At 42.4% G+C, this 115,343-nt stretch carries 91 protein-coding genes (2 of these 91 running past the window's edge); 31 read left to right on the forward strand and 60 right to left on the reverse strand.

All coding sequences use genetic code 11. From position 1 onward, the window contains the following. From ACP2AF_RS19680 to ACP2AF_RS19705, 6 genes are all read left to right on the forward strand, one after another. Window positions 1-722, forward strand: the 3' portion of a protein-coding gene (locus tag ACP2AF_RS19680; protein WP_425237850.1) for a DUF4129 domain-containing protein. The gene continues 19 nt to the left of window position 1, outside the view; only the last 722 of its 741 coding nucleotides appear in the window; its start codon lies off the left edge, out of view; its stop codon occupies window positions 720-722. Further along, on the forward strand, window positions 715-1,935 hold the full coding sequence (locus tag ACP2AF_RS19685; protein WP_425237851.1) for a DUF4350 domain-containing protein: 1,221 nt from the start codon (window positions 715-717) through the stop codon (window positions 1,933-1,935). The genes ACP2AF_RS19680 and ACP2AF_RS19685 overlap by 8 nt, the downstream gene beginning before the upstream one ends. Beyond that, complete coding sequence (locus ACP2AF_RS19690) at window positions 1,922-2,920, forward strand: AAA family ATPase (protein WP_425237852.1); 999 nt, start codon at window positions 1,922-1,924, stop codon at window positions 2,918-2,920. Before ACP2AF_RS19685 ends, ACP2AF_RS19690 begins: the two co-directional genes overlap by 14 nt. Window positions 2,921-2,923: 3 nt before the next feature. Then, window positions 2,924-4,255 carry a DUF58 domain-containing protein gene (locus ACP2AF_RS19695; RefSeq protein WP_425237853.1) on the forward strand — a complete coding sequence of 444 codons (1,332 nt, stop codon included), beginning with the start codon at window positions 2,924-2,926 and terminating at the stop codon, window positions 4,253-4,255. Window positions 4,256-4,362: 107 nt separating this feature from the next. After that, window positions 4,363-5,292, forward strand: a complete 930-nt coding sequence (locus ACP2AF_RS19700; protein ID WP_425237854.1) for an NAD-dependent epimerase/dehydratase family protein — start codon at window positions 4,363-4,365, stop codon at window positions 5,290-5,292. 19 nt (window positions 5,293-5,311) lie between these two features. Further along, window positions 5,312-6,028: a pirin family protein gene (locus ACP2AF_RS19705; protein ID WP_425237855.1), complete on the forward strand. Its 717-nt coding sequence runs from the start codon at window positions 5,312-5,314 to the stop codon at window positions 6,026-6,028. Here the strand turns inward: ACP2AF_RS19705 and ACP2AF_RS19710 are convergent. Further along, on the reverse strand, window positions 5,914-6,405 hold the full coding sequence (locus tag ACP2AF_RS19710) for a hypothetical protein (RefSeq protein ID WP_425237856.1): 492 nt from the start codon (window positions 6,403-6,405) through the stop codon (window positions 5,914-5,916). The two genes, ACP2AF_RS19705 and ACP2AF_RS19710, sit on opposite strands and share 115 nt — an antisense overlap. A 165-nt stretch (window positions 6,406-6,570) precedes the next feature. On the opposite strand from ACP2AF_RS19710, the gene ACP2AF_RS19715 reads away from it, so the two are divergent. After that, window positions 6,571-9,981 (forward strand): HEAT repeat domain-containing protein, encoded by a 3,411-nt coding sequence (locus tag ACP2AF_RS19715; RefSeq protein WP_425237857.1) that lies wholly within the window; start codon window positions 6,571-6,573, stop codon window positions 9,979-9,981. Between the two features lie 31 nt (window positions 9,982-10,012). Here ACP2AF_RS19715 and ACP2AF_RS19720 read toward each other — a convergent pair whose 3' ends face one another. From ACP2AF_RS19720 to mnmA, 4 genes are all read right to left on the reverse strand, one after another. Continuing rightward, entirely contained in the window at window positions 10,013-10,603 is a 591-nt protein-coding gene (locus ACP2AF_RS19720) for a gluconate 2-dehydrogenase subunit 3 family protein (RefSeq protein WP_425237858.1), read from the reverse strand. A 2-nt stretch (window positions 10,604-10,605) separates the two neighbouring features. Continuing rightward, a complete protein-coding gene (locus tag ACP2AF_RS19725) occupies window positions 10,606-12,315 on the reverse strand; it encodes a GMC oxidoreductase (protein ID WP_425237859.1) in 1,710 nt (569 codons plus the stop codon). A gap of 85 nt (window positions 12,316-12,400) precedes the next feature. Continuing rightward, window positions 12,401-13,354, reverse strand: coding sequence for an NAD(P)H-dependent flavin oxidoreductase (locus ACP2AF_RS19730; RefSeq protein ID WP_425237860.1), 954 nt, complete (start codon window positions 13,352-13,354; stop codon window positions 12,401-12,403). 35 nt (window positions 13,355-13,389) lie between these two features. Beyond that, complete coding sequence (gene mnmA, locus ACP2AF_RS19735) at window positions 13,390-14,580, reverse strand: tRNA 2-thiouridine(34) synthase MnmA (protein ID WP_425237861.1); 1,191 nt, start codon at window positions 14,578-14,580, stop codon at window positions 13,390-13,392. 295 nt (window positions 14,581-14,875) lie between these two features. Here mnmA and ACP2AF_RS19740 point away from each other — a divergent pair, with 295 nt between their 5' ends. From ACP2AF_RS19740 to ACP2AF_RS19750, 3 genes are all read left to right on the forward strand, one after another. After that, entirely contained in the window at window positions 14,876-16,780 is a 1,905-nt protein-coding gene (locus ACP2AF_RS19740; protein WP_425237862.1) for a fasciclin domain-containing protein, read from the forward strand. A gap of 289 nt (window positions 16,781-17,069) precedes the next feature. Continuing rightward, window positions 17,070-18,068: a fasciclin domain-containing protein gene (locus ACP2AF_RS19745; protein WP_425237863.1), complete on the forward strand. Its 999-nt coding sequence runs from the start codon at window positions 17,070-17,072 to the stop codon at window positions 18,066-18,068. Window positions 18,069-18,400: 332 nt separating this feature from the next. Next, on the forward strand, window positions 18,401-20,455 hold the full coding sequence (locus ACP2AF_RS19750; protein WP_425237864.1) for a fasciclin domain-containing protein: 2,055 nt from the start codon (window positions 18,401-18,403) through the stop codon (window positions 20,453-20,455). 281 nt (window positions 20,456-20,736) lie between these two features. Here ACP2AF_RS19750 and ACP2AF_RS19755 read toward each other — a convergent pair whose 3' ends face one another. The 4 genes from ACP2AF_RS19755 to ACP2AF_RS19770 all read right to left on the reverse strand — a co-directional run bounded on the left by ACP2AF_RS19755 (window position 20,737) and on the right by ACP2AF_RS19770 (window position 25,306). Then, on the reverse strand, window positions 20,737-21,285 hold the full coding sequence (locus tag ACP2AF_RS19755) for a DUF6515 family protein (RefSeq protein WP_425237865.1): 549 nt from the start codon (window positions 21,283-21,285) through the stop codon (window positions 20,737-20,739). A 132-nt stretch (window positions 21,286-21,417) separates the two neighbouring features. Further along, the gene (gene yidC / locus ACP2AF_RS19760) at window positions 21,418-23,286 is read right to left on the reverse strand and encodes a membrane protein insertase YidC (RefSeq protein WP_425237866.1); all 1,869 of its coding nucleotides are present in this window, start codon (window positions 23,284-23,286) and stop codon (window positions 21,418-21,420) included. Between the two features lie 91 nt (window positions 23,287-23,377). Next, a complete protein-coding gene (locus ACP2AF_RS19765; RefSeq protein WP_425237867.1) occupies window positions 23,378-25,015 on the reverse strand; it encodes a CTP synthase in 1,638 nt (545 codons plus the stop codon). A gap of 48 nt (window positions 25,016-25,063) precedes the next feature. Further along, the gene (locus tag ACP2AF_RS19770; protein WP_425237868.1) at window positions 25,064-25,306 is read right to left on the reverse strand and encodes a DUF3820 family protein; all 243 of its coding nucleotides are present in this window, start codon (window positions 25,304-25,306) and stop codon (window positions 25,064-25,066) included. A 52-nt stretch (window positions 25,307-25,358) separates the two neighbouring features. Between ACP2AF_RS19770 and ACP2AF_RS19775 the strand changes: the two genes are divergently transcribed. Next, window positions 25,359-26,228: a hydroxypyruvate isomerase family protein gene (locus ACP2AF_RS19775; protein ID WP_425237869.1), complete on the forward strand. Its 870-nt coding sequence runs from the start codon at window positions 25,359-25,361 to the stop codon at window positions 26,226-26,228. A gap of 40 nt (window positions 26,229-26,268) precedes the next feature. Here ACP2AF_RS19775 and ACP2AF_RS19780 read toward each other — a convergent pair whose 3' ends face one another. Genes ACP2AF_RS19780 through guaA form a run of 4 tightly spaced genes read right to left on the reverse strand, consistent with a single transcriptional unit; the run spans window position 26,269 to window position 30,947 of the window. Continuing rightward, entirely contained in the window at window positions 26,269-26,820 is a 552-nt protein-coding gene (locus ACP2AF_RS19780) for a DUF922 domain-containing protein (RefSeq protein ID WP_425237870.1), read from the reverse strand. Further along, a complete protein-coding gene (locus ACP2AF_RS19785; RefSeq protein ID WP_425237871.1) occupies window positions 26,808-27,212 on the reverse strand; it encodes an OsmC family protein in 405 nt (134 codons plus the stop codon). The genes ACP2AF_RS19780 and ACP2AF_RS19785 overlap by 13 nt, the downstream gene beginning before the upstream one ends. Further along, window positions 27,209-29,413, reverse strand: a complete 2,205-nt coding sequence (locus ACP2AF_RS19790) for a LysM peptidoglycan-binding domain-containing protein (RefSeq protein WP_425237872.1) — start codon at window positions 29,411-29,413, stop codon at window positions 27,209-27,211. The genes ACP2AF_RS19785 and ACP2AF_RS19790 overlap by 4 nt, the downstream gene beginning before the upstream one ends. Window position 29,414: 1 nt before the next feature. Continuing rightward, window positions 29,415-30,947 (reverse strand): glutamine-hydrolyzing GMP synthase, encoded by a 1,533-nt coding sequence (gene guaA / locus ACP2AF_RS19795; protein WP_425237873.1) that lies wholly within the window; start codon window positions 30,945-30,947, stop codon window positions 29,415-29,417. Window positions 30,948-31,024: 77 nt separating this feature from the next. On the opposite strand from guaA, the gene ACP2AF_RS19800 reads away from it, so the two are divergent. The 3 genes from ACP2AF_RS19800 (at window position 31,025) to ACP2AF_RS19810 (ending at window position 34,767) form a co-directional block, all read left to right on the forward strand. Beyond that, window positions 31,025-31,750 (forward strand): SIMPL domain-containing protein, encoded by a 726-nt coding sequence (locus tag ACP2AF_RS19800; protein WP_425237874.1) that lies wholly within the window; start codon window positions 31,025-31,027, stop codon window positions 31,748-31,750. A 33-nt stretch (window positions 31,751-31,783) separates the two neighbouring features. Further along, complete coding sequence (locus ACP2AF_RS19805; RefSeq protein WP_425237875.1) at window positions 31,784-33,814, forward strand: glycosyl hydrolase family 95 catalytic domain-containing protein; 2,031 nt, start codon at window positions 31,784-31,786, stop codon at window positions 33,812-33,814. Between the two features lie 407 nt (window positions 33,815-34,221). After that, window positions 34,222-34,767, forward strand: coding sequence for a pyridoxamine 5'-phosphate oxidase family protein (locus ACP2AF_RS19810; protein WP_425237876.1), 546 nt, complete (start codon window positions 34,222-34,224; stop codon window positions 34,765-34,767). Between the two features lie 66 nt (window positions 34,768-34,833). Here ACP2AF_RS19810 and bshC read toward each other — a convergent pair whose 3' ends face one another. Further along, the gene (gene bshC, locus ACP2AF_RS19815) at window positions 34,834-36,441 is read right to left on the reverse strand and encodes a bacillithiol biosynthesis cysteine-adding enzyme BshC (protein ID WP_425237877.1); all 1,608 of its coding nucleotides are present in this window, start codon (window positions 36,439-36,441) and stop codon (window positions 34,834-34,836) included. Between the two features lie 154 nt (window positions 36,442-36,595). Between bshC and ACP2AF_RS19820 the strand changes: the two genes are divergently transcribed. Together ACP2AF_RS19820 and ACP2AF_RS19825 are read left to right on the forward strand one after the other, a co-directional pair. Continuing rightward, window positions 36,596-39,061: a M14 family metallopeptidase gene (locus tag ACP2AF_RS19820; protein ID WP_425237878.1), complete on the forward strand. Its 2,466-nt coding sequence runs from the start codon at window positions 36,596-36,598 to the stop codon at window positions 39,059-39,061. A 381-nt stretch (window positions 39,062-39,442) separates the two neighbouring features. After that, on the forward strand, window positions 39,443-40,432 hold the full coding sequence (locus ACP2AF_RS19825) for a MutS-related protein (protein WP_425237879.1): 990 nt from the start codon (window positions 39,443-39,445) through the stop codon (window positions 40,430-40,432). Window positions 40,433-40,473: 41 nt separating this feature from the next. Here the strand turns inward: ACP2AF_RS19825 and ACP2AF_RS19830 are convergent, their stop codons facing one another. Continuing rightward, window positions 40,474-41,523 carry a sugar phosphate isomerase/epimerase family protein gene (locus ACP2AF_RS19830; protein WP_425237880.1) on the reverse strand — a complete coding sequence of 350 codons (1,050 nt, stop codon included), beginning with the start codon at window positions 41,521-41,523 and terminating at the stop codon, window positions 40,474-40,476. Window positions 41,524-41,641: 118 nt separating this feature from the next. Here ACP2AF_RS19830 and ACP2AF_RS19835 point away from each other — a divergent pair, with 118 nt between their 5' ends. Next, complete coding sequence (locus tag ACP2AF_RS19835; protein WP_425237881.1) at window positions 41,642-44,608, forward strand: PVC-type heme-binding CxxCH protein; 2,967 nt, start codon at window positions 41,642-41,644, stop codon at window positions 44,606-44,608. Between the two features lie 141 nt (window positions 44,609-44,749). Here ACP2AF_RS19835 and ACP2AF_RS19840 read toward each other — a convergent pair whose 3' ends face one another. Then, a complete protein-coding gene (locus ACP2AF_RS19840) occupies window positions 44,750-45,742 on the reverse strand; it encodes an SMP-30/gluconolactonase/LRE family protein (RefSeq protein WP_425237882.1) in 993 nt (330 codons plus the stop codon). A 276-nt stretch (window positions 45,743-46,018) separates the two neighbouring features. Next, window positions 46,019-47,332: a 30S ribosomal protein S12 methylthiotransferase RimO gene (gene rimO / locus ACP2AF_RS19845; protein ID WP_425237883.1), complete on the reverse strand. Its 1,314-nt coding sequence runs from the start codon at window positions 47,330-47,332 to the stop codon at window positions 46,019-46,021. 269 nt (window positions 47,333-47,601) lie between these two features. Here rimO and ACP2AF_RS19850 point away from each other — a divergent pair, with 269 nt between their 5' ends. Then, window positions 47,602-48,039 carry a nuclear transport factor 2 family protein gene (locus ACP2AF_RS19850; RefSeq protein WP_425237884.1) on the forward strand — a complete coding sequence of 146 codons (438 nt, stop codon included), beginning with the start codon at window positions 47,602-47,604 and terminating at the stop codon, window positions 48,037-48,039. Window positions 48,040-48,083: 44 nt separating this feature from the next. Here ACP2AF_RS19850 and ACP2AF_RS19855 read toward each other — a convergent pair whose 3' ends face one another. From ACP2AF_RS19855 to recR, 21 genes are all read right to left on the reverse strand, one after another. Continuing rightward, window positions 48,084-50,066 carry a sulfatase-like hydrolase/transferase gene (locus tag ACP2AF_RS19855; RefSeq protein ID WP_425237885.1) on the reverse strand — a complete coding sequence of 661 codons (1,983 nt, stop codon included), beginning with the start codon at window positions 50,064-50,066 and terminating at the stop codon, window positions 48,084-48,086. Then, window positions 50,023-50,616, reverse strand: coding sequence for a DUF1349 domain-containing protein (locus ACP2AF_RS19860; protein ID WP_425237886.1), 594 nt, complete (start codon window positions 50,614-50,616; stop codon window positions 50,023-50,025). The genes ACP2AF_RS19855 and ACP2AF_RS19860 overlap by 44 nt, the downstream gene beginning before the upstream one ends. Window positions 50,617-50,666: 50 nt before the next feature. Then, complete coding sequence (locus tag ACP2AF_RS19865; RefSeq protein ID WP_425237887.1) at window positions 50,667-51,089, reverse strand: DUF1330 domain-containing protein; 423 nt, start codon at window positions 51,087-51,089, stop codon at window positions 50,667-50,669. Window positions 51,090-51,235: 146 nt separating this feature from the next. Continuing rightward, on the reverse strand, window positions 51,236-52,480 hold the full coding sequence (locus ACP2AF_RS19870; protein ID WP_425237888.1) for a serine hydrolase domain-containing protein: 1,245 nt from the start codon (window positions 52,478-52,480) through the stop codon (window positions 51,236-51,238). 298 nt (window positions 52,481-52,778) lie between these two features. Further along, entirely contained in the window at window positions 52,779-53,507 is a 729-nt protein-coding gene (locus tag ACP2AF_RS19875) for a class I SAM-dependent methyltransferase (RefSeq protein WP_425237889.1), read from the reverse strand. Between the two features lie 190 nt (window positions 53,508-53,697). Beyond that, window positions 53,698-54,099 carry a CBS domain-containing protein gene (locus tag ACP2AF_RS19880; protein WP_120713995.1) on the reverse strand — a complete coding sequence of 134 codons (402 nt, stop codon included), beginning with the start codon at window positions 54,097-54,099 and terminating at the stop codon, window positions 53,698-53,700. Window positions 54,100-54,149: 50 nt separating this feature from the next. Then, a complete protein-coding gene (locus ACP2AF_RS19885) occupies window positions 54,150-54,497 on the reverse strand; it encodes a P-II family nitrogen regulator (protein WP_120713996.1) in 348 nt (115 codons plus the stop codon). Next, on the reverse strand, window positions 54,487-55,275 hold the full coding sequence (locus tag ACP2AF_RS19890) for a DUF1538 domain-containing protein (RefSeq protein ID WP_425237890.1): 789 nt from the start codon (window positions 55,273-55,275) through the stop codon (window positions 54,487-54,489). Before ACP2AF_RS19890 ends, ACP2AF_RS19885 begins: the two co-directional genes overlap by 11 nt. Before the next feature lie 14 nt (window positions 55,276-55,289). Continuing rightward, complete coding sequence (locus tag ACP2AF_RS19895; protein WP_425237891.1) at window positions 55,290-56,030, reverse strand: DUF1538 family protein; 741 nt, start codon at window positions 56,028-56,030, stop codon at window positions 55,290-55,292. A 137-nt stretch (window positions 56,031-56,167) separates the two neighbouring features. Next, complete coding sequence (gene ftsY / locus ACP2AF_RS19900) at window positions 56,168-57,124, reverse strand: signal recognition particle-docking protein FtsY (RefSeq protein ID WP_425237892.1); 957 nt, start codon at window positions 57,122-57,124, stop codon at window positions 56,168-56,170. A 285-nt stretch (window positions 57,125-57,409) separates the two neighbouring features. Next, complete coding sequence (locus ACP2AF_RS19905; protein WP_120713999.1) at window positions 57,410-57,562, reverse strand: DUF4295 domain-containing protein; 153 nt, start codon at window positions 57,560-57,562, stop codon at window positions 57,410-57,412. 35 nt (window positions 57,563-57,597) lie between these two features. Next, complete coding sequence (gene rpmG, locus ACP2AF_RS19910; RefSeq protein ID WP_120714000.1) at window positions 57,598-57,780, reverse strand: 50S ribosomal protein L33; 183 nt, start codon at window positions 57,778-57,780, stop codon at window positions 57,598-57,600. A 4-nt stretch (window positions 57,781-57,784) separates the two neighbouring features. Next, entirely contained in the window at window positions 57,785-58,021 is a 237-nt protein-coding gene (rpmB, locus tag ACP2AF_RS19915; protein WP_425237893.1) for a 50S ribosomal protein L28, read from the reverse strand. Between the two features lie 66 nt (window positions 58,022-58,087). Then, window positions 58,088-59,335 (reverse strand): competence/damage-inducible protein A, encoded by a 1,248-nt coding sequence (locus ACP2AF_RS19920; protein ID WP_425237894.1) that lies wholly within the window; start codon window positions 59,333-59,335, stop codon window positions 58,088-58,090. After that, window positions 59,335-59,673, reverse strand: coding sequence for an Hpt domain-containing protein (locus tag ACP2AF_RS19925; RefSeq protein WP_120714003.1), 339 nt, complete (start codon window positions 59,671-59,673; stop codon window positions 59,335-59,337). The genes ACP2AF_RS19920 and ACP2AF_RS19925 overlap by 1 nt, the downstream gene beginning before the upstream one ends. Continuing rightward, window positions 59,674-60,285: a fumarylacetoacetate hydrolase family protein gene (locus tag ACP2AF_RS19930; protein ID WP_425237895.1), complete on the reverse strand. Its 612-nt coding sequence runs from the start codon at window positions 60,283-60,285 to the stop codon at window positions 59,674-59,676. A 144-nt stretch (window positions 60,286-60,429) separates the two neighbouring features. Then, window positions 60,430-61,206 carry an exonuclease domain-containing protein gene (locus tag ACP2AF_RS19935; RefSeq protein ID WP_425237896.1) on the reverse strand — a complete coding sequence of 259 codons (777 nt, stop codon included), beginning with the start codon at window positions 61,204-61,206 and terminating at the stop codon, window positions 60,430-60,432. Between the two features lie 51 nt (window positions 61,207-61,257). Then, window positions 61,258-62,043: a prolyl oligopeptidase family serine peptidase gene (locus ACP2AF_RS19940; protein WP_425237897.1), complete on the reverse strand. Its 786-nt coding sequence runs from the start codon at window positions 62,041-62,043 to the stop codon at window positions 61,258-61,260. A gap of 25 nt (window positions 62,044-62,068) precedes the next feature. After that, window positions 62,069-63,328, reverse strand: coding sequence for a DUF481 domain-containing protein (locus ACP2AF_RS19945; protein WP_425237898.1), 1,260 nt, complete (start codon window positions 63,326-63,328; stop codon window positions 62,069-62,071). A gap of 107 nt (window positions 63,329-63,435) precedes the next feature. Then, window positions 63,436-64,809, reverse strand: coding sequence for a dihydrolipoamide acetyltransferase family protein (locus ACP2AF_RS19950; RefSeq protein ID WP_425237899.1), 1,374 nt, complete (start codon window positions 64,807-64,809; stop codon window positions 63,436-63,438). Window positions 64,810-64,904: 95 nt separating this feature from the next. Further along, window positions 64,905-65,525 (reverse strand): recombination mediator RecR, encoded by a 621-nt coding sequence (gene recR, locus ACP2AF_RS19955; protein ID WP_425237900.1) that lies wholly within the window; start codon window positions 65,523-65,525, stop codon window positions 64,905-64,907. Window positions 65,526-65,581: 56 nt separating this feature from the next. Here recR and ACP2AF_RS19960 point away from each other — a divergent pair, with 56 nt between their 5' ends. Then, complete coding sequence (locus ACP2AF_RS19960; RefSeq protein WP_425237901.1) at window positions 65,582-67,045, forward strand: sodium:solute symporter; 1,464 nt, start codon at window positions 65,582-65,584, stop codon at window positions 67,043-67,045. 100 nt (window positions 67,046-67,145) lie between these two features. Here ACP2AF_RS19960 and ACP2AF_RS19965 read toward each other — a convergent pair whose 3' ends face one another. After that, entirely contained in the window at window positions 67,146-67,505 is a 360-nt protein-coding gene (locus ACP2AF_RS19965) for a CoA-binding protein (RefSeq protein ID WP_425237902.1), read from the reverse strand. A gap of 434 nt (window positions 67,506-67,939) precedes the next feature. Here ACP2AF_RS19965 and ACP2AF_RS19970 point away from each other — a divergent pair, with 434 nt between their 5' ends. After that, complete coding sequence (locus tag ACP2AF_RS19970) at window positions 67,940-70,387, forward strand: TonB-dependent receptor domain-containing protein (RefSeq protein ID WP_425237903.1); 2,448 nt, start codon at window positions 67,940-67,942, stop codon at window positions 70,385-70,387. An 88-nt stretch (window positions 70,388-70,475) separates the two neighbouring features. On the opposite strand, the gene ACP2AF_RS19975 is transcribed toward ACP2AF_RS19970, so the two are convergent. From ACP2AF_RS19975 to ACP2AF_RS19990, 4 genes are all read right to left on the reverse strand, one after another. After that, window positions 70,476-71,030, reverse strand: coding sequence for a pyridoxamine 5'-phosphate oxidase family protein (locus tag ACP2AF_RS19975; RefSeq protein WP_425237904.1), 555 nt, complete (start codon window positions 71,028-71,030; stop codon window positions 70,476-70,478). A 4-nt stretch (window positions 71,031-71,034) separates the two neighbouring features. Beyond that, a complete protein-coding gene (locus tag ACP2AF_RS19980) occupies window positions 71,035-72,042 on the reverse strand; it encodes a 3-oxoacyl-ACP synthase III family protein (RefSeq protein ID WP_425237905.1) in 1,008 nt (335 codons plus the stop codon). Window positions 72,043-72,171: 129 nt separating this feature from the next. Continuing rightward, window positions 72,172-73,482 (reverse strand): ABC1 kinase family protein, encoded by a 1,311-nt coding sequence (locus tag ACP2AF_RS19985; protein WP_425237906.1) that lies wholly within the window; start codon window positions 73,480-73,482, stop codon window positions 72,172-72,174. Between the two features lie 24 nt (window positions 73,483-73,506). Beyond that, complete coding sequence (locus ACP2AF_RS19990; RefSeq protein ID WP_425237907.1) at window positions 73,507-74,166, reverse strand: TetR family transcriptional regulator C-terminal domain-containing protein; 660 nt, start codon at window positions 74,164-74,166, stop codon at window positions 73,507-73,509. A 357-nt stretch (window positions 74,167-74,523) separates the two neighbouring features. Here ACP2AF_RS19990 and htpG point away from each other — a divergent pair, with 357 nt between their 5' ends. After that, window positions 74,524-76,413: a molecular chaperone HtpG gene (htpG, locus tag ACP2AF_RS19995; RefSeq protein WP_425237908.1), complete on the forward strand. Its 1,890-nt coding sequence runs from the start codon at window positions 74,524-74,526 to the stop codon at window positions 76,411-76,413. Window positions 76,414-76,676: 263 nt separating this feature from the next. After that, window positions 76,677-77,738 carry an aldose epimerase family protein gene (locus tag ACP2AF_RS20000; protein ID WP_425237909.1) on the forward strand — a complete coding sequence of 354 codons (1,062 nt, stop codon included), beginning with the start codon at window positions 76,677-76,679 and terminating at the stop codon, window positions 77,736-77,738. Window positions 77,739-77,900: 162 nt separating this feature from the next. Here ACP2AF_RS20000 and ACP2AF_RS20005 read toward each other — a convergent pair whose 3' ends face one another. Then, entirely contained in the window at window positions 77,901-78,320 is a 420-nt protein-coding gene (locus ACP2AF_RS20005) for a hypothetical protein (protein ID WP_425237910.1), read from the reverse strand. Window positions 78,321-78,326: 6 nt separating this feature from the next. Continuing rightward, window positions 78,327-78,890 (reverse strand): RNA polymerase sigma factor, encoded by a 564-nt coding sequence (locus ACP2AF_RS20010; protein ID WP_425237911.1) that lies wholly within the window; start codon window positions 78,888-78,890, stop codon window positions 78,327-78,329. A gap of 161 nt (window positions 78,891-79,051) precedes the next feature. Between ACP2AF_RS20010 and ACP2AF_RS20015 the strand changes: the two genes are divergently transcribed. From ACP2AF_RS20015 to ACP2AF_RS20025, 3 genes are all read left to right on the forward strand, one after another. Next, window positions 79,052-79,405, forward strand: a complete 354-nt coding sequence (locus ACP2AF_RS20015) for a DUF6249 domain-containing protein (RefSeq protein WP_425237912.1) — start codon at window positions 79,052-79,054, stop codon at window positions 79,403-79,405. A gap of 71 nt (window positions 79,406-79,476) precedes the next feature. Beyond that, the gene (locus tag ACP2AF_RS20020; protein WP_425237913.1) at window positions 79,477-80,109 is read left to right on the forward strand and encodes an MOSC domain-containing protein; all 633 of its coding nucleotides are present in this window, start codon (window positions 79,477-79,479) and stop codon (window positions 80,107-80,109) included. 83 nt (window positions 80,110-80,192) lie between these two features. Continuing rightward, window positions 80,193-80,474, forward strand: a complete 282-nt coding sequence (locus ACP2AF_RS20025; RefSeq protein WP_425237914.1) for a DoxX family protein — start codon at window positions 80,193-80,195, stop codon at window positions 80,472-80,474. A gap of 60 nt (window positions 80,475-80,534) precedes the next feature. Here the strand turns inward: ACP2AF_RS20025 and ACP2AF_RS20030 are convergent, their stop codons facing one another. After that, window positions 80,535-81,119 carry a DUF3244 domain-containing protein gene (locus ACP2AF_RS20030; protein WP_425237915.1) on the reverse strand — a complete coding sequence of 195 codons (585 nt, stop codon included), beginning with the start codon at window positions 81,117-81,119 and terminating at the stop codon, window positions 80,535-80,537. Window positions 81,120-81,334: 215 nt separating this feature from the next. Here ACP2AF_RS20030 and ACP2AF_RS20035 point away from each other — a divergent pair, with 215 nt between their 5' ends. After that, complete coding sequence (locus tag ACP2AF_RS20035; protein ID WP_425238049.1) at window positions 81,335-82,207, forward strand: AraC family transcriptional regulator; 873 nt, start codon at window positions 81,335-81,337, stop codon at window positions 82,205-82,207. Continuing rightward, window positions 82,207-82,806 (forward strand): alpha-ketoglutarate-dependent dioxygenase AlkB family protein, encoded by a 600-nt coding sequence (locus ACP2AF_RS20040; RefSeq protein WP_425237916.1) that lies wholly within the window; start codon window positions 82,207-82,209, stop codon window positions 82,804-82,806. Before ACP2AF_RS20035 ends, ACP2AF_RS20040 begins: the two co-directional genes overlap by 1 nt. A gap of 370 nt (window positions 82,807-83,176) precedes the next feature. Here ACP2AF_RS20040 and ACP2AF_RS20045 read toward each other — a convergent pair whose 3' ends face one another. Beyond that, window positions 83,177-83,947, reverse strand: a complete 771-nt coding sequence (locus ACP2AF_RS20045) for a S1/P1 nuclease (RefSeq protein ID WP_425237917.1) — start codon at window positions 83,945-83,947, stop codon at window positions 83,177-83,179. A 98-nt stretch (window positions 83,948-84,045) separates the two neighbouring features. Between ACP2AF_RS20045 and ACP2AF_RS20050 the strand changes: the two genes are divergently transcribed. From ACP2AF_RS20050 to ACP2AF_RS20065, 4 genes are all read left to right on the forward strand, one after another. Continuing rightward, window positions 84,046-86,325 (forward strand): transglycosylase domain-containing protein, encoded by a 2,280-nt coding sequence (locus ACP2AF_RS20050; protein ID WP_425237918.1) that lies wholly within the window; start codon window positions 84,046-84,048, stop codon window positions 86,323-86,325. Between the two features lie 246 nt (window positions 86,326-86,571). After that, window positions 86,572-88,770 carry a DUF5916 domain-containing protein gene (locus ACP2AF_RS20055; RefSeq protein WP_425237919.1) on the forward strand — a complete coding sequence of 733 codons (2,199 nt, stop codon included), beginning with the start codon at window positions 86,572-86,574 and terminating at the stop codon, window positions 88,768-88,770. A gap of 129 nt (window positions 88,771-88,899) precedes the next feature. After that, the gene (locus ACP2AF_RS20060; RefSeq protein WP_425237920.1) at window positions 88,900-90,162 is read left to right on the forward strand and encodes a DUF819 domain-containing protein; all 1,263 of its coding nucleotides are present in this window, start codon (window positions 88,900-88,902) and stop codon (window positions 90,160-90,162) included. Window positions 90,163-90,207: 45 nt separating this feature from the next. Continuing rightward, window positions 90,208-90,918 carry a DUF4369 domain-containing protein gene (locus ACP2AF_RS20065; RefSeq protein WP_425237921.1) on the forward strand — a complete coding sequence of 237 codons (711 nt, stop codon included), beginning with the start codon at window positions 90,208-90,210 and terminating at the stop codon, window positions 90,916-90,918. A 9-nt stretch (window positions 90,919-90,927) separates the two neighbouring features. On the opposite strand, the gene ACP2AF_RS20070 is transcribed toward ACP2AF_RS20065, so the two are convergent. The 13 genes from ACP2AF_RS20070 to ACP2AF_RS20130 all read right to left on the reverse strand — a co-directional run. Further along, window positions 90,928-91,200 carry a hypothetical protein gene (locus tag ACP2AF_RS20070; protein ID WP_120714029.1) on the reverse strand — a complete coding sequence of 91 codons (273 nt, stop codon included), beginning with the start codon at window positions 91,198-91,200 and terminating at the stop codon, window positions 90,928-90,930. Window positions 91,201-91,240: 40 nt separating this feature from the next. Next, complete coding sequence (locus ACP2AF_RS20075) at window positions 91,241-92,209, reverse strand: type I phosphomannose isomerase catalytic subunit (protein WP_425237922.1); 969 nt, start codon at window positions 92,207-92,209, stop codon at window positions 91,241-91,243. After that, window positions 92,206-92,667: a peroxiredoxin gene (locus tag ACP2AF_RS20080; protein ID WP_425237923.1), complete on the reverse strand. Its 462-nt coding sequence runs from the start codon at window positions 92,665-92,667 to the stop codon at window positions 92,206-92,208. The genes ACP2AF_RS20075 and ACP2AF_RS20080 overlap by 4 nt, the downstream gene beginning before the upstream one ends. Window positions 92,668-92,669: 2 nt before the next feature. Beyond that, a complete protein-coding gene (locus ACP2AF_RS20085; RefSeq protein WP_425237924.1) occupies window positions 92,670-93,077 on the reverse strand; it encodes a 6-pyruvoyl trahydropterin synthase family protein in 408 nt (135 codons plus the stop codon). Window positions 93,078-93,079: 2 nt separating this feature from the next. Then, window positions 93,080-93,607, reverse strand: coding sequence for an isopentenyl-diphosphate Delta-isomerase (idi, locus tag ACP2AF_RS20090; RefSeq protein WP_425237925.1), 528 nt, complete (start codon window positions 93,605-93,607; stop codon window positions 93,080-93,082). Window positions 93,608-93,702: 95 nt separating this feature from the next. Beyond that, window positions 93,703-94,635 (reverse strand): PorP/SprF family type IX secretion system membrane protein, encoded by a 933-nt coding sequence (locus ACP2AF_RS20095; protein WP_425237926.1) that lies wholly within the window; start codon window positions 94,633-94,635, stop codon window positions 93,703-93,705. A gap of 23 nt (window positions 94,636-94,658) precedes the next feature. Beyond that, entirely contained in the window at window positions 94,659-96,629 is a 1,971-nt protein-coding gene (locus tag ACP2AF_RS20100) for an Ig-like domain-containing protein (RefSeq protein ID WP_425238050.1), read from the reverse strand. A gap of 61 nt (window positions 96,630-96,690) precedes the next feature. Then, the gene (locus ACP2AF_RS20105) at window positions 96,691-107,229 is read right to left on the reverse strand and encodes a beta strand repeat-containing protein (RefSeq protein ID WP_425237927.1); all 10,539 of its coding nucleotides are present in this window, start codon (window positions 107,227-107,229) and stop codon (window positions 96,691-96,693) included. A gap of 533 nt (window positions 107,230-107,762) precedes the next feature. Next, window positions 107,763-108,716, reverse strand: a complete 954-nt coding sequence (locus tag ACP2AF_RS20110) for an Ig-like domain-containing protein (RefSeq protein ID WP_425238051.1) — start codon at window positions 108,714-108,716, stop codon at window positions 107,763-107,765. A 47-nt stretch (window positions 108,717-108,763) separates the two neighbouring features. Beyond that, window positions 108,764-110,746 carry a hypothetical protein gene (locus ACP2AF_RS20115; protein WP_425237928.1) on the reverse strand — a complete coding sequence of 661 codons (1,983 nt, stop codon included), beginning with the start codon at window positions 110,744-110,746 and terminating at the stop codon, window positions 108,764-108,766. Between the two features lie 288 nt (window positions 110,747-111,034). Next, window positions 111,035-112,975, reverse strand: a complete 1,941-nt coding sequence (locus ACP2AF_RS20120; RefSeq protein WP_425237929.1) for an OmpA family protein — start codon at window positions 112,973-112,975, stop codon at window positions 111,035-111,037. A gap of 10 nt (window positions 112,976-112,985) precedes the next feature. Continuing rightward, on the reverse strand, window positions 112,986-113,939 hold the full coding sequence (locus tag ACP2AF_RS20125; protein WP_120713673.1) for a PorP/SprF family type IX secretion system membrane protein: 954 nt from the start codon (window positions 113,937-113,939) through the stop codon (window positions 112,986-112,988). 14 nt (window positions 113,940-113,953) lie between these two features. Beyond that, window positions 113,954-115,343: the 3' portion of a gliding motility-associated C-terminal domain-containing protein gene (locus ACP2AF_RS20130; RefSeq protein WP_425237930.1), read on the reverse strand. 1,220 nt of this gene lie beyond the right edge of the window; the window shows 1,390 of its 2,610 coding nt (coding positions 1,221-2,610); its start codon lies beyond the right edge, outside the window; the stop codon is at window positions 113,954-113,956.

Consider the following 115,343-nt stretch of genomic DNA (forward strand, 5'->3'; position numbering starts at 1 on the left):
TTTTCTGCCTTTTAATTCTAGGGACAATTTCGGTTTTGGGACAAAAGGATTCCACTGGCCCTATTTTTGATACCGGGCCTTTAGAAATCAAAAAAATAACGGATGAGGATTTACAAACCTTTAAGGACAATCCTGACTTTAATTATGAGGTCATTGAATCCAGCCCTTCTTGGTGGGATAATTTTTTGACCTGGCTTTGGAATTTACTCCTCCGCTTTTTCCAATGGCTTTTTGGTGTAGAAAAGGCGGCAGGCTTTTTAGCAGAATTTTTCAGCTGGATACCTTATGTCCTTTTGGGGTTGCTTCTCTTTTTACTCATTAAGTTTTTTCTAAACATCAATGCAAGGTCACTGTTTTATTCCAAAAAAAATCCATCCTTGGTAACGCTTTCCGAGGAGGAGCATATTATTAAAAACGAGGACATACAACAGTTGATTCAAGAGGCCATACAACAAAAGGACTATCGTTTGGCGATACGCTATTACTATCTGCATATTTTAAAAATGCTTAGTGATGGAGAGTTTATAGAATGGCAGCTTCAGAAGACCAATGCCGATTATATCTCCGAAATTGAAGAACTTGAACTGAAACAGCCGTTCGGCCATATTACCCGGTTGTACGACTATATCTGGTACGGGGAGTTTGATATCGATGAGGCTAAATATACTAGGCTTGAAACCAATTTTACCTCCTTTAAAAAAAGAATACTTAAAAATGGGTAAAAAGGGAGTCACATATATCATAATAGCCCTACTGACCGTTGCTCTTTTAATGCTTATGCAGTACAATAAGCCAAAGGAAATCAATTGGTTTCCTTCTTATGTTATGCAGCACAAAATACCCTATGGCACTTATGTGCTCAATGAGGTCATGGCACATTTTTTTTCGGGTAATATTGAACAAATACATGTTTCGCCTTTTGAATTTTTAACCACCAATTCCAGTATAAAAGGTACCTACTTTTTTGTAAACGACCGTATTGAATTCGGGGAAACGGAATTGAATGCACTCTTGGACTGGACGGCCCAAGGCAATAACCTATTTATGGCCGCGGGAGGTTTTGAAGAGCAATTATTGGACACGTTACATGTAGAAACCGGCTCTCTTTACGCAGGCTTTGGCGAGGAAGGGGTACAATTTCATAAATTGGTTCATCCCATGCTAAAAAAGGATTCCCCCTATCCATTTAATAAAGATAGTTATGCCTCCTATTTTGAATCTTTGGATACCTTGAAGACCCATATTTTGGGAGCGGTGGAAATCCCATCCGTAAGCGATAGTATTCAAACGGCACACTTTAATGTTATCAAACAAAAGTTCGGCAAAGGTGAAATTATCCTTTCTTTATTTCCCAAGGCATTTACCAATTACTTTATTCTAAAGGAAGGAAATAAAGATTACACAGCCGGTCTATTGTCCTATTTGGATGGTTCGCGAACTGTCTATATGGATAATCATCATAAGGCCGGAAAAACATTTTATACATCTCCAATGCATATTTTCTTGAACACCAAAGCATTAAAATGGGCCTACTACATTGCATTGATAGGTACTCTTTTTTATGTGGTTTTTGAGGGCAAAAGGAAGCAGCGGGCCATACCTGTAGTGCGTCCCCTAAAAAATCAAACACTTGCCTTTACTAGGACCATCGCGGATATGTATTTTGAAAAAGGGGAACAAAAACAGATAGCCGAGCATAAAATAGCCCACTTTTTGGAATACCTGCGGTCTCATTTTTATTTGGATACCCAAAACAGGGATGAAGGATTTTATAGCAACCTTGCATCCCGTAGTAACCATTCCGTAGAAGGAGTGAAGGAATTGTTCAACCTTATAGAAAAACTAAAAGTTCGTACAGAAATAAGTGATATCGAACTCAAAAAGCTAAATACATTAATAGAAAAATTCAAAGTAAAAGCAAATGGAAGAAAATAGTACTCCAGAAGAGGAGCTTAGTTTTAACAGTCGTATTCCGTTGAAAGACCTAAAAAAAACTGTCGACGATATCAAGGTTGAACTTTCCAAGGTCATTATAGGTCAAAAAGACTTTATAGAACTGCTCATCGTATCCCTTTTAGTGGATGGTCATGTGCTTATAGAGGGAGTTCCCGGGATTGCCAAAACCATTACGGCCAAACTTTTTGCCAAGACATTAAAGACCGATTTTAGTCGGATCCAGTTTACCCCGGACCTAATGCCCAGTGACATTCTGGGGACTTCCATCTTTAATGTAAACTCTTCAGAATTTGAGTTTAAACAAGGCCCTATTTTTTCGAATATCATATTGATCGATGAAATTAATCGCGCGCCCGCGAAGACCCAGGCCGCTTTGTTCGAGACCATGGAGGAACGCCAGGTAACCATGGATGGCACAACCTATACCATGGAAACACCCTTCATGGTGTTGGCCACACAAAATCCTATTGAACAAGAAGGCACCTACGCATTGCCGGAAGCACAATTAGATCGATTTATCTTTAAGATAAAAGTTGCTTACCCATCGGTTGAAGAAGAAATACAAATCATTCAGACCCATCATGAACGGCAAGGTTCAAAACCTCAGGAAATGATAAAGTCTGTTATTACACCGAAACAGTTGGCGGATTATAAATCTAAGATCCAGGAAATTATTGTCGAAGAAAAAATAGTCAAGTACATCGCAAACATCATCACAAAAACCCGTAACCATCCCCATTTGTATCTGGGTGGTTCTCCCAGGGCCTCTATAGCCACTTTAAACGCTGCCAAGGCTTTTGCTGCCATCAATGGACGCGATTTTGTTATTCCCGAAGATGTAAAAAAAGCTTTGGTTCCGGTACTGAACCATCGGATTATCCTTACTCCGGAACGTGAAATGGAAGGGGTTACCACGGATGGTGTTGTACAAATGATTATGGAATCTGTTGAAATACCACGTTAAGCCGTGCATTTTTTAAGGTCGTTCTACATACATAACACATTTTTCAGATACCTTGCCGTATTATCCGCATGTTTTGTGCTATCGTATTGGCTGCCTTGGCTTTATCCCGTTGCGTGGTTGCTTACATGGGTGCTTCTGGGCCTACTCCTGTTCGATGCCTATTTGCTCTATTCCCATACAAAAGGCCTTGAAGCGCAAAGGAAGCTTCCCCAAAAACTATCCAATAGTGATATAAACCCTCTAAGCATCAAGTTTACCACATATTATCCTTTTAAAACCTATATATCCATTATTGATGAACTCCCGACCCAATTTCAAAAAAGGGATTTTATACATAACACACATATCACAAAAGGAGAATGGAAAACGTTTGGGTATTCGGTTCGCCCCGTGGACCGGGGCGAATATGTATTTGGCAGCCTGAATCTGTACGCATCGTCACCCCTAAGAATTGTAAAGCGACGCTTTGTCTTTCAAAAAGATCAAATGGTGCCTGTATACCCAAGTATCATCCAAATGCAACACTATGATTTTCTCGCCATAAGCAATAAGCTAACGGAATTCGGTCTAAAAAAAATCCGCCGCATCGGGCATACCCAAGAGTTCGAGCAGATAAAGGAATATGTAAGGGGAGATGATTTTAGAACTATAAATTGGAAGGCTACCGCCAAGCATAATCATTTGATGGTCAATCAATATCAGGATGAAAAATCACAACCCATTTATTCTCTAATAGACACGGGTAGGGTAATGAAAATGCCCTTTAACGAGTTAAAATTATTGGACTACGCCATTAATGCTACCCTGGCCTTTTCCAATGTGGCCTTAAAAAGAAACGATAAAACGGGAATGCTTACTTTTTCAAAGAACATTGAATCCTTCGTCCCAGCGCTGCGGAAGATTACCCACCTTAATACCATTTTGGAAAAACTATATAACATTACCACCGAGTTTACCGATTCCGATTTTGGATTGCTTTATGCACATATTAAACGAAAGGTGACCCATAGAAGCCTATTGCTCCTCTATACAAACTTTGAACATATTTCAGGGCTCAGGCGGCAATTACCCTTTCTTTTGGCCATGGCAAAACATCATGTGCTGGTAGTAATCTTTTTTGAGAACACTGAACTGGAGGAACTCATATCCACTGATGCAGAGGACTTACAGGCCATTTACCATAAAACTATAGCCGAAAAGTTTTCCCTGGAAAAACGGCTAATGCAAAAGGAATTGCAACGATATGGCATACAGACCATCCTAACCAAGCCTGAAGATCTCACCATTAATACCATCAATAAATATTTGGAGATAAAGGCGCGCGGACTTTTATAAGATGACCTTTCAAAAAATTAGGATAACAAAACATGGGGAGTGCAAAAGATAACGGACAAAAGTTTGTTAACTTTAACAGGGTTCATCAACCCTAAAGAACAAAAGCCATGCAAACAATTTTAGGCTCCGGAGGTGCCATAGGCACGGAACTTGCCAAGGCACTTACCCAATATACTACCAACATACGATTGGTAAGCCGAAATCCAGTAAAAGTGAATACAACGGACCAACTGGTATCCGCTGATTTGCTGAATCCGGATGCGGTCCAAAAAGCTGTAAAAGGCTCTTCCATCGTTTATGTCACCGTAGGATTTCCCTATAGTTTTAAAGTCTGGCAGGAGAGTTGGCCCAAGTTTATGGAAAATGTTATTAACGCTTGTAAGGCCAATAACTCAAAATTGGTCTTCTTTGATAACATCTATATGTACGATAAAGGCCATCTAAACGGTATGACAGAGGATACGCCCATAAATCCACCAAGCCAAAAAGGAAAGATCCGGGCCGAAATTGCACAGATGATCTGGAATCAGATTGAAGCAGGAGAACTTACAGCGCTCATCGCGCGATCTGCGGATTTTTATGGCCCATCCATAAAGCAGACCAGCATGTTGACGGAAATGGTATTCAAGAAACTGGCTTCAAATCAAAAGGCCAATTGGTTGGTTTCCGTTGACCAAAGGCACTCTTTTACCTATACTCCGGATGCCGGAAAAGCAATGGCCCTATTGGGAAATACCGAAGATGCCTATAACGAAGTCTGGCATTTGCCTACCGCATCAAATCCGTATACAGGAAAAGAGTGGATAGAGACCATTGCCAAAGAAATGGGAGCACCACCAAAGTACCAAACTGCCCCAAGACTTTTGGTACGGATATTCGGGTTATTTATCCCCATTATGAAAGAGATGGTAGAAATGCTATATCAGTATGATAGAACCTATGTTTTTGACAGTAGCAAATTTGAAAAGCGGTTTAACCTTTCCCCCACACCTTATTTGGAAGGGATCAAGAGCATTATTAAAATTGACCATAGTTGAAATTTAGAATTGATTAGTTATGCCATCCATTTTACATACAGCCGAAAGCCGAGGCCATGCCAATCACGGTTGGTTGGATTCCCATCATACGTTTAGTTTTGCCAATTACTACAATCCGGATCGAATGAATTTCGGCGTATTACGGGTACTCAATGACGATATAGTTTCCGAAGCCAAGGGATTTGGCACACATCCTCATAACAACATGGAGATCATTTCTATTCCCCTGGAAGGTGATTTACAGCATAGGGATAGTATGGGGAATTCTGCCATCATTAAGCAGGGAGATGTTCAGGTCATGAGTGCCGGTACCGGTATTCAACATAGTGAGTACAATAAGAATCCTGACAAACCCGTGAAGTTCCTTCAGATTTGGATGTTTCCCAATAAGCAAGACGTGGAGCCACGGTATGATCAAATATCCTTAAAGGATATCGAAAGGAAAAACGTCTTTTATCAAATTCTGTCTCCAAACAAGCAAGACCAAGGAGTCTGGGTACATCAAGATGCATGGTTTCATTTAGGGGACTTTGATACGGGTTCCTTGGAAACCTACACCATAAAGAAAAAAAATAATGGGGTATACATTTTTGTGTTAGATGGGGAAGTCATCATTAATAATCAATCTTTGGGAAAACGGGATGGATACGGAATTTGGGAGATAGATGGGTTTATTCTAGAATCCAAGAAACGATCCAAGGTATTGACAATGGAAGTTCCCATGGTCCTTTCATAAACCGTTATCTTAGTTTGTCGTCTGGTCTTTCTTTTTTTTCCAGAAAACAACTCTATGGTAACACCTACGGAAATTCCACCCAGAACCGTGGCCGCAAGATCGCCGTTGTCCCAAGCGTTGTTTTGCTTTTCATCTAAAGCTTCCTTGGCCGTTCCTGCCAAGAGACTGCCTGCTACCGCCCCAGTAAAGATCCAAAACCGATTTCCATCCGAGAGTTCATCCGCTAGAACGGCTCCGCCTACACCACATAAGGCTCCTATTCCAAAGTGCAATACTTTATCTTGTTCTAGCTGCGCGTTGCCCTGAAAAGCTATTAAGGTAAATACAAATAAAGCGATTACATGTTTCATGGTCTTCAAAAGTAGCAATAGTTTCAATCGTATTTATTCGGAATGAAAAAATTTGTACTTGCAATTTCATACCACAGGAAATCCATAAAAAGAATTCGGTTTGAAAACAATATATGGTGATAGAATTCTTCTTGAGCCGGAATTCCTTATTTTAGTCCGTACAAACCTTCAATACCAAAACATAAGCACATAATGAAATGTAATATCCCCTCCCGAATCTTCATATTCCTATTCATATCCTTGTCCATTTTTACATCTTGCAGCACGAAGTCCAATAAACCAAAGGAAATGCCTTTGGTCGTTTATGAGGATTCGTTACAGGAAATGGCCAAGGCCTTGGAAGCCAGAAAAAACATAGCTCCCAAGATTGCGGATGGACTTGTTTTAAGCCTATGGGCATCCGATTCCTTGGCTCCCGACCCTATCGCCATGGACATCGATGATTTTGGCAAAATCTATTTGACGAGTACCAATCGACAAAAAAATTCGGAATTCGATATCCGAGGTCATCAAGATTGGATGACGGCATCCATCTCCTTGCAATCCGTTGAAGATAGAAGGAATTTTTTGCGCTCCACTTTTTCCCCTGAAAAGAGCAAGGAAAATGAATGGTTCCCGGATTTGAACAATGATAGCATCCACGACTGGAAAGACCTTACCGTTGAAAAGGATGAGGTATGGATGCTAGAGGACACTAATAACAGTGGCCTTGCCAACAAGTCGACCCGAATTTTAGAGGATTTTAATGAAGAAATCACGGATGTTGCCGGAGCGCTATTGGTCCGGAACGAAGAGGTATTTGTGGGTGTGGGGCCAGATATGTGGCGGCTTACGGATACCAACGAGGATCAAGTATTGGATGAGAAAACTTCCATAGCCCATGGATTTGCCGTACATATCGGGTTTGGAGCCCATGGAATGTCCGGGGCGGTTGAGGGTCCGGACGGAAAGATTTATTGGGGCATTGGGGATATCGGTGCCAGTATAACCACTGTGGATGGTGAAAAACACCATTATCCCAATCAAGGCGTTATAGTACGGAGCAATCCCGATGGAACTGATTTTGAGGTATTTGCTCGCGGACTCCGAAATACACATGAATTTGTCTTCGATGCCTACGGGAACATCATTTCCTCGGATAACGATGGGGATCATGCCGGGGAGAGCGAGCGTTTGGTCCATATCGTGGAGGGATCTGATGCCGGATGGCGTGCCAATTGGCAATATGGTAAATATACCGATCCAAAAAACAACAGCTACAAGGTTTGGATGGACGAAAAACTCTATGTTCCAAGATGGGAAGGACAAGCGGCCTATATTATACCTCCAATTGCCAACTTTCACAACGGTCCCACCGGAATGGCCTATAACCCCGGAACCGCCCTGGGCAAGGATTGGCTAAACCGTTTCTTTTTGGTCGAATTCGTTGGCGACCCTGGACGTTCCCACATCTGGTCTTTCGATTTAAAGCCTAAGGGGGCTTCTTTTGAACTCCAATCGGATATAGATGTGCTTAGTGGAGTTCTGCCCACTGCCCTAAAATTCGGGCCGGATGGAGCCTTATATCTGGCCGATTGGATCAACGGATGGGGAACCAAAAATTATGGTCGTATCTGGAAATTGGATGTGGAAGAAGGAAAAAACGACCTAAGCCAGGAACGCAAAGAAACGCAACGTCTTATGACCTTGGATTATGAGGATCAATCCACAGAAGAGTTGATCAACCTGTTATCCTATCCTGATATGCGGATTCGTAAAAAAGCCCAGTTTCAATTGGTTAAAAGTACCTTTTGGGGATATAGGGCCTTAAAGGATGTTGCCAAAGAGGGTGCAAACCAGTTTGCACGCATCCATGCCATATGGGGCATAGGTCAAATCGCCGCTACTAATGAGGATAAGGCGGAAATTTTGTTGGAACTCTTGTCCGATAAAGATACGGAAATTATTGCTCAGGCGGCCAAGGTTTTGGGCGACGTAAAATACTCTGAAGCTGGTCCGGCCCTAGTCCAATTACTGAAACATGAAAATGACCGGGTAAAATTTTATGCTGCACAGGCCCTGGGCAGAATAGAATACACTGAGGCCGTACAACCCTTGCTGGATATGGTTTTGGCCAATGACGACAAGGATCTTTATCTAAGGCATGCAGGCGTTTTGGCCTTGTCACGTATTGGAGAAGCAGAACCGATGCTTAACCTTGTGGACAATCCCCAAAAAAGCCTTCGTATTGCAGCCGTGCTTGTTCTTAGAAGGTTACAAGATGCCCGGGTATCGCAATTTTTAAAGGATGCCGACGAATACATTGTTACCGAAGCGGCCCGGGCTATAAACGATGATTGGTCCATTGAAGAAGCATTGCCGGATTTAGCGGAGACCCTTACCCAAGAAAGGTTCTCCTCCGAACCTTTGTTACGAAGAAGTATCAATGCGGCACTGCGCGTTGGTGGTGAAAAGGAATTGGATAACCTTATTGCCTTTGCCAAACGGCAAGAAGTCAGTAGTGGTTTAAGAAGGGAAGCCTTGGAGGTAATTGGTTCCTGGGCATCCCCATCCGTTTTGGATCGTGTGGATGGCCGTTTTAGGGGTGAAATTACTAGAGATCCCAATGCGGTAAAACAAAAAATTGAAAAGGACATTCCACTTTTTCTCAATGAAGCGGATCCAGCCATACTCGTTGGAGCAATGAAGGTTTTAGGTGAATTGGGTATCGATTCCCATAATTCGGATTTATACGGTCTCATGCGAAGAAATTCCGATGCCGAGGTTCGTGCCGCCGCTCTTGGGGCCCTAGCCCAATTGGACGGGTCCAATATCCAAATGGCCATGGAAATGGGCATGAAGGATAAAAGTGAAAAGGTTAGATCCGTTGCCGTGGGACTTATAGGAAAATTGGATGTAAGTAAAAACAAACTGCCAAATATTGTAAATCCTATTTTCAAAAACGGCTCCGTGCTTGAACAACAAGAAATGCTAGGGGTTTTAGGTGAGCTCTCCCTGGACAAAAGCGAAAATGTGTTACGCGGATTGATTCAAATGGCCGATAACAACAAACTCTCCCAAGGAGTAATCCTAGACCTTATTGAAGCCGTGGAAGCTACTAATTCCGAAAAACTAATTGCACAACTTGACAAAATAAAAAGCAATGGCAATACCATGGATTCCTATACGGAAACCCTTTACGGGGGCAACTGGTGGCGGGGACGGAGTGTTTTTACCAATAATCCTACCGCTCAATGTGTACGATGCCATGCGGTAAACGGTGCAGGTGGACAAGTAGGCCCGCCATTAGATAACATCGGCGCCCTCCTAACCCGGGAGCAACTTCTGGAATCGCTCATAGAACCCAGTGTCCGATTGGCTCCTGGTTATGGTAGCGTAAGGTTAACGTTGAAAGATGGTCAAAAAGTCACAGGAGTTCTAGAAGAGGAAACAAAAGAAGAAATCATATTGAGGACTTCAGATGCCGAACCCATGGAGATAGCCATTTCACGAATAAAAAAGAGGGAAAACATGCCATCGGCAATGCCGCCCATGGGTCTGCTGATCAATAAACGTGAGCTACGGGACCTGATGGAATTCCTGGCCAGTTTAAAGGACGATTGACTTCTGAAGAAAGTTCCTTCCTTTGGTATTTTTATAATGTCCAGGAATTTTCCCCATTGTAGGGAAAGCAGCCTTTATAATCCCCTGGGATAGGGTCATATTGCAAGTGATTTTTCCCGATTTCTTCAGAAGTAAAGTAACCTACCAAAGTAAATTGCTTTACCCTCCTATAAAAATCTACAGGTTCCTGTTTGCCCAAAGGGCTTCCCCAAACCGCGGGATTAAATGTATTGGTTTCGACTTCCACCTGTTCTAGAACCTCTTTTCGTTCGTCGACACTTAAGTTAATAAAAGATTCATTGAACTTCTCTTGACAAATCGCTTCAAATCGATCATATCCTTTCATTACATGTTTTTGATCTTCAGGTGAAAGAGTCTTTCCGAACATTAGGTCTACAAAGATATCCACCTTAAGGTCCTTGGCTCCTGGAGTCTCGGTTCGGGGCAATATCATTTCGGTAATTTCCGAAACTACGGCTGCTTGCTCCCCATTAAAAAAGACAGGAACCCAATCGATACGTTTTTGATTTTGGCAAGATTGCAAAAGGCCGGTCAAAGTAGAGCTCCCTAAAGTAGCACCTATTAATAATGCTGTATTTTTTATGGCTATTCTTCTATCCATGCTTATATATTTTGTCTTTTTAATTCTTTTACGGCGTGATCCGCTGCACGTGCCGTGATTGCCATATAGGTTAAGGACGGATTGACGCATGAGGAAGAAGTCATACATGCACCATCCGTTACGAAAACATTTTTAGAAGCGTGCACCTGGTTGAAGCCATTTAACACAGAGGTTTTGGGGTCCTTGCCCATTCGGGCAGTTCCCATTTCATGGATACCATGACCCGGTGGACTTTCATTATCGAAGGGCAAAATATCCTTGAATCCTGATTTTTCCAGCATATCTACAGCATCCGATTTAATTTGATCGTTCATTCTAAGTTCGTTTTCCTTGAACTCACAATCGATATTTAACGTAGGTAGGCCCCACTTGTCTTTCAAATCGGAATTAAGCGTTACTTTGTTCTCATGATAGGGAAGGCATTCCGCAAATCCAGTAATGAAAAAGCCCCAAGGTCCTGGTTTGAAGAGTTTATCCTTGAAATCGCCACCAAAATTGTCGGAATTAATTCCGGAACCCCAGTTAGACCGTCCTGCCCCGCCTTGGTATCCAAAACCCCGAAGAAAACTATCGGACTTGGTTTTTTCATCGAGGTTCACATAACGCGGTATATAGATTCCGTTGGGTCTTCGCCCCGAATAATACTGATCCTCAAAACCTTCGATGGATCCCATGGCACCTACTTTATACGTATGGTCCATAAGATTGTGACCCAACTCACCACTGTCATTGCCCAGTCCATTGGGAAAACGGTCGGATTTGGAATTCAATAAAATCTTCGTAGAACTTATGGCCGAGGCATTGCAAAAAATAATTTTTGCGTAGTATTCCATCTCTTCCATGGTTTCGGAATCTACGATTCGTACTCCGGTCGCTTTTCCTTTTTCGTCATCGTAAATAATGGAACTTACAATGGAATTGGACCGCATGGTTAGATTACCCGTCTTTTCGGCTGCTGGAAGTGTTACCGCATTACTACTAAAATAAGCGCCATATGGACAGCCCCGGGAGCAACGATTTCTAAACTGGCATTTTCCACGGCCGTTTATAGGTTCGGTCAGATGGGCGCATCTACCTATAATGAGATGCCTTCCTTCAAATTTTTCTTCAATGTTCTTTTTCGCATGCTTCTCTACACAGTTCAACTCCATGGGAGGTAAAAAATGACTGTCCGGTAAATGCGGTAGACCCAGAGCTTCACCACTGATTCCGGCAAATTTTTCGACATACGTATACCAGGGTTCAATATCATTGTAACGAATGGGCCAATCCACACCATGGCCATCTTTTGCATTCGCTTCAAAATCAAGGTCGCTCCATCGGTATGTTTGTTTACCCCATGTCAAGGATCGACCCCCAACCTGATGTCCGCGAATCCAGATAAACGGTTTAATCTCGGTATACGGATTCTCTTGATCGTTTGCAAAAAAATGTTCGGTGTCCTCACCCCCCCATCCTACTCTTGTAATTGAACTGGCATGTTTTTGCTTTTCTTCATGTTCCAGGGCACCTCTAAGTTCATAATCCCAAGGGTCTTTGGTCATGGTAGGATAGTCCTGTACATGCTTTACCATCCTACCCCGTTCCAGTACCAAAGTTTTTAATCCTTTTTCGCACAATTCTTTCGCCGCCCAGCCTCCGCTAATACCTGATCCTACCACTATGGCGTCATAGGTATTTTGTTGAACTGCCTTGCCATTGATATTTGCCATTGAGTTATTTTAGTTGATCGTTAATCTCCACACAATATAATCAACATTACGTAAAAAAGTCTAAATACTTCAGGAAAGAAATGGTTTATGGCAAGAATCGAGTGGTCTCTGTTTCCTTTTTTGCTTGGAAGAACTCGTCCATCATTTCCTCTACAATGGTCGCCGCAGGCTCTATGGTATTGATCAAAGCGGAAACCTGGCCAATTTCCAATTCCCCCTCTTCCAAATCCCCTTCGAACATACCTTTTTTGGCACGGCCACGGCCTAACAAGGCTTTTAGTTGCTCTCTGCTGCAATCATCTGCATATGCTCGTTGTACGTCCCTATAGAATTTGTTTTTTAACAATCGTACTGGAGCCAACTCCTTTAGGGTAAGCACAGTATCCCCTTCTTTGGCCTTGAGCACTTCTTGTTTAAAAAGTTCATGGGAAGAAGCCTCTAAACTGGCTACAAATCGGCTTCCTATCTGCACGCCATCTGCGCCGAGTATCATAGCTGCCAGCATAGCTCTCCCTGTGGCAATTCCCCCCGCAGCCAATAGGGGTATTTTAATCTTTTCCTTAACGGCAGGTACTAATACCAGGGTCGTGGTTTCGTCACGTCCATTGTGCCCCCCTGCCTCAAAACCCTCGGCTACAATAGCATCCACTCCTGCTTCCTGTGCTTTTAAAGCAAATTTGACACTACTTACCACATGCACTACAGTTATTCCCCTCTCTTTTAGATAAGATGTCCAAGTCTTGGGATTTCCGGCAGAAGTAAATACAATTTTAACACCGGTTTCAACAATAATATCAATAATCCTATCTAGGTCTGGATAAAGCATGGGGACATTTACACCAAAGGGTTTTTCGGTAGCTTGTTTACATTTTTGAATGTGCTCTCTGAGTACTTCCGGGTACATACTTCCTGACCCTATCAGACCCAATCCACCTGCATTAGAGACTGCGGAGGCTAAACGCCATCCACTGGCCCAAACCATCCCGGCCTGAACAATAGGATATTTTATACCAAAGAGTTGTGTTATCCTGTTTTGCATAAACTATAACATCTGGAGGAATACAGTCGTAAACTTCAGGAAATCACTCCTGAGCCCAAAAGTTCGTCATCTCTATACCAGGCTACAAACTGACCCTCTGTAATAGCAGACTGTTTTTCTTCAAAATCGACATAAAGCCCACCCTCGATTTTGTATAAGGTAGCTTTTTGTAAGGGTTGGCGATAACGAATCCGGGCCATAACCTGCATTGTACCATCCACATCCAAAGCCAGGTCCGGACGTACCCAGTGGATTTCATCATCCTTAACGAACAAGGTTCTTCTGTACAATCCAGGATGCGATTTACCCTGCCCGGTATAGATAATGTTTTCTTCAACATCCGTTTCAATTACAAAAAGAGGTTCCTTGGTACCCCCAACATCCAATCCTTTGCGCTGTCCTTTGGTAAAGTAGTGTGCTCCTTGGTGCTCGCCTACTACCCTACCGTCCTTTAAGTTATAGCTTGGTTTTTCGGACATAAACTCCAATTCTTCTTCCTTTGTATCGAATTTCCGTTTTGAGCTAAGATATTGGGGAATGTTTGCCGGCACCTCTACAATAACACCTTTTTTAGGCTTCAATTTCTGTTGTAAAAAATCGGGCAATCGTACCTTACCTATAAAGCAAAGTCCTTGGGAGTCCTTCTTGTCTGCCGTAATCAAATCGTTCTCCGAAGCAATTTTACGGACCTCCGGCTTGGCCAACTCCCCTATAGGAAAGAGTGTTCTAGATAGTTGCTCTTGCGAAAGTTGACATAAAAAATAGGATTGGTCCTTATTGTTGTCTAGGCCGGCCAAAAGTCTATAGGTTTCGGTACCATCTTCATTTTTTTTAATGTCCTTTCTACAATAATGTCCTGTAGCTACATAATCGGCCCCCAATTGAAGCGCAATTTTAAGAAAAACATCGAATTTGATTTCCCGATTGCAAAGCACATCTGGATTGGGCGTACGTCCATTTTCATATTCGCGGAACATATAATCGACAATGCGTTCTTTATATTCGGTACTTAAATCTATAGTCTGAAACGGGATACCTAATTTTTCCGCCACAATAAGGGCATCGTTGCTGTCTTCCAACCAGGGACACTCTTCGGATATGGTCACGGAATCATCGTGCCAATTTTTCATAAAAAGCCCAATGACCTCATACCCTTGTTTCTTTAAAAGATAGGCTGCAACGCTGGAATCCACTCCTCCGGAAAGTCCGATTACTACTTTTTTCATCTCCCTTGGTATAGCTCGTAAAATTACAAAAATACCACGGCATAACAGGTAAAGTGCTACACTGAGGTATCTATTTATTTTTAATTTTGTTAAATTTTTAATAAAAAAAGATAAACAAAAGCAACCTTTTTAATTGTGAACCATCTTGTCTGTGGCAAAGCCACATATTCTTTTTTATATCCTATAAATCAATATACTAAAATCTTATTTCGTTTGTTAAACATTTAATAAAGGATAAATTTTGTTTAATCATTAATATATATTTGTTAAACATAAATTCCTAATAATCTATATCATGAAAAGAATCTTTAAAAATTTTACTTACTCAATTTTAACCATGGCTTTGCTCCTCGTAGCTTCCTGTTCCGATGATGATAATGGACCCACTACTCCTCCGGAGCAGCCCATGGATGAACTTAATATTGTAGAAACTGCCCAAGGAGAGGATTCCTTGAATAGCTTGGTCGCTGCCTTATTAAAAGCTGACGAAAGTTCTGCCAATGATCTGGTAGCAGCCCTTAGTGACGAGAATAGCACGTTTACCGTTTTAGCTCCAAGTAATGATGCCTTTACCGACCTCTTTGCCCGTTTGGATGGTTTCGATTCCTTGGATGATTTCAATAGCGAACAACTTCAAAATTTGTTGGCCACTATATTAACATATCATGTAGTTTCGGGTGCGGCAGTAGCCTCAACGGATTTGACGGCAGATCAATCGGTCACCACTCTTGAAGGTGGAACCTTGACCGTAAGTCTGGACGGTGGGGTTTTCTTTACGGATGCCGCTGGTGAAGCTGCCGAGGTTATCGGGGCAGATGTAATGACAGCCAATGGTATTGTACATATTATAGATAAAGTATTGTTGCCCCAAGCTGCGCTTGATGCGCTTTCCGATATCTTATTGGTCTCAATTACAGATTTGGCAATAGCCACCCCTAGCCTAAGTAATTTGGTAGCTGCCTTGCAAGCTGCCAATGGAGATTTACCTACAGTATTGGCAGGCGACGGGCCATTTACGGTTTTTGCCCCAACGGATGAAGCTTTTACCACCTTTTTGGAAGCGAACGACTTTGCTGATTTAGCTGCAGTACCTGTTGATGTTTTGACCCAAGTACTTTTGAACCACGTTGTCAGCGGAACCAATCTTTCCAATGATCTTAGCACGGGCTACATTTCCACTCTATCAACCGCCGGGGCGGGGGAAAACAATTTGAGTCTTTTTGTAAATGTAACGGATGTAGTTACCTTAAACGGGGTATCAGAAGTCAGCGCTCCGGATAATAAGGCAATCAATGGCGTTGTGCATATAGTGGATGCGGTAATTGGCCTTCCTAATATTGTGGACCATGCCGTGGCCAATCCCGACCTTTCCAGCTTGGTTGGATTATTGACTGCAGATGACGATACCACTTTTACTGATCTTCTCTCGGGCACCGACACGGATTTCACGGTTTTTGCGCCGGTCAATACTGCCTTTGATGGATTTACCAGTGAAAACGAAATTGACAATATATTGTCCAATCATGTGGTGGTAGGAACCGCAGCTCTTTCTGGAGGCTTGGAAACAGGATATGACATCACAACCGCTGCCACCAATGCGGATGGCGATAATTTAAACCTATACATTAATACGGATGATGGAGTAAGAATTAACGGAGTGAGTAGCGTAGCAGCAGCGGATATTGTTGCTACAAACGGAGTTATTCATGCGGTGGACGGCGTAATAGATATTCCAACGGTCGTAACTTTTGCAACCGCAAATCCCGATTTCTCAACCTTGGTCGGGGCATTGACCGAACTTACCCCAGACACGGATTTTGTAGAAATATTATCAAGAACATCCGGTGGAAACAGCGATGGGATAGATCCTTCTTTTACAATTTTCGCTCCCACCAATACCGCACTTGAGGCGCAGGATGCCATTCCCAATTTCTTTGAATTGGAAGCCGTACTGTTACATCACGTGGTGGCCGGAGCCAACATACGCTCGGAAGACCTTACGCCGGACGGGACTACCCCTGCAACTACTTTGGAAGGTGATGGCATTACGGTAACATTACCTGGAAGTGGGGAAAATATAGCCGATATTACCGATGGGGCAGGAAATACGGACATTGGCATTATTGCAGTGGACGTACAGGCAGGTAACGGTGTAATCCATGTAGTAAATAAGGTTTTGATACCGGATACCACTAACTAAATTATTATTATTACGTATTTATCGTACCTAAAGCACTAGTACAAAGGCCGCAATTTGCGGCCTTTGTCGTAAAATAGACTTGCGGAAAAAACACTTGTAAACTCTTAATTAGATTCGGATTTACTTTTCATTCAAAACAAAAGGCAGATATTTGAATCAATTTTTCAAAGATTTTCGCGTTTTGGTAGTTGGAAGTACAGGATATTAAAATTTTCATAAAATACGATGTTGACTTGTTATGACTACTAAAAATATTACGACTTTAACTTAAAATTAAAAATAATTGATTATGAAAAAGTATCTTATGTTATTCAAATTTTTGCCGTTGGCGGTCATTTTGGTAGCGGCAAGCTCCTGCAATTCGGACGACAATGATGGTCCGCCGCGGCCAGCGGAGAACATAGTAGATCTTGCCGAGGCCGAACCCAATTTAAGTATCTTGGTAGAGGCGCTACAGCGTACCAATCTCACTGACGAATTAGAGGCAAGTGGATCGTTTACCGTCCTAGCCCCAACCAACGCGGCTTTTAATACGTTTTTGGGACAAAACAACTACTCTTCCATACAGGACGTTCCTGTCGGCGCTCTTTCCCAAGTTTTATTGAACCATGTAATAGCAACGGAATTAAACTCAAGTGACTTAAACCTACTTCAACGAAATTATGCCGCAACTTTGGCCTCCGGTCCTACGGAAGGCTCCAATCTTTCCCTTTATTTTGATGCCACTGATGGTATAGAATTTAATGGTATTTCTCGTGTAGTAAATGGTGGGGGCGACATTTTGGCCTCCAATGGAACCATACACTTGGTAGATGGGGTAATCGATTTGCCTACGGTGGTTACTTTTATTAGTGAAGACTTCAATTTTGAGGAATTGACCACAGCAATAACCACGGCTACCCCGGGATCGGATATTGCCGCTTTTTTGTCAGAAGACGGGCCTTTCACCGTATTTGCACCTGTAGATCAAGCCTTTGATGAATTATTGGACTCAAATCCAGATTGGTCTTCGCTCTCCGATATCGACGAATCGCTTCTAACGGCCGTCCTCCAACACCATGTCGCACCAGGAAATAATAGGAGTAGTGGTCTTTCCGAAGGGTTGACCCTAACGACCTTTGAGGGCGATGATATTACAATTTCCTTACAGGTAAACGCTCCTTTTATAGCCGCAATCACGGACGGTGCGGGGAACGATGATGTTAACATTGGATTTGTGGATATCCAGGCAAGCAATGGAGTAATCCACCTTATTGACCAAGTTATGTTGCCAGATACCGAAAACTAAAAGATCTCTTTCAAAATTTTAAAAACCGCCCTTAGAGGCGGTTTTTTTATACCATAACCTCTTTGTACACAGATAGCAAGTCATATCGAATTTGTTAAACTTTTTATAAAATAAGTAAAACAAAAGCAACCTTTTTTAATTAGGAGTATCTTCTTTGTGTTTAAACAAAATAGATAAATGTCAAACATTATTCTTTCTTTTAAAGGTGAAATCGGTTTAAAACTCAACAAATTTTGACTTTAGTTTAAGTATTGATATAAATGATATTCTATTTTTTTTGTTCAACCCACAAATTTTTTTATTAAACAATTTTATTCCTAAAACACTTTATTATGAAAAAAATGATTCGATTTAAGAGTATGCTTGTACTCGCTCTGGCTTCAGTCTTCTCACTCTCATGTGACGACGACAATGAAGATGATAATCTAGTAGCCAAAAGTGATGCCATCAACATTGTTGAGACTGCTCAGGGCCAAGATGCTTTAAGCTCTTTGGTAGCAGCACTATCCAAAGCGGATGAAAAAGATGACATTGACTTAATCGGCACCTTAAGCGGTGAAGGTCCGTTTACTGTATTCGCCCCTACCAATGAAGCCTTCACCTCCTTGCTAGAAGCATTGGAAGGCTTTGATTCATTGGATGATTTTGATACCGATGAAGAGAGAGATATTTTAGCCACTATCCTTAGTTATCATGTAGTTTCTGGTGTAGCGGCCGAATCCTCAGGTCTATCAGATGGTCAAGCCATTACTACTGTACAAGGAGAGGACGTAACCGTAATGTTGGGCGATGACGTAAAAATTAAGGACAAGCAAGGTGAGGATGTTGATGCAGCGAAAGTTGTCATTCCCGATGTTGAGGCAAGCAATGGTATTGTTCATGTAATAGACAAAGTTTTGTTGCCTCAAGCAATAATTGATGCCTTGAATGGTGGCGAAATGGAAAATGAACTTGGTACTTTGGTAGATGTTGTGGTCGCTACAGAAGCGCTTTCCGTTTTGGAAGCAGCCGTCATCAAAGCCGGGTTGGCAGAGACTTTAAGCTCGGATGGCCCATTTACCGTATTGGCTCCTACAGATGATGCTTTTGTTGCCCTTTTAGGAATATTAGGTGATGATTACAATAGTCTTGATGATTTTGATGAGGAAGCCGAAATCGCTCTTTTAAAGGATATTCTACTATACCATGTTATAGCTGGTGCAGAAGTTAAGGAAGCTGATTTGGCCGAAGGCCCTGTAGAGACTGCCTTTACCGATAATAGTATTGAAATAATTGCTTCCGGAGATACTTTTGTTATAGGAGATGCTTCTGACGTAAATGCCAATATAACTGGTACGGATATTATGGCCTCCAACGGAGTGGCACATACTATTGATAAAGTTCTATTACCTCAATCGGCTATTGACTTTGTGACAGCCTTAAACATGAAAACCATTGTAGAATTGGCAGTGGCAACGGATGATTTAAGCTTATTGGTTGAAGCTCTCATCCAAGCGGATGCCGGTCTCGTAGAGACTTTAGGAGGTGCAGGGCCCTTTACTGTATTTGCTCCTACCAATGATGCGTTTGTTGCTTTGTTGGAGCTTTTGGGCGATGATTATCACAGCCTTGCCGATTTCGATACCGATGAAGAAAAAGCATTGTTGGTAAAAGTATTGACTTACCATGTAGTTGCCGGCACTAAAGCGCTTTCTACAGACCTTAGTGATGGACAAATGATAGAGACTTTCCAAGGTGAAAATGTCGGAATTTCAATAAGTGGTGGCATGGTACATATTGATGATGCTACCGAGGACAATGCCACTGTGGTCCTTCCAGATGTGGAAGGAAGCAATGGAGTTGTACACGTAATCAACAAGGTACTACTACCCCAAGAGGTTTTGGATATACTAAATCCACCTACACCTAATATCGTGCAATTGGCACAGTCTGTTGATGACTTGAGCCTATTGGTTGAAGCCTTAATTCAGGCCGATGCTGGTTTGGTGGATGTATTGAGCGGAGAAGGCCCCTTTACGGTATTTGCTCCTACAAATCAGGCTTTTGCAGACTTATTGGATGCTTTGGGTGATGACTATCATAGCTTGGCCGATTTTGACACCCAAGCAGAAAAGGATTTATTGGCGGCAGTTTTGACTTATCATGTGGTGTCTGGTGCAGCGGTAGAATCTTCTTCGCTTACCAACCATCAGGAAATTGGTACCGTCCAAGGCGAGTCCTTATTTGCCATTGTTCATGGACATGATATCGATATTCGTGATAAAACGGACGCGGATGCCAATGTAATAGGTCCGGATCAAATGGCCAGTAACGGCATTGTCCATCTTATTGACAAAGTATTGTTGCCCCAAGCCGTTCTAGATGCATTGAATCCTCCAAGCCATTAAGAAAGTTAGTTAGTTTTGATTGATGAATTGATTTGTTCAAGACTCCCGAGGAAAAAATCCTCGGGAGTTTTTCTTTATCATTTTAGGAATTCTTAAAACCCTAAACATCAATTTCAAACCGGTTAGCATACAAAAACGAACACTTTACAACTTCATTTTTTTTTGATGGAATTTACAGGTCATATTTGCTGTCCCAAATCTTACCAAACTAAACCTCTTTTTAAAGCCAAAAGGCCCGGACAAATTGTTCGGGCCTTTTGTTTTTTTATTTATTTAAGGTATTAGTCCTCCAAAAGGTCAATAACTTCATAACCATCTTCTACGGCCTCGTAAAGTGCATTATTTAGTTCATGAACAGAAACTCCTTCAAAATCAATTTCCTCGGCATCTTCGGGCAGTTCTTCTACCACAGCTCCCACTGGAGGATCTACTATTTCGTATTCGTCGTTCATCTTTTGATAGAATATCCCATCAGCATAGGCATATCGTGTACCGCGTACATGTAATGCAACCGCGGTGACCGGTAAAACCCGTAACCGGAAGCCCCTTGGTGGAAAGGCCCTTACATAGACTCCCCTTCTCGCTACAAAGAACATTCCCCTTACGGGATAATAGGAAACATTCCTAAAAATCACTGCCCTACTACCGGAGGGCAAACGTCTTAAGGTCCTGCGTCGCACCCTTCTATTGTGTCTTCGAACTTTACGCTTTGTCTTTTTGCTCACCCTTACCGTCTTTACTACGGGTCGCCTTACTTGTGCTTCAGCGTGATATCCGGAAAACAGGAATGCCATTAAAAAAATGACGATACCATATCTTAGATTTTTCATTTTTAAATTATTTGGATCGTTACAACTTAGATAACGTTTTAGGGATAAGGTTTAATATGTAAAAAAACAAATGGCATAAAAAAACCTTGAAAAAGCATTTTCAAGGTTTCTTAAATACTGAAAAGTTCTGAATTAACGCCTCCCTACTTTCTTTTGCTCTTCGGCTTGCTCCATCATTTCGCGCATCTTACGTTGGAATTTATTCTCTTTTTTGGGCTTCTTTTTATTTTCCTGTATTTGGGCATGAATTTTATCCTCATCCAGAATAAATCTTTTAATCACCAACATAATTCCTATGGTAATAAGATTAGAGACAAAATAATACAGGCTCAATCCACTGGCATAGTTGTTAAAGAAAATCAACATCATAAAAGGCATCAGGTACATGATGAACTTCATATTGGGCATCCCTGGTTGCTGTGGCAAATTTTGGCCCGTAGTCATCATCATATAGAAAAATATGGCTACTGAGGCCAGGATTGGAAACAGACTTACATGATTGCCATAGAATGTTGAGATTACCGGAATGTTGGTAGACCACTCAAAAATGGTATCATAGGACGAAAGGTCATCTGCCCAAAGAAATGGTTTTTGGCGCAAGGCGAAAGATGTTGGAAAGAACATAAACAGTGCATAGAAGATGGGCATCTGCAATAGGGCAGGAACGCAACCGCTCATAGGACTAACACCGGCCTTGTTGTACAACTTCATGGTTTCTTGTTGCTTCTTCATGGCGTTGTCCTTGTATTTTTCCCCTAACTCGGTAATTTCGGGCTTTAGCACCTTCATCTTGGCTTGTGAAAGATAGGATTTATAGGTAACCGGGGACATGGCCAAACGTACCAAAATGGTCATAACCACAATAGCAATCCCAAATGGCAAAAAGGAACTCAACAAAGAATAAAAAGGTGTAAAGATATATCGGTTGATCCAACCAAAGATTCCCCAACCAAAAGGGATGGAATCCGCCAGATCATACTCTTCATAATTATCCAATACAGCAACATCCGTTGGGCCATAATACCAATCCATATCCAAGGACAACTCCCCTCCGCTCAGTTCAACAGGTATTACCGAACTATATGCTTTCGTAAATGCAGCAGTCTTACTTTCTTCCTCTACCAAGTTCTTGGAAGATAAATTGGCTTCTTTAAAATTATTCTTGGTAGCTAGTATAGAACTGAAAAAATGCTGGCGATAAGATATCCATTTTACATCTTCCTCGGTCTCCTCATCGTCACTCCCTTCGGAGAGCTTGCTTATCTTTGCATCCTCATGACGATAGGTTAGCCTGGTATATCTATTTTCATACTTAATACTTTTGGAATGTCTAATACCCTTTAGGTTCCATTCTAAATTTACAGGTTGACCGGCATTTATTATCCCATTGAGACCTTGGGAACGTATAGTAAACCCAACTAAATAATCATCGGGTTTCACTTCATAGCGATATTCCAAAAACTGGTTCGGGGATACCTTGGCCTTCATGGAAAGTACCGTATTATCCCCATTCTGGGATAATGACGGCTCAAAATACAGATCTTGGCTATTCAACACCCTATTGTCCGAAGTAGAAAAAGTTAATCCAAAAGACGCATTACCATCCTTTATTAAATAAACCGGCACAGAGTCATAAGTATGGAACTGCTTCATTCTGGCCTCTATAATTTGCCCTCCCCGGTTGCTTATTTCCAAGGAAACCAAATCGTTTTCCAATAGGGTGGTGGCATCCGATGCGGCCGTATATCCAAAAGCACCGATTGTATTTTTATAGTTGGCCACGGCCAAGGAGTCTTGAAGGTTAATGGTTGGTACGGCCTGCGCATTTTTTTCGGGAACATCCTCCTTTTCCGACGCAGCGGCCTCAACCTGTTCCTGTTTGGCTTTTTCCGCTTCCAATTCTTCAGGAGTAGGCCTATTCTGATAAAACATATAAATGAGTATGCCAAAAATGAGCACAAAGCCTATTATAGAATTGATGTCTATTTTCTTTTCTTCCATCTAAAATTTGATTTGGCGACCCACTGGTTATTTAGAACTGGAGGCCTATCTCGTTTGTTAGGGTCTGCAAATATATGTCCAAATCCGGAGTTTATGCCAAACTGGCATTGGTTTGTCTTTTTTTATGCGTTAACGCGGCCTTTACAAAGCCCACAAAAAGTGGGTGTGGGTTGGCAACCGTACTTTTATATTCAGGGTGATACTGTACACCTATGAACCAAGGATGATCGGCCAATTCCACAATTTCCACCAATCCCGTTTCTGCATTAATCCCAGAAGCAACAAGGCCGGCATCCTCTAGTTGTTCCTTATAACTGTTGTTGAACTCATAACGGTGACGATGTCTTTCGGAGATTTCGGTAGCTCCTTGGTAAATTTGCTCAACTAAACTACCCTCAAAGAGTGTACAGTCCCAGGCTCCCAATCTCATGGTACCTCCTTTGTTTACAATGGTCTTCTGCTCCTCCATTAAATTAATTACCGGGTGAGTCGTGTATTCATCCATTTCCGTGGAATTGGCATTGGTAAGTCCTAAAACATTTCGGGCGTATTCGATTACGGCCATTTGCATTCCCAAGCAAATTCCCAAAAATGGAATACTATTTTCCCGAGCATACTGCACGGCCTTGATTTTGCCTTCAATTCCACGCTCACCAAAGCCCGGGGCCACAAGCAGGCCATGGAGGCCACGTAATTCTTTTTCCAGATTTTTTTCCGACAGGTATTCCGAGTGAATGGATCTTACATTAACCCGCACCTCATTGGTGGCTCCCGCATGGATAAAGGACTCCAATATGGATTTGTAGGAATCCTGCAACTCTACGTATTTCCCAATAAGTCCTACCGTTATTTCATTTTGGGGGTTCTTGTGTCGTTCCAAAAACTCTCTCCATTGCCTCAAATCCGGTGCAGTACTATCCGTCAGGGCCAATTTTTGAAGAGCTACGGTATCCAAACCTTCCTCATGCATCAAGATTGGCACATCATAAATAGTGGAGGCGTCTATGGATTGAATTACCGCCTCACGCTTTACATTACAAAATAAAGCCAGTTTATCCTTTATTTCATCGGAAATTTCATGTTCCGTCCTACAAACCAGAATATCCGCCTTAATCCCACTTTCCATCAATGTCTTTACGGAATGTTGGGTAGGCTTCGTCTTTAGTTCTCCGGCAGCAGAAAGATAAGGCACCAGGGTAAGATGGATTACAATACCGTTATTGTCCCCTAACTCCCATAAGAGCTGTCTTACCGCTTCAATGTAGGGAAGGGATTCTATATCCCCAACAGTACCCCCTATTTCAGTAATGACGATGTCATATTCGCCACTTTTCCCAAGAATTTGTATGCGTTCCTTTATTTCATTGGTAATATGGGGCACTACTTGGACGGTCTTTCCCAAAAATTCGCCCCTACGTTCTTTTTCTATGACACTTTGATAGATCCTTCCTGTAGTTACGTTATTTGCCTGTGAGGTTCGTACGTTCAAAAAACGTTCATAATGCCCAAGATCCAAATCGGTTTCAGCTCCATCATCGGTCACATAGCACTCACCATGTTCATAAGGATTCAAAGTTCCCGGATCTACATTAATATAAGGGTCAAGTTTTTGAATTGTGGTTTTATAACCGCGGGCTTGAAGCAATTTGGCCAATGAAGCCGCAATAATACCTTTTCCAAGTGATGAAGTTACTCCCCCCGTAACGAAGATGTATTTGGTATTGGACATGATGCATTCGTGATTACGGGATTCAAAGATACGAATTGCCCAAGGAAATTACAGGGAATCCTTGGGAAAATCTTTTTGAACCTTACGGATCAACGGTTCTAGACCATTGATTTTTATTTCCAAAGTGGCTTGCAACAAATTGCCTAGTTTTCCTTTTGGGAAACCGTTGCGCTTAAACCAAGCCAAATAGGGCTCGGGCAAATCGATCAAAAAGCTATCCTTATACTTTCCAAACGGCATTTTATAATGTGCCAGTTCCTTTAATTTTTCGCCTTCTGGAAATACGTCCATGGATAAATTTAATTGTTCTATCTTTAAAACGGAACAAAAAAGAAAATTCATCATGAAACGAAGAGCATTTATCGGAACCTCGGCGGTGGCATCCGTTGGAATGTTGGCCGGCAAAACAGGAAATGCCATGAAGCCCATAACACAAAAACCTCTAGAACTAAAGAAAAATATAAACCACAGCGCATGTTATTGGTGTTATAACTCCATTCCCCTGGAAACGTTTCTACAAGACTTAAAAGGTTTGGGCGTAAAGGCCATAGACCTTGTTGGCCCAGAAGATTGGCCCCTTCTGAAAAAACATGATATTCATGCATCCATGTGCTGGGGCGCTGGGATGGGAATAGAAAAAGGCTGGAACGATCCGCAATACCATAAGGAACTTATAGCGGATTATCTACAAATAATCCCCAAGGTGGCCGAAGCAGGGTATACCAACCTTATCTGTTTTAGCGGAAACCGAAATGGAATGGATGATGGTGTTGGGCTAAAAAACTGTGTTGCAGGACTCAAAAAAATAATGCCTTCGGCAGAAAAACACGGAGTGGTCATTCAAATGGAATTGCTGAACTCAAAGGTAGACCATAAGGATTACATGTGCGACCATACGGAGTGGGGCGCCGAATTATGCAAGCAGTTGGGATCCGAAAATTTTAAGCTCCTGTACGATATATACCACATGCAAATCATGGAAGGGGATATTATACGTAATATTCAAGATTATCATCAATACATTGGGCATTATCATACCGGAGGAAATCCGGGACGGCACGAAATTGATGAAACCCAGGAGCTGTATTACCCGGCCATTATGAAGGCGATTTTAAAAACCGGTTATAAAGGCCATGTTGCCCAAGAGTTCGTTCCTTCCTGGGAAGACAAAATAGCCGCCTTAAAACAGGGAGTCACCATTTGTGACGTATAAATTTCTGGATTCCGCTATAATATAATAGCTATGAAATATCTTATTTCAAGGGTTGTAATTCCGTAGCGGAAAGCGCCTCACTAATTTTTTTGTTCCAAATTAGCTGTTGCTCAATATTTCTGGAAAAATTGGTCTGGTGGTCGTATTTGTTTTGAAATGCTGTGAGACTCTTTAGAGTTTCCCTATAAATTTTCCTTACCTCAGCCTTTACATTTCGAGTAAATGAAGTTTCATTTAATCTTCTCCGCATCTTTCTTGCGAACAACTCGGAGATATCAAAGTGTAATTGCTCATGGCTTAACACTACAGAATCGCACATTTCCGGGCGATACCAGGATTTTTGTGGATAAAAGTCGGTATGTACCTTGAAATTTACCTTCAAATTGTTGAGGGTTCCAGATGTGGAGAACTCGTAACTAATTCCACTGGCCGTAGTAGCAGCGGCCCATTCTGTTTTTAAAGGCTTGCCCTTAAAATCCTCCCAAGTCAATTTTCTATCCGCACTCCAAGGAATGGTTTCCTCCTCTTGGCAAAAAACAGTGCTTAGGCCAAGTAATAAAAATGAAAAAGAAAATAGCCTTAAAGTACCCAATGAAAATCAATTTCTTTTTTAATGTCGGCGTGCAAACTATAAAGGACCGGACAAGTTCTGGCCGTATTTTCCAATATTTTACGATTTTTCCCGGATACATGGGAGGGTAGGTCTAACTTGACTTCAATCTTTGAAATCCGTCTGGGATCGGAGGCCATATGCTTGGTAATTTCCGCGGATGAATCGGTCAAGTCCACTTCCAACCTATTGGCCTTTATTCCCATTACAGTAAGCATACAACTCGCCAAGGCCGTAGCAACGGTATCCGTGGGAGAAAAGGCTTTTCCCTTACCGTTGTTGTCCAAAGGGGCATCAGTAATAAAAGTATTGCCTGAACGGACATGCTCGCATTCGGTACGCAACTCACCAGTATAAATCACTTTTGATGTCATGGGTTTTCTTTTACTTCCTTGATGCGCAAATTATCATACGTCATAATATATGAAGCTTGGTTGAAGTAGCCCGTGGCAAAATCCTTCTCATAATCAAATGTGTTTCCGGTATATTCGGTCTTTCCAATAAGTTTGGAAGCTTCCATTAAATTGTTCTTATAGGCCAATTTTAAAAGCAGGTCGTACGTAATATCAAAACCGCGCACGGCATATCGATCCGGGGTATCCCCAAAACGTTTTCGATATCGCTTAACGAATTTATCATTAGCCACTTCCCGATACACTGAAGGATAGGTGAATCTTAAGTTGGATAAATGTGAGCTGGAAATAACATCGTTATCAAATGCTCTATTCTTATTGGTTGTAAACATTCTCACTTTTAGTTTTTCCGTACTATTTTCAACATCCAATAAAGCGCCATTGAAGGAATTTAAAATAGATACTACACTGGAAATCAACTTAAAATTACCCGTTTCCACAAAAACCCAATTTTCGACCTCCTCGGACAGCATGGTAGCCAGTTTTTCCCGATTTATGCCTATGTTTTTTTCCTCTTCTTTGACTTCCAAGACCTTTGCCATAGGAAATTTAGCCAAAATGGAATCTTTTACTGCCCCGTTCTTTTGATCGGCGATAACCACAACATTCTGGCCCGTAAGACTGTCCGTAACATATTGAAGCATACGCTTTCTCAAAATATCATCGGAAGTGTATGAAAAAAACACATTGTTTAAACTTATATCACTTTTAACCGGGACGGGGGCAATTACAGGTATACCGTGAACGGAGGTACGTACGGCCACTTCTTTTAAGGATTGTTCGTCCAAGGGACCTAAAACGGCATCAACATCCAGCAGGTTCTCCCGAAAAAGCACTTCTTTGGTTCTGTTGAGGCTTAATTGATTGTCATACGTTCTTACATACACCGAAATCCCGAGTTCAGCTATGGAATCCAAAGCTACAAGTGCCCCGGAATAAAGCCCTAGGCTGTATTTAATATCATTACGATTTTCAATGTTGTTCTCTACACTTTCCTTGTCCCTTAGATTTAAGCGATCCAGACGAAACGGCAAAAGAAACAATAGTTTAGGTCTATTGGCCGGGTCAATGCTATCCAAAAGGTTAATCTTATCCAATACCAGTGCGTTTCTAACTTCAAAATCACCTTTCTGGTCCATAGGAAGTTTAAGTACCATCCCTGCCTTGAGGCCTTCCTTAAGGTCCGGATTTAAAAGCAGTAGGTCTTCATATGAAATTCCCAACTTCCGGGTCAGGGAAAAAACGGTCTGCTTTGGCTTTACCTCATAGAAAATATAGTTCTCCGTGTTAATGGCATCTGGGTCTAACTTTTTTTCGGGAAGGCGTATGATCATCCCTTCCTTTAATCCTCCACGTTCGGCAATTTCCGGATTCAACCGTACAATTTCATCGGACTTCACTCCAAATTCCTTTTCCAAACGATAAAAATTCATTTTTGGAGGTACCGTATATGAGATATATAATTGCGTTTCTTGATTTTCAACCGTACTACCCGGCATTTTGGGCAAACGGAGCTCCTGTCCTTCCCTTAAGTAATCCGTAATCTTGGAAAGATCGGGGTTGAGCACCAACATGCTATCGATGGTAATCCCATATTTGTGGGCAATACTCCAACGGGTTTCCTTGGGGGTTACGGTGTAAATCTCGAAATCGGCTTCCAAAATGGAATCTCGCTCCGTTCTTCCCCTTTGCTCCGGATACTTTGGGATTCTTAGAATCATTTTTTTCCGCAACTGGCTCGAATATAGTTCCCTATTGTATCGTTTTATATCTTCCTCGGTAATATTGTACCGCTTCGCAATACCATATAAGGTTTCCTTTTTTCGCACCTTATGTCGCCCAAATCCTGATGGTTCTATTTGTTCTTGGGGTTCTTCCTCGGGAAACAATTTTTTCTTGCCGGCGGCTGGTGCGGATGCATCTTGGCCTGCCGCCAAACCTGATGGAATTACCAAAATAGTATTGGGGGACAACTCATCATTCTGTTTTAGCTCCTTGTTGAACTTAAGAATGTTGTAGGGGGTAACTCGATATTGCTTGGCAATACTCTCCAAGGTCTCGCCCTCCTTCACGGCGTGGGTTACAAATTGTTGTGCGAAAGCTATATGGCCCATAAAGACCAATAGTAAAACCAGGATAGTGTTCTTAAAAAATCGGTTCATTCTATTCCCATTCTATGGTTGCCGGGGGCTTGGAACTAATATCATATACTACTCTATTAACGCCAGGAACCTTATTTATTATTTCATTGGAGGTTTTTTGCAAAAATTCATAGGGCAGATTAACCCAATCCGCGGTCATACCGTCGGTACTTTCTACAGCCCGTAAAGCTACACATTTTTCATATGTACGTTCATCTCCCATAACCCCTACACTATTTACGGGTAAAAGCATGGCTCCGGCCTGCCAAACCTTGTCATAAAGACCCCATTCCCGTAATCCATCGATAAAAATGGCATCAACTTCCTGTAAAATGGCCACTTTTTCACGGGTAATGTCTCCCAAAATTCGAATGGCCAATCCCGGTCCAGGAAAAGGATGCCTTCCCAAACGTTCATCCGCAATTCCCAGACTGGCCCCTACCCTGCGTACTTCATCTTTAAACAACATCTTCAAGGGTTCTACGACTTTCAATTTCATAAAATCCGGTAATCCACCCACATTATGATGACTTTTTATGGTTGCCGACGGGCCTCCAGTGGCCGAAACGGATTCGATGACGTCCGGGTAAATTGTTCCTTGTCCTAACCACTGTGCGTCTTCTACCAAATGCGACTCATCATCAAATACTTCGATAAATACCCTACCGATAATCTTTCGCTTTCGCTCAGGGTCATCCTCCCCTGCCAAGGCATCCAAAAAGCGTGCCGAAGCGTCTACACCCTTTACATTTAGACCCATGCCCTTATATTGTTCAAGGACGTCGGTAAACTCATTTTTACGTAAGAGTCCGTTATTCACAAAAATGCAGTGCAAGTTTTCACCTATAGCTTTATGTAACAAAACGGCGGCTACTGTAGAATCCACACCTCCGGACAGGCCAAGGATAACTTTCTCGTTCCCTATTTTTTCCCGAAGCTCGTTCACTGTAGTTTCTGCAAAAGCATCCGGGGTCCAGGTCTGCTTGAGCCCGGCTATATGAACCAAAAAATTCTCCAAAACTTGCTTCCCTTGGATCGTGTGATATACCTCTGGATGAAATTGGATACCAAAGGTTTGCTCTCCTTCTATCCGATACGCTGCATTTTCAACATCCCTGGTGCTGGCAAGGCGAATAGCAGATGAAGGTAATTCCTTAATGGTATCGCTATGACTCATCCAAACCTGGGAGCTTTCCGATATCTCGTAAAAAAAAGGCTCATCGTTTTTAATCGTAGTCAGGCGGGCCCGGCCATATTCCCTAGTATTGGAGGGTGCCACATTCCCACCATGAAAATGGGCCAAATATTGGGCTCCATAGCAAATGGCCAAAATGGGTTTTTTTCCCTTTATTTTGGATAGATCGGGATGCGGAGCATCTTCGGCCCTTACCGAAAAGGGCGATCCGGAAAGGATAACCGCTCCATATTCGGAAAGGTCATCGGGAAGTTTATTGTAGGGTTTAATTTCACAGAAAATATTCAACTCTCGTACGCGTCTTGCAATCAATTGGGTATACTGGGAGCCAAAGTCAAGGATAAGGACGTTGTTTTGCATGGGCAAAAATAAGAATTTGCCCTATTTGGAAAAGTATCTTTTCGGTATATTTATCAAATACTTTACACAACACCATTATGAAACATATTACTGCAATTATCTTTGGTATTGCCATAGTCCTTGCCGCCTTTTTTTTGGGCAATGCCTATGTAGAGCGGGCAAATCCGCCGCAAGTCATTTCCGTAACGGGCCTGGGCAATGAAAATTTTACTTCGGACCTTATTGTTTGGGAAGGTCGCTTTTCCTCTTTCAATACGGTGCTCACCTCAGCTTTTGAGCAACTGAACAAGCAAAAGGAAATCGTAAAAGAGTATTTGACATCCAAGGGAATCAATGCTGACAATATCATATTTAACTCGGTACAGACTATTGAGCAACGGGACAACAAATATGAAAATGGCAATTTTGTCGGTAGTACATTTAGAGGCTATGAACTGATTCAATCCGTACAGATCGAGTCGACCGATGTATCCATGATAGAGGAAGTTTCCCGAGAAATCACCGAACTTTTAAACAAAGGCGTTCAATTCAATTCTTCGCCACCGCGATACTATTATACCAAACTGGCCGATTTAAAGATAGAAATGATTTCAAAAGCCACCGAGGATGCGCGAATCCGCGCTGAGAAAATCGCCGAAAACGCAGGAGGGCGTTTGGGTGATCTGATTTCAGCCCGTATGGGTGTTTTTCAAATAACCGGGCAGAACTCCGGGGAAGATTACAGTTGGGGCGGGGCCTACAATACTTCCTCCAAAAATAAGACCGCCTCCATTACAATGCGACTGGAATACAATGTGGATTAAATTAGATTAAACAACTAACTCAAACTTATAATTATGAAGACTAAAACGGCATTCCTATGCATGCTTTTTTGTTTTGCCCTAAAAGCTCAAGAAAACGGCTGGATCATTTCCTCTGGAAAAGTAGAAAAATATACGGGAATCGTTACTGCCAACGGTCGAATCGGAATTCTGCCAGAGGATAAGCCTTTTCAAACCAAATCCATTATTTTAAACAATGTCTACGACAAGGAATCACCCTTAGGGGTTAGCAAAATCCTACTGGGAATGAACTTTGCCAATTTAGATTTGGAGATAGATGGCGAAAAGATAACAGAGGGAAACATAAGCGATTTTGAGCAGGTTCTGGATATGAAAACAGCTGCTTTTACTACCTCCTTTAACTTTAAGGACAAAGCTAAGGTTACTTATACTATTTATGCACTTAGAAATGTTCAATACTCTGGTTATGTGGATATTAAATTAATTCCTACAAAATCAATTTCCGTTAAGGCAACTGGTAAGATCAGCACTCCTGAAGAGTACTTGGAACCTCTTAGCACATTCCGGGTGTTACAAGATTTGGAGACCACCATGCCCATTCTTCAAACCGTGGCCAAGAGCAGATTGGGAAAACACACCGTGGGTACATCAGCCACTTTTATTTGGCATGCCATTAACTCCACCCGGGAGCATCAAAGACCCCAATTGGTACACGAAAAAGTATCGGAATATGATAACCGACTCTCTTTTGAAAAAGAACTCAAAAAGGGAGAAGAGTTTGAATTTGCCTGGACCGGAGCTGAATGTAGCACACAAGATTTTGAAGACCCCCAAACGGAATCGGAACGCTTTGTTATTTTCAATCTCCTTACCCCAAGGGAAGATCTTTTGGATCAACACAAAAAATTATGGGCCGATTTATGGGAAGGGGACATTATTATTGAAGGGAATCTCCAAGATCAATTGGATGTGCGTTTGGCACTCTACCACCTTTACGCTTTTTCCCGAGGGGATTCCGATTTAAGCATTGCACCTATGGGACTTTCCTCGCAAAACTACAACGGCCATATTTTTTGGGATACCGAGTTGTGGATGTTCCCTCCCCTGCTAATGCTCAATCAGGAAATTGCCCGTTCCTTGGTGAATTATCGATCGGACAGACTGGGCAAGGCTAAGGAAAAGGCTATCAATTTTGGATACAAAGGAGCGATGTTCCCGTGGGAAAGCGACGATACTGGTGAGGAAGCGACCCCCGCATGGGCATTGACGGGCACCTTTGAGCATCACATCACAGCAGATGTGTCCATTGCCTTTTGGAATTACTATAGGGTTACCAAAAATCTGGATTGGCTAAAGAAAAAAGGATATCCGTTAATGAAAGAGGTAGCCGATTATTGGGTAAGTAGGGCCACTAAAAATGAGGATGGTAGCTATAGCATCAAAAATGTGGTAGGTGCCAATGAGTTTGCTCCAAACGTCGACGATAATGCCTTTACCAATGGATCTGCCATTACCGCTTTGGAATTTGCCACACTGGCAGCGAACAAAGTTGGGGAAAAACCCAATCCGGAATGGGTAGAAGTAGCTTCAAAAATAAGGATATTGAAATTTCCGGATGGCACCACAAAGGAACATGCCACCTATGACGGCGAACGCATAAAACAGGCCGATGTAAATCTATTGACCTACCCATTAGATGTGGTTAATGATGAAGCAACCGTTTTGAAAGATTTAAAATACTATGAACCCAAATTGGCGGAGGAAGGTCCTGCTATGGGGCAATCAGTCTTTGCGGTCATTTATGCCCGCCTGGGCAATGCCAAGGAGGCGTACCGGCTTTTTAGACGTAGTTATGAACCCAACAAACGCCCACCCTTTGGTGCCTTGGCAGAGGCGGCCACCAGCGATAACCCTTATTTTGCCACCGGTGCCGGAGGGATGCTACAGGTAGTCCTTTTCGGTTTTGGGGGATTGGATATTACGGACGAAGGCATCGTACAAAATAACCCCATCCTACCCAAGGAATGGAAATCGCTTACTCTAAAAGGAGTAGGACCCGGAAGGAAAACTTATAAAGTCGAATAGTATTCTTAACAGTTTTCTGTTGGGACTTTGATATGAAAACTCCAGGGTTCAAAAGCTAGGTTAACTTATGATGGTTTATAGAAAAACCCCACCCGATAATTATCGGCGGGGTTTTCAATTTATATATAGTGGGGCATATTATACAGGTTCAGGCTAAAAGAAAAAGCCTCGACCCTACATCGAGGCTTTTGTCAAAATCAAAAAACCAACCTAAACACATGAACTTATTTAACTAACTCAAATTAAAATTTGATATCTTAAGAAAACCTCATCCCGAATATGTGGGATGAATCGGGATGAAGTTTATCAATCTCAACTCATAGCAATTTGTATATGAAACAACCCATCCCTAAAATACCCTACCTATTTTTTTAATTTTTTTTATCTTTAAGTATAAGGTGCTGAAAATGAATACTATTCTCTGGAAAGAAATAACAAAAGAACTTAGAAATGGAGCCACCGAGAAAGCGCATCCCTTCCGGTATTGCACTATGGCGACTGTAGGATTGGAACGTATGCCCCGCCTTAGAACGGTGGTGCTTAGAAAGGTATCCAGGAATTTAAATATTTCTATCTACACGGATCAGCGTTCCAAAAAAATCTTGCACATCAAGGAGAACAATAGGGTAAGTCTTCTTTTTTATCATCCTAAAAAATTGGTTCAAATCAAAATTGAAGGATTGGCCGATATTCATACCAAAGGGGAAATTCTTGAAAAGTACTGGAAAGAAGTACAGCCCGGTAGTAGAAAAGACTATACCACTTCGGTAGCACCTGGAAGTGATATTTCAAATCCGGATGCCGTGGAATACCTTGAGGACAAAAATTATTTTTGTATTGTGGAAATAGAACCCTTTAAAATTGAATACCTAAAACTGCAACGACCCAATCACTTGCGTATTAAATTTTCCAAGATAAACGATTCATGGAAAAGCGACTTTTTGGTTCCCTAGGCCCAGTTGTTTTCTCCCAAGGATATGCAGATGACGGTTCGCTAAAAAGCCACATCTGCAAGGTAGTCAGTAAGTCAATATCAAAAATTCATGGTGCAGTGGCTTCAGTACTTTAATGAGCATAGGTATCAGGTCATCCCCTAGCTCCAAGTAGAGTTCCGAGAAATTCAAGGTTCGTTCTTGGAGCGATTGGTTCGGGAAAAGTTCATTTTGGATTTCGGTAATTCGGGTCACATGATCCGCCAATTTTCGTTTTTGTGCTTTTAACAGGCGTTTTTCCAAGCTATCCAACCCCTTTTTTTGTTTTACCTCCTGCGCCTTTACCGCGCCCAAAAAGGACTTGTCCGTTTGTTCGGCCAAATCGTACAATGCTCTGAACTGTTCTTCCAAGTACTTTTTTTGGGGAGTAAAATCAATGTCGATATTGGAAATTTCCCTAATCTTCTTGTTGATAAAACTACTTTGTTTTAGAAACAAGTCTGTGGTGGACAGATTCAATCGTTTCAATTTGTCGTACTGCTTTTTCGCGATTACCAAAACAGAGTTGCGCAAGGACAGTACAGGAAAAGTTACGCCCATGGTTTCGAACATGAATTGCAACTCCAACCAATAGGCCAATTCCCCTCCCCCACCAATGTAGCAAAGGTTGGGTAGGATTACCTCCTGATAGACCGGTCGCATAATCACATTGGGCGAAAAACGCTCGGGATGGTCTTCAAGCTCGGCCAACAGTTGATCTCTTGAAAACTCGATTTCTGTATCGTTCACAAAAAACTTTCCCTCCTTTTCAATTATTCGTTCCCGAACACCCTCTGCGAGATAGAAGTAATTGATTTCCCGTGGATTGACCTGGATATTGTATTTTGAGGGCAGAGCTTCCAAACGTGAAATCGTTTCGGTAACCTTTTGAAACCCCACCTTTTCCAAAACATCCTTTTTTACATAGGGAACCATTTGCTTCTTCAGATTTACATCGTCCCCATCAACAATTACCAATCCATATTCCCCAAAAAGAGCATTGGCCAAATATCTGGTGGCATCAGTAAGATTATTATTTTCCAGATACGTCTTCTCAAAAAGTTGTTTTATTGTCTCAGCATTGCCGTTACTCCCAAGTTCATTGGTAAAAGCTTGGTAAACCTCCTTTAGTCCTTCCGTTGAAAAATGTCCAACGGCACCACCCTGAAGGTTGTCCGGGTTCCATTGTATTTTTTTTCCCTTGAAGTTGAAAAAATTGATCTCCTCAAAGTCGTGATCCTCCGTCGCCATCCAATACACCGGCACAAAATTATATCGGGGATACGCTTTTTTGAGTTCAAGGGTAAGGTTTATAGTAGAGATAATCTTATACAGAAAGTATAAAGGACCCGTAAAGAGGTTGAGTTGGTGCCCAGTCACTACGGTAAAGGTAATCGGTTCTTTGAGCTGTCGGATATGGGCTTCCGTCTTTTTGGTGATTTGAACCCCATTATACTGATTTTGAAGCCCATCATACAGCACTTCCCTACGGGATTGCGGAAAGTTCTTGGCTTTTTCTTCTATTTGCTTTTGAAAGTTCTCCAAATTTGGGAAACGATGGTAAAAGGAGCGAAGCGATTTTTTTTCCTTGAGATAATCACATATCAATTCCGAAAAATAACCAGTGTGATCAAAGGGAAGACATTCAATATCCATAGGTCGGGTCAAAATACCCGTAAAGATAAAACTATCGCTTTTTGGAGTTCCTAAAAATACGTTAAACCGAATTTAGGACCAGTGATGGATTTTGATGCCGTTTTTATCCAAGAATCATTAGATTTGACTTACTTCAAAATCTAATTCTAACTTCATGAAGCAATTTTTACTTGCGGTATTACTTACTACGTTACCCTTATCGGTAGTTCCCCAGGACCTAAAATCACCCTCGGAATTTTTGGGGTATCCTCTAGGAACCCAATTTACAAGACATCATCAAGTGGTGGACTACTACAAGTATTTGGCAGAAAAGGCACCTGATCGTATGCAACTCTTGGAATATGGTAAAACGTATGAACGACGTTCTCTTTTGCTAGCCTATATTTCCAGTGCCGAGAATATGGAGAATCTGGAGGATATCCGAACCGAGCATTTGCGAGGGATGAGAGGTGAAGGAAATCCTTCAAAAGTCATTGTTTGGCTCAGTTATAACGTCCACGGTAACGAGAGTGTAAGTACCGAAGCCTCCATGAAGACCATCCACTCACTTTTGACAGAAAAAAGTGATCACCTCAGAAACACGGTGGTGATTATAGACCCCTGTTTAAATCCAGATGGACGGGACCGTTATGTTAATTGGTACAATCAATATAAAAACACGCCCTACAATGTAGACCCCAATAGTAAGGAGCACCACCAGGGATGGTGGACAGGCCGAAGTAACCATTACATGTTCGATTTGAATAGGGATTGGGCCTGGCTTACCCAAACAGAAAGCCGACAACGCCTCAAAGTATTCAATAAATGGCTGCCTCATGTACATGTGGATTTTCACGAACAAGGCGTTGACGAGCCTTATTATTTCGCCCCGGCCGCAGAACCTTATCATGAGGTTATTACCGATTTTCAGAAATCTTTTCAAATAGCCATTGGAAAAAACCATGCAAAGTATTTTGATGCCAAAGGATGGTTCTATTTTACCAAGGAGTCTTTTGACCTGTTATATCCTAGTTATGGGGATACCTACCCTACCTACAATGGCGGAATCGGGATGACCTATGAGCAAGGCGGCAGTGGAAAGGCAGGACTAGGTATCATTACCAAAATTGGTGACACGCTGACCCTTAAGGATAGGATTGCCCACCACCATACCACGGGACTATCTACTGTGGAAATATCGGCAAGGAACGCCGAAAAATTGAATACAGAATTCAAAAAGTTCTATAAGGACAAGAACTATAAATACAAAAGTTATCTTCTCAACGGCAATGCCGAAAAATTGGATGCACTCGCCCGGTTATTGGATCAACATCAAATTGAATACGGATCAGGTAAGGGCGGTACCGTAAAAGGATTCCGATATTTAACCGGAAAAACCGGCAGTCTTAGAAGCTCAGAAAGGAGCATGGTGATTTCTACGGACCAACCCAAAGGAACTTTGGTGAAGGTGCTTTTTGAACCCAATGCCAAATTAAGTGACTCCCTTACCTACGATATTACCGCATGGTCCCTCCCTTATGCCCACGGCCTTGATGCTGTGGCCTCCGAGACTAGGATTGAAGCCAATACAGGCAATCCTTGGAAAGTTAATCAGTCAAAAGGAGCCAATATTTCCGAAGACACCTATGCCTACGTTTCGGATTGGAAGAGCATAAAGGATGCCCGTTTTTTGGCAGAGCTCATACAAGAAAATATTCGGGTTCGCTTTGCAAAACAACCATTTACCACTCAAGGTGAAAGATATGACCGCGGAAGCCTTATCATTACCAAAGGAGATAACGCGAATCATAAAGAGTTTATCCCGCTTCTAACAGAAATTGCCCATAAACACCGGATTACCTTGGGCACAACGGATACGGGCTTCGTAGAAAGCGGAAAGGATTTTGGATCGGAATATGTGCTAATGGTGCCTAACGTAAAGGTTGCGATGATGTCCGGTGGGCCTACATCTACCTTACGGTTTGGTGAAATATGGCACTTTTTTGAAGAGCAATTGCACTATCCCCTAACAGTGATCGATACAGACTATATGGAAAGTGTTGATTTATCCGAGTATGATATATTGATCTTACCAGATGGCAACGGCTATACGGATTTTGTGGATACGGAAAAATTACAACGACTTAAAAAATGGGTATCCAACGGGGGGCGGCTCATTGCTATGGGCGGGGCCATTCAAGGTTTGACCGGAAATAACGGCTTTGGTCTAAAACAGAAAGAGAAAGAACAGGATTCCAATGAATATATGTTGGCCTATGAGGAGACCTTACGCGAAAAACTAAAAAGAAAAATTGAAGGGGCCATTTTCAAGACCAAGGTGGATCCTACGCATCCCTTGGCCTTTGGCTATGGGGATACCTATTTTACACTCAAAAACAATACCTATGCCTATGACTATCTAGATACGGGCACGGTGGCCTACTTTGAAGATAGTACCCAAACCCCAGTTTCAGGATTTGCGGGAAGTGAAGCCCAGAAAAAGATAGGAAAAAGTCTAATTTTTGGGGTTGAGAAATATGGGAAGGGCCAGGTAGTATATCTAGTGGATAATCCACTTTTCCGTGGTTTTTGGGAAAATGGTAAACTTTTTATCGCCAACGCCCTCTTTATGTTGGATTGATAGTTAAACAATTTCAAGCAGCAAAAAGCTAGTTAGGCATACTGCCCATTTATATCCAATGGTTATTCGTAACTTAACCGGACATTTCATTTAGAATGAAGAATGAGCAATGTGCAAGATTTAAATATCGAGAATGAAGTTTTACCCTTATTCAACTATTCGCTCAATACCTTCACCAAGAAAGAAATTCTCGAAATTTTAGAGACACCCTTATCCTCGGCTGATGAAATTTTCCAGCGTCAAAAGATTCTTAAAGGGTTTGCCTCCAACAATAAAATTCTACAGGAGTATTCATATACTGTCCTATATTTAAACGAAGTTCATTTTTTTCTGAACGACGCAAAAATTGAAGACTTATCCCAAAAAAAGTTTCGATACAGGTTGTTCGCCTCAAAAAAGGAGAAAACAAGCTACAAAAGCAGACTTAATCAGCTAATATTATTTTTTCATCGCCTAGAATCAAAATATTTTTTAAGGCTAGACTTAAAACGGTTTCCAGAAGGATATCGTTCTAATATCAAACGGATTTTACAATTTCTTTCAAACTTTGAGTTAAAAAAGTATGAAAACCTTGTAAGGGAACATAGGTTAAAAGACAAACACGTCATAGGCTTAACTGAAAAAATTAGCGAGCTCAAAAGAAAAGAATTGATTTCAACCTTTTGGCAAGACTTGTTCAGGTTTGAGGCCTATCTGTCCATAAATTTTGGAATTCTTAAGCATGACTTTACTTTTCCGAGTATCAATGAAAGGGGAATAAGACTTCTTGACTTTTACCACCCCTTGATTGACGAGCCTGTAAAAAACAACTTTGAAACCACAAGTAATGTGATAGTTTTGAATGGTCCGAATATGTCAGGCAAATCCACCTTTCTCAAAGCAGTAGGACTATGTATGTATTTTGGACATCTTGGATTAGCGATACCGGCATCCATCGGAGAAATCCCTTTTTGTGATCATTTCTCCATCCAGATTAATAGAAAAGATGACCTTTTAAAAGGGTATAGTCATTTTATGTCCGAGGTAATGAACCTAAAAAAGGTAGTAGAAAATGTCTCTCAGGGAAAGAAGTGTTTTGCTGTTTTCGATGAGCTTTTTAGCGGCACAAATGTTGAGGATGGTTTCGAGATTTGCAAAACGACTATAAATGGTTTGAGCAAATATGATAATTCCTACTTTATAATATCCACTCACATACAAAGACTAAAAAATGCTACAAACGAAAAAGTATCGAATTACTACATAGATTGTGAGCTAGTAGATAATAAACCAACTTTTACCTATGAATTGAAAGAAGGTTGGTCGGATATTAAGGTGGGCAGAATACTATTTGATAAAGAGGGCTTGAATAAAATGTTGAATATCAAGTGAAAAACTTGTAGAATAATCCAACTTATAAAACTAGTCCTTTCCTAACCCTCTAGGGCCTTTCTACAATAGTCCAAACATTTGGCGACCTCCTTAACAGGGTTTGAATCCTTGGGTACCTCATATTCCAATTCTATGGATACGGGATAGGTGTATTTTTCATCCCGCATAAGTTGTAGCACCTCTACAATTGGGGTATCTCCCTTTCCAAAGGGCATGTTATCCTGGCCATTATCCGGGTTTCGCCGGTCCTTTAAATGCATACTGCTTATGCGTTTATGCTTGCCCCGTATAAGTTCTAGGGCATCCGTATTCCCTCCGGCAATGTAATGTCCCAGGTCCAAATTCAACATATTGTGTTCGGACTGTTTTAAGGCCGTATCCCAAAAAGTAGGGGTTTGTTGGGTGTGCCCGTGGTAGGCCACATTCATACCATGTTTTGCTGCCATAGCACCCAACTTTTGTGTATGGGCATCATTCCCCGGTAACTCCAAGGTTACATGATCCGCTCCTAATGCCTTGGCTGCCCTGAGGCCATAATCGATTTCTGCATCGGTATTTTTTGCCCCAAAAGCACTTGGCTTAAAGGCATAAATATGCACTCCTTTATCTGCATACATTTTTTTGAGTTGCTCAAACTTGCCCATACCCACGGTTGAACGCCAATCGGCCACCACTTCTCTGTGACTCTCCAACTGGGACTTCATTTCCCCAAACTCTTGAATTTGATCCTCGGTAAGCTCACCGCTCTTACTTTTTCGCATCATACCATAAAAAGTTTTTCGATCTACCGGGTTTTTTGGTTTTCCCGCAAAGTGTTCGGCAGGGTCGCCCATCAATTCAATGGCACTAAGGCCCGCATCAAGGACATATTGCAAAGTGGCCTCCGCACTTTGATCCGGCATCTCCCGGAAAGAATAGGTAATGCATCCTATTTGTACACCATTTATTTTGGAGTCATTTCGGTTGTACGAGGACAAAATGGAAGGTGCGCCAAAAACAAAGGGTTCGCTCAATACAATTCCTGTTGCCAAGGCGGTGGAATTTTTCAAAAATCTACGTCTGGATCGGGCATGCTTTGGATTGTTCTTCATCGGATGGGATTTATCATCTTTTTTTAAATGTAACCATAAATCTGAAACCGTACAACCTAGCTTGCTTTCCTATGCTATACAAGGCTTTTTTTAGTACCTAATTTAGTATCTTGTTCCTATGAATCGATTTCTTTCCATTGTCCTTATTCCACTGTTGCTCCTAAGCTGTAAAATCGATAAAAAGAATACTTTGGAGAGCTTTGAAATACACCCTGATTTCAATTTGCAACGAGTGGCTTCCGAACCTTTGGTGTTTGATCCGGTAGAATTCAAATTTGATGAACAGGGAAGGGCATTCGTTTTGGAAATGCCCGGTTATCCGTTGCGCGATGCAGAGAGCAGGCTAGTGCAGCTAGTGGATATTGATGGAGATGGAGTCTATGACGAAAGACAGGTGTATGCCCCTGATTTGGGAATCGCATCTTCATTTATGCCTTATAAGAATGGCTTTTTGGTAGCTTCCCCACCCCACCTCCTCTGGATAGGCGATACGGATAAAAATGGAGAGGCCGATACCCGAAAAACACTAATGGATGGCTTTAGCATAGGCAATCTGCAGCATAACTTTAACGGCCTTACTTATGGCATAGACAATTGGATCTATGCCGCTAATGGCGGTAACTCTGGAAAACCTTACTTTGTGAATTCTCCAAATAATATTTTGGATTTACGGGGAACCGATTTAAAATTCCATTTGGAAAGAGAGGTGCTGGCCCGTGTAGGGGAATCTTCAGGAGGTTTTAAAATCACCTTTGATGATTGGGGGCATTTGTACGAGACCCACAATCTGGAGCACGTATCCCATCTGGTATTCGAAGATCGGTACATAGAAAACCTGCCCAATTCACCATCACATGCCTTGACCAACATTTCGGCTGATGAGGAAAACGGGCTCTCCCGGATATACCCGATAGGAGAGCAGGAAACCCGGGTAAACCATCCCGAGCAAGCGGGTTACTTTTCTGGGGCCTGCGGAATTACCCATTACGGTGGTGGAATTTTTCCCGAAGGACTCAATTCCAGTTTATTGGTTGCGGACTGTGTGCTCAATTTGGTCCATTTGGACATCCTGTCTCCTGAGGGTGCTTCATTCAAAGCCAGTAGAAATCGTGAAAAAGTAGAATTCCTTGCCTCCAGGGAACGATCCTTCCGGCCGGTAAATATGACCGTAGGGCCAGATGGAGCATTGTATGTAGTGGACATGCATCGAGAAGTCATAGAACATCCGGAATGGATTCCCGATGAATTGGAGGCGAAGATGGACCTCAACGCAGGAAAGGAAAAGGGGCGGATCTATCGTATAATCCCTAAAAACAGAAGTGCCTCCAAGATTTCTCCCCTTCCTTTAGATGATATCAAAGCTTTGGTAGCATTGTTAGGGGATTCCAACCAATGGAAAAGAATCACCGCCCATCGCTTGTTGGTCACTGAAAAACAAAACGAGGCTATCCCCTTTCTTAAAGAACAATTTAGAACTTCTTCCAATCCATTGGCTCGATTACACAGCATGTGGGTATTGGAAGGTTTACAAGCTTTGGATGAAACTGATTTAAATATGGCATTGGAAGATACGTCCCCCGGGGTACGAGAAAATGCCCTAAAAATCGCGGAAAAAATTCTTAACGGAAGACTAAATCTGGTTAATCCTATTCTTGCCTTGACCCAAGACAACCATGCCCGTGTACGCATGCAGGCAATCCTTACCTTAAGTACGCTACAAGAGGTGAACTACAATATGAGAAAGGATACAATTGCGAGAGTCCTTTCCACCCAACTAGATCAGCCTGATGGAGATCAGTGGGTTACCTTGGCCATGGCAAGTGCCCTTGCACGGCAAGCCTTTGACTTTGTTCAGAATAGATTGTCCATGGGATCATCAACTTTAAAGTCTGGAGAAATTAAAGTACTGGAAATATTAACGGAACTGATCGGAAAAGCTGAAAGAAAGGAAAAGACTGCCAATATTCTACTCGCCCTACAAAAAGATGGAATCGCCCCTGAGACACGGACCAAATTGATAAAGGCACTGTCCCGAGGTTGGAAAAAAGGAAACCCGGACTTGATAAACTCTAGGGAGAATCCTCGATTGGTGGCAAATTTGGAAGCCTTGGAGGAGGAATCTGATTTTGCTATAATACAGGCCACGGGAGAATTGCGTCAAATTCTAGCTTTGCCGGCCTCGTCCAAAATTGATAATCTTATTGAGCAAGCATCCCAATCCGTTTTTGACAAAAAACTTCCTGTGGAAGAACGTGTAAAACGTTTAAAGCTGGCGGGGCTTGATGATTTTAAGAACCGTGAAACGCTCTTGTACCGCTTATTGGACAACAAGCAGCCCTTACAACTTCAGGAAGAGGTGCTGTCCCAGCTTTGGCGTTCCAATGACGTGCATATAGCATCCCGGCTCATTGAGCTTTGGCCTACCTTAGGGCCACAGGCACGCAAACATGCTACGGATATCCTTTTGTATAAATCCTCGCACCATGATGCCCTCCTTACGGCCATGGAAAACAAAAAGGTGAGTTTGGGAGAATTCAACCTGGATTTGGAAAGACGGAGAACCCTTCTTTTCTCGAATGATGAAGGTATTCGGAAAAGAGCGGAACTCCTATTCTCGGATACCGGAGTGGTACAGCGAAAAGAGGCCATTGATGCCATGCGGCCAGCATTGGAGTTGCAAGGTAAGTCCGAAAAGGGAAGGGAAGTGTTTCAAAACGTATGTGCACAATGCCACAGATATGGGGAACTAGGAAACGATGTGGGGCCCGTGTTAACTGAAATTAATCGCAAAAGTAAGGAATCCTTGCTCTACGACATTTTAGATCCCAATGCCGCTGTGGATACCAAATACCTAAACCATCAAGTGCAAACCAAGGATGGCACTATTTATACGGGAATCGTTACCAATGAGACCGATTCCGAAATTGGTCTGCGTATGGTTGGAGGCACAGAAAAAATAATCGGCAAAAATGATATTGACCGTTTTTCCTCAACAGGAAGCTCAATGATGTACGAGGGCTTGGAAAATAGCATGGACATCCAAGAAATGGCAGATTTGTTGGCCTTTTTACAACAATCCGAATGATTTGGATAGCGGACCATTTCAAGAATTGGACCATGTAATATGGGCAGAAATTCATTTTGATGTTTTCCGCGATAAGCTTTTAGAGTGAGGGAAAACGATTGGATTAAATCCAAAGCTTCCCACGTTTTAATCGGACAAAATCTATTTTAAGGATACTTTCAACATATAGTCATCCGCGGCCATAAAAAGTGTCTTTTCGTCGGTGGTAAATTCGCAATTGGCCGTGGCCTGACCGGTATGGATCCGTGCGATAGCTTTTCCCGAAATATTGAATATCCATACACCTCCAGGGCCCGTGGCAAAAAGATATCCGTTACTATGCATTTTCATACCATCCGGTAATCCCTGTTGATCCTCTTGTCCAATTAATGAAGTGGTATCATAAAATATCCTCTTGTCCTTTACCATTCCCGGAGCTGTAAGATCATATTGATACCAAACGGCACTTTCTGGATCTGAAACAGCCACAAATAGCCTGGATTCATCCGGGGACAAAGCTATGCCATTGGGTCGGGTCAATTGATCTACCAAAGTGAGTTCACCCGATGTCTTTAGGCAGTATACCCCTTGAAAATCGAGCTCCTTGTTCGGGTCCTGCATTTGCTTGGGGAGTCCATAAGGTGGATCCGTGAAATAAAGATTGCCCTGGCTATCAAAAACCCCATCGTTGGGACTATTGAAACGTTTACCTTGATAGTTATTCACAACAGCCTCGTAATCGGGATTGGGTGCATCCAATGAGGTCTTCATTCGGGCTACCCTTCGTTCTCCATGCTGCATAAGAACCAATCTCCCTGTGGGATCTAAAAGTAAACCATTGGAACCAGGTTCCTTTCCATCGAAAGTTTCACCCAAAAAGCCGGAAGGTTTTAAATATGTAGTCAAATTACCTGCCTCATCAATTTTGAAAACTGTATTATTCGGGATGTCCGAAAAGAGCAGATAGTTCCCCGAATCGACCCATAAAGGACCCTCAGTCCATTTGAATCCACTTCCGATTACTTCTATTTCAGTAGTTGGATCAATAAGGCCAAGTGCCTCATCATCTAAAATCTCAATTGAGAAATTATGGCTTTCCTGACAGGAAACACATAGAAGCAATCCAAGAAGGGTAAATAGCAGGTTGGCTTTCATAAATCTATTGTTTTTCAAAATGGGAAAAGTGATTATCGCGTTGGTCTGTACTAAAATAAGGAATAAATCAAAACTCTATCTATTTGAGTTCTCTTGTGAAGTACATCGGGGTTAACCCTTCGACTACCTACCCGACAATGTCATTCAGGCGGGCGCTCAGGGAGAAATAGGTATGGGTTGCCGTCGGTTGTTGTGGACTTGATGTTGAACAATAGACGATAGACTTGAGATTTGGAATTTCACCCTCCTGTCGGACAATTCCACATAGACAAATGCTTAGACCGACAATTTTATAGGTTCACCGTAAAGGTCAAAATCAGCTGCTTCCGTGATTTTTACGTTGGTAAAGTCTCCAATTTTTACATAGTGTTTGGCAGCATCAATTAGAACCTCATTATCTACGTCCGGGGAATCAAATTCGGTTCGTCCAACAAAATAATTGCCTTCTTTTCGATCAATAATACATCGGAAGGTCTTTCCTATTTTTCGCTGATTCAGTTCCCAGGATATTTGGGATTGGATTTCCATAATTTCGTTGGCTCGTTGCTGCTTTACCGTTTCGGGCACATCATCCACCAAATGATAGGCATGGGTATTTTCCTCATGGCTATAGGTAAAACATCCTAGACGCTCAAAGCGCATTTCCTTCACCCAATTCTTAAGAATCAAGAAATCTTCTTCAGTTTCTCCCGGGTACCCAACGATCAAGGTAGTTCTAATGGCCATTTCCGGAACGGCCGCCCTAAAATCCTGAAGCAGTTTTGTGGTCTTTGTTTGCGTAGTACCCCGGCGCATACTTTTTAGTATGGCATCGGAAATATGCTGTAAGGGAATATCAATGTAGTTGCAGATTTTGGGTTCCTGTCGCATAACCTTTAGAACATCCATTGGAAATCCGGTAGGGAAGGCATAGTGCAGCCGTATCCATTCAATGCCTTCTACCTTAGCTAACTCTTGAAGCAATTCGGCCAGATTTCGTTTTTTGTACAAATCCAGACCGTAATAGGTAAGGTCTTGCGCTATCAGAATCAATTCCTTTACGCCTTTGGCCGTTAATTTTTCTGCCTCGGCCAGCAATTCCTCAATAGGTTTGCTTTTGTGCTTACCCCGCATCAAGGGAATGGCACAAAACGAACATGGCCGGTCACACCCCTCGGCAATTTTTAGATAAGCATAGTTCTTCGGGGTAGTAGTCAGACGCTCGCCGATCAGCTCGTGTTTGTAGTCTGCACCTAGAGCCTTGAGCAAATTGGGAAGGTCACTGGTTCCAAAATAATCATCAACATTCGGAATCTCCTTTTGTAAATCAGGTTTGTATCGTTCACTCAGACATCCAGTGACAAAAACCTTATCGACTTGCCCCTCCTCTTTTTTCTGTACGTATTCTAGAATGGTGTTTACGCTTTCCTCTTTGGCATTGGCAATAAACCCACAAGTATTGATAACCACCACATTGCCTTCTTCCTCATGGACTACTTCCTTATCATTGGCGCGCAATTGCCCCATAAGGACTTCTGAATCGTAGACATTTTTGCTACAACCCAAAGTAACCACATTTATCCTGTTCTTTTTAATGGATTTCGTACGCATAACTTTGTTCCTTACTTCCGGGCAGGTGCAAAAATACAACAAGGTCTTGGAACAAGCTTGTTTTAGAGCTATTTCTTCAATTTTTAGGGCGCCACAACCTAGCGGTATCCTTTCAACGGATTTCTGTTGACAAAAAAGTCCATTAATTAGCCCCATTGACGAACAAGGGCCAATGAAACCCTAGATTCCCAATGGAAATTGAACAAAGCCTTGATCAATTAACAATTTAGTCTATGCATGCTGTGGGAATAATTGCTACATTTAGTCCCATGAAGTTTTTACTTGCATTTATATTGGTTATCCCTTTATTTGGTCTATCCCAACCTGTAGTTTCCGATGGAGAAAGAGAGATAATGGCCTTTGAAAAGGCTATTGAAAACGCAGTGGCAAATGGCGATATAGACTTTCTGGAGAAGGCCTATGCCGAAAACTTTGTTTTCACCCATGGTTCAGGAGATGCACAGAACAAGCAACAATGGTTGAGGGATGTAAAAAAGGCCTCCGAGGAAGGGACCTATATTTCCAGAGTGGTCAACGCTCAAAACGTGACCCTGGGCAATGGTATTGCCATAATAAAGGGGAAAACGACCATAAGCAGAAAAAACAAAAATCCTTTCTGGATCAGATATACCAGGATTTATAAAAAAGATACTGGGGATTGGCAGCTATTGTCTCATTTGACCACAGATCATAATTACACGGATTAAGGCTTTCCTCACGCACATTGACACCTTGGCTTTCCTGGTTGTTTCTATGGGATCAAATAATCCAAACGTCTTTTCACCTGGGTATCTTCCGCAACTAAAGTCGCTATTTTATCCCTGTCCAAATTAAATGTATAAGCCGAGTTGGTGGATTGCATTAGAACAACAGAGTTTAGTATGAGCAATGCCTCACTCGGTTTTTTGCTCTCATAAAGTGCCTTTGCCATTATTTCCCAAGGATTGGCTGCTTGGACAATTCCAAGAAACTCAGCGGCCCGCACACGATTGATCAATTCCGAATCGCTTAAGGCCAATTCACTTATTTGCGCCTCCAACGCCTTTGCCCTCTCCCGCAAGCCACTACATACAATAATTGCCCAGTATCGCTCCCACGGATCCGAGGATTGAAGACTGACTATCAACTGATCTTTGGCCTCCTTGAAAGGCATAAGGGAAAGATCGGAAATATCCGCATAGCGTTTAATTTTTTCGTGTTGCTCCTTTCCAAAGACTACAGGATCGGTAAAGGCTTGCTCTATTAGATAGTGTTCTGGAAAAAAGGAAAGATCTGGCATTCCTTTTACCCATGTATTCAACGTTAGGTGCATATCCGCGCGTACATCCTCATAACCGGGTTGATCAGCAAGGTTTATGGTCTCAAAGGGGTCAGCCTCCACATCAAACAACAGTTCGGGCAGCCGGGGTTCAAAAAAGGCAGATTGAATTTCGTTCAGGTCTCCCATGGCATACATAGCTTGCCACTCTTGGTAGGCCAATTGTTTGTAACGGTAGTTGTTCATTAATCCATCTGGATTAAAGGGCGTATAGCTTCGGATATACTTGTATTTTCCTTTACGGACTGCACGGACCATATCATATTTTTCATCGAACCGGTCTGCATAACTAAAAGTTATGTCTCTCGCATTCAGCTCGTCAGGAGAAAGTTTTGGACCCAAAAATGGCTTTCCATCCATTTCTTCGGGAATGGCAATCCCTGCAAGATTCAACACAGTAGGCGCAAAATCTATAAAACTAACAAAGCCTTTAACTGTGCTTTGTGCTGGGGCGTTGACCAGATGTCGATAGTTTGCAGGAATCCGGACAACCAACGGTACATGTAGACCAATTTCATACAAATATCCCTTGCTTCCTGGTAAGACCCCGCCATGATCTCCAAAGTAAAAGATAAAGGTATTCTCCATTAACCCATCCTTTTTCAATTGATCTAATACTTCGCCCACTTTGCTATCCATGGTACGGATCTTATCCCGATAATAAGCATTGGTATATTTAAAAGTTCGGGTTTGTGGATGATTGGGTTGAACTTCAAATGTATTCTCTCTGGTTTCCGGAACAATGGAGTCCATTTCCTGGGACGAAAAGTGCAAACTGGACTCGTGGGAGACCCCGATATTAAACACGTGGAAAAATGGTTGGTTACCCGTTCGATGCCGCCAAGTGGCCTCTTCGGAGGATTCGTCCCATACCCCTTTCCCTTCAATGATGTTATAGTCCTTTTTTTTATTATTGGTAGTAAAGTAGCCTGCCTTACGTAGATATGACGGGAACATTTGTAATGAGTCCGGCATAGGAACAGGAATATATTTTCTGTGGAATTGCGTCCCTATCCGAGGGCCATAACATCCGGAAATTAAAGCAGATCGGGCTACGCTACATACCGGGGCATTGGAAAAAGCTCTGGTAAAAATCAACCCCTGCTCGGCCAAAGATTCAATATTTGGAGTGGCTACCCCATTTTCATCAAAAAGTTTAAGGTAATGCTTAGAATTATCCTCAGAAGTAATCCATACGATATTGGGGGGCGGAAGTTCACCCTTTTCCGATTGACAGGATAACAGTATCCCTGTTGATGCTATAAGTGCCAAATATTGTACAAAAGCTTTATATTTTGTTTTTCTCCTACGGGCCATTTGTGTATTTTGTTGGGTGAACTTCAATATTTGTATTAAAGTGCCCGGTAATCCGTTAATCTGGTTTGTTATCTTCGAGCCATTTTTTTCTTCGTACATCCGGCAAATGTTTAATCTTAAAATCCTCAAATACCGCCTTAAACCCATCACCATCTGGTGCTGCCGCGGTCAGCCCGACCCTAACGGGGGTATTATCAGGGAAATAGGCCAATCTAAGCATTTTAAAATCCTTGTTGTCCAGGGCATAATATATTTCCACGGCATCCAAACGTCGGATCACCTTTAGCCAGATGGACTGAGGATTATGCGATAGTTCTACCACACTCCAATCGCTTTTTTCAAGTGTGACCACGGCACTTACATGCATTTTTTCATCCACGTATTCCACACCGGTTTTAATCCAGTTTTTCTCATCTTTACGAATCATTAAACCCATTTGATCAAACCTATTTCTGTATTCTCCCGTTAATTTAACGTTCAGTTGAAACTCCCCGCCAAGCGCGCAATAGTAGAAGGGACCATCATCCACTGTAAATCCATAATGCGTGATTCTCCAGAAATCTGTATAAGGGGTCACATACATGGAAAGCGAATCGTTTTCATCAACGTTCCACTCCTCCGGTTCATTAAACCACTGCATTTGTTTCATATGAGGTTCTTTGTTTAAGATGGCCGTAAAACACTAAGATAACAACTGAATTATAGTTCCGATGCTAATATTGGGAGTAATCTGGAATCTTCGAGTGAGGCGGTCCTATGCCCGGCAATTTTAAGATAGGCTTCACTTTGGGCAAACGCTACGAAAACATCAACAGATTCATATTCAACTAACAATACGGCGTCCCAACCTTTATTTTCCGGACCTATCAAGAAATCCCCACAACTGCCATAAAACTTAATGTTACCGCCAGCCTTCTTCATTACTGGAAGGGTGAATTCCAAATACTTGGCATAGGCTTCCTTTCCGGAAATCTTTTCCCTAACTCCAGATATCCCAGTTTTGCAATAATCTGCTATGGGTTTAAATTTCAGTAAATTCAGCATTGTTATTGGGCCCTTTCCTTTAAATTGCCCATAGAATTCCTTTTGCGATTCGTCCGTTGGTCCAATATATGTTTTCAAAGGTTTTATTTTAATAGGTTCAAAGGTTTAAACCATATGCATCCTGACACAAGATAACGCTTTCATCAGTCTTCTTTGAATATCAGGTAAATCAATCTGAATCGGAAAAATTCCAATTGACCTAAGTTGCTACTCGCTAGCTTTTGTTACCTCAATTTGTTCTCGTATTTCCCCAAGGTGTTCCAAATGGAATAAAACTCATCAACACCACCGGAATTGGAAACCGAGGTATTGATTATTAAAATTCGTCCAATTTTTGTCTCAGGATTAAAGAACATATAAGTTGCAATCCCGGGATCCCCACCCGTATGGCCAATGTAGCCTCTTGGTGTAAATCCCATAAAAATTCCCGTATTGTACTCATCATCATAGTCATCCTCCTCGTCTCGCTCCGGAAAACTGACAGCCGGCAATTGCTCCCTAAAGAGTTCATCGTAACTCTCTTTTTGCAACAAAGTTCCACCACCGGAGTGACCCTTGATCAATTCAGAAAGATAAATTCCTAAGTTATTACTGCTTGTTATTAATCCTCCATCGGGATACGTAATCAGGGAGTACCATGGAATTTCGGTTTTTGGATTGGAATAAAGTTTGGAATGTTGGACCAAATCTATGTTTTCAAAGGACCATCCGGAGGATGACATTCCCAAGGGTTCCAAAATATGGGTTTTAGTGAATTCGCTGTACGGTTTTTGAACGGCGATTTCCAAAATTGCGCCGGCCAAAGTGGCCCCAATATTGGAATACTCATAAATTTCTCCGGGTTCATTTTGGGAAAACCCTTCCTTCCTATACCATTCCCCTGTCTTGGAAAGTATCTTTTCAAGAAAGTCGATCATGGGCATATGGGAGTCCGGTGAGTTGAAATTTTCATTCAATTTTACAGAATCCGGACTTGATTTGTCCTGATCGTCCTTAAGTACATAAGCTTTGGCGTTGTAAAAATCCGTATCCAAAATGGTAGAGGTATGTGTTGCCAAATGGCGTATCGTTAGGGGTTCCTTGGGGTGATTTGGATTGATTACCTTAAAGGGAAGGTATTGGTTTATGGGGTCGTCCAAATTCAATTTTCCCATTTCCTGTGCTTTTAGAAGTGCTATCCCAATTAATGTTTTGGAGACCGAACCGATATTTTGAATCGTGTTTTCGGTATATTCCCTTTTGCCGTCCATATCAGAGAATCCTATTCCTGCTTCATATAAAATCCCGTCTTGATTCACCAGGGCAACCCCAAAGCCGTTGATAAATCCGGCTTCATGAATTTGATTCAGTTCACGTGTCAAGGAGTCCCGAATACTTATTTGGGTATCTTCCTTTGTTTTTTCGGAATTCTTTTTCTCCTGACAAGAAAGCACAAGACCTATAAAAAGTATTAAAACTAGTCTATTCATATTTCTGATTTTAGTATTCTAATAAAGGCCAAATTGTTGGACCTGACCTGCGGTGGCAAAGAACAGCAATGATTTTATTGGCTGCGATTTTTTTTCGATTATATTTTGTTTCTGTATTTGTCATGTAAACCTCAGCCATTAGGAATTTCCCCTGTACTTTTCTCAATTCTTGATTCCTGTGTTTTGTATGGTTTCAGTGCTATAAAATTCCTTAATAGCCAAGTTACATATAATTTCACCTATGGTTTTGCATAGTAGGATTCGCTTTTTCCTTTTGAATATCAACATTTTTAATACCTTATTTTTTGATGCGATACACCGTTGAATAGGTCTTTGCGTCGACAACCATATTTTCCGAATTCATCCTTGAACGAAGTTCTTGTAAAACCGTCTGGTAAAGATCGTTCTTCTCAAAAGATTCCAATAGTAAGTTATAATTGTCCTTAGATGACAACAATAGGTGTGAAACATTTGATATGGAAATTTCCAATTGCAAATTCCCTTTAAATTCCTTTTCCAAAGCTATATGTTCTTGATTTAAACCGTTAAAGTGCACCTCATGGTCGTAATTTGAATCCTGTCCAAGCGAAGGTTCTAAATTTAGCCTTTGAAGTACCATATCCAAGGATAATTCAAAATCATAAATGATTATCCGCGAATTTTTCTTACCCACTCTTATAACCTCATCCAGCAATTGTTGGGATTTTCCATAATACAGGGAGCCTGCAAAGGTAATTAGGTCAAAAAGGCTATCCCGATAATCGAAATATTGCCCATTATAGTAACTATAGGTTATCCTGGGATGTTGTATTGATTTTCCCAACATTTCCTTGCTCGGTTCAACTCCCTTTACCTTTTTGCAAAAATGGGTCAATGCAATGGAAGATTGTCCAGTTCCACACCCCACATCCAACCCGGAGGGATGCTGAATACCTCCTTCCAAACATTCCTTTAAAATCGGTAGGTGTAATGAAGGTCGAAAAGATGCATAATGAAATGCGGTAATTTGGTCATATTCGCTAGCCATAACTATTTTGCTTAAGATTCAGCTATACTATTATTCTTTTGCGATTTTTGAATCTATTAAAATCGCAAATCAGGATGGACAATGACCAAAACAATAAAAAGAAAGTAATGGATTTGAAATATCCGTAATAAGGGTACCTCGAACCCAACAATCTATTTAGACCCTATTTAACGTTCAGTCTTAAGTAGTCCTAGAAAAGCAAATTATCCAATATCAGATCCGAAATGGAGACCATCCCGATATATTCCCCATTTTCCTCTACCGGGGCCATACGGAATCCCACTTTCATAAGCAGACTGGCCACATAGCGCACCTCCATATCGGCCGGAACACTTATAACCGGTTTAGTCATAATCTCGAATACGTTTACCTCTTCGGAAGTTTTGTCAGGAATGATAACCCCTTTTATCAAATCGTGTATCACCACGATGCCATAGGCATCCTGTGGATGACGCTTTTTAACAATCAAGGCCTCAACACCTTCTTTGCGCATAACATCAACGGCTTCCTTGGCCGTGGCCATCCCGTCTATTAAGACCACTCGTTTGGTCATGACGTCCTTGGCCCCTTGAAATCCTCTTTTTGTATCCATGTTTGCTCTAGTTTATACTTAATCCGTATTTCCCTAAATTACGGAATGTCTTAAAAATACTTGTCCCTCGCCTGATCTTTAAACTTCTTCATCTGACTTTCCAAACCGGCAATGTGTTCTACCGGTAAAACAAAGGCGATCCCCGTTCCGGGTTTGTCAAATTTTCCCGCCTCCCGGATAACCTTTAGAAGATTTTCCACCACGTGTTCCTCTACCAGAAACACGATAATATCCGTCTTATCCTCTATACTAAGTCCAAAAAAGGACTTCGCTTCATGAATTCCCGTGCCTCTGGCCGGGATAATGGTGGCCCCGGTAGCTCCGGCCTCTTTCATGGCATCCACAACATCATCACAGATATTGGGTTTAACAAAGGCCATAATCAATTTAAACTGCATCTTTCTCCATTTTAATTTTTAATACTCTATTTTTTAGGCTCATAAACTGGGCATAGCCCAATACGGTTATTATGGGGAACAAGCTGGCAAAAGCGATAAGGCCAAATCCGTCCACAGCGGGATTCCTACCGGGTACTGCACTGGATAGGCCCAATCCAAGTGCGGCCACCAAGGGCACTGTAACCGTGGAAGTGGTGACCCCTCCGGAGTCATAGGCTAACGCAATAAGTCGTTTGGGCGCAAAAATAGTCTGGACAATTACGACCATATACCCTATCATAATATAAATGAACAAGGGTGTTCCGGTTACTATTCGAAATGTACCCAAAGCCAGCGCAAAGGCAACACCTATGGCCACGGTAATCCGTAGTCCCCAAGGGCTAATGGTCCCGGCGGAAACTTCGCCGGCCTTAATGGCCACGGCTATAAGGGATGGCTCGGCAATGGTTGTTGAGAATCCGATTAGCGCTGCAAAAATGTAAATCCAATAGTACGATTTCCAATCGGTCAACGCATTTCCGCTTGCCTCAATAAAAGCGGGATCGGACAGTTGGGTCGCCATAATTTTCCCTAAAGGGAAAAGGGCCTTTTCCAATCCCATAAGGAACAACGCGAGTCCCACTACCACATAAACCCCTCCCAATACAACTTTCTTCAAATGGGGTATGGGTTGCTTTAGGACAAACCATTGGAAGAAAACAATCAATACTATGATAGGCAGTACGTCCCTAAGGGTATATATAAGGATCCATACAAATTCCATCATAAAATCAAACATAAGCTACGTTTTAGCTAAAACCAAAATAATCCATACGCCATAACAAAAACCATAGGTAAAAGTGATGCAAAAGCGATAAGGCCAAAACCATCCAATAAGGGGCTCCTACCTTTTATAACGGTGGCCAGACCAACCCCTAAGGCCGTAACCAATGGTACGGTTATGGTAGATGTGGTGACCCCACCAGCATCATATGCCAAACCGATAATTTCCTCAGGGGCAATAATGGTCATTAACATCACCAATACATAGCCTCCTATGATCAGGTAATATAAGGGCCAACCTTTAAGAATACGCAATACGCCAATAACAATGGCCAGACCCACAGAAATGGCAACTGCCAAGCGCAGGCCAAAGGCATAGGTCTTCATAATCTTTTGATTATTCTCTATCAACCCGGCATCCGAGGATATTATTGAGGCCTCCTTGGCCACTGCTATAAGTGCCGGTTCGGCTATGGTGGTGGAAAAGCCCAGGGCAAAGGAAAAAATCAACAACCAAAAAAGACTTCCCTTCTTGGCCAAGGCATATGCCATGGCCTCCCCGATAGGAAACAATCCGATTTCCAATCCTTCAATAAAAAGCATTAACCCGATGATAACGAACAGAATGCCTATAATAACTTCACCGATTTCGGGGAAGGGCTGTTGAATAACAGCAGTTTGAAAAAAAACGACAACTACAATTATGGGAATCAGGTCCGTAACCGCGGCCCATAGCTTTTTTGATATGTCCAGAATATAGGCCTTATACATGAAGTTGTTTCCATTTTGCCCAAATTCCTTTTATATACATATCCCACTAAAATTGTCCTGTAGTTTTATAATTACCCATGTTCAAGAACCTGACATATTAATCTGGAAATTCCATATTTTAATCGTCTGTTCCCTATCTAAATCTTAAAAAAGGAATCCACAAATTCATACTTGTTAAAAACCTGAAGATCCTCCATACCCTCGCCTACACCAATATACTTAACAGGAATCTTAAATTGGTCTGAAATACCAATAACTACACCTCCCTTGGCGGTTCCGTCCAATTTAGTGACCGCCAGCGACGTTACTTCCGTGGCTTTAGTAAATTGTTTGGCCTGTTCAAAAGCATTCTGTCCGGTGGAACCATCCAATATCAATAAAACCTCATGCGGGGTATCGTCTACCACTTTTTGCATTACTTTTTTCACCTTGGTCAGTTCGTTCATTAAATTAACCTTGTTGTGCAAACGGCCGGCTGTATCTATTATGACCACATCGGCTCCTTGGGAAACTGCGGAACTTAAGGTATCAAAAGCTACAGAAGCAGGATCACTACCCATTTTTTGCTTTACTATGGGTACATCTACCCGATCCGCCCAAACCTGCAACTGGTCTATGGCCGCGGCTCGAAAGGTATCGGCCGCACCCAATACTACTTTTAATCCCTGCTTTTTAAACTGGTAGGCCAATTTTCCTATTGTGGTGGTCTTACCTACACCATTTACACCAACGACCATAATAACGTATGGTCTTTTATCCATGGGGATGCTGTATTCCGTTTCTTCGCCGGTATGGGTCTCGGAAAGTAGATCTGCAATCTCTTCCCTAAGAATAGTATTCAGTTCATCGGTCCCCATATATTTATCCCTGGCCACCCTGGCCTCAATACGTTCAATGACTTTTAGGGTGGTATCCACACCGACATCGGAGGTTACCAAAACCTCTTCCAAATTGTCCAACACATCATCATCTACTTTGGATTTACCGGCAACGGCCTTACTCAATTTTGAGAAAAAATTCGTCTTGGTCTTTTCCAGTCCTTTGTCCAGTGTTTCCTTTTTCTTAGCAGAAAATAAGTTTTTGAATAAGCTCATATGTCCTATAAAATGCTTTTGTCAAAGATATGAAAGTAAATGCCGTAAACCCAAGGGAAAGTCTTTGGTTAGAAGTGAAGAAACAACCTATCGGAGAGGATTTAGGTTAGGCATAGGGACAGGCCAAAATAAATCCTAGGTTGGAAAGTTGATATTATTGGAAGGAAGGCGATGGTCTTTACCATCAAATTACAATGCACCCGGCCATTTGAAATTTGGTGTTGGTCATAAAAAAAGCCGTCCGCAAAATTTGCGGACGGCTTTTTTATGCGTTTGAAAGTTTTGTTACTTTTTAGCAATCCATTCATTTACCATTTCCGGTGGCATAACGGATTCTACAAAAGTATAGGCCCCGGATTTAGGTGATTTCACCATTTTTATTGCTTTGGTCAATCTCTTTGAACTGGATTGTAAAGTTGCTACCGTTTTCTTTGCCATGACTCGTATTATTATATTCCCTACTTAATGGAAATTTACTTAATTTCTTTATGAACCGTTACTTTCCTAAGGATTGGATTGTATTTTTTGATTTCTATCCGCTCTGGAGTGTTCTTTTTGTTTTTTGTAGTGATGTATCTTGAGGTACCTGGAACACCTGAATTTTTGTGTTCCGTACACTCCAAGATAACCTGTACCCGATTTCCCTTCTTTGCCATTGTATTACTTTATAAATCCTTGTGCCTTGGCTTCCTTTAAAACAGCGGAAATACCTTTTTTGTTGATTATCTTCAATGCTTTAGCGGAAACCTTTAGTGTAACCCAACGGTCCTCTTCAGGGATGTAAAAACGCTTTTTTGAAAGATTTACATTGAACCTTCTTCTCGTTTTGTTGATGGAAAACGAAACGTTGTTTCCAAACATTGCCCTTTTACCCGTAATTTCACAAACTTTTGACATTGCGCTGGATTTTCTTTAAACAGGGTGCAAATTTATATCTTTTTTACGGTACGGACAAAATTTAGTTCAGATTTTTAAAATTTCTTTCTGAAGCAATTCAAGTGCCTTATGGACAGACTTTTGAACGATACGTTCCCTATGGTTTCCCATATTGAATTTTTCCGCGAAAACACGCTCTGGAGTCGCTACGGCTATAAATACCGTCCCGATCTCCTCATCCGAATCCCCTTTTGTGGGACCGGCATTTCCGGTAGTAGCAATAGCAAAATTAGCTTTAAGCAAGTGTTTTACGTTTTCAGCCATGATTTTAGCGACTTCACCGCTTACCACTGAGTGTTTGTTTATGATATCCAAGGGTACCCCAAGCACATCTATCTTAGTCTCTGTGGCATAGCTCACCACACTTCCCTTAAAATAGGCCGAAGCTCCAGGTATACCGGTCAATTGTTGGGCAATCTTTCCCCCGGTAAAGCTTTCGGCGGTGGCTAATGTCAGTTCCTTTTGGGTCAATAATTTGGCAACTACCTCTTCTAAGGTCTCTTCATCCTCGGTGCCGTATAGAATATCTCCAATCAATGGATATAGTTCCTGGGATGCCTGCTCAATGGCATCTTCCAAAACTTTCTTATTTGTCCCTTTGGCGGTTAATCGCAATCGGACTTTCCCTAGGTTGGGCAAATAAGCCATTTTGATAAAGGACGGGAGACTTTCTTCCCAAGATTCAATTTTTTCAGCAATTGCACTTTCTCCCAGACCATAGGTTACTAAAGTTTTATGAATGATATAGGGACGCTTGTACTTTTCTGCGATTTTTGGGATTACCTCGTTCACCATTAAATTTTTCATCTCAAAGGGAACGCCCGGAAGTGAAATAAAGGATACCTCATTGGATTGCATCCACATACCTGGTGCAGTTCCGTGGGCATTATGCAATACTATGGCTTTGGAAGGCACCCAGGCCTGCTGTCTATTGATATCCGAAATGGGAGTGGAAATATATTTGGCGAATAAATGTTCAATATAGGCCAAAACCTTTGTGTCCATGACCAAAGTATCCTGGAAAAATTCGCAAAAGGCTTTCTTGGTGACATCATCCTTGGTAGGGCCCAATCCACCGGTAACAATAACAACATCTGCCCTTTCCTCAGCTTCCGCTAGTGCTTTTATGATGTGGTCGTTATCATCCTGAACCGAGGTTATCTGGAAAACCGAAACCCCAATTTTGTTCAGTTCCTTGGCTATGAAAGCCGAATTGGTATCTATTATTTGGCCAATGAGAATCTCATCGCCAATGGTAATGATTTCGGCAAGCATTATAGACCAAAGTCTTTTTTAAGCTCGGAGACTACCTGGTCAATATCCTTTTTAAGAGAGGGAAAGATTCTTTCAATTTCTGCCATATTGGCTTCTTTCTTTCCTAAGGTCTCTATTTCCAAGGCGGCGGCCCTCGTCTGTTCCATACCCAAGAGGTCTACATTGGGCTTTATTTTATGGGCCAATTTGTACACTTGGTCATAGTTTCCTTGTTTCAAGGCACTTTGTAAAGCTTCCAAATCCTGGGGCACTTCGTCCAAAAATACTGAAATGACGGAATTGATGAAATCTTCATCACCTTCGGCCATCTCATTGATTTTATCTAGGTTGTAAATCATCTACTTAATTTTTACGGAAAATAGTTCCTGCCCCTCCAATACTCCCGAAAGATAGTCATTTGCCTGAATTCTTCCAACACCGGCCGGAGTACCTGTAAAAATTACATCCCCTTTTTTCAGCATAAAAAACTCCGATGCATACGAAATAAGTTCGTCTATCTTCCAAAGCATCAACGCCGTATTTCCCTTTTGTACCTCTTCCCCATTTTTGAAAAGTGAAAAACTCAGTTCATCCAAATCTTTAAATTTGGTCTTCGGCAGCCATTCGCCAATAACGGCGGCCCCATCAAAGCCCTTGGCTTTTTCCCAAGGTAATCCTTTTTCCTTTAACTGGGCTTGTAAGTCCCTGGCCGTGAAATCAATTCCAAGACTTATTTCGTCATAGTAGGTATGTGCAAAATTTTTATGGATATGCTTTCCAACCTTTTTGATCTTCACCAATACTTCAACCTCATAATGTATATCATTGGAAAAGTCCGGTATATAAAAATCCTGTTCCTTAGGTAATATAGCCGAATCCGGTTTAATAAATATTACCGGAGCTGTAGGTTTTTCATTGGCCAACTCCCGGATATGCTCCGTGTAGTTTCTACCTATACAGATGAGTTTCATTGGGATGAGGTTTTGTTGTTTACAGAGTTATCAGAGTTATTGAGTTAATAGGTTATTGAGTTAATGGACGAAAGTTTAAAAAGTGTGGAAGTTTGTAAATTTAGATTTCCAAATTTCTTTCACTACTTACAGCACCTTGTTACTTTATCCCAACTTGGAATTAAGACTTTTAAGTCGTATGCCTGTCAGTACTTTTTTAGTGTATAAGGGAAAGTCCGCATTCTGAATCCATCCGAAATAGCCCGGTTCCTGTTCCAAGACATCCAGTACTTTTTTACCTCTGTGCTTTCCAAAAGAAAAGACCTCCTGTCCATTATCATCCAAGGCAATGAATCCTGCAAAGTCCACCATCTTTTTGTGTGTGGAGAACTCTGCCAATTTCTTCACATCATTCTCCAATTCCGGGTACCGCTCCAATTGTGACAGTAGGACTTCATAGGTGGCTTGGGTATCGGCCTCGGCACTATGGGCATCAGTCAATTCCTTATCACAATAAAACTTATAGGCAGCGGCCAAAGTACGTTTTTCCATTTTGTGGAAGATGGTCTGTACATCTACCGAAACCATATTTTTCATATCGAAATCTATTTCGGCTCTGAGCATCTCCTCGGCCAACAAGGGAATATCAAAACGATTGGAGTTGAATCCGCCCAAATCACTGTCTTTGATCATACTATAAATCTCCTTGGAGAGCTCTTTGAACGTAGGTTCATTGGCTACTTTTTCGTTGGAAATGCCATGGACGGCAATCACCTCTGCAGGAATCTCCGTTTCGGGATTTACCAACCAGGTCTTACTTTCCTTGTTCCCATTAGGGTATACTTTCAAAATGGAAATTTCCACTATCCTATCCTTGGCCACATTGGTACCTGTGGTCTCCAAATCAAAAAAACAAATGGGTTTTGTGAGTTTTAATTCCATATTTGGCAAAGATAGCCATAGATTTTCCCATGAAGATAAATTACTAAAGATTTATTCTAAAGAATGTGAGAACAGCCATGGCAAAAGCCCGGGCTCCACAAAGGCATTTTCCCAGCTATTGTGGTTTACATCTTTGTAGGTAGTAAATTTGACCTCTCCCCCTGCCTTTTTTAAAGCGGTCGCCATTTTTTGGGAATGTTCGTAGTCCACTACCATGTCGGAATCTCCGTGAAAAAGCCACAAGGGTGTACTTACTAATTGGGGAGCGGTATCTGGATGGGCACCGCCACAAATGGCAAAGGCGGCAGCAAATGTATCAGGATTTCTTCGCACGAGTTCCAATGTCCCCATACCGCCCATGGAAAGTCCGCCCACATACATTCTTTTGGAATCTATTTTGTAGCTTTTTGTAAGACCATTTATTAACCCTTGAAGTGACTTCATGGCCAGAGTAGGTTTGCCATCTGGATAAAAAGTAAAGGTAAAGAAGAGGAGAAACTGTTCCTTTTTTACATTGGCCCAGTATCCATCCTCCGGACATTGGGGAAAGACAACAATAGCAGGATATGCTTTCCTGATATCCTCTTGAAGAAATAGATCCGCGCCATAGTTCAATTGAGCCTCGTTGTCATTTCCTCTTTCCCCTGCCCCATGAAGCATCAATACCAGGGGATATGCTTTATCCTTTTCATAGTCTTCCGGCAACAAAATACGGTAGGGAAGTGTGCCGTTCTTGTCCTTGAATTCCATCTTTTGATAGGCAGATAAATCCATATCGGACTTCTTCGGTCCACAAGAAGCCACTAGGACTAAATACAGTATTAGAAAACGTCTCATTCGCTATAAAGATAACCAATGAAAGTTATAATCTGGTATTGATAATATTATTGAAGGCCGAACCAAAAGTATAGCTCAGACCAAATCCGAACCCTAGTTCAAAGTCCGTGGCAATTTGCCGTTGCTGCAATAGTACATCCTCTATTGAGGCATCTCCGGCAGGAAGGTTAATCTGATCTCTGATAATTTCGAAATCCCCTGAAAAACTTATGGCCAAGCCTTTAAAGACCCGTATGGAAAACCTACCAAAAAGTTGTACCCTATTTTTTTCAAAATCGTCCAGAAAGGTAGAGCCCCTTAAGCGGGAATAGATATTGCCCCAAGGCTGCCTATAACGCACCTGTACATCCAAGGAATGATTAAAGATGCCTTCTTGCATCTGTCCGAATATAGTAGGTTCTATATAATCGTTGTGGAAATATCCAATTTTATATGCAAAGACAATTTCCCTACGCAACACCTCTCGATAGGGGAATATATTGTACTCGATTGCAGGTGTGAAGTAGTACCTAAAATCGAGATTGGTGAACGTATCATGCCGTGCACCTCCAAAAATACCTGCAGACCAATGGTCAGATAGACTTCTAACAATACTTCCGGCACCCGAATAACGAAAACGCTCACTGGTAAAGGTCTCATCGTCTCGTTCAAACTCGGCATTGGCCTGATTCAACTGTAGGTCGGTCCTTATACGCCAGTTTTCCGTAACATGGTCGCTCTCAAAACCAACTTCATATTCAAATTCCCTCCTGCTGGTTTCCCTATCTAGGTCTGCTTCGCCATATACTTCAAAAATCCAATTGTTCCAGGGATCGTCAAAATCGATATCCTGTTGTTGGGCAAGTCCTTCCGCTGTTATTTTATACTTTATCTTTTCGGCCAAATCAGACTGTATAAGGTATACCAGAAGACCCGATTTCACCGTTACTACCAGATCGTTGCGTACTTCATCGGCAGTCATGTTTACATTGGTATCATAGGAACGTTGTACCAATGTACCTTCATATGCGCCAACTCCTTCAAATTCTAATTTATAGGTACGTCCACCGCTCCCATTGGCAATATCATAGATAAAAAGAGTAACATTGGCCAGACCCTGATCACGAACATGATCTACAAAATTAATTTCCTGCCGAATATAGCTTCGCTCACAACTACATTCGATAAAGAGCTTGATACGGCCTTTTGCCTTGGTTTCTTCCTGTGAAAAACCGGTGTGGAACAAAAGGAAGGTAAATAGGGTAAAATACAGAAATCTCCAATTCCTATGGAGGCAATACTTCATTCAAAAATGTCTTTGGTGTTTGGTAAAACATCAAAGATAAGGCTAACCACAGAAAAATAGAACCGAAAAATGAGGATTGGGTAATAGGAATGATTTAAATGATGGAACTATAATTCCCTGTTTACATCCCAACTTTCCAAATAATCGGCCACCGCTTTTGCAAACATGCTGCCCAGGGCCCCGTTCACCACTCTATGATCATAGCTGTGGGACAAATACATTTTACTGCGTATTCCTATAAAATCGCCTTCATTGGTCTCAATTACAGCGGGGACTTTTCGAATGGCTCCCAAAGCCAATATTCCTACCTGGGGTTGGTTTATAATTGGGGTTCCAAAAACACTTCCAAAAGTTCCCACATTGGTAACCGTATAGGTACCGTCCTTTATCTCGTCCGGTTTCAACGCATTGTTCCGTGCCCTATTGGCCAAGTCATTGACCACTTTGGCCATACCTACCAAATTCAATTGGTCCGCATTTTTGATGACAGGGACGATAAGGTTGCCATCTGGAAGTGCCGCAGCCATACCGATATTGATATTCTTTTTCTTGATGATGCTTTCCCCATCTACGGAAATATTCATCAATGGGTATTTTTTCAACGCCTTGGCAATGGCTTCTATAAAGATTGGGGTAAAGGTCAATTTTTCTCCCTCTGCCTTTTCAAAGGCATCTTTTATTTTATTGCGCCAATTTACAATATTGGTTACATCAACCTCTATGAAACTTTGTACATGGGCAGCCGTAGAAACACTCTCCACCATATGTTTGGCGATCAATTTGCCCATTCGGGACATTTCGATTACCTCATCCAAACCATTGGACTGCACGGTAGACACTTCATGCTTCTCCATAGGCACTGCAGCATGAGGTCTTGAAGGCTCCGGTTGTGGTGCAAGGTCAATTTTTTGAACGTCTCTTTGCTTCCCGGACTTTCTGTTTTCAATGTAGGCGAGAATATCATGCTTCGTTACCCGTCCTTCTTTTCCCGTACCATTTATGGATTCTAGTTCTTCAATGGAAATACCTTCTTCTTTGGCAATATTCTTGACCAATGGGGAATAAAAACGTTCCGATGTGCTATAATCCCTTACAGGGACATCCACAGTTTCTCGAGCTACGGATATCATATCCTCGGCCACAGCGACTGCTTCTTCAGGAGCTTCTATTTTAGTATCTCCTGTTTTTTTATTGATACTGTCCACATCACTTATATTGGCCGCTGAGGAAGGGCTTTCTCCATTCACCTCAATAATTGCAACGGTTTCCCCTACTTTTACAATCTCGTCAATAGTGAACAATTTTTCCAGAAGAATGCCCTCTACCTCACTTGGCACTTCTGAATCTACTTTGTCCGTGGCTATCTCAAAAACCGGCTCGTCCATTTCTATGGAATCCCCAACTTCTTTTAACCAAGTCGTCAAGGTAGCCTCGGCAACGCTCTCCCCCATACGAGGTAATTTTAGCTCAAACTTTGACATATTATTATTCTACATGCTTATTTCATCCAATACTTTGCAAAAATATCAAAAAAAGTATCTAATTTTTAGGTTTAATGCATAATCCAAGAAAAAGATTAATTCGCTTTTAAGGAACCTTCAAATGGAATCCGGTTCATAATACTACGCCCCAAAGTAATCTCATCCGCGTATTCCAATTCATCTCCTACGGCAATACCCCTTGCAATTGTAGAGGTTTTTATATCCAAACCCTCCAGTTGCTTGTAGATATAGAAATTAGTGGTGTCGCCTTCCATAGTGGAACTCAATGCAAAAATAAGTTCCTTTATTTCTCCCTGCTTTGCCTTGTCCACTAATGAATGAATGTTAAGGTCTTGTGGGCCTACTCCTTCCATGGGGGATATTTTACCGCCCAAAACATGGTAGAGGCCTTTGTATTGCCCCGTATTCTCCAGGGCCATAACATCACGGATATCTTCAACTACACATACCAAGGTCTTGTCCCTTTTGGGATTGGCACAAATCTCACACAAGTCAACATCGGAAATATTATGACAGTTTTTACAAAACTTTACCGAATCTTTGAGATTAAGAAGGGCACTGGACAAATTGACCGTTCGCTCACTGGGCTGTTTCAGTAAATGCAATACCAATCGCAATGCGGTTCGTTTACCGATACCGGGCAATTGCGACATTTCATACACCGCATTTTCCAAAAGCTTGGATGAAAATTCCATAACTGCAAAATTACATACTATTTTTACTTTTTGTACTTTGCCCCTAAATTATTTCAATGACCGCTAGCCATATTCTGCTTCTGATAGGGGCCTATTTTGTACTGTTATTACTCATATCTTATTTTACGGGCAAAAACGATTCCAACGATGATTTTTTCAAGGCAGGAAGGCAGTCACCGTGGTATTTGGTGGCCTTTGGAATGATAGGTGCCTCTTTATCCGGGGTTACCTTTATTTCCGTTCCAGGATGGGTGGAAGACTCCCAATTCAGTTATATGCAGGTGGTCTTTGGGTATCTGGCCGGCTATTTTGTAATTGCTTATATACTGATGCCCATTTACTACAGGCTTAACGTTACCTCTATCTACGAGTATCTACAACAGCGTTTTGGAACTACCAGTTATAAGGTGGGGGCTATCTCCTTCTTTATATCCAGGGTTCTGGGCGCATCTTTTCGTCTATTCCTAGTCGCCATTGTACTGCAACAATTTGTTTTTGACGCGTGGAACGTGCCTTTTGAACTCACTGTGGTCCTTTCCATTTTACTTATTTGGATATATACCTTTAAAGGGGGCATAAAGACCATCGTTTGGACAGATACGTTGCAAACCCTATTCATGTTGCTTTCCGTTGGATTTTCCATTTATTTCATCAATCAAAAATTAGATTGGAGCTTTGCCGAGTTTTTGGCTTCGGAAGAACTGAAAGAGTATAATAAGGTATTATTTGTAGATGACTTTTTTGGTAAGACGCATTTTGTAAAATCCTTTTTGGGCGGTATGTTCATTACCATTTGCATGACCGGGCTAGACCAAGATATGATGCAAAAAAACCTCACCTGTAAATCCTTGAAGGATGCACAAAAAAATATGGTCTCCTTTAGCTTGGTACTTATAGTCGTAAACTTTGCTTTTTTACTTCTAGGAGCCTTATTGTTCATTTATGCAAACAAGTTTGATATTGCAACCCCGTTAATGGACGGCACCCCAAAATCCGATCTTCTCTTTCCTGAAATTGCCCTAAACAGCGGTTTGGGAATAATTGTGGCCATCACCTTTATGTTAGGGCTCATCGCAGCGGCCTATAGTAGCGCGGATAGTGCCCTAACCTCATTGACTACCTCCTTTTGCGTGGATTTCCTTGGCATTGAAAAAAAGCCGGAGCCCGAGCGAAAAAAAGTCCGTAAACGCACCCATATTGGAATGAGTCTGCTTTTGGTCGTTGTTGTCATTATCTTTAAACACATCCTTGATAGAAATGTTATTGATGGCCTCTTAACGGTTGCCACCTATACCTACGGCCCCCTTTTGGGTATGTTCACTTTCGGGATTTTTACCAAATACCAAGTAAAGGACAACTATGTTTGGATCGTCGCGCTAATCTCCGTTGGGTTAATTTACATTTTTGGGAAGATACCATCGGAAAATTTGGGAGGCTACCAAGTAGGTTATGAATTATTACCGATCAATGGCATTTTGACTTTTATCGGACTATGGTTTTTACGTGACAAGAGAGCATAAGAGGCATTTTTGTCGATGAACGGCAAAAAAACCTGATGAAATCCCCACCGGTGGATGTTAAAGTTAAGTCCGAAAATTCATGTGAAAAATAACTGAAATTTTAATATTGTCCCGTAGCCAATAAAACCAAGGTGCAGGCCACCTCCACCTCTATGCCATTGTCCCTAAGTAGCTTATAAAATTCCGGGTTCTCCGTACCAGGATTAAAGATTACCCTTTTCGGTGCTAATTTCAGAATCTCCCCGTAATACTCAGGCTGACGGCTTGCACCTATATACAAAGTTATGGTGTGAATATTTTGAAAATCGGTAAATTTGGTCTTAACTTGTACGCCAGAAATTTCCCCAGGTTCTCTTCCAAATGCTTGAGTTACTATATCGTTTTCGATAAGCCGATTTACGGCTAGATTGCTGTAACGGTTTGGTTTTAAAGAAGCTCCGAAAACAAGTGTTTTTTTCATAAGTTCATATTGGGGTGTTAAAATTTATTCGATTTGTTACTTTTCCAAAAAAAAATCGTCTAACAATAATGTGCAAAAATCACTCTAAATACAATTTTGGTCATCGATGAGGCTATATGTTTATAGTTAATGGTTAGTGTTTAGTATGGTTGAATCGATGACAGAAACCCTGACGGAAACGTCAGGGTTTTGTGTTTTTTTACATTAAGAAAATTATTTTTTCCCTTCAGCATAAAGGACAAATATAACGGTTTCAACATACTGTATAGTAGCAAAATACAGCAAACAAAAATCAGGAGCATACTTACCCAAAAAAGTTAAAGAAATGTTAAAGAAATGCTCTTGGGTAACATAACCTAATTTCTGTCGTCCACTTAGGTAACATCAATCATCTATCCGCTGTAAGGTGGACTAATCAAAAAAAACGAACAACCATGAAAAAAGTATTGCTGCTTTTAGCAGTGTTTCTATGTATTACTACGTTTGCCAATACCCCACCAGAATCAGACTTAAGAATCGGTAGCGTAACCGGCAAGGTCATAGATAAGGCCTTACAGCAACCCATTGCCTATGCCGCAATAGTCATTAAAACACAGGATGGATCTAACGACAAAACCGGTGGGATTACAAAAGAAGACGGCACCTTTGAAATAAAGAACCTCCCCGAGGGCAATCTCGTATTCGAGGTACAGTTCATCGGATACAAAACATATTCCCAGCAGATAACAATTTCTAAAAAGGATAGAAAGCTAAATCTAGGCACAATTGCGCTGGAAGAGGAGGCAGAAGAACTATCCAATGTAGAGGTAGTTGGCGAACGCACCACAATAGAACAGAAAATAGACCGTAAGGTAATCAATGTTGGAAAGGATCTTACAACTATGGGCCCTACCGCTTCCGATATCATGAGTAACATACCTTCCGTAAATGTAGATCAACAGACCGGGGAGCTAACTTTGCGGGGAAATTCCAATGTACGGGTCATGGTCGATGGGAAATTGTCCAACGTTCCCGTTGCGCAATTATTAAGGCAAATTCCTTCTACTTCCATAAAGTCTATCGAACTTATAACAAATCCTTCGGCCAAATACAACCCGGAGGGCATGAGTGGTATCATCAATATCGTGTTGCACAAAAATGCAAATATTGGTTTCAATGGAACCATAAATACTGGTCTTACCGTGGGTATAGAAGCAAAATTCAATAGTTCTATAGACCTGAACTACCGCAACGGAAAATTTAACCTATACGGAAATTATGGCAACAATATTGGTAAATATGTTAACGATGGCTTTATTTTCCGGGATGAGGAAAATTCCGAGCAAATTTTTGATTTTTTCGACAACAACAAATCCCACCTGTACAAATTGGGAGTGGATTTTTATTTGAACGATAAGAATACCATTTCCTTCTTTACCAATCAAAACACCTACAACGGAAAATTTAGGGGCGTAACCGATGTCATCTACTATGATGAGTTAAGCAGAAATACTACCCAATTCTTTGACAACGTACAGGAGAATTCCAGTGAACAATACAATTTTGATTACAAAATGGAATTTAAAAAAGAAGGGCACAATATAGAATTGGAAGTAGACTACAACCGATTTAAGAATGATGAGGACGCTAATTTTAGATCTACCGGCACCACGGTTTTCCCGGATTATATGGATTTTGTGGACACCAAACGTACACAGACCATAGCCAATTTAGACTATGTTAATCCGCTGGATTCTATATCCAAACTAGAAGCGGGAGTAGAAACGCGTCTTTTTGAGACCAATGTAGATTATGCCTCAACGGGGTTGTCCTTCAACTCTGCAGGTAACCTCATACCCACACCAGAAACCGATTTTGTCTACGGAATGGATATATATTCGGCCTATGTCACGTTTGGACAGAATCGAGAGAAATGGTCCTATCAAATAGGTGCACGCATAGAAGATGTGAAAGTTAAGGCAGATACTAATAGAATACGAGCCTTTACGGATAATTATACGCAAATCTATCCCTCAGGTTTTTTGACTTATACGCCCACGGAAAAAAACCAGTTTCAATTAAGTTTTAGTAGACGCGTGGACCGGCCGGGATTACAACAGGTGAATCCTATACGGGAATGGGCCACTCCATTGATATCTTCTTTCGGCAACCCTAGCTTGGTACCTCAGTTTACAAATTCTATGGAAGCGAATTATACCCGAAGAATGGAAAAAGGAAGTATTACGGCAGGAGTCTTCTATAGGACCATTGCCGATGAAATCAATAGAGCGGTGTACGTAGACCGATTAGACCTGAACAAGTTGATACTTACCTTTGATAATTTTGACAATACTTCTGCATATGGGGTGGAGATATCCAGCAATTATAAACCGACCAAATGGTGGAGTATTAACGGTAGCTTTGATCTCTTTTCGCAAACACAACGTGGAATTACAGAAAGCCTCTTAACCGATAACTCTTCGGCCACCGAAGATGACATTGTAGTGGAAAAGGTAGAAGTGGAGAATACGGCATGGAACTTTCGTATGAACAATAGTTTTAAAGTTGGTAAAAAACTTACCCTGCAACTATTCGGTTTCTATAGAGGAGAAAACCAAAATATTCAATTTTTGGTGAAGCCTTTATATTTTGTAAATACCGGGGCAAGGTACAGTTTTGCCCAAGGTAAGGGTACTTTTAGCCTCAATTTCAATGATGTATTCAATACAATGCGTTTTGCCTTTGACGGGGAAAGACCTTTTGTTCAAAATGGTCAGTTTAACTGGGAAAGTCAAACAGTTTATGCAGGACTGTCCTATATGTTCGGAAGTGGGAAGAATAGGGCCGCACAGCGCAAAAGAAGGGACAGCAATACCAAACAAGGTAGTGGAGGAATCCTATAAAGAAATATTGATAGAGCTGGGGACAGAGGGATTGGTTGGTTAAACTCTGAACGCTGGTTTATCAATTGAAGAAACCCTGACTTTAAAGTCAGGGTTTTGTTTTACTCAGAATATCCGTAATATGGCCATCCAGACTGGTCGTATTTTTCTTTTCCCTGTATTCCTCCAACCCTTCCTCGCCCTGTTCCTCTGCCCATTCTACCAATTCCTTCCGTTGTTGTTTATAATCCATTAAAGGAACCCCAAAACCGCAGGAGACTTGGACAAGTTCAACTTGCATATCGAATAATTGCCTGGCACCGGCTATCTCTGGAAAAAAACCAATGTTTTCTTCCCATAAGTCGTCATACTGATGATATACCTTGGCAGAGCCGTAAAGTCTAAGAATCATTGGTGGGCCTTCAAAGGCACAGAACATTAGAGTCATTCGCTCATTATGCAAAAGATGGGTAGCCGTTTCATTCCCACTACCTGTAAGATTTAACCAAATAATCCTATTTTCATCAATGACTTTAAAAGAATCCAATCCTTTCGGGGAAAGGTTTATGTGACCATCTTTCATTGCGGTTGCGACAAAAAATAGCCGTTGATTTTTTATGAAGCTAATTAATCTTGGTGTAAGCCGTGACATTCGCTTTCCCATAGCGCTACCATCTAAGTATTGCACTACCCCAGGAAAATCCACTACCAAATGCTGCCAAGACCACCAGATCACCCTCCTTTATTTTACCTTGCTCCCACACTTCGGTAAAGGCAATGGGTATAGAAGCGGCCGTAGTATTGCCATATCTCATGATGTTATTGAATACTTGGTCATCCCTTAGTCGAAAACTCTTCTGGATAAATTGAGAAATCCTTAAATTGGCCTGATGCGGTATCAACATATCTATGTCGCCGATCTTTAGGTTATTTGCTTCAAGCCCTTCCTTGATGACCTCACTAAAACGAACCACGGCATTTTTAAAAACAAATTGCCCGTTCATATGTGGGTAATACGAAACATCTTCAGGATCATCTTCATCAATAATGTCGGTTATCCATCGCTTGCCCATTCCCGGAGCAATTAAGGATAGCTCTTCCGCATGCTGTCCCTCAGCATGCAGGTGAGTAGAAAGAATTCCCTTGGACCTATCCTCTTCCCTACTCAGAACCGCTGCACCGGCACCATCACCAAAAATAACGGAAACGCCCCTTCCCCTAGTGGTCATATCCAAACCTGTAGAATGTACTTCGGAGCCTATGACCAGAATATTCTTGTACATACCACTTTTAATATACTGATCGGCCACGGAGACCGCGTATATAAATCCGGAGCACTGGTTTCTTATATCTAAGGCTCCCACTGTTTTAATACCTAAATCCCGTTGTACCAGAACTCCAGGACCAGGAAAATAATAATCCGGACTTAATGTAGCGAAAATGATGAAATCGATATCATCCTTATCAATTCCGGCGCGATCAATAGCAATTTTTGCGGCCTTTACACCCATGGTAGCGGTAGTGTCTTCTCCCTTGATCACATGTCTGCGTTCCTTGATGCCCGTGCGCTCTTGAATCCATTCATCATTGGTATCCATAACCTGGGACAAATCGTCATTGGTCACTACATTATCCGGGACAAAATATCCCAAGCCTAGAACCTTAGAATTGTACATAAGACTTCTTTTTTTATTTCCTTGACTATTTATCTATAACTTTTAAAAGCGATCAAACTAAAAAAGGGCCAAATAATCGGAGCCAATATAACCAAAATTGTAGGATGAAGAGGTTTTTGCAAGGAAGCTTTAGGGTAAATATCTGCTAAAACGATTTACGTCTACAGTAGCCTTAAGATCATGTAATAGATTGTATAGGCCAAAAAAAGTGCGGTTCATATACAAAAAGTGTTTTGATCCGCGATTACCGTTCATTTTTCGTATTTGGCCATCCTTGGAGTAACGTTCGCTTAAATCGGCAATTTTGAGCCAAAAATCGTCAGCGCCAAAATCAAAATATTCTTCATTAAAAGGTGAAGTAAAAAGTGTCAACATTTCTTTGAAAAGAGCCTTGAAGAACTTAAGCTCTTCCGGAGAATCGGTCTGGGTCAAAATTTCGAGCTCATATAGTTTCTCCATAAAAATGGTATCGTTCTCGATATTTTCCTTTTTGGCCAATTCAAAATATGGCGTATAAAATTCATCCGGAACCTCCTTGATGCATCCAAAATCAATGGCTATTAATGTTTCTTTATCACTAACCAAGAAGTTACCGGGATGGGGATCAGCGTGTACCTTACGTAATCCATGAATTTGAAACATATAAAAATCCCATAGGGTCTGCCCCAGTTTATTCCCTAGTTCTTTTGGAAACCCGGACTTGGAAAACTCGCTGAGATGTTGCCCGTGCATCCAATCCATGGTAATGATACGCTCGCTGGACAAATCTTCATAGTATTGCGGAAATTCCAAATTGGGAATCACTTCACAGGCTTCGGTAATTTCCTTGCTCTGTCGTATTTCAAGAATATAATTGGTTTCTTCTATTAATTTATGTTCAACTTCCTTAAAATATTTGTCTGAATCTTTTCCCTGAAGATTAAACATTCTGATAGCAATGGGCCTAACCAAGGCCAAGTCGCTACTTATACTTTCGGCAACACCCGGGTATTGAATCTTAACCGCCAATTCCTTGCCATCCTTGGTCGCCTTATGTACCTGCCCTATACTTGCCGCATTAATGGAATCGCGTTCAAAACTATCAAAAATCTCTTCGGGGTATTTGTCCAAGTACTTTTTAAAGGTTTTACGAACCAAGGGGGCCGAAAGTGGTGGGACAGAAAATTGCGAAAGTGAAAATTTGTCAACGTAAGCCCTGGGTAGTAAGTTCTTTTCCATGCTCAGCATCTGGGCTACCTTAAGCGCACTGCCTTTCAGGCTTTTTAATCCATCGTAGATATCCTCCGCATTATCCTCGTTCAACTTGTCCTTGGAAAGTTCCGGGTTCACCAGTTTTTTTCCGTAATATTTTACGTAGTTGCCTCCTATTTTTACACCGGTCTTCACCAGTTTACTTGCCCTTTCTATTTTTCCCGTAGGTATTTTATCCAGTGTTTTCAATAGTATCCAATCTATTTGAATAGGTTATGCAAAGGTTTCTTTGTAGAGGAATTTTCCAAAATCCACAATGTTTTCCAAAGGAGTGTTGTCAAATACATCAAAAATGGTATTAATGGATTTTTCAATGGCCATGTCCGTTTTCTCAAATCCTGCGGAACCATCGTTCATCCAAAATCTTAGTACAAACAAGAATTGAAGCCAGGCACCTTCTGAAAATAGCTGGGGATTATGTTGGGTAACCTTAAGGGATTTTTCGGAGTTACCATCCTCAATGAGATCCTTGGCAAATTCCTTAATATGCTTTCTAAGCCCTTTTAACTGGGCCAAATTCTTTAGTGGACTTTTACCTTCTTTAAGAGTAAAGAGCACGTAACTTCTATTTAAGGTAAGCAATTCAAAAAATGAGTAGAAGAATGTGAGCATTTTATCTCTATTGGAAAACTGCCCATATTCTTTATTTTTTTGAATTAAATTTTCTGTGTTTGTATAAAACTGTTCCCATATGTTTTTTTGCAATCCTTCCAAAGAACCGAAGTATTGATAGAATGCTGCTTCTTCTATACCATTGGACTTACAAAACTTGTAAATGGATTTTGGAACTGATTCATGCTCCAATACATATTCCATATACAGTGATATAATTTCATCTTTAGATAATTTCTTTGTTTTCGCCTTTGTTGCCATGGTTTTGTATTTATAAAATAAAGGTACGGCTACGGGATTTGGATTTGTGTTAATAGAATACAAAATCCCTATCCTAAACAAAAACGTGCCCTCACAATGGAGAGCACGTTCTCAAACAACCTAACCAATAAATAATCAAACGTGATTATAGAATTAAAATTCTCATAGCAATTTTTCTTCCTAATCATGGGTAAAGATACATAATGTTTAATTGTTTTTAAAATAAATTAAACAAAATGCGTGTTAAAGTTTGTGTTAAAATCTTGCGTTCTCTTATATGTCAGTTTGTCACTTTGGTATAGTATGGTATTTTTTTTGACTGCCTGATATCTATTAACGTTAAAAAAACATACAACAATGGCAACAGGTAAGATCAATGTTTCGGTAGATAACATTTTTCCTCTCATAAAAAAGTTTTTATATAGCGATCACGAGATATTTCTTAGGGAGCTCATATCCAACGCTACGGATGCAACCCTAAAGCTAAAGCACTTAACTTCCATAGGTGAGGCCAAAGTGGAATATGGAAACCCCATTATAGAAATTAAAGTAGATAAGGAGGGAAAAAAGCTGCACATCATTGATCAAGGTCTTGGAATGACTGAGGAAGAGGTAAAAAAATATATCAATGAGGTAGCCTTTTCCGGAGCGGAGGAGTTCTTGGACAAATACAAGGACGCCGAAAAGGATGCCGGTATTATAGGACACTTTGGACTCGGATTCTATTCTTCCTTTATGGTGGCCGACAAAGTGGAGATCATCACCAAAAGTTATAAAGATGAGCCGGCGGTACATTGGTCCTGTGACGGTTCTCCCGAGTTTAGCTTAAAGCAAGGAAAAAAGGAAGAAAGAGGTACTGAAATTATTCTTCATATTGCCGAAGATTCCACTGAATTTCTTGAAGACAACAGAATAAGTGAACTTTTGCGCAAGTACAACAAGTTTATGCCCATACCCATAAAGTTCGGAACACGCACCGAAACTTTACCAAAGCCCGAGGATGCCAAGGAAGATGATCCCGCACCAACCCAGGAGGTGGATAATTTTGTGAATAATCCCAATCCGGCGTGGACCAAGCAGCCTACCGAACTGGAAGACAAGGATTATAAGGAGTTCTACAGGGAATTATATCCCATGCAATTTGAGGAGCCTTTGTTTCACATCCACTTAAATGTAGACTATCCTTTTAATCTTACGGGAATATTATATTTTCCAAAGCTGACAAATGACTTGAATATTCAGAAAGATCGCATTCAGCTCTACCAAAATCAGGTATTCGTAACGGATAACGTAGAGGGTATCGTCCCTGAATTTCTAACCATGCTTAGAGGTGTCATAGACTCTCCGGATATTCCGTTGAACGTATCCCGGTCTTACCTACAGGCGGATGGCGCAGTTAAGAAAATATCCTCCTACATTACCCGAAAAGTAGCGGACAAATTGAACTCGCTCTTTAAAAACGATCGGGAGGAATTCGAAAAGAAATGGAATGATATTAAAATCGTTATCGAATACGGTATGCTGTCCGAAGATAAATTCTTTGAAAAGGCCGAAAAATTTGCGCTTTATCCAACCGTGGATGGCAACTATTATACTTTTGAGGAACTCCAGGAAAAAGTTAAGGCCAATCAAACGGACAAGGACGAAAAATTGATATTGCTTTATGCATCCAATCAAGAAGAGCAACATAGCTATATCGAAGCTGCAAAAGCAAAAGGCTATGAGGTATTGCTATTGGATTCACCTATCATTTCCCACCTAATGCAGAAGCTGGAGACTTCCAAAGAAAAGCTCTCCTTTGCACGCGTTGATGCCGATCACTTGGATAATCTTATTAAAAAGGAGGATACGCAGATTTCCAAATTGTCCGATGAAGAGAAAGAAAAACTCAAGACAAATTTGGAAGAGGTAATCGAAGATAAAAAATATACCGTTCAACTTGAAGCCATGGATAGCGATGCATCGCCATTCATTATTACGGAGCCCGAGTTTATGAGGCGCATGAAGGAAATGCAGCAGACTGGCGGCGGTGGCGGCATGTTTGGCATGGGTAATATGCCGGAAATGTATAACCTTATCGTAAACACCAATCATGAGCTGGTAAGTGAAATCCTGAATACCAAGACAGCCAAGAAAAGAGAACGATTGATCAATCAATCCATAGACTTGGCCAGACTCTCCAAGGGGCTTCTTAAAGGTGAGGAGTTGACCAATTTCATAAAGCGTAGCTATGAGATGGTGAAGTAGCCCAGGCAGGAAATTGGAATTTTAGAAATAACACAAACCGCCCGGTTTTCTTGATTGTTGAAAACGGGCGGTTTTTTATTGCGCAATAAACGCTATCTTTCGTTTAATTATGTCCAACCCGTTTAATCTAAATGTAGATGTCTTCCTTTAATAAATACCTTTGTACCTTTTTAATATTGAGTTTAGCCCTTTTGAATTTTAATTGCAAAACGGAAAAGAAGAAAGGATTATCCGAAGAAGAAATCTCCGAAGACTTAAAAGAAATGCCAACAATACAAAAAAGTGAATACGGTACAACACCAGAAGGTGAACGTGTGGATCTTTACACATTAAAAAACAGTAATGAGGTAACCGTGGACATTATTACGTATGGTGGCATTATTACCTCTCTGAACGTTCCGAATAAACAGGGGGATTTGGAAAACATCGTCCTAGGTTATGATTCGTTGGATCTTTATGTGGAAAAAAACCCATTCTTTGGTGCCTTGGTAGGCCGTTATGGAAATCGAATTGGGGGTGCCAAATTTACCCTTGAAGGAGTGGAGTATTCTTTGGCCAAAAACAATGGAGATAACCATCTACATGGAGGAAAAAAAGGATTCGACAAGGTGGTGTGGAAAGCATCCGAAGAAAAAGAAGAGGATTTTGTTGCATTAAAATTGTCCTATACAAGCAAAGATATGGAAGAAGGCTATCCGGGAAATCTTGATGTATTAGTCACCTATATATTAACAAATGATGATATCTTGAAAGTACTTTATGAGGCGACTACGGATAAAACCACCATAGTAAACCTTACACAACATTCATATTTTAATCTTTCAGGGGATTTTTCAAAAACCATCTTGGATCATGAAATGATGCTTAATGCTGACCATTACCTGCCTGTGGACAATGAATTGATTCCTTTGGGGGAATTGGCCCCTGTGGAAGGGACTCCCTTCGATTTTACCACTCCGAAGCCTATTGGCACCGATATTGAAAAAGACCACGAGCAATTAAAAATAGGTTTGGGATATGACCACTGTTGGGTTTTGAATGGACAAAATACCGGTTTAAGATCAATAGCAAGAGTCCATCATCCTGAGAGCGGAAGAGTTATGGAAGTTTTTTCAACCGAACCTGGAGTTCAATTTTATACCAGTAATTTTTTAGATGGTACACTCCCCAAAAAAGGAGGCGGTTTCTATGCCCAAAGAAGCGGTTTTTGTCTGGAGACACAGCATTATCCGGATTCTCCCAACAAACCGGACTATCCCTCCGTTGTGCTAAATGCTGGAGACAAGTATACTTCTGAAACATCATTCCAGTTTTCCGTGGAGTAATGCGGCAGGATTGAAATCCAATAGGTTGTTTAACTACCTTAGCAATCCCTAAGGCATAGGAAGTATGTGGAATTTCGGACATCACGGCAATGGATACCATAAATATATTAGACCATGGCCCATAGGTGAGCCTTTATGATATTTCAAAAAGGATAAGGGAGATTATTCAATACTAAATTGTTTGTTCCAATGTGTTTTCAACAAATAGACTTGCACGGAGAAAAAAATAGCCAAACTTAAGGATCCATACATCAAAGCATCCGGAAGCTTAAAACCATCCAATATGTTAATAAATCCGTCGACATTGAAAAAATCAAAATTCCATGTAGGCAGGTTTACCAACCCTAAATTTTCTGGCTCGATAAAGGTATAGCCAAAGAATACGACCAATAAAACTCCAGAGATCCACCATACATAACTCGGAATTAAGGGACTATATGAAAATATTCTTGCCCTTTGGCTATCCTTTTGGATCTTTGAGATAACCGAAGTTGTAAAATTGGTTGACGGCTCCTCTAAACCGGCCTCTTGGATTATTTCCTTATAAAAAGCTTCCAACGCTTTGTTTTCATCCTTTTCCATGGTCCTTTAAATTTTCTCTTGCAATTTATCCTTTAAAATTCCTCCCAGTCGTTTCCGCGCCCGGAACAACTTTACCTTCAATGTATCCGGACTTGCGTCCATTACTTTGGAAATTTCCTTTAAGGAAAGCTCTTCAAAATAATGTAATGTAAGTATAGTGGCATAGTCGGGCGGTAGTTTTTTCATGGCTTTTTTGAGGGTATATTTTCGGTCATCCATTTCAAATTGGTCCATAACATCTTCCAAATTTGCTTTATTGTGTTCAGCATATTCCTCTATTAAGGTGGTTTCCGGGGCTCTTCCCAATCGCTTTACATAATCCAGGCTTCGGTTGTAGGCTATTTTATAGACCCAGGTTGAAAACTTGGAGTCTCCCTTGAATCCTGGTAATGCTTTATATACCTTTAGAAAGGTATCCTGTGCCACCTCTTCCGCCTCCTCATTATTCCTTACCATACGCACCGCCAAGGTATAGACCATATGTTTATACCGGTCTACCAAAACCGAAAAGGCATTGGTATCCCCTTTGATAACTTTATCAATATAATATTGGTCTTGTTGAAGGCTCATTACATCCCATAGGACAATGAAGTTACGAAGTAGGTTACACTTTTTTGAAAAAAAAATATCATTTTGTGTAACCTTAAAAATGCAATGGCAGTCCTATGGGATGAACAAGTTTAATTTATCAATCGAACCGCCCAACATAGGGTAAACTAAAAACAAATCATATGGCAGCAGCAATTTTAATACCTATTAGCTTTTTTTTAGTCGTCTTTGCAATTACCTATCTCCACTATTCCACAAGAAATAAGGAACGTTTGGCCCTTATCGAAAAAGGGGCGGATGCCAGTATTTTTGTTAGGGGAAAAAGGGAAAGGCCTTCGGCAGCCTGGAAAATACTTATTCTAAACGTTGCCCTTTTGCTCATGGGCATTGGAGCAGGAATTGTCATAGGCGGTATTGTGGCCACTAACCTTAATGTGGATTGGGATATTGCCTTGCCCGGATCTATCTTTCTTATGGCTGGAACTGGACTTTTGGTAGGCTTCTTTTTGACCAAGAAAATGGATAAGGAAGATTAGGAAGTCATTTATTCTGTTAAAACATGATTAAAAACCATCGTATAACCACGGTGGTTTTTTATTTTTAGGGAATGCGTATCATTTCTACCAATATTGGCCAGCCTACAACAATTCTCTGGAATGGCAAAAAAGAACAAACTGGTATTTTCAAATATCCGGTTTCCGAACCTTTGTTTTTGGAAAAAGAATCCGTTGCCCGGGACACTATTTCCAATCGCAGGGTACATGGTGGTGTTCATAAAGCGTGCTATCTTTTCCCCATGGGCCAGTATCCGTATTGGAAAGGGCTGTATCCCAATTTGAAATGGGATTGGGGAATGTTCGGCGAAAATCTTACCGTAGAGGGATTGGACGAAGCCCAGATCCGCATCGGGGATATTTTTCGGGTCGGGTCGGCATTGGTACAGGTCTCACAACCTCGAGAACCTTGCTATAAATTGGGAGTCCGTTTCGGCAATCAAGACATATTGCGGCAGTTTATAGACCATGGGTATTCAGGTATGTATGTCCGGGTTTTGGAGGAAGGACAGGTAAAGACCGGGGATGTATTGCAATTGGAAAAAGCCTCGGAAAACCCCCTTACCGTAAAACAATTTTTCAACTTTCTTTTTGAGCGAAAAAAAAATCCCGATATTTTGCAACTGGCAATCGCAAACACTGCCTTGCCGGAACATAAAAGGGAACGCTTAAAAAAATATCTGTAGTGGGGACATCCTATCCTTGGCATCTATACCTTATGGCAACTGTCTATGTGATCGCCGGCCTAATGCACTTCATAAAACCCAAAATGTACCGACAAATTTTGCCCGCCTATTTACCGGGGCACAAAATTTTGGTCACGTTGAGCGGATTAGCGGAGATTATCCTTGGGGTTGCATTATGCTTTGCTGCGACCAAAGATTTGGCCATTTATGGCATCATAGGAATGCTGACGTTTTTTTTACCTGTGCATTTCCACATGCTTTTTAACGAAAAGGCCTCTATGGGACTTCCCCGCTGGATGTTGTTTTGGCGTATTCCGTTACAATTTGCACTAATGTTTTGGGCGTATCTCTATCTACCATTCTAAACGAAAAGACCCCAAAGGTCCAGAACCTTCGGGGTCAAAAATCAACTCAACTTAAACTACTTAGTTAACAACAATATCTTCGTAATGAACTGATCCACTATCCCGTACAATTACAGTGTAGTTGCCCGCGAAAGCGTTTTTGAAATTGAATGCTTTTTCTACAAGGGTCTCATTCTCCAGAGTCTCCTTAAAAACCATTCGGTTGTCACTGTCCAACACCTTAATCTCTACTTTTTTACCTTCAAGGTTCAAGAGATTTAGGTAAACCATGTTATCTACTTTTCTGAATACGGGTTTGGCGTTTTCCTTTCTCCTGGCAACACCCACCTTATCATCAATATTTATGGTATACGTGATTTTCTTCAAGGCATTCTCGGCCTCCAAAAGATAATCCCCTTCCTCCAAGTTCTTTAAATCGAACTTTTTGGTATACACCTTGGTATTGGATACATCTTCCGAATAGATAATGTTTCCATTCTCATCAACTATTTGAATATAGGTATCTTCTTCCTGGGTGTCCCATTCAAAAACAAGGGCCTTGTCATCTGTCCTGTTGATTACTCTCAGTTTTGGATCTTTAGCTACAGCAGTAGCGGTCACAAACAATAGGGCAATAACTGTTGTAAATTTTAGAATCGTCTTCATAACATTTTGTTTTAGGGTTACTAAATAATTTACAGGACAAACTTACCGCCATATTGCTGCCCACACTACCTCTTGATTTTCCTTTTTATGTGTTATTTTAACCTGTACATAGGTTAAATAAATGTTAACAGGTAATATTGCATATATTTTGGGTAATTTTGCATAGTCTTCTTCATAGGACCCAACGTAACTTTAATCTTGGTATGAAGAACGAAATGACATCACTTAAACCTGCTTTTGAAGCTATAGAACCCAATTTTGGGCACTCCTTTACGTATCAAAAATTTGATGCGCAGCGGAACAATAAGAACAGTTCCTGGCATTACCATCCGGAAATCGAGCTGGTTTATGTAAACGGCGGTTCTGGCAAACGACAGATAGGTAGCCATGTATCTTATTACGGTAATGGCGACCTGATACTTATAGGAAGTAATTTGCCGCATTGTGGATTTACCAACGCTCTCACGGGAAATGAAAGTGAGACCGTAGTACAGATGAAAGCCGATTTTTTGGGAAACGACTTTTTCAATATCCCCGAAATGAAAAAAATTCAAAGTCTTTTTGAAATGGCCCAAGGTGGCATCGCATTTTCAGGGAAGACCAAAAGGAAAATCGGGGAAAAAATGGAGATTTTGGAATATCAGGGCGATTTTCAAAGGCTACTTTCCATTTTGAATATTCTGAACGAGCTAGCTATTTCCCAGGACTTTAAGGTTTTGAATGCCGAAGGTTTTTCCATGAAGACCGAGGTAAAGGACAATGACCGTATAAATAAGGTCTTTAATCACGTAAAGGCCAACTTCAAGGAGGAGATTTCCTTGGACGAGATGGCGGATCTGGTAAGTATGACGGTTCCTTCGTTCTGTAGGTATTTTAAAAAGATTACCAATAAAACCTTCGTTCAGTTCGTAAACGAATATAGATTGGTACATGCCTCAAAGCTTTTGGCAGAAAAGCCCATGAGCATTACAGACGTATGTTTTGAGAGCGGGTTCAACAATTTTTCACATTTTAATAAACAATTCAAGGCTTTTACCGGGCAAAATCCTTCGGAATATAGAAATCAATTAAAAAAAGTCTTGAATTAATGGCAGCCCTTTTCCAGGAAAACGTTAGACTTAACTTACCGGACAGTGAAATGGTTTATTATCCATGCTTTCTGGAAAAGAATGAGGCCGATACCTATTTTGAGCTCCTGAAAAAGACTGTTCCTTGGCAACAGGACACCATTAAAGTATTTGGAAAGGAATATCTCCAACCCAGGTTAACAGCCCTATACGCATCCAATGAAAGAACCTATTCGTATTCCAACATTACCATGAGGCCATTGCCCTTTACCGGTGAATTGTTGGAAATAAAGAAAAAAATCGAAATACATACGAGAGCAAAATTCACCACTTGCCTTTTAAATCTTTACAGGGATGGAAAGGATAGCAACGGTTGGCATTCAGATGATGAGAAGGAACTGGGAACCAATCCGGTAATCGCTTCCTTGACCTTGGGTCAAGAACGTTTTTTTCACCTTAAACATAAAAAGGATAAGACGCTCAGACAAAAAATACTATTGGAACACGGCAGTTTACTTGTAATGGGAGGTAAGACACAAAATCACTGGCTGCATCAAATTCCAAAGACGGCAAGACCCATCGGGAAGCGAATCAATCTGACCTTTAGGGTCATAAAATAAAAAATCGGTCTTCTTCAAACCGATTTTTTAGGACCCTTTCGCAAAAGTTAGGTACTGCCTTTGGCCTTCGGGCAATTTAGCCAATCTCCTCGCACCCAATCTCAAATACAATAACTTCAAATCTTATGCCAAGGTATATTGAATCGACCAATTCCCGGTTTTTTGGGTCTAACCGCCCTATAAAAATATCGCATCCCCTAGAAGTTGGCCCTTGTTCGCACTATGAAAAAGTATTTTCAATTCTGAAATTGGAAGAATCATAGAAGTAGTATAGGAAAATCATAGACTATTTGAAGTCATACAAATGCAATTTAAGATATCAGAAAAAGAAGTAATCCCCTAATTTTCGGGCAAATGAAACCCAATCGGTCTAAAATAAGTCATTCAATATTTTGGCCAATCGCAACCCTCCCTTTTGTAATTGTTTTTCTACGGTAGGCCACCATTTATATCCATAGCGATAGTACAGCTTCTCCCCCACTTCAACCGATTTATATAGTTCGTTAGCCAGGTCTTGGGATTCCTCTACCCAACTGTAGACATCCCCGGTTTGAAGCGACCTTTGCTGCTTTTTGTTCAATTTTGGTAGGGACGCGGCCAGTTCCGTATAGCTCATACCATAATCATCAATCATATTTGCATCCCAAACCTTATGCAAATTACTTTCCCTATTAAACCATTGGACCTGAATATCATTTCCTCCCCTATCTTCTAAACGACCCACATGCATGGGTTGATGAAGATCTCCCACTAGATGTATCAACATTTTAAGATAAAAGGTCTTATCCGTCTTTGAACTGTTTTCGTTTTTGACAATTTGAATACATTTCTGAATACCGATGATTATATCGCCATATGGACTGGGTTCCACATCGGAGTATGCTTTGTCCTCGGGATAATTTACGTAGTGCCAAGCACTAAATTTTCTATAATTGGAATCCGCCTTTATTTCATCGGCAAAATTGGACACAACTGCCAAACTTTGTCCGTTCAATAGTTTTGCTATAGCCTTTTTGGCCTTCCTGGTCAAATGCTGTTGTGCTATTTCGCCAATGGCCCTATGTCCGGTCTTGGACCAAAATGGTGTCTCTGCAAATGAAAGCTGAACGGTCAAAAGAAAAAACAGGATAAGTCTTTTCATAAATCTTACTTTAAGCCAAAAATAGAGAAACCGATGTAAGGTACTGTTAAAAACTGTGCCGTTTCTTTTTTTTAATTTGATATTGCAGAACAAAATGAATGGTATTGTTTTTTAAAAGCATCAAATCACCTTATCTAAAATATGGGCTAATAGTAATTTGTTCCTTCACAATAGCCTTTAGCATATTTATCAGTAGTATTTATTTTGGGGCTTGGGGCAGCCTACCCTCAAAAAAAGAGCTTTCCGATTTCCAATACCAAAGAGCTTCCGAGGTGTATACGGCAGACAGCGTACTGATTGGTAAATATTACATCTATGATAGGCAACCCATTCCCTATGAAAACCTACCCCAGCATCTTCTTGATGCCTTGATTGCCATTGAGGACGAAAGATTTTTCAATCATTCGGGAATCGATTATCCCAGTTTGTTTCGGGTAGCCATCAAAACGATTCTGATGCGGAACGAGTCCTCAGGGGGCGGAAGTACATTGACCCAGCAATTGGCCAAAAACCTCTTTCCAAGAAAAGAACGGGAAACCAAGAACATCGCCATAAATAAAATAAAGGAAATGATTATTGCTTCCAGATTGGAAGCTATCTATTCCAAAGAAGAAATCCTTACTCATTATCTGAATACGGTCTCCTTTGGGGGCAATACCTTTGGTATTGAAAGTGCTTCCTTGAAGTTCTTTAATAAAAGGGCCATAAATCTAAGAGTTGAGGAAGCTGCAACACTAGTGGGAATGCTTAAGGCCACTTACGGATATAATCCCCGAATATTTCCCGAGAAAAGCTTAAACCGTCGGAATCTAGTCCTGCAATCAATGGCCAAAAATAATTTTCTAACGGGTGTAGAAAGGGACAGTATCAAGAAAATTCCCCTAAAACTGGATTATAAGGAGTTTGATCATAATGACGGGATCGCCCCCTATTTTAGGGAAGAAGTGCGTAAGCAATTGCAAGACTGGAGCAGGGTAGAAAAAGAAAAAGGGAATGACTACAATATCTACACCTCCGGCCTTAAAATCTACACCACCTTGGATTATAAAATGCAAATTTTGGCTGAAGAAGTCATGGTGAAACATTTAAAATCGCTACAAAAGAAATTTGAAAAAAGCTATGGTTCGAATGCCCCTTGGATAAAGAATAAAAAACTAATCGAGAAGTTGGTTCGCAGAACCCCTACGTATAGGAAACTAAAGGCATCCGGATGGAAGGAAAAGGAAATCATGGATTCCCTGAACCAAAAAAGAAGAATGGAATTGGTGGATTGGGATGGTAAAATAAGCATTGAGGCAAGTACAATAGATAGTGTTTCCCATTATATGAAGTTTTTAAATACGGGGTCCCTGGCCATAGACCCAACGAATGGGGCGGTAAGGACGTGGATTGGAGGAATCAATTACAAATATTACAAATACGACCATATTTCCCAAAGTAAGCGGCAGGTTGGTTCTACCTTCAAACCTATTGTGTATACGGCTGCACTGGAAAAGGGAATAGCCCCCTGTACTTACTTTTCGGCACAAGAGGTGGAGTATAAAAATCTTGAAGGTTGGTCGCCGAGCAACTCCAGCAAGAAAGACGAAGTCTACCTCAACTATTCCATGGAAGAGGCCTTAAGCAACTCCGTAAATACCGTCGCAGTAAAAGTATTGGAAAAGACAGGTATTTTAGAGACTATACGCCAAGCTAATAAAATGGGGATAACCGCAAAGCTACCCAACAAGCCCTCCTTGGCTCTAGGAACAGGAGAAATACAACTTGATCAACTGGCGGGTGCCTATGCCAGTTATGTAAACAACGGCAGACCCGTTGAACCTTATCTCATCCAAACCATTACTGATAAAAAGGATTCCGTTTTGACCATTTTTGAACCAAAAGTTGATGAAAAGAAAGCATTCTCGGACGAGAATCGGCAAATTATGATTCAAATGATGAAGTCTACGGTAGAAAACGGAACGGCATCCCGTATCCGGTCGACCTACAAGTTGGGAAATGCTTTGGCCGGTAAGACCGGAACCACACAGAATAACAAAGATGCCTGGTTCGTTGCCCTAACCCCAAAATTGGTACATGTTACCTGGGTAGGTCTTGATAACCACGAAATCGGTTTTAAAAACACCGCTTTAGGTCAAGGAGCCAATGCCGCCCTCCCCATTTTTGCACTTTGGTACCAAAAATTGAACCAAGATTCTTCTTTTGATGCCATTACAAAGACTGAATTTGAAAAACCTGAAGAAACGGTCATCCAAAAACTGGATTGCCAGCCTATTAAACGTGATGGTTTTTTTAAACGCTTGTTCAAAAACCCGAAAAAGAAGAAAACAAAGCGGTTTAAGAATAGAAATTCGAACCCTCAACTGTTGAAAAACTAAAAAGAGTTGTATTAAAAAAAAGGCTATGCCTCGCTTTAAGGTGAAAAGGCATCGGAAATTTGAAGTTAGGTTTTGTGAGGCTTTTGGGTAGGCTACCCCATAAAATGGCAAATTGAATATATGCCCATGAAAAACTTAAAAGAAGTCCAACATGAGCTTAGGGAAAAGATGGAATAGTCCCTAAAAGTTTGGCATTTTTTTAACGTAATAAACATTTAAATTTGGAGCCCGACTAATCCATCACCAATGTCAAGATCAGTTCTTGTCCTTATTTTTTTTCTTTGTTTAACCTCTCTTTTCGGGCAAAATGTTGAAAAATCCTTTGTCGTAAAATACATCGAAACGGATTTCAAAATCGATGGTATCCTAGATGAAGAAGCATGGAAGCAGGCCCAAAGCGCTAAGGATTTTCAGCAGTATTTTCCCTCGGATTCTATTCTTGCAGAGTATCAGACGGATATAAAAATGCTCTATGATGCCTCTACACTCTACGTAGGAATAAGGATCAATACACCAGGTAACAACTATGTTATTCCCTCCTTGGAACGTGATTATCGTGCGGGCGGTAATGATAACATCAGTTTGCTTTTCGACACTTTTAATGATGGCACCAATGCATTTCTTTTTGGCATGAACCCTTATGGGGTAAGACGGGAGGCCTTGATTTCTAGTGGAGGACAGGGAATTAGGGGCTTCACTACTTCCTGGGACGTCAAATGGAAGGGAGAGGCCAAACAATATGACGGTTACTATACCGCCGAAATGGCCATTCCCCTTACCTCTTTTAAATTTTCGGAAGGAGCCACCAAATGGCGTTTTCAGAGCTATCGATTTGATATGCAGAAGAACGAGACTAGTGTTTGGTACCCTATTCCCCAGAACCAATTGATTTTTAATCTAGCATTTATGGGCGATATGGTCTTTGAAAAACCTTTGGGTAAATCCCGTACACCTTTGGCCATTATACCTTACATCAATGCAATTGCAGACAAGGATTATGAGCAGAACGTAACTGAAACCAATGTAAAAGTTGGAGGCGACGCCAAGGTAGCTATTGGTAATGGGTTAAATTTGGATATTACCCTAAACCCGGACTTTTCCAATGTAGAAGTAGATGATATTTTTACCAATCTCACCCGTTTTGAGATATCGTTACCGGAGCGGAGGCAATTTTTTGTGGACAATAACGATCTTTTCGGAAGTTTTGGTGGTGGTAGGGATGCCAACCCATTTTTCTCCCGTAGGATAGGGATAGCCACAGATAGTTCTGGGAATTCGGTTCAGAACCGTATAATAGGTGGTGTTCGGCTAAGTGGAAAGTTGAACGAGAATTGGAGATTAGGTGTGTTGAATATCCAAACGGATGAAAATGTGGAGACGGAAATCGCTTCGAACAATAACATGATGATCGCCTTGCAAAAAAAGGTCTTTGCCCGTTCCAATATTGGATTGTTCTTTATAAATAGGCAAACCTTTAAGGATTACGATTTTGTAACACCAGAAGAAGAATATAATAGAGTTTTTGGGATAGATTATAATTTAGCTTCCGAGGATAATACATGGATCGGGAAATTCTATGCACACAAATCCTTTCAACCGGGGGACGATGAGGATAATTATTCAGCAGGTGTCTTTTTAGGACGAAATTCCAGATATTTCAATGTTTTTACCGACTTCGTTTTTATTGATGAGGATTTTGAGTCAGATCTGGGTTTTGTACCGCGGAAGGACATCATAAAGTGGGCCACTTCATTTGAAAAAGTATTTTGGCCAAAAAAGGGTCCCATAAACAGTCATTCCATAGAATTCTTCCCAATTGTAACTTGGAGACCTGGATTGGATTATAGGAAAACCGACCATGATCTGCAGGTAAGTTGGAATTTTGAAACACGAAATTTCTCGGAGTTTGGCATAGGATTTTCAAATCAATTCATCTTTTTATCGGATAGTTTTGACCCAACGGATACAGATGGTGCCGTACCCCTTCCTGAAAATCAGGGCTATCATTTCAACTCTGTTTTTTTGGGATATGAGTCCAACCAGGCCAAGGTACTGGCATTTGAAGGAGAGGCGGCCATAGGTCGTTTCTTCAATGGCGACCGTTTTTCCATGGAAGGTGAGGCTACCCTTAGACTTCAGCCCAAGGTACGATTGGGCTTAAATATCAACTATGATAAAATAACCCTTCCCGATCCTTTTCCAAGTGCGGATTTATGGTTGATTAGCCCCACGGTAAACGTTACTTTTAATAAGTCTGTTTTTTGGTCCACCATATTCCAATATAGTAACCAAAGGGATAATCTGGGTATCAACTCAAGATTGCAGTGGCGTTTTGCTCCCCTATCGGATTTGTTTTTGGTATACAACGATAATTATTTTGTAAACCAGTTTTCACCAAGGTTTCGTTCCATCAATTTAAAATTCACCTATTGGCTTAATATCTAAAGGTATGGAAAGGGCAGTTGACAATTGACAAAATTTAAGCATTTTTGACCTTAGCTCGAGCTTGTACCTGCACTTGTATTTGAAGCTGTTTTAGTTATATTTGGCCATGCTGTCCTAAAAAGCTTTCCAATGAACCAATTGCCTTTGACTGAAGATACTGTTACGTTTGGACTGTTATGCCTATGCTTAGGTTTTGTTTTTTATACATCTTCCCTAAAAAAAGGATTTTGGAAAAAGTTCTACACCGTTATTCCCACCCTTTTGATGTGCTATATGCTACCAGCGGTTTTAACGAGTGTAGGAATCATTTCGGAGGAAAGTTCCAATCTGTATTACATTGCTAGTCGTTATTTATTACCGGCCGCTTTGGTACTCATGACCCTTAGTATCGATTTAAAGGCCATCATGAATTTAGGGTCCAAGGCCCTTATCATGTTTCTTACAGGAACCATTGGTATCATTATCGGAGGACCCATAGCAATTCTGATCGTGTCCCTTTTTTCACCGGATACGGTAGGTGGCAGTGATTTTGATGCCGTGTGGAGAGGACTGACCACAATCGCCGGAAGCTGGATCGGTGGTGGTGCCAACCAAGCGGCCATGTTAGAAGTATTCCAATACAATCCTAAGAAATTTGGTGATATGGTTTTGATAGATATTGTGGTAGCCAATATTTGGATGGCCATTATACTTTTGGGAATAGGTAAATCCGACCGTATAGACAAGTGGCTTAAGGCCGACAACTCATCAATTGAAACCCTTAAGAAGAAGGTTTCCGCCCATACCGAAAAAATTACCCGAATAACCTCACTATATGACTATATGATCATGCTATGTTTGGCCTTCTTGGCGGTTGGTCTGGCACACTTCTTTGGTCATCATTTTTCCGAGTTTTTAGAGAATAACTTTGAAGTAATCCGAAATAAGGAAAAAGCACTTTCTTCCCTAGGATCCAAGTTTCTATGGATGGTTGTCTTTTCGACTATGGTGGGAATTGGGCTATCCTTTACCAAAGCAAAGAATTTTGAAGGTGCCGGAGCCAGTAAGATTGGAGGCATGTTCATTTATATTTTGGTAGCTACCATAGGAATGAAAATGGATTTGAGCCGGTTTTTGGAGAATCCTGGTTTGATAGCTGTTGGCCTTATTTGGATAACCATACATGCAGGTTTATTAATCTTGGTGGCGAAATTGATTAAGGCCCCTTATTTCTTTTTGGCCGTTGGAAGTCAGGCCAATGTTGGGGGAGCTGCCTCAGCTCCCGTGGTTGCGGCTGAATTTCATCCTTCATTGACCTCGGTCGGTATTCTTTTGGCCGTTTTGGGATATGTGGTAGGTACTGCCGGGGCCTATATTTGTGGACTTCTTATGGAAATTGCCGCTACGGTTTAAAAATCAATAAAGTTTATTGATATTTGCTCCGTCAAAAAATAGATAATGAAAAATCTACAATTTCTTTTTGTAATACTTCTAATATTAGCCTCTTGTGGAAATGATGGCAATGAAAACACCATGATCGTCACGGGAAACGTAAAGGGCCTTAAAAAAGGAACGCTTTACTTGCAACATATTCCTGATTCAACGCTGGTGACCCTAGATTCCTTAGTAGTGGATGGTGACGGAAGCTTCAGTTTTAAGACAGATATCGAAAGTCCTGAAATCTTTTATCTATATCTGAATAAAAAAGATAACAACGACATCAATGACCGAATTACTTTTTTTGGGGAACCAGGACAAATCATCATAAATACCTCTTGGAATACCTTTGATACCAACGCCAAGATCAAAGGTTCCCAAACGCATGAAACACTAGAGGAATACCAAAAGGTAATGTCCCGGTTCAATTCAAAAAATCTTGAATTTATGCAGCTGGCGGCCAATACAGAAAAACCTCTGGATTCGCTTCAAATGGATTCCGTTCAAAGACTGAGTGATAAAAATATCCAAAGAGGTTATGCCTTTGCGCTCAATTTTGCATTGAACAATAAAAACTCACATGTTGCCCCCTACATAGCAATTACCGAAGTGGCGGATGCTAATATAAAGTATTTGGATTCCATTTATGGCTCGCTAATTCCAGAAGTGGCCAATGCTAAATATGGCGTTGCCCTACGAAATCATTTGGAAAACTTGAAAAAAGAGAAATAGCCGACCTATCTATTCACCCAGAGCATTGACTTTTTCCACAAGAGCTGTGGCCTTTTTTTCCAGATCGTCACGGACTTCTTTAAGATGAGCCTTCCTATTTTCTACTTTCTTTTGATTAATCTTGGTGATTAGTTCATCAAAAGTACCTATGGCATCGTCAATGATCTTCTCACCTTCCTTTGACACTTTGTTACCGCTAGTGGCCTCAACGATATACACAGCGTCTATAATATTTCCCAGTACATCGTTTACATTCTTTTTTAAGTCTCGTATGCTTGCCATCTTAGATTGTTTTTTGTAAAAATAGGGTTTTTGAATTTGATCAAATAGTAACTTCCAAAAGTTTTGCTCCGTCCGTTCTTAGTGAAACCCTATTGGAATTGGCTGTAATCAGGACCGTCTCTCCCTTTTTAACCAAAGTAGAACCAAATTCGTTCCCCACATTTACCGAACCATCTACGCACATATATATGGTAAAAGAGTCCCTTTGGGACAAGTCCTGTTCAAGGCTTTTGGAAAGGCTAACGAAATTGGTCTTAAAATAGGGACAATCCACCATAGGATTAATGGCGTCCGCTTCCTTGGGATAGGACACTTTAAAGTCCTCCTTTTTTTCATAGTCTATGGCATCCAGGGCCAAATCAGTATGTAACTCCCGTAGGTTTCCGTTTTTGTCCTTCCGATTAAAATCGAATACTCGATATGTAATATCCGAGGTCTGTTGAATTTCGGCCAATAATACTCCAGCTCCTATGGCATGTATCTTTCCGGTATTGATAAAAAAGGTGTCCCCTTCCGAAACTTTTTCATAATTCAACAGTTCCAAAAGTGTATCGTTCTTAAGGCTATTCGTGTATTCTTCTTTTGTGACGTCACGATTAAACCCTACTATAAGACTGGCATCCTTGTCCGCATCCATAACATACCACATTTCGGTTTTTCCAAATGAATTATGACGCTTTTTTGCCAAATCATCATTGGGATGCAATTGTATGGAAAGATCTTGTTGTGCATCAATGAACTTTATAAGAACAGGAAATTCCGTACCGAAGCGTTCAAAAACACTTTGTCCCAACAGTTCCACGGGGTATTGGTCCATTAATTGCTGCAAGGAGGTACCCGCCAATTCACCTTGGGCAACTATGGAAACATCACCCGAAACTCCTGATAGTTCCCAGCTCTCACCGGTAATATCGTTTGGAATGGGCTTTCCCAATACTCGTTTTAATCTCGTACCGCCCCAAAGTCTTTCTTTAAGTATCGGTTCAAATTTTAAGGGATAGAATTTCATTTGCTATTTTCTGCTTTTAGGGCTTTTAATGCCTTCCTCATATGCTGTGATGCATTGACACTGTTAAAAACCAGAACAATTTTTCCTTTTTTGTTGACCACATAAGTTTCCCTTCCCGGGAATAGACCGAAAAGGTTATCCTTAACTTTGAAAAGCCGTTTTACTTTTCTTCCAGTATCCGCCAATAATATAAAAGGTAACTGATACTTGGATGCGAATTTACCATGTATTTTTTCAGAATCCGAACTTATACCAATGACTTCAGCCCCCAATTGGGTGAACTGTTCATAGCTGTCCCTAAAGGAGCAGGCTTCGGCGATACACCCAGGGGTATTATCCTTGGGATAAAAATAAATGACTAATGCTTTTTTACCTAAAACATCCTTAACATGGAAGGTCTTTCCCTCTTGGTCCAATAATGAAAACTTTGGAACAGGGTCTCCAACTTTTAATCCCATGATCAACCGGAATAGGTTACAAAATTTCTCGGAGTCTCGTATAGCACAACCTCAAGCGCTTTGCGCTCATCAATATGGGGTCTAAGCTTATTCCAGATAACCACCGCAATGTTTTCTGCCGTCGGATTTAAATCTTTAAACTCCGGTACCTGTGTATTAAGATTTTTATGATCCAGGGCATCTTCTACTTTTTTCCGTATCAGCTCCTTTAAGACCTTCATATCCACAACAAAACCTGTTTCCGGATCTATTTCTCCGGTTACACTTACTACTAGTTCATAGTTATGTCCGTGGTACTCAGGATTATTACATTTCCCAAATACCATATTGTTCTTTTCATCGGTCCAATCTTGGCGATATAATCTATGTGCCGCATTAAAATGGGCCCTTCTACTGACCTTCACCTGCATAGTTATGAATTTTCACGGATGATATATTCATAAAACCTCTCGAAAATAATCTTGAACCAGACCGTATAACCATCGGGGTTATCCGTCATATCTTTCTTGATCGATTCCGGTCTCATCCACTTCCAATCCGCTACTTCCTCCGTGTTTATATTTGGAACATCATTATAATTACCCATCATCACATGATCCAATTCATGCTCTGTAAGCCCATTGTCAAATGGGGCTTTGTATTTGAACGAAAAAAGTTCCCTCAGTTCCGTTTCAAAACCCATTTCTTCAAATAGTCTACGTTTCCCAGCTTGGATATTGGTTTCCCCCACACGCTGATGGCTACAACACGTATTGGTCCATAATAAAGGCGAATGATATTTATTGGCCGCTCGTTGTTGAAGCATGGTCTCACCTGCATCGTTCATAATGAAAATAGAAAATGCCCGGTGAAGTTTGGCCTTTTTATGGGCTGCCATCTTGGGCATGGTTCCAATCTGCTCATCTTGGTCGTTCACTAAGATTACCTCTTCTTCCTTCATATGGTAAAAATAAGACCTTTGGCCAACTTTAGGGTTAAGGCTCTTATAAAAAATATTGATGAAAGAATTTGAATCGATGAGTGTAGGCTTCTTCTTTAGAAGAACCTTGGTGATTTCAAATTTCCCTTAGTAGTAATAAAATCATAGCGAAGTATCACCTCAAAAGAGCCATCATTGAACCTTGCACTGCCCAATTCCGTGGTCTCTTTATCATACGCAATACCAATGAGGAATTTATTGGATATTTGAAATCCTGCCATGCCGCTAAAGGCCGCATCCCATCGGTACGCGCCTCCTAAAATGAACTTTTCGTTCATCATGAAGTTGGCGGAAACGTCAACTTGCAACGGTGCTCCCTGCGTAACTTTGGTCAGTAGTGCCGGCTTAAATTTCAAAAATGGATTTAAATCCCATACGTATCCGGTGATAAAATAGAAGTTCATTTGTTCCTTTGCTGTCGAAAGGGAGGACTCGTCAAAATGGGAGGTTTCCAAAAACCTAGGAACGGATAACCCCGCATAAAATCGATTGGTATGATAATAGACCCCGGCGCCGATATTGGGTGTAAGCCGATTATCTATGTTCTGTTGTAAAGTCTGGTCAGGAGCAAATTGATTGAGCTCGGAAAAACGAACATCCAAAAGATTGGCGCTACCCTTTAGCCCAAAACTTAACCTGCCTTCAACAGATGTATAAATGGTATAGGAAAAGTCTACGTCAAAGCTAGTTTCAGAAGTAGGGCCTATTTGATCGTTAACGATGGAAAGTCCCAATCCTACTCCCCTATATCCAATAGGAGAATGTATATTGAATGTTTGTGTTTTGGGAGCTCCATCCAAACCTACCCACTGTGATCGGTGAAGGGCAGCAACACTAATGTGCCCCCTAGATCCGGCATATCCTGGATTTACACTCACCGTATTATACATATATTGGGTGTACTGGGCATCCTGCTGAGAATAAATAGAATTTGTAAACAACAAAACCAAAATGAAAATGGGAAGTACTATCCATTTGACTGAAATCATATGTTGGACGAATTTTGGCATCTTTATCTATTTATATATATATAACCGGACAGCGATCGTTGGTTTCCGTTGTCATCCTCATAATCCAGTATATAGAAATACGTTCCTACAGGTAATTTATTATCCACGTCAACTGTGACCCTCCCCTGGGAAGTACCATCAAAGAAGTTTCCTTCCATGTCATAGCCGTTTGTAGTATAAACCATTACCCCCCAACGGTTATAAATTCTAATGGTATTGTTCGGGAAATTCTCCAATCCACTAATTTGAAGAACGTCATGCACTCCATCTCCGTTAGGCGTCAGCACATTGAATACCTCTACTTCATCCTCCTCACGGTTTGGTTCTAGATAATCAGGAGTACCATCACCATCGGTATCATCGTTGGCATAGTTGCCATCTCCATTAACATCTTCTTCCACGGTTCGTAGCGCATCTCCATCATCATCCGTATCCCTATAGTCGGATTCATCATCGCCATCCGTATTGGGCAAATCGTTGAAAGGGTCGTCAATTTCATCATTCACATCCAAGTCAATCGCAGTGGTCCCTTCATAGCCATCGTCCAAGCCATCGTTGTCCTTATCCGAACCGATAAGGGTTACATCTGCCACTCCATTTTGATCAAAATCATGCGCCTCTATGTTATCCAGTACATTGTCATCGTCACTATCCTCATCCAGGTAATCAGGAAGAAGATCACCATCCGTATCCACGGGAAAAATACCAAGAGAACCATTTTCGTAGGCATCATCCAGACCATTTGCATTGGTATCTGCGCCACTTGGTGCAACATAGTCAGCGGTCGTTTGGGCCTCAACATTGTCCGGAATACCATCATTGTCACTATCAATATCCAAGTAATCTGGGAATCCATCACCATCCGAATCTGTGGGGTCTGTGGATGGATCATTGTCCGCATCCAAATTCAAATCTTCAAAACTATCCACTATCCCATCGTCATCACTGTCCAAATCAACTCCAATAGGATTGACCACAACAGTTATAGTGGCCGTATCACAATTGCCCGAATTATCACAAAGGGTATAGGTAAATGAATCTGTTCCCATAAAACCAGCATTTGGTACGTAACTAATACTATCATCGGAAGGATTGTTTGGTGTTCCATTATTTTCAATAGTCACCATACCATCTGTAGGATTTGTAAGGGTCAGAGTCCCAATTGTCGGTAAATCATTATCATTGGCTAGGATATCAATATCCACGGCAGTGTCCTCAGTAGTTGCGATGGAGTCATCAAAAACATCCAAAATCGGTAGTACATCAACGGTTACCGTGGCCGTACTACAATCCCCGGCTGTGTTGCAAATGGTGTAATCGAAAGAATCGGGTCCATTGTAATCCGGATTGGGTATGTAGGTCACAATATCATCTGTTGGATCATTGGGTGTTCCATTCATGTCAATATTCACGGTACCATTCGCTGGATTTGTGGTTGTCAAATTTCCAGCAGATGGTAAATCAGAGTCATTCGAAAAGATGTCCACGATGACAGATTCGTCTTCGTTGGTAGTAACCAAGTCATCTACCAAGGTAGCTGCTTGTTGCAAACAAACTACCGTAAAATTGGGCAAGGCAATGGAGTTTCCAGCTTTGGTCAAAGTAGCTGTGTAGCGTACCACAGAAGTAGTCGCGGTGACAACTGGACGCAATGGGTCTCCTGTTATGGCCGGTGACCAACTTACTGTTGCACTACCGCTTACATTGGCAGAAATATCCAAGGTAACTTGATTATCTGGTGCGGTGCAATCGGTTAGAATGAAGTACCCAGTTGCATTTGAACCACAAAGCGTGCCATCATAAGTTGCAAAATAGACTCCCGGCGTTGAGGTCTCATAAAAGAAATCTGTTCCTAAAACTGTACTGGTATCCGATGCCTCATACCATCTATAATTACTTTCATCGGTACTATTGGGTGCTTGTAGCAAAAACTGTGCTTGGGATATACCTATCCCCAAGATGATAAAAACCATACTTAGGAAAAGGGTCTTGTATGTGTAGGGGCGTGTCAAACCGATGTATACAGTTTTTAGTTTATCGAACTACGAAGACTACATTTATAAGACTGTTATAATCTGGGGGTGTACCGACTACATCATATTGCATTACTCCGGTTGCACTAATGCTGTCAATATTTAATACGGCTGGATCAGCATAGGTAACATAATAATATAGCTCTGTATTGGCATAGGTCGGTACGGCTGCCGGAGCTCCTGCACTGGCCATTGTTGGCGTTCCAAATTGATTTATATATTCATCATACAGATTAATAGTGACGTTATTGACTAAAGCTGATGCATCTATCGCAATAGAAGGTGGATAGAATATACGTGCAGCCTTTGACGTAATCGGAGCTATGTCTTGAATCACATCCTCAACCGTTGCCTCTGTATTTCCATCTCCATCCACATCGATTGGAGTATCCGAGTTTACTTCAGAAGCTACCTGGTCATCGGTTTCGTTCAAGAATAGGCCATTATCCGTACCTATTGCTAAATCGTTATTGGCATCAGCTGAAATATTTACCTCAAGTCCAACATTCTCCAGCAAGGAGTTTGTCGGGGTACCCGTTAAGGTTACCGTGCCGTTCGGGGAGGTGATACTACCGTCACCGGACAGTGCGGTCACGTCCACGTCAAGACCTACGTTCTCTAACAAGGAATTCGCCGGTGTACCCGTAAGGGTTATGGTGCTATTGGGTGAAGTAATACTACCATCTCCGGAAAGGGCCGTTACATCAACGTCCAGTCCTACATTCTCCAACAAAGAGTTCGCCGGAGTGCCCGTAAGGGTTACCGTACCGTTCGGGGAGGTAATCGATCCGTCGCCGGACAATGCAGTTACGTCCACATCAAGGGTAACATTCTCCAAAATAGAGTTCGCAGGGGTACCGCCAAGGGTTACAGTGCCGTTTGGCGAGGTTATAGATCCGTCACCTGTAAGTGCGGTCACATCGACATCGAAACCTACGTCTTCCAACAAAGAGTTCGCAGGGGTGCCCGTCAGGGTCACCGTACCATTGGGCGAAGTGATGCTACCGTCACCTGATAGTGCCGTCACGTCAACATCCAGGCCTATGTCCTCGAAAAGGGAATTGGCAGGGGTGCCCGTTAAAGTTATGGTACTGTTAGGAGAGGTCACGCTGCCATCGGCCAAGGCGGATTCGTTTACGTCCAGGCCTACATTCTCCAACAAGGAGTTTGCGGGTGTGCCCGTCAAGGTCACCGTACCGTTGGGCGAGGTAATTGATCCGTCACCGGACAAAGCGGTCACGTCAACATCCAGGCCTATGTCCTCGAAAAGGGAATTGGCAGGGGTGCCCGTTAAAGTTATGGTGCTGTTAGGAGAGGTCACACTGCCATCGGCCAAGGCGGATTCGTTTACGTCCAGGCCTACATTCTCCAACAAGGAGTTTGCGGGCGTGCCCGTCAAGGTCACCGTACCGTTGGGCGAGGTAATTGATCCGTCACCGGACAAAGCGGTCACGTCCACATCCAGGCCAATATCCTCGAAAAGGGAATTGGCAGGGGTGCCCGTTAAAGTTATGGTGCTGTTAGGAGAGGTGACGCTTCCGTCTGCCAGGGCGGATTCGTTTACGTCCAGGCCTACATTCTCCAACAAGGAGTTCGCGGGTGTCCCAGTCAGGGTCACCGTGCCATTCGGGGAGGTAATACTACCATCACCCGAAAGTGCAGTCACATCGACATCGAAACCTACGTCTTCCAATAACGAATTTGCAGGGGTACCTGTCAAAGTAACTGTACCGTTGGGAGAGGTAATCGATCCATCGCCAGAAAGTGCCGTTACGTCTACATCAAAGCCAACATCCTCCAATAATGAATTTGCCGGGGTGCCCGTCAAGGTCACCGTGCCGTTCGGGGAGGTAATACTACCATCACCCGAAAGTGCAGTCACGTCCACATCAAGGCCAATATCCTCGAAAAGGGAATTGGCAGGGGTGCCCGTTAAAGTTATGGTGCTGTTAGGAGAGGTCACGCTGCCATCGGCCAGGGCGGATTCGTTGACGTCCAATCCAACATTCTCCAACAAGGAGTTCGCGGGTGTCCCAGTCAGGGTCACCGTGCCATTCGGGGAGGTAATACTACCATCACCCGAAAGTGCAGTCACATCGACATCGAAACCTACATCTTCCAATAATGAGTTTGCCGGTGTACCCGTAAGGGTTATTGTGCTATTGGGCGAGGTAATTGATCCGTCACCGGACAAAGCGGTCACGTCAACATCCAGGCCTATGTCCTCGAAAATGGAATTGGCAGGGGTGCCCGTTAAAGTTATGGTGCTGTTAGGAGAGGTAACGCTTCCGTCTGCCAGGGCGGATTCGTTTACGTCCAGGCCTACATTCTCCAACAAGGAGTTCGCGGGTGTACCCGTCAAGGTCACCGTACCGTTGGGCGAGGTAATACTGCCATCACCGGACAATGCAGTTACATCCACGTCAAGGGTAACATCCTCCAGAATCGAGTTGGCAGGGGTACCGCCAAGGGTCACCGTGCCGTTGGGCGAAGTAATAGAACCATCACCCGTAAGTGCGGTCACATCGACATCAAATCCAACATCCTCCAATAATGAATTTGCCGGGGTGCCCGTCAGGGTCACAGTGCCGTTCGGGGAGGTTATAGATCCGTCACCAGAAAGAGCAGTTACATCCACATCAAGGCCAATATCCTCAAAAAGGGAATTGGCAGGGGTGCCCGTTAAAGTTATGGTGCTGTTAGGAGAGGTAACGCTTCCGTCTGCCAGGGCGGATTCGTTAACATCCAGGGTGACATTCTCCAACAAGGAGTTCGCGGGAGTACCGCCTAAGTTTATGGTGCTGTTGGGTGAAGTGATGGAACCGTCGCCTGTCAGTGCGGTAACATCGACATCGAAACCTACGTCTTCCAATAATGAGTTTGCCGGTGTACCCGTCAAAGTAACCGTACCGTTGGGAGAGGTGATAGACCCATCGCCCGTAAGTGCGGTAACATCGACATCGAAACCTACGTCTTCCAATAATGAGTTTGCCGGTGTACCCGTCAGGGTCACCGTGCCGTTAGGGGAGGTAATCGATCCGTCACCGGAAAGTGCAGTCACATCGACATCGAAACCTACGTCTTCCAATAACGAATTTGCAGGGGTACCTGTCAAAGTAACCGTACCGTTGGGAGAGGTAATCGATCCGTCACCGGACAATGCGGTTACGTCCACGTCAAGGGTAACATCCTCCAGAATCGAGTTGGCAGGGGTACCGCCAAGGGTCACCGTGCCGTTGGGCGAAGTAATAGAACCATCACCCGTAAGTGCGGTCACATCGACATCAAATCCAACATCCTCCAATAATGAATTTGCCGGGGTGCCCGTCAGGGTCACCGTTCCATTTGGTGAGGTAATCGATCCGTCGCCGGACAATGCGGTTACGTCCACGTCAAGGGTAACATCCTCCAGAATCGAGTTGGCAGGGGTACCGCCAAGGGTTACCGTGCCGTTAGGCGAGGTTATAGATCCGTCACCCGTAAGTGCGGTCACATCGACATCAAATCCAACATCCTCCAATAATGAATTTGCCGGGGTGCCCGTCAGGGTCACAGTGCCGTTCGGGGAGGTGATAGATCCGTCACCAGAAAGAGCGGTTACATCCACATCAAGGCCAATATCCTCAAAAAGGGAATTGGCAGGGGTGCCCGTTAAAGTTATGGTGCTGTTAGGAGAGGTAACGCTACCATCGGCCAAGGCCGATTCGTTTACGTCCAGGGTGACATTCTCCAATAACGAGTTTGCGGGCGTACCGCCAAGGGTCACTGTTCCATTGGGCGAAGTAATGGAACCGTCGCCTGTCAGTGCGGTAACATCGACATCAAAACCTACGTCTTCCAATAATGAGTTTGCCGGTGTACCCGTCAAAGTAACCGTACCGTTGGGAGAGGTGATAGACCCATCGCCCGTAAGTGCGGTAACATCGACATCGAAACCTACGTCTTCCAATAATGAATTTGCCGGGGTGCCCGTCAGGGTCATAGTGCCGTTCGGGGAGGTGATAGATCCGTCACCAGAAAGAGCAGTTACATCCACATCAAGGCCAATATCCTCAAAAAGGGAATTGGCAGGGGTGCCCGTTAAAGTTATGGTGCTGTTAGGAGAGGTAACGCTTCCGTCTGCCAGGGCGGATTCGTTTACGTCCAGGCCTACATTCTCCAACAAGGAGTTCGCGGGTGTACCCGTCAAGGTCACCGTACCGTTAGGCGAGGTAATACTGCCATCACCGGAAAGGGCCGTTACGTCCACATCAAGGCCAATATCCTCAAAAAGGGAATTGGCAGGTGTGCCCGTTAAAGTTATGGTACTGTTCGGAGAGGTCACGCTGCCATCGGCCAGAGCGGATTCGTTAACATCCAGAGTGACATTCTCCAACAAGGAGTTTGCGGGCGTACCGCCTAAGTTTATGGTGCTATTTGGTGAAGTGATAGAACCATCTCCTGTTAGTGCTGTTACATCGACATCAAATCCAACATCCTCCAATACTGAATTTGCCGGGGTGCCTGTAAGGGTCACCGTTCCATTTGGTGAGGTAATCGATCCGTCACCGGACAATGCGGTTACGTCCACATCAAGGGTGACATTCTCCAACAAGGAGTTCGCCGGTGTACCGCCAAGGGTTACCGTACCGTTCGGTGAAGTGATGGAACCATCGCCAGTAAGTGCGGTCACATCGACATCAAATCCAACATCCTCCAATAATGAATTTGCCGGGGTGCCTGTAAGGGTCACCGTTCCATTTGGTGAGGTAATCGATCCGTCACCGGACAATGCGGTTACGTCCACGTCAAGGGTAACATCCTCCAGAATCGAGTTGGCAGGGGTACCGCCAAGGGTTACCGTGCCGTTAGGCGAGGTTATAGATCCGTCACCCGTAAGTGCGGTTACATCCACATCAAGGCCAATATCCTCAAAAAGGGAATTGGCAGGGGTGCCCGTTAAAGTTATGGTGCTGTTAGGAGAGGTAACGCTACCATCGGCCAAGGCCGATTCGTTTACGTCCAGGGTGACATTCTCCAACAAGGAGTTCGTGGGAGTACCGCCTAAGTTTATGGTGCTGTTGGGTGAAGTGATGGAACCGTCGCCTGTCAGTGCGGTAACATCGACATCAAAACCTACGTCTTCCAATAATGAGTTTGCCGGTGTACCCGTCAAAGTAACCGTACCGTTGGGAGAGGTGATAGACCCATCGCCCGTAAGTGCGGTAACATCGACATCGAAACCTACGTCTTCCAATAATGAATTTGCCGGGGTGCCCGTCAGGGTCACAGTGCCATTGGGCGAAGTGATGCTACCGTCACCTGATAGTGCCGTCACATCGACATCAAGGCCAACGTTCTCCAACAAAGAGTTCGCAGGGGTACCCGTCAAGATTACCGTTCCGTTGGGTGAAGTTATAGATCCGTCGCCGGACAATGCGGTTACGTCAACATCAAGAGTAACATCTTCTAAAATTGAGTTTGCAGGTGTACCACCAAGGGTCACCGTGCCGTTGGGCGAAGTAATAGAACCATCACCCGAAAGGGCCGTTACGTCCACATCAAGGCCAATATCCTCAAAAAGGGAATTGGCAGGTGTGCCTGTTAAAGTTATGGTGCTGTTCGGAGAGGTCACGCTGCCATCTGCCAAACCGGTAACATCAACTTCTAGTGCACCACTGGCATTCTGGGTCAGACCGCTTCCTGCCACATCGGGATTTATGGTCGCTGCGTTCACAGCATCCGTTCCTATATCACCAGAGGTTATGGTTCCATCCAATATTTGAGTAGTTGTAATCCCTCCATCGGCCACCCCCAAGGTAAATGGGGATATGGTCGTACCTAAACCGGAACGTACCAAGGTCCCATTGGTGGCATTCACCACCTCGTTACCAATTACTCCGTCATTTTCGGTAACGGTAACAGAACCCAAATCGACCAAGGTCCAAGATGAAGTCGTATCGTCCCACTGCATCACCTGTCCATCTGCGGTACCATCCGCAATATTTTCAAGTTGTACTGCGTCATCTGCCAATTTTGTATTGTCCACTGCATCTGGAGCCAACTTTATGGTAGTTATTGCACCATCTGCTACATCAAAACCTACATTCTCAAATACGGAATTGGTAGGGGTTCCAGTGAGGGTTATAGTGCTGTTCGGGGAGGTCACGCTGCCATCGGCCAGGGCGGATTCGTTAACATCCAGGGTGACATTCTCCAATAATGAGTTAGCGGGCGTACCGCCTAAGTTTATGGTGCTATTGGGTGAAGTGATGGAACCGTCACCCGTAAGCGCCGTTACGTCCACGTCAAGACCAACGTCCTCGAAAACGGAATTGGCAGGGGTTCCGGTTAAAGTTATGGTACTGTTCGGAGAGGTCACGCTGCCATCTGCCAGGGCCGATTCGTTAACATCCAGGGTGACATTCTCCAATAATGAGTTAGCGGGCGTACCGCCTAAGTTTATGGTGCTATTGGGTGAAGTGATGGAACCGTCGCCTATCAGTGCGGTCACATCGACATCGAAACCTACGTCTTCCAACAAAGAGTTCGCAGGGGTGCCCGTCAGGGTCACCGTGCCGTTCGGGGAAGTAATACTGCCATCACCTGAAAGTGCAGTCACATCGACATCAAGGCCAATATCCTCGAAAACGGAATTGGCAGGGGTGCCCGTTAAAGTTATGGTGCTGTTAGGAGAGGTAACGCTTCCGTCTGCCAGGGCGGATTCGTTAACATCCAGGGTGACATTCTCCAATAATGAGTTAGCGGGCGTACCGCCTAAGTTTATGGTGCTGTTGGGTGAAGTGATGGAACCGTCGCCTGTCAGTGCGGTAACATCGACATCGAAACCTACATCTTCCAATAATGAATTCGCCGGGGTGCCCGTAAAGGTCACCGTGCCGTTCGGGGAGGTAATGCTGCCATCACCCGAAAGTGCAGTCACATCAACATCAAGACCTACATCTTCTAATAATGAGTTTGCCGGTGTACCCGTCAGGGTCACCGTGCCGTTAGGGGAGGTAATCGATCCGTCACCGGAAAGTGCAGTCACATCGACATCGAAACCTACGTCTTCCAATAACGAATTTGCAGGGGTACCTGTCAAAGTAACCGTACCGTTGGGAGAGGTAATCGATCCGTCACCGGACAATGCGGTTACGTCCACGTCAAGGGTAACATCCTCCAGAATCGAGTTGGCAGGGGTACCGCCAAGGGTCACCGTGCCGTTGGGCGAAGTAATAGAACCATCACCCGTAAGTGCGGTCACATCGACATCAAATCCAACATCCTCCAATAATGAATTTGCCGGGGTGCCCGTCAGGGTCACCGTTCCATTTGGTGAGGTAATCGATCCGTCACCGGACAATGCGGTTACGTCCACGTCAAGGGTAACATCCTCCAGAATCGAGTTGGCAGGGGTACCGCCAAGGGTTACCGTGCCGTTAGGCGAGGTTATAGATCCGTCACCCGTAAGTGCGGTCACATCGACATCAAATCCAACATCCTCCAATAATGAATTTGCCGGGGTGCCCGTCAGGGTCACAGTGCCGTTCGGGGAGGTGATAGATCCGTCACCAGAAAGAGCGGTTACATCCACATCAAGGCCAATATCCTCAAAAAGGGAATTGGCAGGGGTGCCCGTTAAAGTTATGGTGCTGTTAGGAGAGGTAACGCTACCATCGGCCAAGGCCGATTCGTTTACGTCCAGGGTGACATTCTCCAATAACGAGTTTGCGGGCGTACCGCCAAGGGTCACTGTTCCATTGGGCGAAGTAATGGATCCGTCGCCGGAAAGTGCCGTTACATCAACGTCCAGGCCTACGTCCTCGAAAAGGGAATTGGCAGGGGTCCCTGTAAGGGTTATTGTACTGTTTGGGGAGGTCACGCTGCCATCGGCCAGACCGGTAACATCCACTTCTAGTGCACCACTCGCGTTCTGGGTAAGGCCGCTTCCTGCTACATCGGGATTTATAGTTGCCGCATTTACCGCATCGGCACCTATATCGCCAGAAGCTATCGTACCGTCCAATATTTGTGTAGTGGTAATCCCATCGTCAGCTACCCCCAAGGTAAAAGGAGAGCCCGTGGTGCCTAAACCGGAACGTACCAAGGTCCCGTTGGTGGCGTTGGTCACTTCATTGCCTATTACACCATCCAAATCAGGAGTGGCGCTTCCTCCGACTGCGTTCCAAGTGGCTCCATCATAAATATATAGTTGTCCGGCCGAACTGTCTACATAAGTCACTCCGGCGTTACTTGGTGTCACAGCAGGTGCACCAACACCGATCAAAGTAAGTTCGTTGGTCAAATCCTCGTCGGGATCTGTGGAATTTACGGTATAGTTCCCATTGCCATCGTCGTTGACGGTAATGGCCCCGGTTCCAGCAACTACGGTTTCACTCAAAGAGGAAAGGTCTACAGTTGTGGAGCTACCCCGTTCAATATCTATCTGTAACTCATTGCTTCCATCAAGAGTGGCACCTGTTAGATTTTGATTATCGCTGCTATTGTTGGCCAAATCCTGTATAGCCTCTTGAACATTGGTTTCATCCGTAAGATCTCCATCTACATCAATATTCGGGTTTAGTAAAACTTGGGCTGCATTCTGATCATCCGTACCATCAAAGGAAGTGGTGGTAGTATCCTCGGAGGTATATGTATAGGTTATGCCATCCAAGGTCGAAAGCGTAGTGATAGTTTCTGCAGGCAGCGTGATCACCGTAGGGGTGCCCTCCTCGTCCGTATAGGTCAGCTCCCGGGTAGCAGGGTTGAAGGCCAGACTCCCGACATTGAGCGGGATGTTGGTCAAGGCCCCGGCCTCGTCAGTATAGTCCAGGCTGTTGCCGTCCGCCCCCAGTGCCAAGTTGCCCACGTTGAGCGGGATCACGTTCGTATTGTTGTCCTCGTCCAAATACTCCAGGTTGTTGCCGACAAGGGCCAGGCTCGTCAAAAAGTCCGAGGGCAGCGTGATCACCGTAGGGGTGCCCTCCTCGTCCGTATAGGTCAGCTCCCGGGTAGCAGGGTTGAAGGCCAGACTCCCGACGTTGAGCGGGATGTTGGTCAAGGCCCCGGCCTCGTCAGTATAGTCCAGGCTGTTGCCGTCCGCCCCCAGTGCCAAGTTGCCCACGTTGAGCGGGATCACGTTCGTATTGTTGTCCTCGTCCAAATATTCCAGGTTGTTGCCGACAAGGGTCAGGCTCGTCAAAAAGTCCGAGGGCAGCGTGATCACCGTAGGGGCGCCCTCCTCGTCCGTGTAGGTCAGCTCCCGGGTAGCAGGGTTGAAGGCAAGACTACCGACGTTGAGCGGGATGTTGGTCAAGGCCCCGGCCTCGTCAGTATAGTCCAGGCTGTTGCCGTCCGCCCCCAGTGCCAAGTTGCCCACGTTGAGCGGGATCACGTTCGTATTGTTGTCCTCGTCCAAATATTCCAGGTTGTTGCCGACAAGGGTCAGGCTCGTCAAAAAGTCCGAGGGCAGCGTGATCACCGTAGGGGCGCCCTCCTCGTCCGTGTAGGTCAGCTCCCGGGTAGCAGGGTTGAAGGCAAGACTACCGACGTTGAGCGGGATGTTGGTCAAGGCCCCGGCCTCGTCAGTATAGTCCAGGCTGTTGCCGTCCGCCCCCAGTGCCAAGTTGCCCACGTTGAGCGGGATCACGTTCGTATTGTTGTCCTCGTCCAAATATTCCAGGTTGTTGCCGACAAGGGTCAGGCTCGTCAAAAAGTCCGAGGGCAGCGTGATCACCGTAGGGGCGCCCTCCTCGTCCGTGTAGGTCAGCTCCCGGGTAGCAGGGTTGAAGGCAAGACTACCGACGTTGAGCGGGATGTTGGTCAAGGCCCCGGCCTCGTCAGTATAGTCCAGGCTGTTGCCGTCCGCCCCCAGTGCCAAGTTGCCCACGTTGAGCGGGATCACGTTCGTATTGTTGTCCTCGTCCAAATATTCCAGGTTGTTGCCGACAAGGGTCAGGCTCGTCAAAAAGTCCGAGGGCAGCGTGATCACCGTAGGGGCGCCCTCCTCGTCCGTGTAGGTCAGCTCCCGGGTAGCAGGGTTGAAGGCAAGACTACCGACGTTGAGCGGGATGTTGGTCAAGGCCCCGGCCTCGTCAGTATAGTCCAGGCTGTTGCCGTCCGCCCCCAGTGCCAAGTTGCCCACGTTGAGCGGGATCACGTTCGTATTGTTGTCCTCGTCCAAATATTCCAGGTTGTTGCCGACAAGGGTCAGAGCAGTCAAGGCATCAGCAGGTAAAGTAACCGTAATGGGAGCACCGCTGTTTTCCAATTCCAAGGTAAGCTCACGGGTTGCCGGATTGAAGCTGAAATCCAGAATTTGTTGACTATCCGTAGATGTCAATTCCCATGAATCCCCATCCCAGAAATAGATGGTACCTGTATTTGTATTTACATAGATATCCCCGGTATCCGCTCCACCAGGGGATATTGATCCTGGGGTCGTTACAGCGGTACCGCTTAAAACCTCGCAATTACACTGATCTTGTAGCGTAACCGTGGTTTGCGAATATGCAAATCCGGATATCAGAAAAATGAGTAGTAAGATTCTCTTATCCATGGTTATATCTTTACTTAAAATATTTTTTATCGTGCTTCCGAAGGCCTTTCTATAGCCTTGTGCAATTGACGGATTAATCTTTTGTACATATTGCCCCATGATTTAAATAGAATAAACCTTTTGTACCGCTACAATCGGTTAAGTACAAAAGTCTTGCTGGAAAGAAAATGAAATGGGTTGGTTGGGTCGGTTTTTACCCAGAGGGCCATTGTGGTTTCTCCTTGGCGAAACTTCTTCATAAATTTGGTCAAGCTATTCATATTTGGGGTGTGGCAAACCTTTGCTATTTAGTTCCACGGAACACAATGGTTTTATTACACTTTACAAAATTAACCCAACGGATACCCTAGGAAAATAAATGTTGTGTAAGTGTTAAATTGCAATGCATAGGTTCAAAAAACTGAAGTCTTAACCGATAAATTTTCCTTTTTATCAGGAAATTCATTGGTCGATGAAGTCAATTATAATAGCACTTTCGGAATGCTATTCTGTGAGAAAAAACTCAAAAAATCAAAATTTTCCTAAAGAAAATTTCAGTCTGGATTTACCCTATAGGTAATACGTTTGTTGGTAATTAAAGAGGCTGAAATACTCATATTTACCGTACCTATATCACATAATTTACTGGTATCCGTTATGGCTATTTTACAAAGAGACGGATTCGGCCCTCCGGAATTATCCATGAATCTACCCACGATTGGCGCCGTCGCCAGACTAGTATCCAGGGGGGAGTAATCTGGTGCAACATTACTGATGGTTGTTGTGGTTCCATTTGCTGTATACGTGATATCGCCTGTGAGCTCATCATATTCCACAATGTAGGTGATATTTCCACCAAGAAAACTTCCCAAAGTTCTGGTATACATGGTACTAAATCCAGTATTCCCATCTATCACAGTAACCGCCACACCCAGTTCATTTCCCGTGATATGATATATCCGAAAGTTTCCTCCTGTAATGATATCCGCGGTACCTTCATTATCCTGATAATCAAATTCTATTCTAAAACTGGTGAAGTCGAAAATACCTCCGGTATTGGGAATGGTAATATCCAAACCTGCACTTCCTCCAGCCCCTGAGCCTATGCGTACACCGCACGCGGTCTGTACAGCATTGGAATTAATGGTCGTCGCATTTGGACCAACGGTTGCCGTAGTCAATGCAGAAGTATCAAAATCGAATTGGGAAACCAATTGGCTTGCCGTACCATCGTCACAAACTTCATAATCAAAAGTCACATTTCCGACAAAACCAGTCTGGGGAACGAATGTAAAACTACCATCATTTCCCAAAGTCAATATACCCGTAGTAGGTGAAACGACAGGTATGGGATTAACAGACAAGCTACCCCCATCTGGATCGGTGTCATTTGCAAGGACACCATTTGATATATCCGCTGTTATGGTTCTATTCAAGTGCCCAGGATATATGTCATCCGTGGCTGTTGGGGCTATATTTTGACCGAATAGTGGGCAATAAACGAGCATACTAACCAGAAAAACAATTCGAAGGAAATTAAAACTTGCCAATCTATTTAGTTTTTATCAACTCGATAGGTTATTCCTCTATTGGTAATTATGGTAGAGGCATTCACAGTCAACACTGCTACGGCCGAGGCAAGCGGACTGCAGGGAAGTACTGAATTGGATATCTGTACCCTGTATTGATTTCCGTTGTCCGTGGGTGTAGCATTGGTAACAATGAGCGTATCTGTGCTTGTGCCACTGTAGATGCCCGTATTGGTCAGGTCTACCCAAATGGAGCCATTAAAGAACTGCCACTGGTAAGTATCTGTATTCGATGTAGTAACGGTAAAGGTGGTACTACATCCGGGACAAATTGCGCTATCCACAGGTTGAGTGATTATGGATGGCCCAGTATTTATAGTAGCAGTAACTGCCGTTCTAGTGGCTGTGGTACATCCATTACTAGTAGCATCTACGTAATACGTGGTGGTGCTCGAGATACTGGGTGTTACAAAACTAGTACCAGTACCTATTGAACTGCCTCCGGTTGCCGTTGTATACCAATTGATAATTCCCGCAGAAGCGGTTGCTGCCAAATTGACTGTACCGCTACCGCATCGAGATCCCGGGGTGGTACTTGTTATTGTTGGTATGGGTTCGATATTGATAGTTGTTGTTGCCGTTATACTAAGTACGGGATCTCCAGGTGTTCCTCCATACTCTACTACATAGCCCTGTGGTTGGTAATTTCCAGAGGCTGCGCCGGTATTGGATAAATCGTTCCAGGATCCATTGGGATTTACATTTGGATGGGTAATATGGGCATAGTCTTCATTTCCCGATTGGTTGGGCTCACCAGTATTCCAAAATGCAAAGTTAGGAGTACTCCCGCCTGCCGTTCCATTCCAAAATACGGTGCCCGCCTCAGGTCCCGTTACCCACTGCCAAACTCCTTCCGTAGCCGCATCGCTTCCTCCTATCCATCCAACCCCTACTGCCTGGGAGCCTGAAAAATCGGCCTCCGCTTGAGAGGTAAGGGTAGCCAAGTAGCCTTGCAGCCCAAAATAAGTCCTTGCACTGGCGGCGGTGTTCGCGGCTGTCCAGGTTATTCCTAAATTCGGAACATATTCGTAGTAGTGCCCTGTTGCCGGTAAATAGTTGGCTTCTCCTACGGTAATGGAAAATTGTCTTGTCCCTGTTGGGTTCGCGGCACTACTGGAGTACTCCACGGCCAAAATGGCCGTTTCGAATTCGGTATATAAAGCCGGACCTGATAGGGTCAACTCTCCTTGTACAGCATCCCAGCTTGAAGTGATATTTGGATGAGTTCCCGTCAAGGTTAATAGATCCTCTCCATTGATATAACCAGATGAAATTTGGATGTACACTGCATTAGTAGACGTATCGTCAACATCCGTGATACTAATGGTTTCTGCTATCGGAACAGAATCTCCTGGACAGTACGTTTGATTTCCTGTACCGGCCAAAACTGGTGCAGCGTTCGAAGTAGGAACTTCAATCTGGACATTGTCTATGTATACAAACTCCCCGGATTCCCAGTCACAATACGAACACGTTCCTGCGTTGATAAAACGTATTGTGGTAAATGCGGAAATATATGCTGAAATGTCTTGGCTAAAACTTCCACTTTGGTCTCCTGTAAAAGTGCCAATGGTCGTAAAACTTGTTCCATTATTGGAAACCTGTACATTCAATCGCTCGCCTGAGGAGCCTCCATCCAAACCTGATGTTTGCCAGTCAAAGGTTAAAACCGCAGAGCTATGAGCACTTAAGTCCGCCGATCTTGTTATCCTCCGGTTGTTCGTTAAAATACGCGTAAAACGGAGTTCATTACCCGTAATACGTATCCTACCACCGCTGGGGCTGCTATTATCGTTGGTCTCGACCCAATTGGTAGAAAAATTCAAGGTGCCATTATTGTTGGAATAGGATACTGCATTGAAATTATCCAAATAGGTATCCTGCCCTAAAACCTGTATAGTCGGGAAAACAAAGATTAAGAACAAAACACTTCGACCAAAAAATCTCATACCAAGGTTTGGTTCCAGAATTATGGATTTCGCTAGATGTTAGCAAAAATTTCAATAAAAGTACGGTAGGCAGAATCGATACTCCTAAAAATTGTTGTGTAGACCGATAATGTACCTGTGAAGATTGCAAATATTGGTGTTTAATCTTTGAAGCCCTACAATAAAAACACCTAAAAGTAGGGCATTTTACCGATGTTAGGCCACCAAACCAAGAGCGTTCCAAAGGGTGTAAAAACAAAAATGCAGTTCCGGGTAGAAACTGCATTTTGATATTAATTTGGTTGGTTATTATTCCAAAATAATAAATTCCGATCTTCGGTTCAGTTCGTGATCCGTATTGGAGCACCTTACTCCATTTTCACATTGATTTACCAACTTGGTCTCTCCAAAGCCTTCTCCTTCCAAACGATCTGAAGAAATTCCTTTTGAAATCATATAATTTACAGTAGACTCAGCTCTTTTTTGCGATAACCATAGGTTATAGGAATCCTTTCCCCTACTGTCTGTATGTGAGTTTACCTTAATCCTAAGACTTGGATATTTCTCCATTGCTGCTATCACCTTTTCCACTTCGACCTCTGAATCCTTACGGATATTGTATTTATCAAAATCAAAATAAATGGTACTTAGCTGCAGTAATTTGGCTAAATCATCCCCGAATCCAGCGGTAATTTTATCCCTTTCCAAATAAAAGTCCATTATTCTTGGTTTCCCGTCAGATTTACCCAAATACTCTTCGGAAGGCACGTAACCTTCCATTGAGGCCCTAACAAAATTGCCTTGGTTACAATCGACCATAATGGAATATTTTCCTTCGGAATCGGTAATTGCAGTTAGAATTTCTTCATTGTTTTCATTAATGACCTTTATAGTTGCGCCAACAAGGACCTCATTGGATATTTTGTCCCTAACCGTTCCTGTAACTTGTTGATTGCAATCCAAAATCAATGGAATGGTCTCCAAAAAACTATAGATATCGTCAGCTCCTTGTCCTTCAGATCTATTTGAAGCAAAATAGCCTTCTTTGGTCTCTTCATTGAAAATAAAGGTAAAATCGTCTTTTTGACTATTCACGGGCTCCCCTACATTTACTACTGAACCGGTTAATCTATTCTTGGCAATTTTTGTGGCGAAAATATCCAAGCCTCCCAGTCCTGGATGACCGTCAGATGAAAAGTATAGTACTTCTTCACTTGTAATAAAAGGAAACGTTTCCCTGGCTTCTGTGTTTATGGCAGTTCCTAAATTCACTGGAGTACCGTAGGTCCCATCCTCGTTTATGGTAGTCTTAAAAAGATCGGATTCCCCTAACGAACCTGGCATGTCGGAAGCAAAATATAGTATCTTTTCATCGGGACTCAAGGCTGGATTGGCGACAGAATAGGCATCACTATTAAAAGGGAGCTCCTCAATATTGGTCCAAACCCCATCAACAAGTTCTGCTTTAAAAATCTTAAGCCGTATTACTCCTTTTTCGTCCTTTTTGTATTTACCTTCAACAAAGTTGTTTCTTGTAAAATACAGGATATTTCCATCCTTAGTAGTAACGGAAGTGGATTCGTGCAATCTCGTATTTACATTATCACTCAGCTTTGTTACTAAATTAGTTGAAATACTGTCGGCATTTACTTTGTATAAATCCAAAAAATCCTTTGCATTCCAAGTGTGTCTATATCTTGCAAAATTCCCCGTGTCACGATCCGAAGAAAAGATGAGTCCATCTTTGTAAAAGGATGGTGCAAAATCCGAATATGGTGAGTTATACTGAAACTGAGCAATATTATACCGCCCCGAGTTTTCCTTGATCTCTTCCAGATAATTTTTCTCCTCGTTATATACAGTAGCCCTTAAATCGTCTGTGGTAACTTCAGTGAACTTCACCATAATTGTATTGGCGCCATCGTAATCCCCAAGTGTCTTTAGGGTTTGGGCATATCTGAAATAATATTCAGGACCAACTTCGGACGGGTACTCATTTACCAGTCTTTCATACGTTTTGGCTGCACCATCATAGTCCGCATTGAAATAATAGGAGTTCCCTAACTTTTTTAGCAAATCTGGCGAGACATAACCCTTTTCCAAAACTCTTTTGTAAATGTCAATTGCCGGGCTAAAGGAATAATCCTGGTATTTTGCATTGGCCTTTGTAACCAATCTTTCCTGGGCAATACTCTTTACTCCAAACAAAAGAACCGTAATTAGTAGTAGTGATAGTACTTTTTTTGTCATTTGTACGGTTTTAAAAGAAACGAGGTGATACCAATCTCTGGAAAGATTTTACCAATTCAACCCTCAAAAATACTTCAAAAGATCCATCGTTAAATTGCGTGCCTCCCAAATCCGTAGTTTCCCTATCATATGCCAGCCCCAACATCAACTGATCGGTTATCTGAAAGCCAAGTAAACCGCTAATGGCAGCATCCCAACGATAAGCGGCTCCAAAAGAAAATTTTTCATTGAATAGAAAGCTAGCCGAAAGATCCAATTGTAAAGGAGCACCTCCGACAACTTTGGTCAACAATGCCGGTTTAAACTTAAGATTACTATTCAAATCGAATACATATCCGGTTATTAAATAAAAATTGATTCTCTCTTGAGAAAGAAACTGTACGGAATTGGCATCTCTTTGAGAGTTATCAAAGTAATCGGTCTCCAATATATTTGGAGCTGAAAGGCCAGCATAAAATCTATTTGTATGGTAATATACCCCCAAGCCAAAATTTGGCGAGAACCTGTTGTCAATATTATCGCCAGCTATTGGTTCATCATCAAAGTTATTTAAACCATTAAAGTCCAGACTAAGCAAATTCCCTCCTACTTTTAAACCAAAGGAGAGTTTTGCATCCAGGGCCACATCTATGGTGTAAGATATCATGGCATCCAAATAGGTTTCGGAAACAACACCATCACCAATGTTATCATTCACCACAGAGATACCATAACCCAACTTGCTGTTTCTAATTGGGGAATGAAGGTTCAAAGTAAACGTTTCGGGCGCCCCATCCAATCCTACCCATTGAGACCGGTACAATGCGGCTAAACTAAGTTGACCTCTTGATCCGGCATATCCAGGATTCACGGTCATTGTATTGTACATGTACTGTGTATATTGTGCATCTTGCTGTCCAACCACTTCATGTACAAAAATGAAGACAAAAAAACCACTTGCCAGTAAACTCTTAAGTTTAGTCATATTCAGTCTCAATATCATTTGCTAATGTATATGTAACCATCTTCGACAGTACGGTTTTGAGATCCTGTCAATTGGTATTCAAATATATAAAAATATACCCCGGCCGGAAGATAGTCATTTACGCTTAGCGTAGACCTTCCTTTAGATCTTCCATCAAATACATTGTTTTGATTATTATAGTTGGTTCCTTCATATACCTTTACTCCCCATCTATTGAAAATCTGTAATGAGTTATTATCCACTAATTCAAGTCCACGTATAAAAAGAAAGTCATTGTCTCCATCTTCATTGGGAGTAACCAATTGATTCACCTCCACCTTATTATCCGGATCAAGATAGTCCGGGGTACCGTCGTTGTCCGTGTCGTCGTCGGTGGGATCCCCGTCGTTGTCCGCGTCCTCGTCCGGCGTATCTATACCGTCGCCGTCGTCGTCAAGGTCCCTGTAGTTCACATCCTCCGTGCCGTCCGTGTCCGGTAGGTCGTTGGCGGGGTCGTCGATCTCGTCGTTCACGTCGAAGCCGTCGTTCACGTCGCTACCCTCGTAACCGTCGTCAAGACCATCGCCGTCCGTGTCGGTGCCCGTATACGCCTGGTCGGGCACACCGTCGAAGTCGAAGTCGTTGCCCTCGTTGTTGTCCGGGACAAGGTCGTTGTCCGTGTCCATGTCAAGGTAGTCCGGCTCGTCGGCGCCGTCGGTGTTCACCGGCGTCAGGCCGTCGGGATAGGCCGAGTTCACCCCGTCGTTGGAGGCATAGGTCGCCGCGTCGTCGTCATTGGGGGCGATATAGCCGTCGGTGGTCTGGGCCTCCACGTTATCCGGGATGCCGTCGTCGTCCGAGTCGATGTCCAAGTGGTCCGGGTAACCGTCCGAGTCGCTGTCGAGAGGATCGGTCAGCGGGTCGCCGTCGCCGTCAAGGTCGGGATCCTCGGTCGTGTCAAGGATGCCGTCGTTATCGTCGTCAAGGTCGACGCTGTCTGGTACCCCGTCGCCATCGGTGTCCGGGCCGCCGTCCGGATCAAGATAGTCCGGGGTACCGTCGTTGTCCGTGTCGTCGTCGGTGGGATCCCCGTCGTTGTCCGCGTCCTCGTCCGGCGTATCTATACCGTCGCCGTCGTCGTCAAGGTCCCTGTAGTTCACATCCTCCGTGCCGTCCGTGTCCGGTAGGTCGTTGGCGGGGTCGTCGATCTCGTCGTTCACGTCGAAGCCGTCGTTCACGTCGCTACCCTCGTAACCGTCGTCAAGACCATCGCCGTCCGTGTCGGTGCCCGTATACGCCTGGTCGGGCACACCGTCGAAGTCGAAGTCGTTGCCCTCGTTGTTGTCCGGGACAAGGTCGTTGTCCGTGTCCATGTCAAGGTAGTCCGGCTCGTCGGCGCCGTCGGTGTTCACCGGCGTCAGGCCG

The sequence above is a fragment of the Ulvibacterium sp. genome, assembly GCF_965248315.1.
Lineage (GTDB): Bacteria > Bacteroidota > Bacteroidia > Flavobacteriales > Flavobacteriaceae > Ulvibacterium.

Excerpts from the sequence above, each read along its gene's own strand:
- ACP2AF_RS19685 (WP_425237851.1), top strand. The coding sequence starts at position 715 with ATGGGTAAAAAGGGAGTCACATATATCATAATAGCCCTACTGACCGTT.
- ACP2AF_RS19690 (WP_425237852.1), top strand. The coding sequence starts at position 1,922 with ATGGAAGAAAATAGTACTCCAGAAGAGGAGCTTAGTTTTAACAGTCGT.
- ACP2AF_RS19700 (WP_425237854.1), top strand. The coding sequence starts at position 4,363 with ATGCAAACAATTTTAGGCTCCGGAGGTGCCATAGGCACGGAACTTGCC.
- ACP2AF_RS19705 (WP_425237855.1), top strand. The coding sequence starts at position 5,312 with ATGCCATCCATTTTACATACAGCCGAAAGCCGAGGCCATGCCAATCAC.
- ACP2AF_RS19715 (WP_425237857.1), top strand. The coding sequence starts at position 6,571 with ATGAAATGTAATATCCCCTCCCGAATCTTCATATTCCTATTCATATCC.
- ACP2AF_RS19720 (WP_425237858.1), bottom strand. The coding sequence starts at position 10,603 with ATGGATAGAAGAATAGCCATAAAAAATACAGCATTATTAATAGGTGCT.
- ACP2AF_RS19725 (WP_425237859.1), bottom strand. The coding sequence starts at position 12,315 with ATGGCAAATATCAATGGCAAGGCAGTTCAACAAAATACCTATGACGCC.
- ACP2AF_RS19730 (WP_425237860.1), bottom strand. The coding sequence starts at position 13,354 with ATGCAAAACAGGATAACACAACTCTTTGGTATAAAATATCCTATTGTT.
- mnmA (WP_425237861.1), bottom strand. The coding sequence starts at position 14,580 with ATGAAAAAAGTAGTAATCGGACTTTCCGGAGGAGTGGATTCCAGCGTT.
- ACP2AF_RS19740 (WP_425237862.1), top strand. The coding sequence starts at position 14,876 with ATGAAAAGAATCTTTAAAAATTTTACTTACTCAATTTTAACCATGGCT.
- ACP2AF_RS19745 (WP_425237863.1), top strand. The coding sequence starts at position 17,070 with ATGAAAAAGTATCTTATGTTATTCAAATTTTTGCCGTTGGCGGTCATT.
- ACP2AF_RS19750 (WP_425237864.1), top strand. The coding sequence starts at position 18,401 with ATGAAAAAAATGATTCGATTTAAGAGTATGCTTGTACTCGCTCTGGCT.
- ACP2AF_RS19755 (WP_425237865.1), bottom strand. The coding sequence starts at position 21,285 with ATGAAAAATCTAAGATATGGTATCGTCATTTTTTTAATGGCATTCCTG.
- yidC (WP_425237866.1), bottom strand. The coding sequence starts at position 23,286 with ATGGAAGAAAAGAAAATAGACATCAATTCTATAATAGGCTTTGTGCTC.
- ACP2AF_RS19765 (WP_425237867.1), bottom strand. The coding sequence starts at position 25,015 with ATGTCCAATACCAAATACATCTTCGTTACGGGGGGAGTAACTTCATCA.
- ACP2AF_RS19770 (WP_425237868.1), bottom strand. The coding sequence starts at position 25,306 with ATGGACGTATTTCCAGAAGGCGAAAAATTAAAGGAACTGGCACATTAT.
- ACP2AF_RS19775 (WP_425237869.1), top strand. The coding sequence starts at position 25,359 with ATGAAACGAAGAGCATTTATCGGAACCTCGGCGGTGGCATCCGTTGGA.
- ACP2AF_RS19785 (WP_425237871.1), bottom strand. The coding sequence starts at position 27,212 with ATGACATCAAAAGTGATTTATACTGGTGAGTTGCGTACCGAATGCGAG.
- ACP2AF_RS19790 (WP_425237872.1), bottom strand. The coding sequence starts at position 29,413 with ATGAACCGATTTTTTAAGAACACTATCCTGGTTTTACTATTGGTCTTT.
- guaA (WP_425237873.1), bottom strand. The coding sequence starts at position 30,947 with ATGCAAAACAACGTCCTTATCCTTGACTTTGGCTCCCAGTATACCCAA.
- ACP2AF_RS19800 (WP_425237874.1), top strand. The coding sequence starts at position 31,025 with ATGAAACATATTACTGCAATTATCTTTGGTATTGCCATAGTCCTTGCC.
- ACP2AF_RS19805 (WP_425237875.1), top strand. The coding sequence starts at position 31,784 with ATGAAGACTAAAACGGCATTCCTATGCATGCTTTTTTGTTTTGCCCTA.
- ACP2AF_RS19810 (WP_425237876.1), top strand. The coding sequence starts at position 34,222 with ATGAATACTATTCTCTGGAAAGAAATAACAAAAGAACTTAGAAATGGA.
- bshC (WP_425237877.1), bottom strand. The coding sequence starts at position 36,441 with ATGGATATTGAATGTCTTCCCTTTGATCACACTGGTTATTTTTCGGAA.
- ACP2AF_RS19820 (WP_425237878.1), top strand. The coding sequence starts at position 36,596 with ATGAAGCAATTTTTACTTGCGGTATTACTTACTACGTTACCCTTATCG.
- ACP2AF_RS19830 (WP_425237880.1), bottom strand. The coding sequence starts at position 41,523 with ATGAAGAACAATCCAAAGCATGCCCGATCCAGACGTAGATTTTTGAAA.
- ACP2AF_RS19835 (WP_425237881.1), top strand. The coding sequence starts at position 41,642 with ATGAATCGATTTCTTTCCATTGTCCTTATTCCACTGTTGCTCCTAAGC.
- ACP2AF_RS19840 (WP_425237882.1), bottom strand. The coding sequence starts at position 45,742 with ATGAAAGCCAACCTGCTATTTACCCTTCTTGGATTGCTTCTATGTGTT.
- rimO (WP_425237883.1), bottom strand. The coding sequence starts at position 47,332 with ATGCGTACGAAATCCATTAAAAAGAACAGGATAAATGTGGTTACTTTG.
- ACP2AF_RS19850 (WP_425237884.1), top strand. The coding sequence starts at position 47,602 with ATGAAGTTTTTACTTGCATTTATATTGGTTATCCCTTTATTTGGTCTA.
- ACP2AF_RS19855 (WP_425237885.1), bottom strand. The coding sequence starts at position 50,066 with ATGTACGAAGAAAAAAATGGCTCGAAGATAACAAACCAGATTAACGGA.
- ACP2AF_RS19860 (WP_425237886.1), bottom strand. The coding sequence starts at position 50,616 with ATGAAACAAATGCAGTGGTTTAATGAACCGGAGGAGTGGAACGTTGAT.
- ACP2AF_RS19870 (WP_425237888.1), bottom strand. The coding sequence starts at position 52,480 with ATGAATAGACTAGTTTTAATACTTTTTATAGGTCTTGTGCTTTCTTGT.
- ACP2AF_RS19875 (WP_425237889.1), bottom strand. The coding sequence starts at position 53,507 with ATGGCTAGCGAATATGACCAAATTACCGCATTTCATTATGCATCTTTT.
- ACP2AF_RS19880 (WP_120713995.1), bottom strand. The coding sequence starts at position 54,099 with ATGGATACAAAAAGAGGATTTCAAGGGGCCAAGGACGTCATGACCAAA.
- ACP2AF_RS19885 (WP_120713996.1), bottom strand. The coding sequence starts at position 54,497 with ATGCAGTTTAAATTGATTATGGCCTTTGTTAAACCCAATATCTGTGAT.
- ACP2AF_RS19890 (WP_425237890.1), bottom strand. The coding sequence starts at position 55,275 with ATGTTTGATTTTATGATGGAATTTGTATGGATCCTTATATATACCCTT.
- ACP2AF_RS19895 (WP_425237891.1), bottom strand. The coding sequence starts at position 56,030 with ATGTATAAGGCCTATATTCTGGACATATCAAAAAAGCTATGGGCCGCG.
- ftsY (WP_425237892.1), bottom strand. The coding sequence starts at position 57,124 with ATGAGCTTATTCAAAAACTTATTTTCTGCTAAGAAAAAGGAAACACTG.
- ACP2AF_RS19905 (WP_120713999.1), bottom strand. The coding sequence starts at position 57,562 with ATGGCAAAGAAAACGGTAGCAACTTTACAATCCAGTTCAAAGAGATTG.
- rpmG (WP_120714000.1), bottom strand. The coding sequence starts at position 57,780 with ATGGCAAAGAAGGGAAATCGGGTACAGGTTATCTTGGAGTGTACGGAA.
- rpmB (WP_425237893.1), bottom strand. The coding sequence starts at position 58,021 with ATGTCAAAAGTTTGTGAAATTACGGGTAAAAGGGCAATGTTTGGAAAC.
- ACP2AF_RS19920 (WP_425237894.1), bottom strand. The coding sequence starts at position 59,335 with ATGCTTGCCGAAATCATTACCATTGGCGATGAGATTCTCATTGGCCAA.
- ACP2AF_RS19925 (WP_120714003.1), bottom strand. The coding sequence starts at position 59,673 with ATGATTTACAACCTAGATAAAATCAATGAGATGGCCGAAGGTGATGAA.
- ACP2AF_RS19930 (WP_425237895.1), bottom strand. The coding sequence starts at position 60,285 with ATGAAACTCATCTGTATAGGTAGAAACTACACGGAGCATATCCGGGAG.
- ACP2AF_RS19935 (WP_425237896.1), bottom strand. The coding sequence starts at position 61,206 with ATGGAATTAAAACTCACAAAACCCATTTGTTTTTTTGATTTGGAGACC.
- ACP2AF_RS19940 (WP_425237897.1), bottom strand. The coding sequence starts at position 62,043 with ATGAGACGTTTTCTAATACTGTATTTAGTCCTAGTGGCTTCTTGTGGA.
- ACP2AF_RS19945 (WP_425237898.1), bottom strand. The coding sequence starts at position 63,328 with ATGAAGTATTGCCTCCATAGGAATTGGAGATTTCTGTATTTTACCCTA.
- ACP2AF_RS19950 (WP_425237899.1), bottom strand. The coding sequence starts at position 64,809 with ATGTCAAAGTTTGAGCTAAAATTACCTCGTATGGGGGAGAGCGTTGCC.
- recR (WP_425237900.1), bottom strand. The coding sequence starts at position 65,525 with ATGGAATTTTCATCCAAGCTTTTGGAAAATGCGGTGTATGAAATGTCG.
- ACP2AF_RS19960 (WP_425237901.1), top strand. The coding sequence starts at position 65,582 with ATGACCGCTAGCCATATTCTGCTTCTGATAGGGGCCTATTTTGTACTG.
- ACP2AF_RS19965 (WP_425237902.1), bottom strand. The coding sequence starts at position 67,505 with ATGAAAAAAACACTTGTTTTCGGAGCTTCTTTAAAACCAAACCGTTAC.
- ACP2AF_RS19970 (WP_425237903.1), top strand. The coding sequence starts at position 67,940 with ATGAAAAAAGTATTGCTGCTTTTAGCAGTGTTTCTATGTATTACTACG.
- ACP2AF_RS19975 (WP_425237904.1), bottom strand. The coding sequence starts at position 71,030 with ATGGGAAAGCGAATGTCACGGCTTACACCAAGATTAATTAGCTTCATA.
- ACP2AF_RS19980 (WP_425237905.1), bottom strand. The coding sequence starts at position 72,042 with ATGTACAATTCTAAGGTTCTAGGCTTGGGATATTTTGTCCCGGATAAT.
- ACP2AF_RS19990 (WP_425237907.1), bottom strand. The coding sequence starts at position 74,166 with ATGGCAACAAAGGCGAAAACAAAGAAATTATCTAAAGATGAAATTATA.
- htpG (WP_425237908.1), top strand. The coding sequence starts at position 74,524 with ATGGCAACAGGTAAGATCAATGTTTCGGTAGATAACATTTTTCCTCTC.
- ACP2AF_RS20000 (WP_425237909.1), top strand. The coding sequence starts at position 76,677 with ATGCCAACAATACAAAAAAGTGAATACGGTACAACACCAGAAGGTGAA.
- ACP2AF_RS20005 (WP_425237910.1), bottom strand. The coding sequence starts at position 78,320 with ATGGAAAAGGATGAAAACAAAGCGTTGGAAGCTTTTTATAAGGAAATA.
- ACP2AF_RS20010 (WP_425237911.1), bottom strand. The coding sequence starts at position 78,890 with ATGAGCCTTCAACAAGACCAATATTATATTGATAAAGTTATCAAAGGG.
- ACP2AF_RS20015 (WP_425237912.1), top strand. The coding sequence starts at position 79,052 with ATGGCAGCAGCAATTTTAATACCTATTAGCTTTTTTTTAGTCGTCTTT.
- ACP2AF_RS20020 (WP_425237913.1), top strand. The coding sequence starts at position 79,477 with ATGCGTATCATTTCTACCAATATTGGCCAGCCTACAACAATTCTCTGG.
- ACP2AF_RS20025 (WP_425237914.1), top strand. The coding sequence starts at position 80,193 with ATGTACCGACAAATTTTGCCCGCCTATTTACCGGGGCACAAAATTTTG.
- ACP2AF_RS20030 (WP_425237915.1), bottom strand. The coding sequence starts at position 81,119 with ATGAAGACGATTCTAAAATTTACAACAGTTATTGCCCTATTGTTTGTG.
- ACP2AF_RS20035 (WP_425238049.1), top strand. The coding sequence starts at position 81,335 with ATGACATCACTTAAACCTGCTTTTGAAGCTATAGAACCCAATTTTGGG.
- ACP2AF_RS20040 (WP_425237916.1), top strand. The coding sequence starts at position 82,207 with ATGGCAGCCCTTTTCCAGGAAAACGTTAGACTTAACTTACCGGACAGT.
- ACP2AF_RS20045 (WP_425237917.1), bottom strand. The coding sequence starts at position 83,947 with ATGAAAAGACTTATCCTGTTTTTTCTTTTGACCGTTCAGCTTTCATTT.
- ACP2AF_RS20050 (WP_425237918.1), top strand. The coding sequence starts at position 84,046 with ATGGTATTGTTTTTTAAAAGCATCAAATCACCTTATCTAAAATATGGG.
- ACP2AF_RS20055 (WP_425237919.1), top strand. The coding sequence starts at position 86,572 with ATGTCAAGATCAGTTCTTGTCCTTATTTTTTTTCTTTGTTTAACCTCT.
- ACP2AF_RS20060 (WP_425237920.1), top strand. The coding sequence starts at position 88,900 with ATGAACCAATTGCCTTTGACTGAAGATACTGTTACGTTTGGACTGTTA.
- ACP2AF_RS20065 (WP_425237921.1), top strand. The coding sequence starts at position 90,208 with ATGAAAAATCTACAATTTCTTTTTGTAATACTTCTAATATTAGCCTCT.
- ACP2AF_RS20070 (WP_120714029.1), bottom strand. The coding sequence starts at position 91,200 with ATGGCAAGCATACGAGACTTAAAAAAGAATGTAAACGATGTACTGGGA.
- ACP2AF_RS20075 (WP_425237922.1), bottom strand. The coding sequence starts at position 92,209 with ATGAAATTCTATCCCTTAAAATTTGAACCGATACTTAAAGAAAGACTT.
- ACP2AF_RS20080 (WP_425237923.1), bottom strand. The coding sequence starts at position 92,667 with ATGGGATTAAAAGTTGGAGACCCTGTTCCAAAGTTTTCATTATTGGAC.
- ACP2AF_RS20085 (WP_425237924.1), bottom strand. The coding sequence starts at position 93,077 with ATGCAGGTGAAGGTCAGTAGAAGGGCCCATTTTAATGCGGCACATAGA.
- idi (WP_425237925.1), bottom strand. The coding sequence starts at position 93,607 with ATGAAGGAAGAAGAGGTAATCTTAGTGAACGACCAAGATGAGCAGATT.
- ACP2AF_RS20095 (WP_425237926.1), bottom strand. The coding sequence starts at position 94,635 with ATGATTTCAGTCAAATGGATAGTACTTCCCATTTTCATTTTGGTTTTG.
- ACP2AF_RS20100 (WP_425238050.1), bottom strand. The coding sequence starts at position 96,629 with ATGGTTTTTATCATCTTGGGGATAGGTATATCCCAAGCACAGTTTTTG.
- ACP2AF_RS20105 (WP_425237927.1), bottom strand. The coding sequence starts at position 107,229 with ATGGATAAGAGAATCTTACTACTCATTTTTCTGATATCCGGATTTGCA.
- ACP2AF_RS20110 (WP_425238051.1), bottom strand. The coding sequence starts at position 108,716 with ATGCTCGTTTATTGCCCACTATTCGGTCAAAATATAGCCCCAACAGCC.
- ACP2AF_RS20115 (WP_425237928.1), bottom strand. The coding sequence starts at position 110,746 with ATGAGATTTTTTGGTCGAAGTGTTTTGTTCTTAATCTTTGTTTTCCCG.
- ACP2AF_RS20120 (WP_425237929.1), bottom strand. The coding sequence starts at position 112,975 with ATGACAAAAAAAGTACTATCACTACTACTAATTACGGTTCTTTTGTTT.
- ACP2AF_RS20125 (WP_120713673.1), bottom strand. The coding sequence starts at position 113,939 with ATGACTAAACTTAAGAGTTTACTGGCAAGTGGTTTTTTTGTCTTCATT.